This window comes from Bifidobacterium simiiventris, from assembly GCF_019331715.1.
Lineage (GTDB): Bacteria > Actinomycetota > Actinomycetes > Actinomycetales > Bifidobacteriaceae > Bifidobacterium > Bifidobacterium simiiventris.
This window is the reverse complement of the sequence record NZ_JAHBBG010000005.1, coordinates 57,672-168,235: the sequence shown is the minus strand read 5'-3', so window position 1 is coordinate 168,235 and position 110,564 is coordinate 57,672. Positions and strand designations below refer to the sequence as shown.

Here is a 110,564-nt window from a genome sequence, read left to right as displayed (position 1 = left end):
ACTCCACTTTCCAAGGAGACTGAAGCTGCAACGCGGCGGTGAACAGACAAGAGGTATCCATGCCTCCAACCTACCCGACCGGCATCACCTCACACCCAAACCACCCACCACAAACAGCGAATAGCCGGAAGAAGTCATGTATTCCGTCATCGAGCATCCATCTAATAATTAGGGTTGAGTGACTCGGATATTGTAGTCGGAGGCTGAGAACTCCCTATTTGCAAGGGAAATTGTGTACTCTGGGTGGCGCGCAGCAGACTGCCGCCTGATACCTACCTTCTTATATCATGTCAATGATTGTTTGTGTTCACGAGGACCGAGGTAAGTATGCCCACGATGAAATTCGCCAATATCCTGCTGGAGAGGAACCCGCGTTCGCTGAGCTATCCCTCCCTGTACTGCAAGGCTGACGGGCCGGTCATCGAAGACGAGGCCGCGACCGACGGTTCCTGGCTGCTGTACACCAAGGGCGAATACGACTTCTCCACATACTTCAACTCCCTGTCGGTGCAGAAGCTGCGCAAATACACGAACGCGACGAAGTTCTTCCTGCACCTCGAACTCAAAGGCGCCGCGGCGCATGTCATCGAAACCAAGGGCGGCGTGTTCTCCGCGCACCCCGAACCGGTCGAATCCGTGACCGCCGACCTGCCGGCGAGCGACGACTGGCAGAGCGTCGACCTCGAACTGGAAGTGGACGAGGACGCGGTGATCGTCGGCTTCACCATCACCACCGACGGCCAGGTCGCCATCCGCAACAGCTGCTACTCGCTCGAATACACCGGCGAGGCGCGCCCGATCGAACTGGCGCTCGCCACCACCACGTTCAAGAAGGAAAGCTTCATCGAGCGCAACATCGGTCTGGTCAAGAGCCAGATCCTCGCCTCCGATGAGGACATCGCAAACCACTTCCACATGTACGTCATCGACAACGGCCGCACGCTCGACGTCGACAAGCTCAGCGACGAGCACGTCACCGTGCGTCCGAACCAGAACGTCGGCGGCGCCGGCGGCTTCACCCGCGGCATGATCGAGGCGATGGAACAAGAAGTTCCTGCCACCAACATCCTGCTCATGGACGATGACGTGGCGGTCTCCCCGGAGAGCATCAAGCGCACCTACAACCTACTGCGCCTGCTCAAGCCCGAATACCACGACGCGATGATCTCCGGCGCGATGCTCAACTACGAGATCGGCGAGGACCAGTGGGAGGACACCGGCTGGATGACTGATCGTGGCGCGTGCCGTCCTGCAAAACCTCCGCTGCGTCTTACTCAGTTTGAAGATATCGTCTATAACGAATGCTTTAGGATGCCAAAAGATATCCTCAAGCGCAAGCAGCGATACGCTGCATGGTGGTACTGCTGCATCCCGATCAGCGTCATCAAGGAGAACGGTCTGCCATTGCCATACTTTGTACGTCTTGATGATGCCGAATATGGCGTGCGTTGCGGCAAGGAGTTCATCACCATGAATGGCCTGTGCATCTGGCACATGGCTTTTCATCTTCGCTATAACGCAGCAGTGGAACGTTACCAAACGACTCGTAATGGTTTTATTGCACACTGTACGACGGGATTTGACCCGGATGCCGATTTGCTCGCGGAGCTGCACAACAACATCCGCCTCGAACTCAAGAAGTTCGGCTACGAGAACGCCGAACTGTGCCTCGACGCGTTCGAGGACTTCCTCAAGGGGCCGAAGTTCATCGCCCAGCCCGGCGCCGCCGAGAAGGCGTTCATGGACGCTAACAAGCACAAGGAGAAGCTCGTCTCCTTCCCGGAGGTGCAGCAGCGCGCGGAGGAGCTCGGCATCGACGGCTTCGACCTGAGCCAGATCGACCGTCAGCTCGTCGACGGCGACAAGCCGCGTACCCGCCTTGAGCGCCTCGAGGACTACGTGACCAACAACGGCCAGCGCTTCTTCAAGTACGAGGGCGAAGGCTATGCGGTCATTCCGGTGCTCGGCTGGCTGTACCCGGCCGGTGCGATCCACAACAAGAAGTACCTCATCGTCATCGACTGGTACAACAAGAAGGGCGCCGTGCGCGTCAAGGATCCGGAGCGTTACTCCGCCATCGTCAAGCGCTACGAGCGCGACCTCAAGTACTACAAGAAGAACATCGAACGTCTGCGTCGCGAATACTCCGCCGCGCGTGCCGAGCTGACCTCCGTCAAGTACTGGAAGCACTACCTCAACATGGACTGATCGTCCGGACTGATACGGACTGATCATAGCGGGGCCGCCGGGATTCCGGCGGCCCCGCTGTTATGTGTTGTCAGATATTTCGACAATGTATGACAGTGATGCCATGCAGTGCACAATGGTGTACATTGGTGTAATTTCGTGTACATCGGTACGCATTCGTGTTATATGGTGCAATATGTGAGTGGGCGATGGCTTGCCAGGTAATGGGGGCGGTTCGGAACCAAAAGGCTTTGTGCGCCTGGACTGGTAAAATAGCCCCTCGTGAAAGCAGTCATTGAGAAATTTGCGGATCGGTACCGCTATGCGTGGGTCGTGCTGAAAGGCCTGGTGAAGACCGATTTCAAGCTACGATATCAGGGCTCGTTCCTGGGCGTGGCGTGGTCGGTACTCAAGCCGTTGATGCTGTTCGCCGTCATGTACGTGGTGTTTGCCCAGTTCCTGCGCATGTCTGACGGCACGCCGACCTATCCGGTAGTGCTGCTGCTGGGCATCTGCTCATGGAACTTCGTGGCTGAGGCGACTTCCATCGGCCTGCGTTCGATCGTCGACCGCGGCGATCTGCTGCGCAAGATCCATTTCCCCAACTACATCGTGGTGGTTTCGGCCACGCTGGGGTCGATGATCAGCCTCGGCATCAACTATGTCGTCGTGCTGATCTTCGCGTTCTTCAATCACGTGCGGTTTACCTGGCGTGTGATACTGGTTCCGCTGAACGTGCTGCAGCTGTGGGTCCTTGCCTTGGCCTTGGCGTTGATCTTCAGCACGATGTACGCGTATTTCCGTGATATCGCGCATATCTGGGAAGTGCTGCAGCAGATGATCTTCTATGCGATGCCGATCATCTATCCGCTAAGCTACGTGACCGACAAGGGCGGTCTGTTCGCAAAGCTCGCCCGACTCGAGCTGCTCAATCCGATCGCGCAGACGATCCAGGACATCCGGCATAACTTCATCGCGCCGGAATCGCAGCCCACGGTATGGAACCAGTTCGGATCGTGGTGGGTGCCGGCCATTCCGCTCGGCCTGACCGTGGTGCTCATCTGGGTCGGTGTGTATGTATTCCGTAGGAATAGCAAGCGATTCGCGGAGGTCATGTAAATGGTGGTGAACCAGGAGACTGCAAATTCCCTTATCTCGATGGCCTCCAAAGACGCGGGCGGCGCAGCCGCCATGGACGCCCGGCTCACCGACAAGCCGCACAACGAACTCGCCTATCTGGACGCGCCGGTCGTGCTCTCCGTCGACCATGTGGGCAAGTACTTCCGTCTGCCCACCGAACAGGCCACCGGCCTCAAGCAGGCGTTCATCAACTGGACTCGAGGCATCAAGGGATACCGGCGGCAGGATGTCCTCAAGGACATTTCCTTTGAAGTGCATCAGGGCGAGTTCTTCGGCATCGTCGGGCGCAACGGCGGCGGCAAGTCCACTCTGCTCAAGATCATTTCCCAGATCTATTATCCCGATCAGGGCAGCGTGTCGGTCAAAGGCAAGCTGGTGCCGTTCATAGAGCTCGGCGTGGGATTCAACCCGGAGCTCACCGGCCGCGAGAACGTCTATCTCAACGGATGCCTGCTCGGATTCACCCATGAACAGATCGACGCGATGTACGACGACATCGTCGAATTCGCGGAGCTTGAAGACTTCATGGATCAGAAGCTCAAGAACTACTCGTCGGGCATGCAGGTGCGACTCGCGTTCTCGGTGGCCATCAAGGCGCAGGGCGACATCCTCGTGCTCGACGAGGTGCTCGCCGTCGGCGACGAGGCGTTCCAACGCAAGTGCGACAATTTCTTCCGCGAAGTCAGCAAGGATCCGACGAAGACCGTGATTCTTGTGACCCACGACATGGGATCCGTCAAGAAATACTGCACCCGGGCCATGATGATCAAGGATGGCGAAGTGGCTGCCATCGGCGACAAGGAAAGCGTCGCCGACCAGTACACGCTCGCCAACTTGGAGGCCGAGAAGAAGGAAGACGACAAGAAGGCGGCCGAGGCCGCCAAGAAGGGCGTATATCCGGAAGGCCTCAACGAGCGTTGCCCGCTGCTGCGTACGTATGCCGTATCCAAACCTATGCTGACCAGCGACGACACGTTCCGGTTCGCCGTTGAATACCAGTATGACGAGCCGGGTGATTTCTATCTGGCCATTTCGATGAACGACATCAGGCGTGGCGGCATCACCTACGATACCGGTGCCAAGGTATTCAAGATGAAACGTCACGGGCATCACACCGTGCAGTTCGAAGTGCCGCTCAAACTGTTCAACAGCGGCGAGTTCAAATTGTTCACGTCGCTGCGTACGCCCAGTCCCACCGATCCCAACTTCACCGACATGGTGGCGGTGGCGACCGGCGACAATGCCTGCACGCTCGTGATCCGAAACGACGCGGGGGACGCCTACGCGTTGCTGAACCATGATTACATGCGCATCATGCCGGCGCCGGATGAGCGCGATGTGGAAGTCGTCACCGAGTCTGATCCGTTCAGCGAGGATTTTCGGCGAAGCCGGTCGGATCGGTGAGCGATCGATGCTCGTGATAGATTCAGGGCAAGGACATTGAACGCATCCATCCTGGGCGCATGCTCCGATATTGTGTTTTACGGGGTATCGCAATTGGTATGACGAGGGGCGTTGCCGATCGGCAACGCCCCTCGTCATACCACGAACCAACCATAGGACGTCTGTGTTGTCCGTCTCAGTCGTTCGGATTCGAGAAGATCTTCCGCCAGACGTCGAATCCGGCGATGTCATAGTCCCGGTACTCCTTCGACAGCCGCTCGAACCTGCGCGTATACCGCCAGGCCAGTCGCAGTCCCTGGATCATATCCTTGCGGAACAGCCGGTCGTTGCGTTTCAGCCAGCTGACCGAGTTGCCGTCGGGCGTAGTGACGATCGCGGAGTTGACGTTCGCGAACGAACTCCAGAATGCGTCCTTCGCCGGAATCGCGACATCCGGCACCTTGGCGTTGGACGCATCCGTCATGCCAAGCAGGCCGCGCACGATGTTGTACACGCCGCTTCGGGTGTTCTTGGAGCGGGAACGCGGACGAACCGTGTGCGAGATGAATTCCCTTGCCGGCTCGGGGAAGTCCTCGCGGTCGCCGCTGGCGTGCGTGTCCTCGAACGCGGCGCGTTCCTTGCGGACTTCGGCCAGCTTGCCGGGCATCGACGACACGATGTATTCCGGCCCGCGCATGATGTCCTTCAATCCCTTGTGCCGCAGATACAGCGCCGAATACAGGAAGCGCAGACCGACGTTCAGATCGCCGTACATCATCTCGAACATCATGCGCAACGTGGGCTTGCGGCAATGCAGCAGCGCGAATATCCACCGGTTGCGCTGGAAGAAGTACTCCTCCCACGTGCGGGCCGGATCCTTGTCGTGCCAGGCCTGATGCCATACGGCGACGCCCGGCAGGCAGACGGTCGGGTAGCCATGCTCACGTGCCCGGATGCAGTATTCCGTATCGTCGAACTTGATGAACACCGGCAGGCTCAGGCCGATCTCTTTGATGACCCTAACCGGGATCAGGCACATCCACCACCCGTTGAAATCCGCGTCGATGCGCTGGTGGCGTTCGGGCGAATCCCTGAGCGGGTGCATCGCGAAATCGTGGTTGTACGGCAGTTCCAGCGACGATTTCATCCAGATGGTGCGCGGATCGAGCCGCTCGCCCTGCGTGTACAGTACGGTCCGGTTGTCCAAATGGAACATGCCGCCGCCCACCAGCGTCGGGCGGACCGTGTAATCCGCGAACTGCACGGCGCGCAGAATGGCCTCGGGCTCGGTGATCGCATCGTCGTCGTGCAGCAGCACATAGTCGCTGTTGCCGGCTTCGGCGGTTTCGAACATGCCGCGCGAGTAGCCGCCGGAACCGCCGAGGTTGGGCTGACGCAGATACGTGAGCTGGGAGCCGAGCCGGCGTGCGGTGTCATTGAAATCCGGCTGGTCGGACACATGGTCGGTGCCCTGATCCACGCAATAGATGGTGTCCAGTCGCTTGCGCAGCTCGTCCGCCTGCGCGATGTCTTTCAGCAGATCAAGGCAATACGAGGGACGATTGAACGTGGTGATCGCGATCGACAGCGTGGAATGCGGCTTGGCTGGCGTGCTTTGGGCGGTTCGGGCCGAGACGGGAACCTGCCATTCGGCTGAGAGCACCTGCAGCGGGGCGTCGTCGGAGTCATTGGCGGCATCGAACCAGATATAGCCGCCATCCATGAGATTCGTGAGCGGCATGATCGCTTCGACATGCTGCGGTCTGGCCGGATCGGGGGCATTCACGGACAGTCGTGCCACCGGATTGAACAATCCGCGGCCGGTGGATCGGAAGACGGTCAGCTTGCCGGTGCCGGCGACCTCCGCCACGAGACGTACTCGCCGCACCTTGGTCCAGCGCTGCCAGTAGGCGGCGGGGAACGCGTTGAAGAACGTGCAGAACGATGTGCGGGACCGCGGGGCGATCCGTATGCCACGGCGCGAGATGATGTCGCCGGTCGAAATATGATCCGTGCCGTTCGCGTTGGAACGCTTCGATGCGTCCTCGACGATGCGATCGAACTTGGAGTGATTCAGGGTGCCCCAATTGATGGTCTGCATGTCGGTTCTTGCGTCCAAAACCGATTCGCGCAGATATGACGGCGTCCAAGGCGTCGCGTACAGCGGCAAGGTAAGATCCGCGTCCCGTGTCGGGAACACGATGCGATGGACGGTTTCCCACGCGTCTTTGGTATCAAGAACTGGCATGAGCTCCATTATACAAACGGGCGTCCGTTTGCGGTCGGATCTCCGTGTGACCGCGCGGTCCGGGCGCCCGGCCGCAAACGTCGCACGATCTTGGACGCTACCCGACCTTGAAGAAGTCGGTGTCGTTCAGATACCCCTTGCCGGCGGTCAGATCGTACTGCACGAGACGGTACTCCTTGAGCAGCTGCTTAGCCTGCTTCGACAGGTTCTTGCGCTTGACCGTCGTGCCATCGGCGGACAAGTAGATCGTCGACGCGTTCTCATCGAAACCACCTGCTTGCAGGACCAGTCGTCCTAGCGCGGGCAGCTGATCGTGCAGTTCGGTCAGCAGCGTCAGGTACGGCGAGATCTTCGCGTCCATGTGCTCCGCGGCCTGCGCCATGAAGAAGTTGGACGACGTGTATCCGGCGTTCTTGTCGTCCAGTTTCGTGCCGGCCGAGACGGACGCCTGGTTCGACCAGATGAAGTAATCCGTCTCGTGCAACGCCAGCGCGTTGTTCTTGTCGCTGTTCGCGGTCGTGTAGATGCCCGGCAGATGGTCGCCGTAGAAGATCACGGTGATCGGCTTGTCCATTTGGTCGAGCTGCGACAGGAAATCGAAGGTCGCCTGGTCGGTCAGGTTCACGCCCTTCGCGTACGTGTCGACGGAATACTTCTCGCCGTCGCCGATCTGCGAGACGTCGGCCTCCTTGAATTGGTTGTCCGCATACCAGTCGTTGTATGGCATGTGGTTCTGCATCGTCACCAGCTGGATGAACTGCGGATGCTCGGTGTTCGAGGAGAGCGCGTCGAGCACGTTCTGGTACGATGCGGCGTCGCTGACGACCGTGGAGTTGTCGATGCGATCCTGATGGGTGATCGCCGGATCGCTGTCCAGCGTGTAGAAATGGCTGAATCCGAACTTCTTGTAGTCCGAATCGCGCAGGTACATGTTCTTGTAGAACGGGTGGAACGCCACCGAGCCGGTCTGTCCGTACTTCGTGTTCCAGATCTGGTTGAACGTGTACGGATTCTTCTGATGCGGAACGAGCTCCTGATACGGCGACTGCATGGAATCGTCGAACAGGCCGAGGTTCAGGCCGGTCAGCGACTGATATTCGATGTTCGCGGTGCCGCCGCCGTATCCGGGCGAGAGCATCAGGCCGGAGGTCGTTGTCTCCTTGATCGCGCGGATGTTCGGCATCGGATCTTGGGTGAATTCGATGCCGGGCACTCGCGTCGGGTCGGAGAACGACTCCGACAGGATCATGATCACCGTGCTGTCGGTCATCTCGTTCGCGCGCGTGGCGTTGGTCTTCTTCGCCGCGGCCGCGTATTTCTCGGCGATCTCGGCCATCGCAGCCTTGCTGTAGCCGTCCGGCTTGTCCATCGTCTTCGCGTGCGCCAGACGCAGGAAATTCATCGCCGGGCCGTTGTTTCTCGCGTCGCTGAGCGAATCCCATAGCATCGGCGAGTCGTTCATGCTCTTGGCCCACTCGTACGACCACGAGCCGGGAATGCCGAGGTTCCACGTGAACGAGAACAGGGTCGCGGCGCTGACGATCACGGCTACCAGTCGCGTGCAATTGCCGGCGATGACTTTCGGGTTGCGGAACGGGTGCTTCCAGTGGAACGGGATTACGCACCGGCGTCCGTCGAGAACCTGCAGCACGACGCAGATCAGCGTGAGCCACACCAGCATGCGGATCGAGCCGTAGACGAGCGCGAGGTCGTCCTGCGGGATGAACGACCAGATCTCGCCGGTGTTGCCGCCGGACAGGAAGCTCAGGTCTGAGGGGATGATCGGCTCGCTGCGCAGCGCGATCTTGATGTGGTTGGCCACGGCGAACGATGTCATGGCGATCGAGAACACGGCCGTGGCGATCCAGAAGCGGTTGAGCAGGAACACCAGCACGAGATACATCAGACCGAGGATCAGGAAGTTCAACAACGCGTTGTTGTTGTTCTGCAGCCAGGACTGTGCCACGAACTTCGTGATCTGGCCGCGGATGCTGTCCCATGCCTTCGTGTAGTCGTCCACTGCGTTCGGGTCGGCGTACGTCGGCTCGTTGTAGACGCTCCACTGCAGGAACACGGTGGCCGAGGCGGTGATGAAGAGGAATACGAGCACGTAGGCCGCGTACGAGAAGCGCATGCGATGCTTCCACGCGTTGCCGAAGAAGGCGGCGACAGCGCGGGCTGCGTCGGCGGGGGCGGGGATGGATTCGCGGATGGCGCGCAGACGGGCCGACAGGGTGGGCTTGGTGGGGGATACGGATGATGCGGTAGGGATTGTCTCTGGCGTTGCCTCTGGGCTGCCGGGGGTTGTTGCGGTCTTGTCGGCTGCGGCGCTGCTGGCCGGGGTGTGTTCGGTCGTGTTTACGGGATGGGCGTCTGTCTGACGCTGTGCTGCCGGGGTATGCTCGGCCGTCGCGGCGATGGTGCCGCTGATGGCAACGTCAGTTGCGATGTTCTTGACGCGATCGGCTGATACGGCGTGACTGGAGGTCGGGGAGGGGCTGGCGGAGAGCTTCCGACGCTTTTTGCGGGCGAGTGCCGCGGCGGCGGTCTCCTTATCCCGCTTTTCCTTGTTGCGTCGAATCTTGTATCGCGACATCGCACCCAACCCATCCGTTTCTATTGCTACATGACGTGCATATTGTAATGGTGGGTTCAGGACTTATTTACCGTGCATTCACCCTATTCGGGGCATTGCGCGGCGAAATTTTCGTGGATCGGTCGCGTTGGAGGGCTGTGGAGGGCGATATTCGGTGTTGATCGCGGAGTGTTGAAAACCATTGGAATTTCAACGTTTTTGCAAGGTTGGGCAATCGCGACACGCCGAGAGTTGCATGCGGCGAGAATTCGAGTATATTTATCACTCGTTGCAAGGAACACTTCAACAGCTAGCCAACGCCCCTGTAGCTCAGTTGGTTAGAGCAGCTGACTCTTAATCAGCGTGTCCAGGGTTCGAATCCCTGCGGGGGCACAGACAAGGTCGGAATCGAAAGATTCCGACCTTTTTGTTTTCTGCGCTCCGCATCCCGGTGTATCCGCCGGGCCCCAGGCATGTACGCCGCACCCTCAGGTGTATCCGCGCATCTCCAAGCATGTGCGCCATATCCTCAGGTGTATCTCCCGGTCCCTAGTCTCCCGGTCCCTAGTCTCCCGGTCCCTAGTCTCCCGGTCCCTAGTCTCCCGGTCCCTAGTCTCCCGGTCCCTAGTCTCCCGGGCTTACGGCCGGTTTGACCCCTCAAACCGGCCGTAAGCCCGGGACGAAGCCGGAATCCGGTGCTGTTCCCGGGCATACGGCCTGTTCGGGGTGCGGAAACGGCCGTAAGCCCGGGTGCCATGCTCAAGGACCGCTCATCCTCCCGGGCATACTGCCGGTGTGTGCCTCTGAAACGGCCGTATGCCCGGGATGGCGACCGATGCGCGGCCTCGCCGGGTGGGATGTCGGGCGGGCGCGGTTTAGCCCTCGGCGTAGAATCGTGGAGTTTGCTTGGCGCGCTCGCGCCGCAGTCGCATCAATCGGAACGAGAAGAAAAGAAGCAGCAGTGGAATACTCCCTCTTCACCAAGCTGGCGGCCGAGTTCTTCGGCACCGCCATCCTCATGATCTTCGGCAACGGCTCCGTCGCCAACGTCGAGCTCAAGAACACCAAGGGCCATCACGCCGGCTGGCTGAACATCGCCATGGGCTACGGCTTCGGCGTCATGTTCCCGGTCCTCATGTTCGGCGCCGTCTCCGGCGCGCACATCAACCCGGCCATGACCATCGCGCAGGCCATCAACGGCATGTTCCCGTGGAACGAGGTGCTGCCGTACATCATCGCGCAGCTGCTCGGCGCGGCGCTCGGCCAGTTCATCGTCTACCTGACCTACTACCCGCACTACAAGGAGACTGAGGACGCCGAGGCGATCCTCGCCACCTTCTGCACCACCGACGCCGACAACAAGAAGCTCAACTACTTCGTCAACGAGATGTTCGGCACGCTCGTGCTCGTCTTCGGCGCGCTGTGCTGCCTGATGGACCCGTGGGGCGAGAAGGATCCGGCCGCGGCCGCGATCGTCGTCGGCTTCATCGTGTGGGGCCTCGTCACCTCGATGGGCGGCCCGACCGGCCCTGGCCTGAACCCGGCCCGCGACCTCATGCCGCGACTCCTGCACGCCATCCTGCCGATTCCGTCGAAGGGCACCTCGCGTTGGAACGAGGCGTGGATTCCGGTCGTCGCCCCGATCGTGGGCGCGATCATTGGCGCATGGCTGTTCAACGCGTTCTTCGCGTGACCTGTGCCGTGCCGATGATGTGATCGCGGCTGATCGTCTGTGATCGCTGATGTTTCGGCATGATTGTGCGGCTCTCCTCCGGCAGGGGGAGAGCCGTTGTGTTATGCGGGTGATGCGTATACTGTGCACGGAAATTCATGATGGTGTTGGAATGGTGAATGTTCATCGGAAGGGTTGAGGGATGATTATGGGACGACCGACATTGCCTCGGCTCCGGTTCTCGCGTCTGCGGTTTGGCAAGGATCGCATATTCGTGTTGCGCCGTGTGGGCGCCGCCGTGCTGGCGGTCGTGCTGCTGGTTGTGGTCGTTGCATCCGTGACTTCGTCCGGCCGCGCGCTGGAATCCTACCGGCTGGCGGCTTCGGGAAAGACAGTCGGATCCGTGGAAGGGGATGGTTCGGCCGGCGCGTCCGGGAACGGTTCCGGGCGTGATTCTAGTGATTCGACGGCTGCACAGGGAAAATCGGGAGGCGAAAGGGCTGGCACTGATGATGCGTCCGGTGCGGGTGCCGAGTCGTCGCCATCCCAGAAGACGGCCGCCGATTCGAAGGCCGAGGACATCGCCAGCACGCTGGCCTCCGACAAATCTGCACAACCGTTGAGCGAAACCGAGAAAACGCGCATCCTTGATCAGGCACGATCGACGGCGCAGACCTCGGCCGACGAGACGGGGGCTGGGCCGTACGTCTACACCTACTGTCTGAAGACCCGCGGTGATGTCGGCAACACCACGGCGTTCGCCAACACCGTGTTCTCCACCCTCAACAACGTGAAGGGCTGGCCAAGGGCCGGCGTCACCTTCGAACAGACCTCCGAAGCGGACTGCGACATCGCCGACATGGACATCATCCTGTCCCAGGCGAAGTACATGACCGATTTCTCGCCGTCATGCTCCGTCGAATACAGCTGTCGCGTCGATCAGCAGGTCATCGTCAACCTCGACCGTTGGAACGGTTCCGTCGACTCGTGGCTCGACGCCGGCGGCACGCTTGCGCGCTATCGCGAGATGGTCGTCAACCACGAGGTCGGCCACCGGCTCGGCCATATCGACAACGAGACGACCTGCGCCGGCATCGGCCAACGCGCGCCGCTCATGCAGGAACAGTCCATGCATCTCGACGGCTGCATGCCCAACGAATGGCCGCTCGACCATGAGCTGTGGGTCGGCTGATGAACGGGCGATCGGTGAACGGCCAGATGGCTGATCGGTCGGCTGCCCGGCCGGTGACGGGACGGTTCGCGCCGACGCCGTCAGGGCGCATGCATATCGGCAACGTCTACGCGATGCTGGCCGCATGGCTGTCCGCGCGGGCCGCCGGTGGACGGATGATCCTGCGCATTGAGGACATCGACCGGCCGCGCGTGCTGCCGGACGCCGACCGGTGGATCATGGACGATCTGGCTTGGCTCGGGTTGGGTTGGGATGGAGATCCCGTATACCAGTCCGATCGTTTGGACAGATATGGTGAAGCCATTCGCGCATTGTGTGCGCATGGCGATGGTTGCGGTGACGGTGTGAAGATGCCGTGTGGGTGTGAGGGGCCATGTGATGATGCGGAGATTGGCGCAGAAGCATCGCAGGCTCGGCCCAATGACGGATGTGGCGATGGCGTGATGTTCGATCCGGACACGGTGTATCCGTGCTTCTGCTCGCGTGCCGATATCCGCGCGGCATCCGCGCCGCAGGAAGGTGACGGATTCGTGGTATACCCCGGTACCTGCCGCATGCTGTTGCGTGACGATCCGGCCGAGATACGCCGTCGGCTGGACGCCGGCCGGCAGCATTCGCTACGGCTGTACTCGCCCGATCGCGACATGACCTTCATCGATCGCGTGTTCGGATCACAAACGTTCAACCTCGCTCACGATCTTGGAGATACGGTGATGAAACGGGCGGATGGACTGTTCGCCTACCAGCTGGCCGTCACCGTGGACGATCTCGACATGGGTGTGACCGATATCGTGCGTGGCCGCGACCTGTTGCGTTCGACCGCACTGCAGCTGTACATCCGCGAACGGCTGATCGCCGGTGGATGGGGCGGCGGAAACGGGGCTGCAAACGGATCGTGCGCGCCAGCATTCGCGCATCTGCCGCTGATCGACAATGCGTCCGGCAAACGTCTGGCCAAACGGCAGCGGTCGCTTGACATGGGCGTGCTGCGCTCGCAAGGCGTCACGGCGCGGCAGGTGATCGGCTACTGCGGATGGCTGCTCGGGCTGCTGGATGAGCCGCAGCCGTGCGAGGCCCGCGATCTACTGGGCATATTCGATTGGCGCAAGATCGCGGCCCATGCGCAGGACCGGCGCGTGCCTGATAATCCGTTTGCGGCGTGAGTGGACGAATGGGTGTGACGTTCCCTCAGTCAGTCTGCGGCTGACAGCTTCCCCAGCAGAGGGAGCCGGGACCGGTTCGGCGTGGCAGTCGCCTGTTCCCGAGGAACAGCTTCCTTGGCTGAAGGAGCCGAGACCAAGAACGTGTCGGTTTACACTGACACGGTACTGGTGCTTACGTGGGTATGGCGACAACGTTGGGCAAATGCCGGTACGGGCGTCGTCATGGTGATTAGACTAACTGACTAGGCTGCAATGGGAATGGACGGTAGCAGGGGAGTAATGGCATGACAGCGTATATGGACCACAAGGATCTCGCCAATGAAGTGATCGACGCCACGCGCGCGAAGGAGATCGCGGACGGCGTACATCGCGTGCTCGATGCGGTGGCTCAGGCGGAGTCGGACGCCGGACGAGCCGCGGGATCGGTGAAGCTGCTGGCCGCCACGAAGACGCGCGACGTGGGCGAGATTATGGCCGCGATCGATGCCGGCGTGCGCATGATCGGCGAGAACCGCCCTCAGGAAGTGGCAGTCAAGGCCGCCGGACTGACGCGCCAGTGCGCGGAACGCGGGTTCTCGCTCGGTGTGAGCGGAACCGGCGACGATACCTCCGCAACCGCTGAGGATCCTCGCCATACCGTCACAACCGTCTCCGACCATCACGAAATGAACACATCGACCGCCGGAACGCACATTCCGTTCCATCTCATCGGTCAATTGCAATCAAATAAGATCGGTAAGGTGCTGCCGGTCGTCAACACCATAGAATCGGTCGACTCGATCGAACTGGCCGAAAAGATCGCCCGTCGCGCGGCCATGCACGGCATCACCGTCGGCGTGCTGCTCGAAGTCAACGAATCCGGCGAAGCCTCCAAGTCCGGCTGTGATCCGGCGCGCGCGATCATGCTCGCCCAGCGCATCGGCACACTCGACGGCCTGGAACTGCAAGGACTGATGACCATCGGCGCTCACGTGGACGACGAACGCACCATCCGCCGCGGCTTCGCGCACCTGCGCAAGACCCGCGACCAGATCCTCGCCGCCGGCGCGCCCGGCACGGAACACTGCACCGAACTGTCGATGGGCATGACGCACGACATGGCGCTCGCCATCGCGGAAGGCTCCACGATCGTGCGCGTCGGTACCGCCATCTTCGGCGAACGCGCGTTCATCTGATCGGAACCCATCGTGACGCACCGTTCATCCTTGGCGCAGACCGCGCCTCGGCATAAAACCGTAAAACGCCGTCGTGCGCCATCAGACGCGGATGCGAATGTTCATAAGCGATCATACGGTGATCAGACTTTTGATCGAATCGTGAACGTCGCCGACGTCGCCGCCGAGCGTCGTCGGCTGCAACGATCACTCGTGATCATGCGCGTGTTCACCGTATTGCTGCTGATCGCGGCGATCGGCGTGGCCGGCTTTCCGATCGCTCTGCAATACCGCAGCTCGCTGCAGCTCGCGCAGACCTCGCAGCAGTCCGCCAAGCACGTCGCCGGATGGCCGTACCCGCAGGCCGAGGATGCGCTCAAGGCAGCGCGCGCCTATAACCGCACGCTCGCCGCGTCCGGTCAGCCGATTCTTGGTGAAGCGGTTGACCCGTTCTCCTCGCAGGGCGGCGGCTCCCACGCCAAGGGCGAGGACTCCGCAGCCAGCAAGGACAAGGAATACCAATCGCTGCTCGACTCGGGCAATGGCGTGATGGGTACGATCAAGGTGCCCACCGTGTCGATTGAGCTGCCGATCTACCATGGCACGTCCGAGGAGGCGCTCGCGTCGGGCGCGGGGCATCTGTACGGCACGAGCCTGCCGGTCGGCGGAAAATCTACACATTCGGTCATCACCGGTCACCGCGGACTGGTCGAAGCGCTCATGTTCACCCGGCTCGACGAGGTGAAGAAGGGCGACTTCATGTACGTCGAGGTGATGGGTGAGACGATCGGCTACCAGGTCGACCGCATCAGCGTGATCCTGCCGGACGACACGAGCCAGCTGAAGATTGTGCAAGGCGAGGATCGGCTCACGCTCATGACCTGCACGCCATACGGCGTGAACACGCACCGACTGCTGGTGAGCGGGCACCGTGTGAAGATCCCGGTGCCCGCACCCGAGCCGGGGGATGTGCATGACGGCCGCACCGACGCGATACTCGCGGTCGGCGGCACGCTGCTCGGCGGATGGCTGCTGGTGGCGATCGTGGAGCGGCGCACGCCGTGGATGGTGATGCGTCATGCGGCGTGGCGGCCGCGGGACTGAGAAGCGGCCGTGGCGGCCGTCGCCGGGCTGTCGGATCGTGATGTGGATTCGGTTGCGATCGTTTGGGCTGGAATGACGGGAAATCGTACGGTTAGGCTGACTACTACACTGGGCAGCATGAGAATTGCACGATTTTCCCTCAACGGAACCCCGCGATATGCGTTCGTCCAGAACGACCCGACCGATCACAAGGACTATCTGATCGAACTGGACGGCTACCCGTTCGGCGCCGGCACCATGCAGCCCACTGGAGAACGCTACGCCATCGACGCCGAAGGTGTGCGTCTGCTCGCCCCGGTGCTGCCGTCGAAGGTGTACGGCCTGGCCAAGAACTACGAGGCACACGCCCAGTTCATGCACGAGGCAGGTCACTCCGAGATCGCCCACGCGCCGGAGAACATGGTGATCTTCACCAAGCCTTCAACTTCGGTGATCGGACCTGATGATCCGATTGTTATCCCGCCGTACAGCCACGACATGAACTTCGAACCGGAGGTCGCCGTGGTGATGGGCCGCATCGCCAAGAACGTGCCGGTCGAGAAGGCGATGGACTACGTGCTTGGTTTCACGTGCGTCAATGACGTGACGCTGCGCGATCTGCAGGGACTCGACCCGACGTGGACGCGTGCGAAGGGATTCGACACGTCCTGCCCGCTCGGCCCATGGATCGTGGCACGCGACGACCTCAACTGGCGCGACGCGAAGATCTCGTTCACGTTGAACGGCGAGGACGTGCCGATGGCGAGCGGCACCACCGCGAACCTCATCCACGGCATCCCCGAGCAGATCGCCGCGATCTCGAGCTTCTCCACGCTGCTGCCGGGCGACGTGATCATGACCGGCACGCCGAACGCCTCCGGCCACCTCGACCCGGGCGACGAGCCGATCGTCCACGTCGAAGGCATCGGCGACCTGCGCAACGTGGTCGTGCAGGGTTAAACGAAAGCCCGGTGGGCTTTCGTCCTGCACGAGCCGAGCGTGAGCGAGGCCAGAATTGAGTCGGCCGTAGGCCGTCTGAAATTGCAGGGCCGTGCAGGGTTAAACGAAAGCCCGATGGGCTTTCGTCCTGCACGAGCCGAGCGTGAGCGAGGCCATGTTGAGTCGGCCGTAGGCCGTCCGAAATTGCAGGATGATCGCGGGCTGATTTTTTGCGAGCGTCAGCGAGTCTCGGCTCCCTCGGCTGAGGGAGCTGTCGAACGTGGGTGAGACTGAGGGAGTGTAGGCGTTACAGCGTTCAGCAGCTATGAACGTGGTAGCGTGTACGCTCCCTCAGTCAGCTTCGCTGCCAGCTCCCTCAGCCGAGGGAGCCGAGGCCCGCCACTCGCAAGGCGTTACGCCCCTGGCAGCAGCGCGTGCAGGATCGTCATGACGATGAGGCTGAGGATCGCGGTGACGGTCAGCGAAAAACCGGCGAGTTTCGCGTTGCCGGTGAGCGAATCGGTGAACTTGGTCGAGAAGATCGTGATCGGGGCGAACGAACCGAGCACGATGATCTCGCGGATGCGCATGTCGAACGGCAGGACGAACCATGCCGCGACCGCGATGATCACGCCGAACACGGCGCGCCACGCAATCACCTTGCCCAGTTCGATCCGATCCTTGCGATTGTCGGGAATCTCCATCATCAGGCCGATCATCGCCATCGCGCAGAACGCATTCGCATTGGCGAACGGCGTGATCAGCGTGATGATCGGCTGTGGAATGGTGATGTGAAGAAACATGAACACCAGCATCAACATGTAAATATCGAACGAAATCGATCCCAAAAAATCATGCGCGATATTGCGCAGCCGCAGACTGAGCGGCAATGATCGGAAATTATCATCCATATGCAGCAATGTTCGCGTGATCGTCAGCGATCCCGCCGTCGCGACCGTCGCGTTGCCGATATCCAGCATGATGATCGGCAGACCTGCCGACGCGCCCATGAACGTCTGCACCACCGGCAGGCAGAATGCGCCGAGGTTCAGGCCGGACGCGTTGAGCATCTGGAACGCGCGGTAGTTGCGCTCGTCGCCGCGCGAGCCGAGAAACACGACGAACAGCGGGATCGCGCAGGCGAAGAAGCCGAACAGCACGATCCACAGCATCCTCATGTCGTGCTTGTTCGTCGCGAACGACAGAATGATCGCGCACGGCAGCGTCATGTTGAACACGATGCCCTGCGCCACCTTGTAGTCGCGCTCGCCGAAAACGTGCAGGTGCTTGAGCGCGTACGTGCCGAGGATGGCGATGAGCAGCGCGCCGGATTGGAAGATCATGATGGTCGTTTCTCGAAGTCTCTCTTGTGGGTGGTTCCGGTGCATAGTCTAGGCGCGGATATGTTGCGGCCGGCATCGCTGTGTTGAGGTGTGGATGGATGATGGTTTTACAAACTTGAGCGTGTTGGACTCAAGTTTTGGGAATAGAATGGGTGGTAGTCCGGTTGAGTAAGTCAGAAACGAACGAAAACCTGCGATCCGACGGACGGTCGGGCTGCGACGCGCGGACGATGCCGTGCGGCTGGGCTTGACCGATGCGGTCCGGGGCGCAGTACAAGACTTTTGGGAGGTTGTTATGGAACAGAAGTTCACCACGATGGCCCAGCAAGTGATCGGCGACGCGATCCAGAGCGCGTCCGCCGCGGGCAACGCGCAGGTCGAGACCCTGCACGTCATGGACGCGCTCCTGCGTCAGGAGAACGGCGTCATCCAAGGACTCATTCAGGCCGCGGGCGGCAACCCGCAGGCCATCGGCGCTGCCGTGCGCAACGCGCTCGTCGCGCTGCCGAGCGCGTCCGGCTCCACCACGTCGCAGCCGCAGGCCAGCCGCCAGCTGACCGCCGCGCTCGCGCAGGCCGAGAAGGAAATGCAGCAGATGGGCGACGAATACGTCTCCACCGAGCATCTGCTCATCGGCATCGCGGCAAGCGCGCCGAACCAGTCGGCCGACATCCTGCGCCAGAACGGCGTGACGCCGGAGGCGCTGCGCAAGGCCGTCCCCGGCATCCGTGGCGGCGCGAAGGTCACCAGCCCGGACGCGGAAGGCTCGTACAAGGCACTCGAGAAGTACTCGACCGACCTGACCGCCGCCGCGAAGGAAGGCAAGCTCGACCCGGTGATCGGCCGTGACCAGGAGATCCGCCGCGTCATCCAGATCCTGAGCCGCCGCACCAAAAACAACCCGGTGCTGATCGGCGAGCCTGGCGTCGGCAAGACCGCCGTCGTCGAAGGACTCGCTCAGCGCATCGTCGCCGGCGACGTGCCGACCACGCTGCAGAACAAGAAGCTGATCTCCCTCGACCTCGGGTCGATGGTGGCCGGCTCCAAGTACCGTGGCGAGTTCGAGGAACGCCTCAAGGCCGTCCTCAACGAGATCAAGAGCGCGAACGGCGAGATCATCACGTTCATCGACGAGATCCATACGATCGTCGGCGCGGGTGCGGCCGAAGGCTCGATGGACGCCGGCAATATGTTGAAGCCGATGCTGGCGCGCGGCGAGCTGCGCCTGATCGGCGCGACCACGCTGGACGAATACCGCGAGAACATCGAGAAGGATCCGGCGCTGGAGCGTCGTTTCCAGCAGGTGTACGTCGGCGAGCCGAGCGTGGAGGACACGATCGCGATCCTGCGTGGCCTGAAGCAGCGCTACGAGGCGCACCACAAGGTGACGATCGGCGACGATGCGCTGGTCGCAGCGGCGACGCTGTCCAACCGGTACATTTCCGGCCGTCAGCTGCCCGACAAGGCCATCGATCTGGTCGACGAGGCGGCCGCGCACCTGAGGATGGAACTCGACTCCTCCCCGGAGGAGATCGATGAGCTCCAGCGCAAGGTGACGCGCTACGAGATGGAGGAGATGCAGCTCAAGAAGGCCGAGGATCCGGCGTCCAAGGAGCGTCTCGAGAAGCTGCAGGCCGAGATGGCCGACGCGCGCGAGAAGCTCGCGGGGCTCAAGGCCCGCTGGGATGCGGAGAAGGCCGGCCACAACAAGGTCGGCGACCTGCGCGCCCAGATGGACGCGCTGCGCGTGAAGGCCGACAAGTTCACCCGCGAAGGCAACCTGGCCGAAGCGAGCCGTATCCTGTACGGCGAGATTCCAGCGATCCAGAAGCAGCTCGACGCGGCCGAGAAGGCCGATGCCGAGGACACCGCGAACGGTGCGAACAAGCCCGAACCGATGGTGCCCGACCATGTCGACGCCGATTCGGTGGCCGGCATCGTCTCCGAATGGACCGGCATCCCCGTCGGCCGCCTCATGCAAGGCGAAAACGAGAAGCTCCTGCACATGGAGGAATACCTCGGCAAGCGCGTGATCGGCCAGAAGGAAGCCATCGCGGCCGTGTCCGACGCGGTGCGCCGCTCGCGTGCCGGCATCTCCGATCCGAACCGTCCGACCGGCTCGTTCCTGTTCCTCGGCCCCACCGGCGTGGGCAAGACCGAACTGGCGAAGGCGCTCGCCGACTTCCTGTTCGACGACGAGAAGGCCATGGTGCGTATCGATATGAGCGAGTACATGGAGAAGGCCTCCGTGTCGCGTCTGATCGGTGCCGCGCCGGGCTACGTCGGTTACGAAGAAGGTGGCCAGCTGACTGAGGCCGTGCGGCGTCGTCCGTATTCGGTGGTGCTGTTCGACGAGGTCGAGAAGGCCAATCCGGAAGTCTTCGACGTGCTGCTGCAGGTGCTCGACGACGGTCGTCTGACCGATGGCCAGGGCCGGACCGTGGACTTCAAGAACACGATCCTCATCATGACCTCCAACCTCGGCTCGCAGTTCCTCGTCAATCAGGACATGGACGCGGACGCCAAGAAGAAGGCCGTGATGGACGCGGTGCACATGAACTTCAAGCCGGAGTTCCTCAACCGCCTCGATGAGATCGTCATGTTCCACCCGCTCACCCGTGAGGAGCTGGGCGGCATCGTGAACATCCAGGTCGCGCAGGTCGCGTCTCGTCTCACCGATCGCCGCATTCGCCTCGACGTCACCGACGCCGCGCGCGAATGGCTCGCCGACACCGGCTACGATCCGGCGTACGGCGCGCGTCCGCTGCGTCGTCTGGTGCAGACCGAGGTCGGCGACCAGCTGGCGCGTATGCTGCTGGCCGGCAAGGTGCACGACGGCGACACGGTGTTCGTCGATCAGACCGGCGGTGACCATCTCGAGCTCAACGCCATGCCGACCGACCCGGACGACGACGGCTCGGTGCACGTCGACGACGTGAAGGCCGACTGACCGAAACTTGGCTGGCGGCGCGCGATGACGCCGCCGGCATGACAAAGGCCCGGAAGGATGCTCTCCTTCCGGGCCTTTGTGCGTTTGCGGGCCGGCTACTTCTCGAGGAAGATCTGCGGGGCCTTGGCGAAGTTGTTCGCGCAGTGCTCGCCGCAGAAGTAGTACGTCTTGCCCTCGTATTCGCGGGTGATCGCGTCCGCGGTCACGGCGACGGTCATGTCGCACACCGGATCGGTGGCGGTTTCGCCGTCGGTCGGCGTGGCGTTCATGTGCATGTGGTGCATATCCATGGGATGCTCCTTATCGTTGGAATTGGTGGACATTGTACTGTCGGAGCCGTGGGATTGGCCGTGCGGTTCCAAGTGGGTGAGTTCGGTCCGCTCGTCGACGATGACCTGAGGTTCGCGGCGAGACGGGGCTGTGCCGGTTGCGCCGGCCGTGCCGGCATGGGACGGGGTGCCGTCGGACGGCACCGCGATGTCGCTGATCTTCACGCCGTGCAGCCGGTTCGCGTTCAGCACCAGGCACACCGAGCTCAACGCCATCGCGAGTCCCGCGATCATCGGGCTGAGCAGCCAGCCGGTGAGCGGGTACAGCACGCCGGCCGCAACCGGAATGCCGATCACGTTGTAGCCGAACGCCCACGCCAGATTCTCGCGGATGTTGCGCATCGTCGCGTTCGACAGGTTGATCGTCTTCAGCACGCCGCGCAGATCGCCGTTCATCAGCGTCACGTCGGCCGACTGCATCGCCACGTCCGTGCCAGTGCCGATCGCGATGCCGAGATCGGCTTGGGCGAGCGCCGGCGCGTCGTTGATGCCGTCGCCGACCATCGCGATCAGGCCGTCCGGCACGTCGCCGACTGTCGGAGATGGTGTCGTTGCGGCCGATGCGGCTGCGGTCGCGCCGGCAGGATCGGCGTTCGTGCCGTGCGCACGATCGCGTGCGGTCTGCAGTTGGCGGATCCAGTACGCCTTGCCGTCCGGTTTGACCTGCGCGATCACCGTGTCGATGCCGACCTCGCGGGCGATGCGCGCGGCGACCTCGGCGCGGTCGCCCGACAGCATCACCGTACGGATTCCGGCTGAGCGCAACGCGGCAACCGCCTCGCGAGAACCGTCTTTGACCGGATCGTGCTCGTAGCTGGGCTTTCTGTCGTGGTCGCTTGCCACTGCGCTGTCGTTCGTCGGTGTATCCACCACGCCGCGCGTGATCGTACCGGTCTTGTCGAACACGACCGTGCGGATGTCTCGCGCCTGTTCCAACGCCTTCGCCGACGTGACCAGCACGCCGTTCGTCGCGCCCAGGCCCATCGCGGCCGTCACCGACAGCGGCGTCGCCAGACCCAGCGCGCACGGGCAGGCGATGATCAGCACGCTCACCGCCGTCACCAGCGCATGCGCCAGACACGGTTCAGGGCCGACCGCCAGCCAGATCGCGAACGTCCACACCGCCACGATCATCACCGCCGGCACGAAAATACGGGCGATTTTATCGGCCAGTTTCTGTACCGGCGCCTTCGTGGCCTGCGCCCGCGAGACCATCGCGATGATCTGCGCCAGCACCGTTGCGCCGCCCACCTGCGTGGCACGCATGAGCAGATCGCCTTTGAGCAGCACTGTCGCGCCGGTCAGAGCTCGCGCGGCGGTACTGTCGTTTGCGCTGCCGCCGTGGCTGTCTGCGTGCGTGTCCGCGATCTTGACGACCGGCTTCGATTCGCCGGTAATCATCGACTCGTCGACCGTGGCCTCGCCGTCGACGATCTCGCCGTCGACCGGAATGCGCTCGCCGGCATGTACAACCAGCAGGTCGCCGGTCTTCACATCGTCGATAGTGATATCGCGAACGTTTGCGTCGTTTCTCCAGTTCGTATGTGCGACGGCATCGTCGGACGTCAGGACATGCGCGGTACGCGGGCGCAGTTTGATCAGCGACTGCACCGCTTTGCCGGTGCCTTCGCGGGCCTTCGTTTCCAAGAGCCGGCCGACCAATACCAGCGTGATCACCACGCCTACCGATTCGAAATACGGTTCGCGCGAGCCTTCCGGGAACAGCGACGACATCACGCACAGCGCAAGGCTGTACACGTAGGCGGCGGTCGTGCCGAGCGTGACCAACGAGTTCATGTCGGGCGCGCGATGGATGAGCGCAGGCCAGCCGACGCGGTGGATAGGCGCTCCGCAGTAGAACATGACCGGGGTGATGAGCAGCGCCTGCAGCCACGGGTTCATCAGCCACATCGGCACGATGGCGTGGCCGCCGGGCAACAGCATGAGCATCATCGGCACGAACACCGGCAACGTGAGCACGGTGCCGATCGCGACCAGTTTGGTGAGCTGGCGGATCTCCTTGGAGCGTTCCTCGGATTCGCGGCGTTCCGCAGCCAGCGCGTCGGTCGGCGATGCGACCGTGTTGTGTTGGCCGGAGTCGGTATAGGATTCCGCTGTGTCATTTCGACCGGAGCGCAGCGGGGCGGAGAAATCTTTCCTCCCGCTTCCGTCGACTCGTTCGGTGCCAACGTTTGCGCTTTCACTGCCGGCGTCGCCGGTCACGCGCAGCAGGCCGTGCACCATATTCATACCGCACGCGAACGGGTACTCTCCTGCCGGCAGTGCGGGCAGGTGCACGTTGGTGCGTGTGTTGCCCGGCAGCATCGCGTCGAGCGCAAGGTCGCCGAACACGACATGCGACGTGCATTCGCCGGTCTCCTGTCGGTCGAACGTGAGCGTGATCGGCGTGCCGGCCCGCATCTCGATCACGGCGGGGGAGTAGCCGCCCTTGACGGTGATCGTCGCGGTCTGCATGCCGTTTTCCAACGTGCCCGCGGTGCCGTGCTGCGGTGCGAAGAAGAATCGGATGATCAGCCATGTGAGCGCGGCGGCCACTAAGGCGGCGGCCGCGACAAGAAAGATGTTCGGTTCCATGATTCGCTCCTTCTGTCTTCCTGTGGCTATCGTATCGCTGCTCACCAGAATATACCCAATACCCCTATGGGGTATAATGGGTGTTGCGATTATGCCGCTGGGCGAATCGGCCGGCGATTGGAGGTTGCGATGCATGGGTACGGCGAAGACAAGGCGAAGGTGGTCGCGCGACTGCGGCGGGTGGAGGGGCAGATCCGCGCCGTGACGCAGATGGTGGAGGATGACAAGTACTGCATCGACGTGCTCACGCAGATCTCCGCGGCCAATTCGGCGTTGAAGTCGGTGGCGTTGCTGCTGCTTGACGATCATCTGAACCATTGCGTGCGCGAGGCGTCGGCCGAAGGTGGTGAAGTGGCCGACGAGAAGCTACGCGAGGCCTCGGCCGCGATCGCGCGACTGGTGAAATCGTAGGTTCGCGGGCTGTTGTCGGCGTGCGACACGCGTTGCCGGCGTCGTCCATGCCGTACGTTTCACTAGAACATATGTTCGACAATGTGATGACGGTGGCCGCGATGATCGCGGTGATGATCGTGGCGGCGGCGCTGGGGCTGGCCGCGGGATTCCTGCTGGGCAAGTCGCGCGGCCAGGAGATGGCCCGAGACTCCCGGACCGGCGAATTGGAGGCCGCGAAGGCCGATGGCGACGCGGCACACGCGCAGATCGTGCAGCTGACTGCGCAGGCGGCCGAACTGCGCGGCCAGATCGACGGACTGAGCCAGCAGTTGTCATTTGCCAAATCGCAGCTGGCGCAGGCCCAGCAGGCTGAGCAGGTACGCATTCAGCACGAGCGTGACAAAGCGGCGGCCGACGCGGAACGCGAACGTGTGAAACAGGCGCGCTCGCTGGAGGAGCAGAGCAAGGTGCTCTCCGCTCTGGCCCCGGTGCAGAAGAACCTCGATGCGTTGCAGGCCAAGGTCTCGCAGATCGAGGAGGGGCGCAAACGCGAAATGGGCGCGCTCGGTGAGCAACTCAAGGGGCTGGGCGAGCAGCAGGCCCGGCTGGATCGAGAGACGAGCTCGCTGTCGGCGGCGTTGCGCAACAACAAGGTGCGCGGCGCATGGGGTGAGGCTCAGCTGCGCAACATTGTGGAATCGGCCGGTTTGCTGGAACACGTCGATTTCGATACTCAGGTGGTGGTCACCGGCGAGGATGGCCGCATCCAACGTCCGGACATGATCGTGCATCTGCCGGGAGGCAAGACGATCCCGATCGATGCGAAGGTGCCGTACGCGGACTACCAGCGTGCGTGCGAGATACCGGAGACCGCGTCGCCGGAGGAACTGGATCGTCGCGCCGATCTGCTGCGGGCGCATGCCAAGGCGTTGCGCGACCATGTAAAAACCTTGGGAGACAAGGCATACTGGAACGCGTTTGACGTCGCCCCGGATTTCGTGGTCGCCTTCATTCCGAACGAGGCGCTGCTGCAGGCGGCGCTCGAAGCCGACCCGACGCTGATGGACGACGCCTTCGCCCGCAAGGTGGCGCTGACCTCGCCGGTGACGCTGTGGGCGGTGCTGAAGTCGGTCGCCTACGCGTGGCAGCAGCAGAGCCTGACTGACGACGCGAAGAAGCTGTTCGACCTGTCGCGCGAACTGTACGAGCGGTTCGCCGTGCTGGGCGACCGCGCCACCAAACTGGGCGCGGCCATCACCAAGACGGTCGGCGCATACAACCAGTTCGCCACGTCGCTCGAATCGCGCGTGCTCGTCACCGCGCGCAAGCTGCAGAAGATCGACGCCGGCAAGATCATCGAGCCGGTGGACATGATCGACCCCGGCAAGGCCGATATCCGCGAACTGACCGCGCCGGAAACCCAGTCCGACGGCAACGCCGATTGACGGCACGAGAAGATAGGCTAACAACCATGACCGAAGAGAAATCCTTCCGCAAGACCGGCTCCGCGCCGGCCGTGAACCCCGATGCCGCCGCAGCGCCCGCCGAGACGCCGTTCGCGCTGCTCGACCCGCGCGACCAGCTCAAACAGCTGCTCGTGAAGGAACTGGACGGCAAGCCGTTCTGCGAACTGTCGAACGTGACCTTCGACCATCGTGGGGCCTCCATCGTCGGGCATATCCTGCTCGACACGTTGGAGGAACAGGGCTATTCGGTCGATGACTTCGACGCGGTCGGAGCACTGACCGCAGCCGCCGTGCCGCTCGTGTCGGCGATGATCCTCGCGGCCGCTTCGCGCGGCGAGGATCTGAACGGCTTCGTGATGGACTTCGTGTACCCGTCGATCAAAGGGCCGTCGATCAAGGGCAAGCGCGTGGTGCTGCTCGACTCGTGGCTGTCGGAGAAATCCTACGTGCAGACCTCCTCGCTGGTCACCCTGCGTAACGGCAACGAGCTGAGCCTCGACTTCGGCATCGTGGAGCACGAGGGCGCCGAGGTGATCGCTATCGCATCGCTCATCGGCGGCGTGGACATGGACAAGCCGACCATCAAAGTCATCAATCCGGTCGACGACGAAGAGCGCGAACTGCCGTTCGTCGAGGTCTACCACGAGTCTGAACTGCGCTGACATGCATACGCCCAATCCTGTCTCCTTGGCCGCCAAACTGTCCGGCGAGCCGGAATTCCGCGAGGTCGGCGTCGGCCCGTGGGCGCAGACCCATCCCGGCGAGCCGCGTCCCGACGACCCGGTGTCCCCGGACTTCGACCGGCGCTTCGACCCGCTGCTGCTGGACGAGGGTGACCGCCGCAACGTGCTTGACCGCTACCGCTACTGGACAGTCGACGCCATCAAGGCAGATCTGGATGCGCGTGGTCGCCATGACTTCGAGGTCGCCGTCGAAAACTGGACGCACGATTTCAACATCGGATCGATGGTGCGCACCGCCAACGCGTTCACCGCGAACCGCGTCCACATCGTCGGTCCACACAAGTGGAACCGCAAGGGTGCGCTGATGACCGAGCTGTACCAGCACGTCGAGAACCACCCGTCCATCACCGAACTGGTCGAATGCTGGCGTCATCGTATTGCCGGTGAAATCGCATACGAGCGATCCCGCGCCAAGGCTGCGGCGATCAAGGCGCATGCGATCGCGGTGCAGTCAGGTTCTGCAGCGTCCTCGATCAACGATCATGCCTCCGCGTCCGCCGCGGTAGCTGCGGTATCTGAGGCGACGGCCGACATCGCCCGTGCCGATGCGCGCATCCGCGAACTCGAAGAGGCCAAGATCATCGCGCTTGACATCATTCCCGGCGCGGTGCCGATCGAAACCTACCAGTTCCCGCACCGCTGCCTCATGCTGTTCGGCGCGGAAGGCCCCGGCCTGAGCGAGAAGGCTTTGGAACTGGCCGATGACGTTGTCTACATCTCTCAGTTCGGTTCTGTCCGTTCGATCAACGCCGGAGCTGCCGCCGCAGTCGCCATGCACAGCTACATCGCCCAGCATCTGTGAGAATAAGACACTGCGGATCATGCGCGAAGTGTTGTCGGGTGACCTCACGGCCGCCATGCTCCCTCAGTCGGTCTGCGACTGAGGGCTTCCTCAACCGAGGAGTCGAGGCTCCGCCGGCATCGCAACGAGGTGAGACGGCGCGCGAGGCGTGTCACAAATGACTCGTATAGTAGGGCGCATGCCTACATTCACACGCGAAGAAATCGAGCACTTGGGCGATCTCGCCCGAATCGCGCTCACCGATGAGGAAATCACCCGTCTGCAGGGCGAGCTGAACGTCATCGCCGACTCCATCAACAAGGTGCAGGAAGTCGCCTCCGACGACGTGCCGCCGACCGCCAACCCGATCCCGCTGGAAGCCTACCTGCGTCCGGACGTGGCCGAGACGCCGCTCACGCAGGCCGAAGCCCTGTCGGGCGCTCCGAAGACCGAGGCCGGCATGTTCGTCGCGCCGCGCATTCTGGGAAGCGAGGAGTGAGAACCGTTATGACCGCAACCAACGAACTCGTGCAACTGACCGCCGCCGAGATGGCCGCCAAGGTCAAGGCCGGCGAAGTCTCCAGCCGTGAACTGGTCGACGCGCATCTCGACGTGATCGAGGCCGCCGAACCGTCCATCAAGGCCTTCCTCAAGGTCTCCGGCGACGTGGCTCGCGAACAGGCCGACGCCTTCGATGCCAAGAGCGCCGAAGAGAAGGCCTCCCTGCCCGAGCTGGCCGGCGTGCCGATCGCCATCAAGGACATGATCGTCACCAAGGGCATCGAAACCACCGCCGCCTCCAAGATCCTCGAAGGCTGGGTGCCGCCGTACGACGCCACCGTCATCGAAAAGCTTAAGGCGGCCGGCATGCCGATCCTCGGCAAGACCAACCTCGACGAATTCGCGCAGGGCTCCTCCACCGAGCACTCCGCCTACCAGACCACCCACAACCCGTGGGATACCGAGCGCGTCCCCGGCGGTTCCGGCGGCGGTTCGGCCTCCGCGGTCGCCGCGTTCGAGGCGCCGCTCGCTCTCGGCACCGATACCGGCGGCTCCATCCGCCAGCCGGGCGCACTGACCGGCACGGTCGGCGTCAAGCCGACCTACGGCGGCGTCTCTCGCTTCGGCGCGATCGCCATGGCCTCCTCGCTCGACCAGATCGGCCCGGTCACCCGCACCGTGCTCGACTCCGCGCTGCTGCAGGAGATCATCGGCGGCCACGACCGCCGCGACTCCACGTCCATCCCCGAAGGCCCGCGCCCGATGGTCGCCGCCGCTCGCGAAGGCGCCAAGCGCGACCTCAAGGGCATGAAGGTCGGCCTCGTCAAGGAACTGGGCGGCGAAGGCTTCCAGCCGGGCGTCCAGGCCCGCTTCGACGAAGCCGTCAAGAAGCTCGAGGAAATGGGCGCCGAGATCGTCGAGGTCTCCTGCCCGCACTTCGAGTACTCGCTCGGCGCGTACTACATCATCATGCCGTCCGAGGTCAGCTCCAACCTGGCCCGTTACGACGGCATGCGCTACGGCCTGCGCGTCATGCCGCCGGCCGGCGTGCCGCAGACCGCTGCCAACATGATGGCCTACACCCGTGAGGCCGGCTTCGGCGACGAGGTCAAGCGCCGTATCATCCTCGGCACCTACGCCCTGTCCGCCGGCTACTACGACGCCTGGTACGGCTCCGCGCAGAAAGTGCGCACGCTCATCATCCAGGACTTCCACAACGCCTTCGAACAGGCCGACGTGCTCGTCTCCCCGACCAGCCCGTCCACCGCGTTCAAGTTCGGCGAGAAGATGGACGACCCGCTGGCCATGTACATGAACGACATCGCCACTATCCCGGCCAACCTCGCCGGCGTGCCTGCCATGTCCATCCCGGCCGGCTTGTCGGACGACGGCCTGCCGGTCGGCTTCCAGTTCATCGCGCCGCAGCAGCGCGACGAGGTCATGTACAAGCCGGCCGCCGCACTCGAAGCCGCGCTCGAAGAGGATTGGGGCGGCCCGATCTGGCAGTCCATGAAGACCCCGTGGCTGAACGTCGCCGAGTAAGGCATCGGAAGAAAGAGAACAAGCACTATGGCTGAAAAACTGATGAAGTACGCCGATGCCACCAAGAAGTACGATGTGGTCTTCGGCCTCGAAACGCACGTCGAGCTGTGCACGAACACCAAGCTGTTCTGCCCGGCGCACATCGAGTTCGGCGGCGAACCGAACACGCAGCTGACCCCGGTGAGCCTCGGCCTGCCGGGCAGCCTGCCGGTCGTCAACAAGACCGCCGTCGACTACGCGATCAAGCTGGGCCTCGCGCTGCACTGCGAAATCGCCGAGTGGAGCCAGTTCGCCCGCAAGAACTACTTCTACCCGGACATGCCGCGCGACTACCAGATCTCGCAGTACGACAAGCCGACCAACGGCAACGGCTACCTCGACGTCGAGCTTGAGGACGGCACCGTGTTCCGCGTGCCGATCGAGCGCGCGCACATCGAGGACGACGCCGGCAAGAACACGCACGTCGGCGGCGCCGACGGCCGCATCGAAGGCGCGGACCACTCGCTGGTCGACTACAATCGTGCCGGCGTGCCGCTGATCGAGATCGTCACCAAGCCGATCGAGGGCGCGGGCGACCGCGCCCCGGAGATCGCCGGCGCCTACATGCGCGCCATCCGCGACATCGTGCGCGCCCTCGGCATCTCCCACGCCCGCATGGAGCAGGGCAACATGCGCGCCGACGTGAACGTCTCGCTGCGCCCGTCCGCCGACGCCCCGTACGGCACCCGTTCCGAAACCAAGAACGTGAACTCGTTCCGTGGCATCGAAAAGACCATCCAGTACGAGATCCGTCGTCAGGCCGCCCGCCTCGACGAAGGCAAGGAGATCCTGCAGGAGACCCGCCACTGGGATGAGGCCACGCAGACCACCGCCGGCGGCCGCGTCAAGTCCGATGCGGACGACTACCGCTACTTCCCGGACCCGGATCTCGTGATGCTGCACATCACCAAGGAGCACATCGCCGAGATCGAGGCCCAGATGCCGGAGATGCCGCGCGAGCGCCGCAACCGTCTCAAGGCCGAGTGGAACCTCACCGACCTGCAGCTGCGCGACATCCTCAACGCCGACGCGCTCGACCTGATCGAAGACACGGTCAAGGCCGGCGCGACCGCCGCGGGCGCCCGCAAGTGGTGGCTGGGCGAGCTGAGCCGCGAGGCCAACGCCAAGGGCGTCTCGCTCGAGGAGCTGCCGGTCACCCCGGCCGACGTGGCCGAGGTCGAGCAACTCATCGCGGACGGCAAGCTCAACGACAAGCTCGCCAAGCAGACCATCGCCGGCGTGCTCGCCGGTGAGGGCACTCCGGACGAGGTCGTCACCAAGCACGGCTACAAGATCGTCGAGGACTCCGGCGCGATCGAATCCGCCGTCGAAGCGGCGTTCGCGGCCAACCCCGACGTGGTCGAGAAGCTCAAGAGCGGCAACATGAAGCCGATGGGCGTCATCATCGGCGCGGTGATGAAGGCGACGCGCGGCCAGGCCGACGCGAAGGCCGTCACCAAGATCGTGATGGGCAAGATCAAGTAACGCATCCGCATCACGCGTCAGGCTCCCTCCGGTTCTTCCGAAGGGAGCCTTTTCGTATCCGTGTATTGCATACTTGGTGAACGCATGCCGTAAATCTTCCCAGCAAACGGTCAGGCGGGTAGGATATCTTCTGTACCGACTTCTACCAGCGTATGTTGAGGGAATACACGAATGTCTGAAACCGCCGAAACGCCGACGTTGCAGGAAATCTCGCGCGAATTGCCGCCGAAGATCGTCATTCCTGAGATCAAGGGCGAAATGGTGCACCTGCGCCCGGCGACCATCGAGGACCTGCCGCGTCTGGACGAACTGGACGCCTACTACAACGCATCGCGCATCACCGGCAAGGATCCGCAGGCCGAACGCGCCGTCGTCCACGCCTGGGTGCGCCGTTCCGTCGCTTGGACGAACGGCTTGGCCGCATCCGAATCCGGCGTGGGTGATCCCGAATCCCGCCGCACAATGGCCTGGGCCGTGCTCACCGACTCCGACCATGACGACGACGGCCAGATCGACGCGCAGGCCACTGACAACGTGATCGGCATGGTCTTCCTCATCGACATCGACGGCTGGGCCCGCTCAGCGCGCATCCAGGTCGTGCTCGGCAAGGACTACCGCGGCCGCGGCTACTCGCGCGATATGATGCCGCGCGTCATGACCTACGGCTTTGCGCCCGAACCGGCCGGTCTCGGCATGCACCGCATCTGGGTCGCCGTGCCCGAAAAGAACACGCGTTCGCTGTCCGTCTACAAGTCGCTCGGGTTCGTGCAGTCCGGCACGTCGCGCGACGCGTTGTGGGACGCGGAAAACGGCCGTTACCAGGATCTGATCGTGTTGGACACGCTGTTCGACGAATACGATCCGATCCGTTCACTCGATGCGTTCGGCATGCATGTGATCGAAGACAATCCCGGCATGCGCGAGGCGCTGGCCATGCGCGAGCATTCCGTTACGATCCAGCAGAAAAGACGTGACCCGGCCGGTGCGAACGAAACCCGCGCCGATGCCTCCCCGAACGGCGACGACGACAACGACGAACTGCGCAAGGCCGCATACGCCCGTATCGGCGTCGAACTGAACGGTGACGACGAGGATGCGGGTGCGGCGGTCAGACAGGCCGAGTCCGCGCCGTCCGATACCGTCGATGGCGATTCCACATGGCCGTACGGCCAGTCCGAGCGCAAGACTTCGAAGAACGCCTGGTGGCGCAATCTCGGATTGAGCCGCAAGCGCGAGACGGAGGAGGACCGATGAGCGCAGAGGATCTCGATAATTACGAAACCGACGCGGAACTCGCCCTGTACAAGGAATACCGCGACGTCATCAAACTGTTCACCTACGTGGTGGAGACCGAACGCCGCTTCTATCTGGCCAACAAGGTCGACTTCAACGTGCGTTCGGCCGGGCAGGACGTGTATTTCGACGTGCAGCTGACCGACGCCTGGGTCTGGGACGTGTACCGGCCGAGCCGTTTCGTCAAGAACGTGCGCATCGTCACGTTCAAGGATGTGAACGTCGAAGAAGTGCAGAAAACGGACATCGACATACCCGACGACATCCACTGATTTCTGTGGCCTTTGTGTGGAAACGCACAGAGGCCATTTGCGTTTCTTGGGTGTGGGGTAGACTATCGCTGATTTTATTATAAGGAGACTCACGTGACGCAGAAACAATCCGTGGTGATTATCGGCGGCGGCCCCGCGGGCCTTACCGCAGCCTGGGAATTCGTCAAGGACGGCGGCGCCGACAAGTACGACGTGACCGTGCTCGAGGCCAGCCGTGAATTCGGTGGCATCTCACGCACCGTCAAGCACAACGGGAACCGCATGGATATCGGCGGCCACCGCTTCTTCTCCAAAGACAACCGCATCATGGACTGGTGGAAGGACGTGCTGCCGCTGCAGGGCGCTCCCAGCTATGACGACAAGAAGCTCGGTCGCGAGCACGAAATGGAGCCGGGCGGGCCGGATCCGGAAGTGAGCGACGAGGTGATGCTCAAGCGCCACCGCGTCTCGCGCATCTTCTACGGCGGCCGCTTCTTCGACTATCCGATCTCGCTCAAGCCCGCCACGTTCAAGGCGATGGGCTTCGCCATGACCATGCAGGCCGGCTTCAGCTACCTCGCCTCCATGTTCCACAAGTTGCCCGAGACCAATCTGGAGAACTTCTATATCAACCGTTTCGGCCGCAAGCTGTATTCGATGTTCTTCGAGGGCTACACCGAGAAGCTGTGGGGACGCCACCCCTCGCAGATCTCCGCCGACTGGGGCGCGCAGCGCGTCAAGGGCCTGAGCGTGCTCGGCGTGCTCAAGAACGCGTTCGCCAAGCTCAGCCCGAAGAAGCGTTCCAATGCCGAGGTCGAAACCTCCCTCATCGAGGAGTTCTGGTACCCGAAGTACGGTCCGGGCCAGCTGTGGGAGACCGTCGAGAAGCGTTGCGAGGCGCACGGCGCGAAGGTCATCACCGATGCGAACGTGGTCGAGATCCGTCAGGACGGCGGTCACATCAGCTCGGTCGTCTACGAGGATTCGGAAGGCAACCGTACGGAACTTGCCGCTGATCAGTTCATCTCGTCGATGCCGATCAAGGATCTCGTCAACGCCGTGGACGCCTCCGACAAGCCCGCGCCGAAGGACATCACGGCCATCGCCAACGGCCTGCCGTATCGCGACTTCGTCACCGTCGGCCTGCTCGTCAAGCGGCTGCGCCTGAAGAACACGACCGACATTCCTACGCTCGGCAACCCGCCGATCGTGCCGGACTGCTGGATCTACGTGCAGGACCCGGGCTACACCGTCGGCCGCATCCAGATCTTCAACAACTGGAGCCCGTACCTCGTCAAGGACGTGGACGACACCGTCTGGATCGGCCTCGAATACTTCTGCGACGAAGGCGACTCGTTCTGGAACATGAGCGAGGAGGACTGCGTCAAGTTCGCCATCAACGAGATGGTGCGCATGAAGGTCATCGCCAGCCCGGCTGACGTACTCGACACCCACCGCGAGAAGGTCAAGAAGGCGTATCCCGCCTACTTCGACACCTACGCCCAGATGGACGAGCTGGTCGAATACCTCGACCACTTCGGCAACCTCTACTGCGTCGGCCGCAACGGCCAGCACCACTACAACAACATGGACCATTCGATGGCCACCGCCATCGAGGCCGTCGGCAACATCAAGACCGGCAAGACCTCCAAGAAGAACGTGTGGTCTGTCAACACCGAAAAGTCCTACCACGAGGAAAAGTAGTTCCTCTTCCACCTGATGAAACGGCTCGTCGCGCTATGCGGCGGGCCGTTTTGCGTTGGTCGGGGAGAAGTTGTATGGTTAGTGCCAGTTCGTGACGCATGGAGTGCGACGGACGTTCGATAGCGGCATTGGCCGCACATCATTCTTAGTGCAGAGCTCGGCAGTGTGCCGGCGTTGCTCAAGGAAAGGTAATACGAGTGGCAACTAGCCAGAATCTTGAGGATATGAAGCTGCCTGAGCTCAAGGAGCTCGCCAAGCAGATGGGACTTCGTGGCACGTCGACGATGCGCAAGCCCGAACTACTGGCCACGTTGCAGGCCGCCCGCTCCGGAGGCGAAGCCCCTGCCGGAGTCACCGTGCGTGCCCCTCGCGCCGCCAAGGCGGAACAGGACGCCTCTGCCGAACCTGCGGCCGCCGAACAGCCTGTCGCCACCGAACCTGCCGTCAAACCGGCCGCCGAGCCGAAGGAGGCGGAACCGCAGCAGAACGAGCCGGCGAACAAGCCCGAGCGTCCTGCTCGCGCCACCCGTTCCGGTCGCGTGGTGCGAGCCGCGGGCGAGCCGATGCGCAAAACCCGTACCCGTATCCGCAAGAACAGCGACGCCCAGTCCGACGACGCCGCGCAGCAGCCCGCGGCCACCGATGCCGCGCCGGTGATCAATCTGCCCGTCGCCGCGAAGAAGGACGCCGACTCGACGGTTCGTCGCCGTCGTCACGAGGAGGAAGCCTCCGCGCTGCTGCTCGACGATCTCGGACTCGAACCGACCGGTGAGCGCGCCGATCGCACCGACCGTCGCCGCAAGTTCGACGACGATCGTGCGCAGAATCGTCGTCGTCGCGATTTCAATGCAGACGATGACCGTCCGCGTCGTCGTCGCGTCGAAGAGCCTGCCGTCGCGTCCGATGACAACGTGCGTGATCTTGACGACATCCTGGCGACTCTGCCGACCACGACCGCTACGACGGAACGCGACGACCAGTCCGGCGACGAGCCCGTCGACCGTGAATTCGTCCGTCGCAGCCGCAACCGTGCGGATCGTGGCGCGGATCGTGCCGATCGAGCGGATCGTGGCATGGACCGTCACCAGCGCCGTCTGCGCGGCCGCGACCGTGACTTCGACAACGCCGACCATGATCAGCGCGCCGACCGCAACGTCGAGCGTGACACTCGCCGCGACGAGCCGCAGGACGATCTCGTCCCGGTCGCCGGCATCGTAGACGTGCTCGAATCGTATGCGTTCGTGCGCACCTCCGGCTATCTGCCCGGTCCGAACGACGTGTACGTCTCGATGGGCCAAGTCAAGAAGTACGGCCTGCGCAAGGGTGACGCCGTGCACGGTTCGATCCGCGCGCCGCGCGACAACGACCGCCGCAACCAGCGTCAGAAGTTCGTGCCGCTGCAGTCCATCGACTCGATCAACGGCATGAGCGTCGAGGATGCGGCCAACCGCCCGCAGTTCTCCAAGCTCACCCCGCTCTACCCGCAGGAGCGTTTGAAGCAGGAGACCACGCCGAACAAGCTCACCGGCCGCATCATGGACATCGTCGCGCCGATCGGCAAGGGCCAGCGTGGCTTGATCGTCTCCCCGCCGAAGGCCGGCAAGACGATCACGCTGCAGAACATCGCCAACGCGATCGCCACGAACAATCCGGAAGTCCACCTGATGGTTGTGCTCGTGGACGAACGCCCGGAGGAAGTCACCGACATGGAGCGCACCGTGGCCGGCGAGGTCATCGCCTCCACGTTCGACCGCCCGGCCTCCGACCACACCACCGTCGCCGAGCTCGCCATCGAGCGCGCGAAGCGACTCGTGGAGCTCGGTCAGGACGTGGTCGTGCTGCTCGATTCGATGACCCGTCTCGCCCGCGCGTACAACATCGCCGCGCCGGCGTCCGGCCGCATTCTCTCCGGTGGTGTGGACGCGCAGGCCCTGTACCCGCCGAAGAAGTTCTTCGGCGCGGCCCGCAACATCGAAAACGGCGGATCGCTCACCATCATCTCGTCCGCGCTGGTCGAAACCGGTTCGAAGATGGACGAGGTGATCTTCGAGGAATTCAAGGGCACCGGCAACATGGAACTGCGCCTGAGCCGCGAACTGGCCGACAAGCGCCTGTTCCCCGCCATCGACATCAACGCGTCCGGCACGCGCCGCGAAGAGCTACTCACCGCGCCGAACGAGCTGCCGATCATCTACCGTCTGCGTCGTCTGCTCGGCGGCCTCGAGCCGGAACAGGCGTATCAGACGCTCGTGCCGCGTCTCAAGAAGGCCCCGACCAACCGCGACTTCCTCGCCGCGATCAGCCAGCAGGCCAACTCCAGCGCCGTCAACGGCAACTGAAATCAACGACGGACCGACTGATACGTGGCGGTTTTCTCTCGCCGGCGACCGTGCCGGCGAGAGAAAACCGCCACACGGCATATATGGGCGTCTGGCGGGCGGGGAACGGCGGTGATAATCTGACAACCATGAGCGAAACGCAAGAATCCCAGTCCGAAGGCGGCGATTGGCTGCCGTCCGCAGACGCCACGCATGCGCCCGAATCCGAAACGGTGATCGACTCCGCCGCTGCGGCCGAACATCCCGAGGTCGCCGAAACCGTGGCGAAAATCAAGGCCCTGCGCCAGTCCATCGACAATGTGGACACGGCCATCGTCTCCCTGCTCGCCGAACGGTTCAAATATACGTCGCAGGTCGGTGTGCTCAAGGCTCGCGCAGGGTTCGCGCCGGCCGACTACAAGCGCGAGGATTATCAGATCGAGCGTCTGCATCGCATTGCCGTGGCGGCCGGGCTTGACCCGGACATCGCCGAGATGTATCGCGAATTCGTGGTGACCGAGGCGAAGAAACGGCATGCGCGCATCGCGGCCGCGGGTGGTGACCCGGGCGTGCTCGACGTGTTCGCCTGATCTGTCCAATAACGACTGAACGACGCGGCCTGCCGCATGAAAACGGAGCGGGTGCGGGTAAGATCACTGTCGTTTGCGTAGATCCACGAATACGGGAGGCTGCATGGAACGTGTCGGTCGGTTTCTGACACGGGTCGGTGCGGCCTTCGTTGCGTTCGCGGTCAGTCTGGCGATGCTGTGTGCGGGCGGCTCCGGTGCGACGGCCCCAGCGGGCACAACGACGCTGGCCGTCAGCCGATATCTCGGTCACGATGTGTATGCCGCGCTTGATGGAATGCGTGCGAACGATGGCGGTGTGTACCTGTCGAACGGTGACAGTTCTGCGGCTTCGACCGACGTGCGCCGCGTGAGCGCCGCATCGGAAGCCTTGCCGTGGACTATCCGCGTCACATACTCACTGGACGGGCCACAGACGGATGCCGACGGCGTCAACGGGGCCAGCGGGCTGGTTGGTGTACGCGTCACCGTCACCCGCAACGAACTCGCCTCGCATGACATCGTGCAGGCCGCAACCGGACTGGTACCGGTCGTGGCATTCACGATACCGACCGAAGTCGGGGACGATCTGTCATCCAGTGACGGTGCGGTCATCACACAGCAAGGTTCCGACAACGTAATCACCGCGATCGGCGACGATGTGTCGCTGCTCGGACCGGATGATTCCGATTGGCTCGACGACATGCTGCATGCCGCTCAGCCGGCTGGTTCTAGCGGGGACACCATACTCGATCTCAGCGTCTATCTGAACGCCAAGCAGTTCTCCATGAGTCCGATCGTACTGGCCGCGCTACCAGCATCCGATGCGAACGATATCACCGCACAGGCCGCGGACCTTGCGCAATCCGCGACTTCGCTCGCGGACACGCTGACCGGTGCGGCCAGCCAAAGCAACGACGATCTGATTGCCCAACTGACCGCATTGCGTGATCAGGAACGAGCGCTCGCCTCGTCCACGATCGCCGAGCGCACCGCCGCGCACCGGCAGGCGTTCGACGCATACATGGCCTCCTACGTGGGTTCGTACACCACGCATCTGAGCGGTTCGATCAGCAACAAGACGCAGATGGCTGCGCTGATCGGCACCGCCGGCGAACTAAGCGGGGATACGCCGCTGGCACAGGCCGTGGTCGATCTGGCCAACGCGGTGAACGCCGTGAGCGCCGCGCATCGGCATACGGGTGCCGCGGACGAGGTCGACGCGATCATCCGCCGTATCCGTCAGCAAGGGGTCAGCGGGCTGGCCGATGAACTGACACAAAACGCCGGTCGCGAATCACAGCTCGGCTCGTCCGGCTACAGTGCCGGGCAATCGCAACTGTCGCAGGCGATGATCCCGTATTCGATGGCGTATACCGACACCTACACCGAGCATCTGAGCGAACTGACCGGCGGCACGTCCAGTGGAGCCGCGGCATACCAGCAGCAGGCGATCACGGAAACGAACGAATCGTTCAAGACTGAAACTGATCTCAAGGCCGACCAGGCGAAGGTCGACGCGGCAATGGCCGCACTTGCCACGGCCAGCGAACATACGGGCCGGGCACAGGCGATCCGTCAACTGCTGCTACGGTTCGAGGATCGGTTCGAGTCGGGAGATGGCGAGGCTGGATCGTCTGATTCCGCTGCCGCCGCGACCGCAACGAAGAGCGGTGAACAGAGCCTCGAATCCTTGTCCGCAACCGATTCGCCGAAACTTGGCGTGGGCGGCAACGGCATCGCCGCGGTGGTCGAGGCCGCGCGGCTGAAGCGACTGCACGCCGAGCGGGAGCGGGCGGCCGCGGCCGCACAGGCGCAATCGCAGCAGACCGACGGTCAGGCGGCAAGTCTGGTCGATGATCAGGTATCAATGAGCAAGAGCGATGTGATGAGCTTCGCCGGGTCGGTGACCTCTCTTGGCGGAGGAACGAAGGACGCTGGCTCCGGGACCGCGGACGATGCGTCGTCGGGCAACGGAACGACTGACGCTTCGGCCACAACTTCATCCAAAGAACAGGAGTCGCTAGGACTGAACGAGGCACCTTCGGTGGCGTTCGGCATCCGCGGCATGAACCCGGGTAGTCTGCTCACGCCGAACAATTCCCCGACCATCGACGAGACGGTTGCCATCGGAGATGCGGCCGGTATCCTGCCGTCCGCCGTATCGGCGCTTGCCGATGCCGGTTCGCTGAACGATCTGGCCGACCACACCTCCGACCAGTCCTCCGGAACGAGGTTCCTCCTCGTCGTAGAGACACTGTCGTGAACCGTATGATCTCCATAAGTGGGTGATATCGGACTTCCTAAGCCGTAGGTGGGTAAAACCGGATGGTTTGGCGGCCGATATGGGTTGGTAATGATACCGTATTGCCCACTTATGGATATGAGGATCCGATATTACCCACTTATGGGTCGGATAACGGCGGGACGGGTCACTGATAGCGGATCTGGTTGCCGCCGGTCTCCATGTCGACGCTGCCGGAAAGCAGCTCGATAAGCTGTTGGACGAGCGGGACGATCAGGAACGTGCCACCGATCGACCATAGGTTCAGAAAGATCGTGGACGCGCCCATCGGCACGAGCACGACGCGTGCGGCCACCATGACGAGTCCGACGATCGGCAGCGCGAAATGCGTGACGATCGGGAAGTGTCGTTTGGTGCGGAACTGATGCCATGCGACGAACAGCAACGGCAGGATCATCATCCATGCGCCGATTGCGGTGATGACTTCGCGTACGGGTAGATGCAGCGTGTAGCGAGATCCGGGCAGGAACACGGAGATGGCGAGCAACGCCAGTCCGGCCAGCACGATGCGTTTGAGCGGTTTGTCGTTGATCAGCTCATCCTCGGGCAGATCGTCGATCTGATTGTTGATATCCGCAGCCTGTGCATTGCTCATAGTCATCACCCATGTGAGATTGTATCGCAGAGTTATGGCATACGAAATAAAAAGCTCCCCCTTAAGACAAGGGGGAGCGGAGTATCACCAGAAGAAGCCTTACTTCTTCTTAACAGGCTGAGCCGTGAAGCGGACAGTCCTGTGGACTGTCCGTAGGCTCAGTGAGCGGCTGCACTACAGGCAGCCGCGAAGGCCGCCTGTTAAGAAGAAGCCTTACTTCTTCTTAACAGGCGGCTCGCCGAGTTCGCTGTCTTCGACGATGACGTCGATGGCGGCCTCGGCTTCGGCCTTCGCCTTGGCGGCGGCGTCGACGGCCGCTTCGGCGGTCTCGTGCGCGGCCTTGATCGCGGCGGCGGCGCTCACGAAGGAGATGCGGCCCACCACGCGGCCGGCCTCGGCGATGTCGTTCACGGCGCTTTCCAGCGATTCGCGCACGTCATCGGCCACACCGAGCTTCACGGACAGGATCGGCGTCTTCATCGAGACCTTGGCCTTCGACTTGATGCCACGCAGCGCGGCCAGCGCCTCGCCGGCGTGGGCGAGCAGCTCCGGCGCGACCTTGAACGCGGCGGCCTCGTACACATCCGGGGTCGGCCATGCGGCGCGGTGCACCGAACCGGCGCCCGCATGCATCCAGCTCCACACCTCTTCGGTCGCGTACGGCAGGTACGGCGCGAGCAGACGCGCGAACGCGTCCAGGCCCAAGCCCAGCGTCGTGCGAGCCGACTTGGTTGCCGCCTCGCTCGGCACGTGGCCGGTCGCGTCGGCCGTGCCGTACGCACGGTTCTTGACCAGCTCGATGTAGTCGTCGCAGAACTGCCAGAAGTAGCTTTCGATGACCTCAAGCGCCTTGGAGTGCTCGTACGCCTCCATCGCCTCGGTGGCCTGACGCACCACGAGCGCCATCTTCGCCATCGCGGCGCGGTCGAGCGGTTCGGTCACGTCGGCCGGGTTCCACGCGGCGGTCGCGGCCTCGCCCACGTGGTGGTTCTCGTCCTCGCGGCCGATCGCCAGCGCGAACTTGGTCGCGTTGAGCAGCTTGATCGCGAGACGACGGCCGATCTTCATCTGGCCCTCGTCATACGTCGCGTCAAGACCGAGGCGGGCGGAAGCGGCCCAGTAGCGCACCGCGTCCGCGCCAAACTGTTCGATCGGCTTGTTCGGCACGACGACGTTGCCCTTGGACTTCGACATCTTCTTGTGGTCCGGGTCGAGAATCCAGCCCGAGAGAGTCGCATGCGCCCACGGCAGGCACTTGTTCTCCAAGTGCGCGCGGTCGACGGTCGAGAACAGCCAGGTGCGGATGATGTCCTGGCCCTGCGGGCGCAGATCCATCGGGAACGTGGCCTTGAAGATGGCCTCGTTCTCCTCGCCCGGCTCGGCCCAGCGGGTCACGATCTGCGGGGTGAGCGACGAGGTCGCCCACGTGTCCATGATGTCCTGCTCGGCGGTGAAGCCGCCCGGCACGTCGCGCTGTTCCGCCGTGTAACCGGCCGGCACGTCGATGGTCGGGTCGATCGGCAGGATGTCCTCGCTCGGCGTGATCGGGTGATCATAATCCGCGGATCCGTCGGCCTTGACCGGGTACCACAGCGGGAACGGCACACCGAAGAAGCGCTGGCGGGAGATCAGCCAGTCGCCGTTCAAGCCATGCACCCAGTTCTCGTAGCGCACGCGCATGAAGTCCGGGTGGAAGTTGAGCTCCTTGCCGCGTTCGATCAGTTCGGCGTTCAGCTTCGGGTCGGTGCCGCCGTTCTTGAGGTACCACTGGCGGGAGGTGACGATCTCGAGCGGCTTGTCGCCCTTCTCGTAGAAGTTCGTCATACGCTTGGTCGGCGTCGGCTCGCCGTCCAGATCGCCGGACTCACGCAGATGGTCGACGATGATCTTGCGGGCGGAGAACGTGGTCTTGCCGGCGGTTTCGGCGAAGATCGCGCGGCCGTTCTCGTCCTCGATCCAGTCCGGCGTGTCCATGACGATACGGCCGTTGCGTTGGATGATCGAACGGGTCGGCAGGTTCAGATCGCGCCACCACTGCACGTCGGTCACATCACCGAAGGTGCAGCACATCGCGATGCCGGCGCCCTTGTCCATCTCGGCGGCCGGGTGGGCCAGAATCGGAACGCGAACCTTGAACAGCGGCGAGTACACGTACTGGCCGAAGTACTGCTTATAGCGCTCGTCGTCAGGGTTCGCGATCAGCGAGGTGCAGGCCGCGAGCAGCTCCGGACGGGTCGTTTCGATGTAGATCGGCGTGCCGTCCTCGAAACGGAACGCGACCTTGTGGTAGAAGCCCGGGTATTCGCGCGACTCAAGCTCGGCCTGGGCCACGGCGGTCTGGAACGTCACGTCCCACAGGCCCGGCGCGTCCTTCTGGTACGCCTCGCCGCGGGCGAGGTTGCGCAGGAACGCCTTCTGCGCCACGCGCTGCGGATGCTCGCCGATGGTGTGGTAGGTCTGCGACCAGTCGATCGACAGGCCGAGCGAGCGCCACAGCGCCTCGAACTGCTTCTCGTCCTGCGCGGTCAGCTTCTCGCACAGCTCGATGAAGTTGCGGCGCGAGATCGGCACCTGGTCCTTCGCGTCGATCTTCTTGCCGTCGGTGCCCTCGAACGGCGGCTTGAAATCCGGATCGTACGGCATGGAGGTGTCCACGCGCACGCCGTAGTAGTTCTGCACGCGGCGTTCGGTCGGCAGGCCGTTGTCGTCCCAGCCCATCGGGTAGAACACGTCATAGCCGCGCATGCGCTTGTAGCGCGCGATCACGTCGGTGTGCGTGTAGGAGAACACGTGGCCGACGTGCAGGTGGCCGGACACCGTGGGCGGCGGGGTGTCGATGGAGTAGACGGCCTTGCGGTCGCGCGTGTTATTGAACTTGTACGTGCCCTGCTCGTCCCAGACGGCACGCCACTTGTCTTCCAGACCGTCGACGCCGACCTTGTCGGGCAGCGGGGTCAGGTTTGCGTTGATGATTTCGCTCATACGCGCGATTTTATGCGGCTTAGGTGACAAGGGGTGCCCGCCGCCGGCGGCCGCTTACTTCATCGAGAGCCCGGCGAGCGGCAGATACCGGTCGGTGAGGTTCTTCGGATACCCGCTGACCGATGAGGCGGCCGCAACCACGGTCTTCCGCGTGTACAGCCAGTCGCCGGCCGCGTCCTGGCTCACGATGTTCGCGAACGTGCGCAGCCGGTCCTGATAGTCCTTGTCGTTCGTGGCGGCCATCGCGTTGGCGTACGCGTCCTGCGCCGAACCGTTCGTGTACCGGTACACGTTGCTGTCCGTGCCGAACGCGGCGGCGTCATGCTCGCCGTTCGCCACGGCGAGCGCCATCTCGTACTGGCCGTCGTTGATGCGTTCAGTAGCGGTCGCGTCGTCCACGGTCTCCACGTTCACGTCCAGTCCGAGGGAGCGGAGCTGGTCGGCGATCGTGTTGCCGAGATCGGCATACGTTTGCGGCACCACGAAATCGATCGTGCCGAAATACGCCGTGCCGCCCGCGAAGTACGCGATCATGCCGGCGGCTTTGGATTGGTCGAACGGGAACAGGCCGGTCAAGTCCTCGTAACCGGGCTCCAATTGGCTGATCGGGCCACCCAGTTCGCCCGCCGAATCGGCCTGCGATGCCGCGATCGACTTCGCATCCACCGCATAACGCACCATTTGACGCGCCTGCTGGTCCGAGAAGATCGAGTTGCCGTCGTTATTGAACGCGATCATCACCTTCGCGCTCGACAGTCCGGTCGTCACCGTGAAGTTCTTGTCGTCGGCGAGCGCGCCGGTCTCTGACGTGCTGGTCGGCAGCGCCATGTTCAGTGTGCCGTTCTTGAGATCGGTGACCATCGTGTTTTCGTCGGTGTAGTACTTGAGCGTGACGGTGCCCGCGGACGACGGGTCGCCCCAGTAGCCGCCGTTGCTTGCCAGTGTGATCGAGCTGCCCTTGTCGAACTTGGCGACGGTGAATGGGCCGGAGCCGAGCGCGGCCGTCGCGTAGTCCGTGGCCGCCTGCTGGTCGTAGACGATGCCGGCCCGGCCCGACAGCGAGCGCAGCAGCGTAGGATCTGGCTTGCTCAGTGTGATCACGACCTTGCCGGAGTTCGGATTGTCGACCGACTTGAGCGCGCCCAGATCGTCGACGCCTTGGTATTTGTGCTGCACGATCTGCTGCAGCGACCAAACGACGTCGGACGAGTCCAACGCGTCGCCGTTCGAGAACCGCAGTCCTGAGCGCAGCCGGAACGTGTAGGTCAGGGCGTCGTCCGAAACCGTCCAGTCCGATGCGAGCCCCGGCTGCAGCGCGTTGTCGTCGTCGCGTGTGACGAGCGTCTCGTACACGTTGCCGAGCAGCGCGCGTTCCACGGACGGGCTGGAGTCGGTGCGGATGTCGAGCGAGTCGGGGGCGTCGGTGAGTCCGACCGTGATCGAGGTGGAGGATTGCACGGCGTTCATGCGGGGCAGGATGTCGCGGTGTGTGGCGAGGGACCAGACCGGCCATGCGATCAGCGACAGCGCGACCGTCATCGCGATGAAAACCAGCCATGAACGCAGCGCGGTGCTGCCGACTCTCTTATGGTGCATGCGCCCCAGTCTAGCGAGGGGCGCTCCCTAGGGGGTGCCGGCTACTGAGCGGAGGGGCAGGTGGCGTTGAGCGGGCAGGCGGCACAGTCGGGTTTGCGCGCGTGGCAGACGGCGCGGCCGTGCAGGATCAGCCGGTGAGACAGATCGGTCCATTCCTCGGGCGGGAAACATGCGCAGATCTCGCGTTCGACCTTGACCGGGTCGGATTTCGCGATCCGCCAGTCGCTGCGCCAGTGCAGCCGGCCGGTCACGCGCATCACATGCGTATCCACCGGGAATCCGGGGATGGAGAACGCGTTGCCGAGCACCACGTTCGCGGTCTTGCGGCCGACTCCGGGCAGACTTGTCAGTTCGTCCATCGTGCGCGGCACTACACCGCCGAAATCACGGTCGAGCGCGCTGGCCAGTCCCAGCAGATGCTGGGTTTTCGAACGGAAGAAGCCGAGCGGGCGGATGATGTCCTCTATGGTTTCCGGATTCGCCGCGGCCAGCGACGCCGCATCCGGGTATGCGGCGAACAGGGCGGGTGTGACCGAATTGACTCGTTTGTCGGTGGTCTGGGCGCTTAAGACCGTGGCCACGAGCAGTTCGAAGGGATTGGCGAAGTTCAAGGCGCACTTGGGAGCGGGAATCTCCTTGCACAGCAATGCGTATTCGGCGTGCATGCGTTTGAGCCGCGCCTGCTTCGATTCGCGCATCGTGGATCAGTTCTTGGCCGGCGCCGGCTCGGCAGCCAGGCCGTCCGCCTCGTCCTCGGGCGGATCGAAACGGTAGCCGACGTTGCGCACGGTGCCGATGAGATGCTCGTATTCGCCGCCGAGCTTGGCACGCAGACGACGGATGTGCACATCGACGGTACGGGTGCCGCCGTAGTAGTCGTAGCCCCACACCTCCTGCAGGAGCTGGGCGCGGGTGAACACGCGGCCCGGATGCTGCACGAGGTACTTGAGCAGTTCGAATTCCTTGTACGCGAGGTCGATCGGATGGCCGTGCAGGGAGGCGGTGTAACCGTTCGTGTCGACCACGAGATCGCCCGAGCGGATCTGGCCGTCCGCGTTTACCGTGCCCGGTTCGCTGGCGCCGGCGGACCCGTTCGTGCCGGAGCCCAGCGGCGAGTTGCCGCGCTCGGAGACAAGCCTCAAGCGGCCTTCCACTTCGGCCGGCGACGCGGAGGAGACGACCACGTCGGCGATGCCCCACGTGGAGTTGACCACCGTGAAGCCGCCTTCGGTGAGCACGAGCACGATCGGCGTGGACAGGCCGGACGCGTGGATGAGCCGGCACAGGGTTTTCGCCGTGGCCAGATCGTCGCGCGCGTCGAGGAACAGGATCGTGTTCTCCGGCATTTTGACCAGGCTTGCGGCGTCCATCGGCAGCACGCGGACGCGGTGCGACAGCAGGGCGAGGGACGGCAGCACGGTCGCGGGATCGGCCGCGAACGTCATCAGCGTAAGATCCGTCACTGTTCGCCCCCTTATAGATAACGTTCACATGACGTTAACCCGTATCGTAATGGGTTTCACGATTTCGCCTCATTGTACGCGCACGATGTGGACACGGCGGCGCGGTTTGACGCCCGGGAGAGGTTTGGCGGCCGGGGACGTAGGATAAGGTGCAGGAGTTGTTTTGTAAGATCAGCTCGCGGCGGCAGCGGCTGGCCTGCGTACGGGCCTGGGCGATGGTGCACGGGCGGCGAGGAGCGTATCTATGAGTGAGCGGCGTGACGCTGGGGCGAACGTGACGGTTGGTGCGGGGGCCCCGTTCCCGAGCGTGTATACGGCCGGTTTTGCGGTGGTGGCCGCGGCACCGTTGCTGGTATTGACTTTCGGCGGTGCCGGCGCGACCGGGCTGGCGGTGTGGACGGCCGTGCTGATGATCGCGTTCATGGTCTGCTCGCCGCTGCGCGACGGTGTGGCCGGGCATGTGATCGCGGCGGTCGCCGGCATCCTCTCGTTCGTCGCGGCGTTCACGGGCTGGCTGACCTTTGATTGGATCGACGAACTGGCCGATGACGTGCCGACCTCGGTGGGCAACGAGATCACGTGGTTCGTCGGCGTCGGCGGTTTGCTGGTCGTGCTGATCGTCGTGTCGTTCGCGCGCCAGATGGCCCGCGCCGAACGTTCGCATCTGATTCGCGGGCTGTCGCACACCGTGATCGAGGGCGTGGCGCTCATCGGGGCGCCGGGTTGGCTGTTCCTGCCCGATCTCATGGCTTCACCCGATATGGGATCCGACGGTACGTCCGTGATCGTGTTGTCTGCCGTCGTGATCCTGCTGTTTATCGGACTTGCCGTCGCTGCGAACTGGTGGATGGCCGAGGCCGATCCGGACGAACATGCGCGTGCCCCGTGGCTCGGCATCGTCGTGCTGCCGACGTTGCTGTCCGGCGCACTGATCCCGGCCGCCACGATGATCGCATCCATGATCTGACGATGATCCGTTGATCGTCCGTGCCGACGATCCGGTTTCCGCCGCTGAACGGTCCGGTTCCATCCCTGATAAGTGGGTGAAATCGGACCGTCGATATCGTAAGTGGGTGGATCGGTACCAGTTAGACCGTTATTTCGGTCGTTACTGGTACCGATCCACCCACTTACTGAATATGGGAGCCAATTCGATCCGGATTTACCCACTTATGGGGTGACACGGCGGCGTACCGGTCCGGATCCACCCACTTACGGGCCTCTTACGGGCCTACGGGGCTCGGCAGGGACGGCTCCGGGTCAGAGCACGCCAAGATGCTCGAGCAGCACTTTCAGTCCGATCAGGATCAGCACCACGCCACCGGCGATCTGCGCCGGCTTCTGCCAGCGTGAACCGAACATGCGGCCGATATACAGTCCGGCCGCGGAGAACGCGCCGGTCGTGATTCCGATCGTGACCACCGACGACCACACGTCCACCTTCATGAACGCGAAGCTCACGCCCACCGCGAACGCGTCGATGCTGCACGCCACCGCCAACGGCAGCATATGCTTCCAGTCGAACTCGGCGGTCTCCTTCGCGTTCTCCTCGTCCTCCTCGAACGCCTCGTGGATCATGTTGCCGCCGATGAACGCGAGCAGCGCGAAGATGATCCAATGATCGACCGCAGTCACATAGTGCGCGAACGTCTTGGCGAAGAAGAATCCGAGCAGCGGGAACAGGGCCTGGAAACCGCCGAACCACAGCGCCGTCTTGAGGGCGTCGAACCCGCGCAGCTTACGCACGGTCAGACTTTTGCCGATCGACACGGCGAACGCGTCCATCGATACGGACAAGGCAATGAGAAATGTCTGCAACATAGCTGGTTTACCAAGGTTCATCCCGCCGGTCTCCCCACGGGATGGGCCTCGACGGGATACGTGTATCCGCCTACGCCTAGGGGTACCGACACTGAGAACTGCCGGGCAGCCAGCCGGGCTTTGAATCCGAAGCGAATGCTGTTCGCATGTCGTCAATTACGAGGAGCCAGTATACACCAACTTCGCTCCCAGCGTCTTTCACGGGGCGCGCACATACCTTGTGGCAAACTGTTGGATAGTCAGGCGGGCGCACGTCCGCCGTTAGTGGCGCGAGAGTCGAAAGAGGTCAGCGTGGTCAAGGATCCGAAGGACGATATCCTGCATGTCGAGGGCGGCAAGCCCCTCAACGGCACCATCAAGGTGCGCGGCGCGAAGAACTTCGTCAGCAAGGCGATGGTCGCGGCCCTGCTTGCGCCCGGCAAGTCGGTCTTGAAGAACGTGCCCGAGATCCGCGACGTGCACGTCGTGTCCGACCTGCTGCGTCTGCACGGCGTGGACGTGGACGTGGACGGCAAGAACGGCGTCGTCACGATCGACGCCACGCATGTCCAGCTGGCCGATGTGGCCGACGTGGACACGCTTTCCGGCTCCTCGCGCATCCCGATCCTGTTCTCCGGCCCGCTTGTGCACCGCCTCGGAGAGGCGTTCATCCCGGCGCTCGGCGGCTGCGCGATCGGCGGACGTCCGATCGACTTCCATCTGGAAACGCTGCGCAAACTCGGCGCGACCGTCGACAAGGAGCATAAGGACGGCATCCACATCTCCGCTCCCGACGGTCTGCACGGCGCGAAAATCCACCTGCCGTACCCGTCCGTGGGCGCCACCGAGCAGACACTGCTGGCGGCTGTGCTCGCCGAAGGCAAGACCGAACTGTCCGGCGCGGCCATCGAACCGGAGATCATGGACCTGGTCGCCGTCTTGCAGAAGATGGGCGCGATCATCTCCGTGGACGTGGACCGCACGTTCCGCATCGAAGGTGTCAAGGAGCTCAAGGGCTTCACGCACACCGCGCTGACCGACCGCATCGAGGCCGCGAGCTGGGCGTCGGCGGCGCTTGCCACGCGAGGCGACATCTTCGTCAAGGGCGCCACGCAGCCGGAGATGATGACCTTCCTCAACGTGTTCCGCAAGGTCGGCGGCGAATTCGACGTGACCGACAAAGGCATCCGCTTCTGGCATCCGGGCGGCGACCTCAAGCCGGTCGCGATCGAAACGGACGTGCACCCCGGATTCATGACCGACTGGCAGCAGCCGCTGGTCGTGGCGCTCACCCAGGCGAACGGCCTGTCGATCGTGCACGAGACCGTGTACGAGAACCGGTTCGGCTTCACCAAGCCGCTCGTGCAGATGGGCGCGACGATCCAGCTGTACCGCGAATGCCTCGGATCGCTGCCGTGCCGCTTCCAGCAGCGCAACTACAAGCATTCGGCCGTGATCTTCGGGCCGACCCCGCTGACCGGCCGCGACATCGACGTACCGGATCTGCGCGGCGGCTTCTCGCACCTGATCGCGGCACTCGCGGCGTCCGGCCCGTCGAACGTGCAGGGCATCTCGCTGATCGACCGCGGCTATGCGGACTTCCGCGGCAAGCTCGAGGCGCTCGGCGCGGACTTCGACTGATCGTGGCTGACACGCGGTGAGATCGTAGCGGCCGGCAACCGGATTGCTGTTCCGGGTGCCGGCCGCTTGTTTGTCGCTGCTTGGCTGATGCGGGGCGGCTTGGTGACGGCATCCGGAGGTTACCCGCGGGGGAGTGTGTTCGATTTAGGAATCGAGCCGTTTGGCGATGGGGATGACGGCCAACGCTCCTATGGCCAGTGCGGCGGCCGAGACCAGCAGCACCGCCGCGACGGGGAAGCGATCGTAGGCCCAGCCGTACAGCATCTGACCGAGTGGCTGGGCGCACATGCATAATGCGGAGAACATCGCCATCACCTTGCCGGTCATTGCCTCCGGCGTGCTCAGCTGGATCGCCGGTATGGCGATGAGATTCGTGAAGCAGGCCGCGATCACTGATGCGCACATGCCGGTCACCAGCACCGCGAGCTGTGTTTTCGGACCGATCGGCAGCAGAAATACGCCGCCCTGCGGCAGCGTGGTCAGCGCGAACATGGCGGTCGCGGCCGGCAGATGACGCACGGCGAGACGCGCGGCGAACAGACCCGCAAGAAACGCGCCGGCTACGCCCGCCACGCCGACCAATCCGTCAGATATGCCGTACACGGTCGCGTCGAATCCGAGCACGGTACGGATCGTATACGGGAATCCGACCGCGGAATAGCCGATTGTGACGAAGTTGATCGCCGCCGCATACAGTGCCAGATGGAACACGGCCGGCCGATCATGCGTGAGGAACCGCAGCCCGGCTTTGAGATCCTCGATCGGCGTGGGCAGCCGGTCGCCGTCGGCCGTGCGATCGGGGGCAGCGAGGCGGATGAACCATTCGAGCACGGCCGCCGCGGCGAAACTCGCGATCGTAATCGCCATCATCACGTGGATGCCGACCATCGCGTACAGCACGCCGCCGAGGAAGCTCGGCAACAGGGAGCTCAACTGCTGCACTTGGTTGATGACGGCCATCGCGCGGCGCAAGGTCGCCGATCCGTGCGTGCGGAACATTTGGGGAAGCGCGGCCTGGACGGTCGGCGTCTCGAACGCGCCGAGCACGGCGAGCGCCACTTGCATGACGGCGATCGCGGCGATGTCGAATCCGATCGCGGCGAACGCGAGTGCACTGGCGAGTACGAGTATGGCGGACGCGGCGTCGAGTGCGACCATGATCGTGCGGCGGTTTATCCGGTCGGCGAGCACGCCGCCGAACGGGGAGAGCAGGATCGTCGGAACGATGGAGACGGCGAGGATGGACGCGAAGATGGCGGCCGAGCCGGTTTCGTCGAGCACCCACATCGACATGGCGAAGCGCAGCATCATGTTGCCGAACAGCGAGATGCCTTGGCCGGCGACGAGCAGGATGAAGTCGCGGGAGACGAGTGGGGAATGGGGATGGTCCAGTTTCGGCTGTGCGATGTCCGAATCGTTGCTGATGGTCATGAGGGCTCCTTGGTTGGGTCGGTTTTTCATACCGACCGACGGTATGAAAAATGATGGCGATTACGGCATGATGGTGATGGAAGCCGCGGTAGCGGGTGTTTTACGCTAGAAGACTGTGAAGTTGGCGGCAACCGGTCGCTTACACGTGTCGATGAGACCGTTTCCTGCCAGCAACTCTCGAAGATATCGGCAACCGGTCTCCGAGGGGCGTTCCAGAGGCCGGTTGCCGCCAGAAGGCTCTTTCTTCTAGTGACAAATGGACTTTGGAAGAGGGCGATTTATCCGCCGAAGTCGGTGTAGAGCCGTGCGGTCATGGCGATGAGCTCGTCGTCGAAGACCGGCACGCCGATCGCGTCGAGCATCGCGGCGAGACATCGGATGCGGTGCTCGAGCTGGGATGCGGTGGCGGGGTAGAAGTGCGGCAGCAGCCAGTAGTTGGTGAGCAAGGCGAGCATCTCCGCCGCCTCCTGCGGGTATTCGGTCGGAATCGACCCGTCCTGCACACCCTCGTCGATGAGCGGGCGGAAATGCTTGGGCAGTTCGGCCGACCAGAACCGCATGTTGTCGGTGAAGTACGTCGGATCGTCCAGCAGTGGCATCGCCACGCGGTTGATGTCGCGATGGCTCTCGTCGGATGCGGACAGCTTGAACAGTTCACGGATTTTATGCAGCCCGTCGAGATCCTCGCGCTCGAAGACGGCCTTGCTCTGTTCGCCGATGCGTCGCGCATCGTCGTCGCCGAGCCGGTCGAGGATCGTCTGCTTCGACTTGAAATGGTGGTAGATCGCGCCCTTCGACAGGTCGCCGAGCCGGTCGACGATGTCTTGGACGGAGGTCTTTTCGTAGCCCTGTTCCATGAACAGTTCGCGGGCGGCGTCGAGGATGCGCTGTTCAGTCACTTCGGGATGTGCGTTGCGTGCCATGGTCGTCTCATTTCTGCCCGGTGATCCGATCTGCCGACGAAGCAGTCGTGTGCCGTGCCGCCATCATTATACATACCGTCGGTCGGTATGTATCAATCAAACATTTATATGGCGTGGCGTGAACGATGATTGCCGCACGGGCCGTCGTTCGTGGGTTGCGGCACAATAGGGCACATGGCATCCAAAGGAAAACCGTCGCCGCGATCCGCGGTCAAGCCGCTCTCCAACGAGCAGGTCGCCCGGCTCGCCAAGCGGCATCATCTGGTCGACCCGATGCGTGACCTGCCGACCGGGCCGAACCGGCGCATCAACCAGCCGGAAATCGACGCGCAGCATCCGAAAGGCACCAAACGCCTGCTCAAGGGCGTCGACGTGGTCTTCAACGCCAGCTGCAAGACGCTCGCATGGGGACTCGACAACATCCCCGAAACCGGCCCGTTCATCACCGCCGCCACGCACGTGACCATGTTCGACGTGTTCGTGCCGATGGCGAGCCTCTTCCACATGGGCCGCCGGCCTCGCTACATGGCCAAGGCCGAGATGGCACATTGGCCGCTGATCGGCAAATGGTTCCAGATCGTCGGCATGCAGCCCGTCCAGCGCCGCTCCGGCAAGGCCAAGGCAATCGAGGAGACGTCGATCGAGATCCTCACCTCCGGCCGTCCGCTTACCGTCTGGCCGGAGGGCACGGTAACGCGCGACCCGAAGAAATGGCCGATGAGCATGAAGAATGGCGTCGGCGTGATCGCGCTCGAGACGTCGCGCCGGCTCGGAATCCAGGTGCCGCTGTTCTGCGCGGTGACGTGGGGTGCGGCGAGCATCAACCACTGGTGGCCGTGGCCACGCAAGAACGTGGTCATGTGCTACGACACGCGGCTCGATTACACCGATCTGCTGGAAGACAGCGATGCGTGGGCCGAGGGAATTGATGGTGTGCCTCAAACGGCCGCCGACGAACTGACGCGGCGGATTCGCGTGCGGATGACCGAGATCATGGCCGAGATCCGTGGCGAGGACGCGCCCGACGGGTACTGGGACTACCGGACGATGAGCCGGGTGAAGGGGTGAACCGCTTTCTCGGCTCCCCTTGTCAGGGGAGCTGTCGGCCGTGGATCGGCTGAAGGGTAGTCGGTAGTTTGGCGTTCCGAAGCGTTGACACTCCCCCAGTCAGCTACGCTGACAGCCCTCTCAACTGAGGGGGCCAAGAATCTATAGGAATGAAATATAAGGAGAACACGGTATGAAGATTACGGTACTGGGCGCAGGCGCATGGGGCACCGCCTTCGGGCAGGTGCTGGCCGATGCGGGCAACGACGTGACCATGTGGGCCATCGAGCCCGAGATCGTCGAAGGCATCCGCGACCATCATCACAACGGCGTGCGTCTGCCGTCCGTCGAGCAGCTGCCCGACAACATGACCGCCACCGGCGATCGCGCCGAAGCCGTCAAGGACGCCGAGATCGTCGTCGTCGCCATCGCCGCGCAGTTCGCCCGCGTCGCGCTCGCCGAATTCAAGGACCTCATCCCGTCCGACGCGATCGTCGTCAGCCTCATGAAGGGCATCGAACGCACCACCTCCAAGCGCATGGACGAAGTCGTGCGCGAGGCCCTCGACCTGCCGGCCGAACGCTTCGCCGCCGTCTCCGGCCCGAACCTGAGCAAGGAGGTCGCCGACCGCCAGCCGGCCGCCACCGTCGTCGGCTGCGCCGACCTCGACAACGCGCGCAAGGTCGCCAAGGCCTGCACCAACAGCTACTTCAAGGCGTTCGTCACCCGCGACGTCATCGGCCTCGAAATGTGCGGCTCGCTCAAGAACGTGACCGCGCTCGCCGTCGGCATGGCCCGCGGCGCCGGCTACGGCGAGAACACCGCCGCGATGATCGAGACCCGAGGACTGGCGGAACTGACCGCCCTCGGCAAGGCCGCCGGCGCCGACGTCAAGACCTTCTTTGGCCTCGCCGGCGTGGGTGACATGACCGCCACCTGCGGCTCCCCGCTGAGCCGCAACTACACGTTCGGTGCGAACCTCGGCAAGGGACTGAGCGTCGAGGAGGCCACCAAGGCCAGCAACGGCGTGGCCGAAGGCGTGCCCACCACCGACGCGGTCGTCGCGCTCGGCAAGGAGCTCGGCGTAGCCACGCCGCTGGCCTGTGCGATGAGCCGCGTGCTCGCGGACGGCATCTCCTGCCAGGAGATGCTCGGCCTGCTGTTCGGCGACGAGATCACCGAAGAGTGAACGCACGGTCGCGGCGCGCTCCGTCTCGGCGTCGGGACTTGCCGCGACCTCCCATATAATCCACCACAACCCGCATCCATCCCACGAAAGGAGACGCCCATGAGCGACGTCAACGACACCGACACCCCCGAGAACCTCGACATTCCTGATCATCTGTCGTATTCCGAAGAGCACGCATGGGTCGATGAATCCGCGTCGCCGGCGATCATCGGCATCACCGAGTACGCGGCCGAGCAGATGGGCGAACTCGTGTTCGTCGACCTGCCCGAGCCGGGCGACCGCGTGGAATCCGGCGACGAGATCGTCGAACTCGAGTCGTCCAAGGCCGTCCAACCGCTCGTCAGCCCAGTCTCCGGCACCGTCAGGTACGTCAACCGCGAGGCGTCCGACGATCCGAGCGTCATCACCGGCGACCCGTACGGTGAGGGATGGCTGCTCAAGATCGAACTGGACGACGACGAACCTGATCTGCTCACCGCCGAGGAGTACGCCAAGATCATCCGTTCGTGACCGATCATGCGACGGAGTCCGCATTCAGCTTGTGTGACGGTTCTGTAAAGAAAATTCGGATAATGGCCGGCGTATAGTGGAAGCATGAGCAGGATACAGCAGCATGCGACGGGGCTTGCCCCGAACGACGACGCGGAGCGCGGCACGGACGCCGACGACATGGCAACCGTGCCGATTCCCGCGCGTAAGGTCGTCACGACGTTCGACGCCGCATCAAAACACGAGCGCATCGAAAACAAGCCGATCCTCGTGCGCGTCGCCCGCCGTGCCATCACGCGCACGTTCGGTGCGTGGCTGCGTTTCTCCACGCCGATCGTCACCGGCTGGGGATGGTATCCGAACATCGAACCATACGTCGGATACGGCACCGAAAACTACTCGCGATTGATCTGCCGCACGGTCTACGCGCCGGCCAACGCCCGCAGCGGCGAACTGACGCGCGGCATCCGTGGCATGCTCGCCATCCCTGCGCCACATCGCCAAGTACGTATCGCCATCGACGACATGCCTCTGGAAACCGTGCAGGTCGGCCAACCCGAAACCTACGACCGGTTCGACCGCGCGCGCGGCACGAACAGCGAATACGCGATCTCCGACACCAGCGGCTATCTTGATCTCGTGGCCGAACATCGGCTCGAACCGGGCGTGCATCGCGTCACCTATCAGGTCGAACGCCGCCGTCCGGTGTCCGCGAACCTGTTCACGATCCCGGCGAGCGCCAAAATCGGCATCATCTCCGACGTGGATGACACCATCATGATCACGCAGGCGCCCACATTGTGGAAGGCCCTGTACAACCTGCTGTTCCTCAACCCGAAGAAGAAGGCCTCCGTGCCGGGCATGAGCGTGCTGTTCACCAAGCTCGCCGACCTGTACCCGGACGCGCCGTTCTTCTACCTGTCCACCTCGCCGTGGAACGTCGAAAGCTCGATTCGCAACTTCATCATCGACCACGGCTTCCCGGAGGGGCCGCTGCTGCTGCGCGACCTCGACCCGCGACCCAAGACCTTCATCCCGACCGGCCCACAGCACAAGCTCGAATTCGCCGAACAGCTCATGGCCGACTTCCCGGACATGAAGTTCATCCTGATCGGCGACGACGGGCAGAAGGATCCGACAACGTATGCAACGATCACGCGTCGCTACCCGGGGCGCGTGATCGCGATCGGCATCCGTCAGCTGTCCCCGCGCGAATACTCGCCGCTCTCGTCGGTGGTGGGCACCACGTCCACCCAGCCGATGCCCGTGACCGAAGTGCCTGTGTTCACTGGCACGACCGGTGCGAACCTCATGAAGACCATGCTGCCGTATCTCAAGCAGCACGCGCTCTGACGGTCCGGCCTGCCGGTCGGTTCGCGTCGGCCTGTTGGAGCCGGTCACTACAATGGGCGATCATGACCGACGAAGAGCAGTTTGCCGAAGCCGCCGCAATGCCGCAGCCCCCGGCAGCCAAACGAATCCCGCACGAGCGCACGTTCCACGGCGACACGTTCACCGACCCGTACGAATGGATGCGAGACAAGGACTCGCCCGACGTGCGCGAGTACGTCGCCGCGCAGAACCAGTACTGCGACGCGCGCATGGCCGGGCTTGCGGGACTGCGGTCGACGCTGTTCGGCGAACTCAAATCGCGCATCCAACAGACCGACATGTCGGTGCCGACGCGCATGAACGGCTACTGGTATTTCGCGCGCACCGTCGAAGGGCAGCAGTACGGCCTGCAATGCCGCATGCCGGTGCGCGGCGAGGACGATTGGGAGCCGCCGCAGGTCGACGCGTCGAGCGAACCTGGATCGTTGCCCGGCGAACAGATCATCTTCGACGCGAACCGCGAATCGCAGGGCCATGATTTCTTCCGGCTTGGCGGCTTGGAACTGAGCCGCGACGGCCGCTGGATGCTGTACGGCGTGGACACGAGCGGCGACGAACGCTACGATTTCCGCATCCGCGACCTCGACACCGGCGAGGAACTGCCTGATCTGCTGGAGGGTATCGGCGGTGCGAGCCTGACTCCGGACGGCAAATGGGTGTTCTATGTGCTGGTGGATGATGCGTGGCGGCCGTATGCGGTGCGTCGGCATCAGGTCGGCACGCCGGTCGAGCAGGACGCGGAGGTCTACCGCGAGGACGACGAACGGTTCTGGGTCGGCGTGGGCATGAGCTTCGACGAGCGCAACATCGTGATTGGCACCGGTTCCAAAACCTCGACCGAAGTGTGGATGCTGCCGATGGACACGCCCGAAGGCGAGTTCTCGGTGTTCATTCCGCGGCAGGCCGACATCGAATACGATGTCAGCTTCGCCTGTTTCGAGGGCGCAGGCGAGCATGGCGAGGACATTCCGCTCGCGATCGTCTACCACAACGCGTCCAATCCGAACTTCGAGATCGACGTGATCGATATGCGTTCGCATAAGCCTCCGTACCGGCTCGGCGAGGGCGTGCGCGTGGCCGTCGGTTCGCCGTACGGCTGCGAGCGCGGCGATGGATTCGAGCCGGGCGCGAGTGTGCGGCGTATCGGCGAAGCGTACTTCAATCCTGCCAATCCGGCCGTGCTGCAGGGGACGCACGGGCTGGCGATCGAAGGCATCGCGATGTACCGGCATTTCGTGTCGCTGGCCTACCGCACGGACGGTCTGCCGCGCGTGGCGATCATGACGAAGGAACGGGCCGCGGCCGATTTCCTCGCCGGTCGTCCGTGGGCGTTCCGCGAGCTGACGCCGCCCGCGTTGGAGGGGGACTGGGACGCCGATTTGGATGCCGACGACCTGGAAACGGCAGCGTCGATGAGCGGCGACGATGCGGCCGGCCCGCACCCGCATCGCGATGCGTCGGCTGGGACAGGCGACGAGTCCGGTGACGACGCGGCTGATCTGACCGGCTCACGCGAGCCGCAGATGGTCGACACGTGGGATGGCGCGGCCGACGATCTGCTGCCCGGTGAGACACGACGGCTGTATTCGATCGGATCGTCCGGCAATCCCTCGTACGATGCGCCGCGCATGCGCTACTCGTTCTCGAGTTACACGCGTCCCGGCGAACTGCACGACATCGACCCGGCGAGCGGCGAGGACCGGCTGCTCAAACGTGCCACTGTGCTCGGCGACTTCGATCCGCGCGACTATATGGAGCGTCGCGTGTGGATCACCGCGCGCGACGGTGAGCAGATCCCGGTGTCGCTCGCGTGGCGGCGCGATATTCCGGTGTCGCAATCGGCGATGTTCATCATCGGCTACGGCGCGTACGAGATCAGCTCCGATCCGGGATTCTCGGTGTCCAGGCTGAGTCTGCTCGACCGCGGCGTGCTGTACGCGGTGCCGCACATCCGTGGCGGCGGCGAGATGGGCCGCGCGTGGTACGAACAGGGGCGGCGGCTCAACAAGAAGCATTCGTTCGAGGATTTCGTGGACGCTACCGTCGCGCTGCAGGAGGCCGGACTGGCCGACCGGCGGCGCACCGTGGCGAACGGCGGTTCTGCGGGCGGCCTGCTGATGGGCGCAGTGGCGAACCTTGCGCCGGACCGGTATGCGGGTATCGAGGCGGACGTGCCGTTCGTGGACGCGCTCACGTCGATCCTCGACCCGTCGCTGCCGCTGACAGTGACCGAATGGGACGAGTGGGGCGATCCGTTGCACGACGCGGACGTGTACCGGTATATGAAGTCGTACACGCCGTACGAGAACGCGCCGGACTCGGGCGGCGCGGTGTCGTGGCGGCGCGATGCGGACGGGAAGCCGGTGTTCCCGAAGCTGTTCGTGACCACGTCGATGAACGACACGCGCGTGCTGGTCGTCGAACCGCTCAAATGGGTGGCACGATTGCAGGCGGCCGGCGTGGACGCGATCGTCAAGATCGAGGTCGAGGCCGGGCACGGCGGCACCACGGGCCGCTACAAGCAGTGGGAGGAGGTCTCCTACGAGAACGCGTGGTGCCTGAGCGTGATGAGCATCCTGCACTGAGCTCGTGTGTCCACAGGCTGAGCGGTTCGCGGCCGGCCTGTGGGCGCGCGTGTAGTCTCGCGTGCTATGAGCAAGACATACACAATCGCCGTGATCCCCGGCGACGGCATCGGCAAGGAAGTCACCCCGTGGGCGCAGAAGGCCCTCGAGAAGGCCGCCGAAGGCGTGGCCGACTTCACCTACGAACCCTTCGATCTCGGCGCGGAACGCTATCTGCGCGACGGCGCGATCCTGCCCGACGACGAGCTGGAACGCATCAAGAAGACCGACGCGATCCTCCTCGGCGCGGTCGGCGACCCGCGCATCAAGGCCGGCATCCTCGAGCGCGGCCTGCTCCTGAAACTCCGTTTCGCGCTCGACCAGTACGTGAACCTGCGTCCGTCCAAGCTGTACAAGGGCGTCACCTCGCCGCTCGCCAACCCGGGCGACATCGACTTCGTCGTCGTGCGCGAGGGTACCGAAGGCCTGTACTGCGGTGCGGGCGGCGCGGTCCGCCGCGGCACCCCGCAGGAGGTCGCCACCGAGGTGTCCATCAACACCGCGTACGGCGTCGAACGCGTCGTGCGTTACGCCTTCGAACTGGCCATGAAGCGCCGCAAGCACATCACGCTCGTGCACAAGAAGAACGTGCTCGTCAACGCCGGCGACATGTGGCAGCGCATCGTAGACAAGGTCGGCGAGGAATACCCCGAGGTCACCCACGACTACTCGCACATCGACGCGGCCACCATCTACCTCGTCTCCGACCCGTCCCGCTTCGACGTGATCCTCACCGACAACCTCTTCGGCGACATCCTCACCGACGAGGCCGGCGCGGTCGTCGGCGGTGTCGGCTACTCGGCGTCCGGCTGCATCAACGCGTCCAACGAATACCCGTCCATGTTCGAGCCGATCCACGGTTCCGCCCCGGACATCGCCGGCAAGGGCATCGCGAACCCGACCGCCGCGATCCTGTCCGCCGCCATGCTGCTCGAACACCTCGGCTTCGACGATGCGGCCAAGAAGATCCACGCCGCCGTCGAGGCCGACATCGAGGAACTCGGTTCCACCCAGCGCACCACCGATCAGGTCGGCGAGGACATTCTCGCCCGCATCTGACGGATTCGTGAATACGCATGTAAAGCCCTGCCGGCAACGGCGGGGCTTTATTATTGCCGCATGGGAATATTGCGAGGCGAATGCAAGACGCCGGGCGGCAAACTGGTCGCCGTACGCGTGACGGTCGACGGCAGGGTCGGGGATGCTGCCGGACGGAATGTGGTCGGCTGCCGGTTGGATGGCGATTTTTTCGTCGATGGCGACGATGCGGCGGCGCGGGAGCTGATCGACGCGATCGAACGCGCGCTGATGAACGGCGAAGCAGTGGAATCGGTGATCGAACGGTACGAAACGGCGACGGGCGTGCGGTTGGTCGGCACCGATGCGGCGGCGATCGACACGGCATTTATGCGGGCGACGGGCGGTAGCTCGGCGATGGGTGTGGAAGATTGCTCGACTCGGCTGCGTCTCGCTCGGCCTGACAGTAATGGGGAAGCGATCGCTCGACACGACAATATAAGAGGGGAGACGCTCGCTCCGGAGATCGAGCGGCGCTGGGCTGCACTGCGACCGGTGGTGATCCACGACATACCGCGTGGGCCGGCCGAACAGATGACCATCGACGAACAATGGGCGCGCGAGGTCGCATCCGGAGAGCGCCCCGCGACCATCCGATTCTGGGAATGGGCCTCGCCGGCCGTGGTCGTCGGCCGCTACCAGTCCATTCCGGACGAGGTACATGAGGACGTCGCCGCACGCGACGGATTCGCCGTCGTACGACGCTGCACCGGCGGCGGCGCGATGTTCATCGAACCCGGCAACACGATCACCTACTCGCTGTACGTACCACTGTCGTTCGTCGCCGGCATCGGTATCGAGGAATCATATCGACTGTGCGATCACTGGCTGATCGAATCGCTGCACGCCATCGGAGTGCGTGCCACGTTTTCCGGCGTCAACGACATCGCCGCAACCGATCCGGCAACCGGCGCTCCGGCAGGCAAGATCGGCGGCGCGGCCCAACGCAGGTTTCCCGCCAAACCGGCCGCGGACGGCCATGCGGCAGGTCCCGGCTCTCTTCTGCACCACGTCACGCTCGCCTACGACATCGACGCGGACCACATGGGCCGCATCCTCAACACGTCCGCCGAAAAACTCTCCGACAAGGCCGTCAGATCGGCCCGCAAACGCGTCGATCCGCTGCGCTCGCAGACCGGAATGCCGCGCGACGAGATCGTTCGCCGCATGATCGCGTACCTGCGTACGACATATTGTTCGTGAACGCGGGGAGACGAACCGGGGGCGACCGATTACAATATGAACAGTCGCGACCGGTCGGCGCCGACCGCGATGCGGTGGTATGCGCGAATGACAGTGGTACGGCGAGGTAAGCAAAGGATGGTGCGATAAGCGTGAAAAGCCCCAACGAGATGCCTGATCAGGGCAACACCCTGCTGCACACCGCCCTGTTCTCCCAAGTATCGTCCGAACAGGCCGAGGAACTGCTGCCGTACCTGATGGAGGCCCGGTACGACAAAGGCGAATGCATCTTCCACGAAGGCGACACCGATCATCGCATGTACATATTGGAATCGGGCAAGGTCAAGCTGATCCGCACATCGTCGGACGACCGCGTGCAGCTGCTGTCGATCCACGCACGCGGCGAGATCCTCGGCGAGATCCCGGTGTTCGACCCGGACGGCGGTCCGCGCACGGCCTCGGCGGTGGCGATGACGAGCGGCACCCGCGTGGTGTGGCTGGAACATGACGCGTTGTTCGACTGGCTCGGCAAATACCCGCGCGTCGCCGTGAACATGCTGCAGGTGCTGGCAAGGCGCATGCGCGAGAACAACGAACGCATCAGCGACCTCGTATTCATGGACGTGCCGGCCCGGATCGCCAAGACGCTCGTTAACCTCGGCAGCCGTTTCGGGGAGCCGGTCGAGGAAGGGCTGCTCGTGCCGCATGACCTGACGCAGGAGGAGATGGCCCAGCTGGTCGGCTCCTCGCGCGAGACCGTGAACAAAGCGCTCACCGATTTCTCGAACCGCGGCTGGATCGCGCGGCGCGGACGGTCGGTGATCATCTACCAGCCCGGCATGTTGATCCGGCGTTCGCGGCGCTGACGGCCGTCGGGAAGCGCGCGGATCCAGCGAATATTCAGCAACTCTCATGATGTTGCGGGTTTTGTGACGATCGCCCGGCACGCCGGTGGGCGGGGCCGGGGCCGGTATACCCGCCCCTTTAGAATGAGCAGCATGCCCAAGAAGAATCCTCTGACAATCTCGCGTGTGCTTGCACTGGTGTTGGCCTATCTGTCGCTGTGCGTGGCGGGTGGCGTCGCCGGCAGTGTGCTGCTCATTCCCGGCGTGTTCGCGGCCAACCGCATGGTGCAGGCCATCGTGCCGTCGCTGCAGGTGGAGGGCATCGACTTCGACGTGACCAGCCTGCCGCAGAAGTCCACGATGTACGCGAAGGACGGCACCACGCAGATCGCCCAGTTCTATGAGGACAACCGCATCGTCGTGCCGATCAAGGATGTCTCGCTCTACATGCGTCAGGCCGTCGTCGCGCGTGAGGACCGTCGATTCTTCGAGCATTCCGGCGTCGACGTGCAGGGTGTGCTGCGCGCGTTCGTCACGAACTATCTCAAGGACACTAACCAGGGCGGCTCGTCGCTGACCCAGCAGTACGTCAAGAACGTGCTTATCACCACGGCCGAAAGCAACAACGACCCGATCTCCCAGTACCACGCCTCCGAGGACACGTACGCGCGCAAGATCCGCGAGATGCTCATCGCCGTGCAGATGGAGAAGAAATACTCCAAGCTCGAGATCCTGCAGGGCTACCTCAACATCGCGCAGTTCGGTTCGAACCGACTCTACGGCGTCGAGACCGCGGCTCAGTATTACTTCGGCGTCTCCGCCAAGGATCTGAACCTCGTGCAGTCGGCCACGATCGCGGCCATCACGAAGAACCCGGAGAACTACGACCCGTCGATCGAGCAGAACCAGAAGGAGGCGCAGAAACAGCGCAACATCGTGCTCGACCTGATGTGGGAGCAGGGATTCATCAAGGACAAGAGCGAGTACGAGACGGCGAAGAACACGCCGATCGCGGACACGCTCAGCATCCATCCGATGACCTCCGGCTGCGTGAACGCCGGAGACTACGCGTTTTTCTGCGACTACGTGACCCACCGCATCCTCAACTCCGAGGAGTTCGGCAAAACGCAGGCCGACCGTGAGGCGCTGCTCAAGGAAGGCGGTCTGACGATCGTGACGACCTTGGACGTGGACGCGAGCAAGCTGCTCATGGACACCGCCCGCGCCACGATTCCGCCGACCGATCCGACCGGATTCGAGATCATGATGGCGTCGGTCAAGCCCGGTACTGGAGAGGTGCTCGGTTTCGGCATCAACCGCTACTACGCCGTGGGCGATACGAGCGACGACCAGACGAAGACATCCATGAACTATATGGTCGATCAGGTCGACGGCGGCGGCGCCGGCTTCCCGGTCGGTTCGTCGATCAAGCCGTTCAACATGGTCGCTTGGCTGCAGGCCGGGCGCTCGATCAACGAGAACCTGCAGACGAGCACGGTCTACCCGGTCAGCGAGTTCATGTGCGACAACTACAACGGCAGCTCGCAGCAGTATTCGGGCATCGGTTCGGCCTGGGAGGTCACGAACGCGGACGGCGGCAACGTGAACCCGGAAAGCCCGCTCAACGGTCTGGTGCGATCGCACAACACCACGCAGGCGTCGATGGGCGCCGTGCTTGGCCTGTGCCGTGTGGCCGACGCGTACACCGCGGTCGGCTACCATGACGCGTCCACGCTGGAGACGATCGACAAGACCACCAAGATCTATGTGCCGTCCATGATGATCGGTACCGTCAACGTCTCCCCGTTGACGATGGCGAACATGTACGCGACGTTGGCCGCGGATGGCGTCGAATGCACGCCGATCGCCATGACCAAGGTCACGCGCAAGAACGGCGAGGAGATCGCCGTGCCGAAGGCCAACTGTCATCAGGCCATCGACAAGGACATTGCGCAGACCGTCGCCTATGCGATGAACCAGGGCACGGTCCGCTCCGACGGCGCCGGCGTGTTCGCTAAACTGTCGAGCGGACGCAAGACGTTCGCCAAGACCGGTACGAACGAAACGACCTACATGGCCACGGGCGGCTTCATCCCGAACGAGATCGCCACGTTCGTGCTCATGGGCGACGTGCAGGCCCCCTACCAGAACCAGGTGGCGAACGTGTCCATCAACGGCACCTACCGCAGCTACTGGGACGGCGGCACGATTGCAGCCCCGGCGTGGAAGGCGTTCATGGACGCGTACGCCGACAAGAAGGGCATGAGCGTCGACGTCGGTAAGGACTACGGCAACGCCGCGAGCAAGTACACGACCTCGAGCGGCGGGGTGACCACGATCCAGGGATCGACCCTGTCGAACTCGACGCGGTCGAACAGTTCGAGCGGGACGAGCACGAACAACTCGACCAATTCGAATTCGACCAATTCGAACACGCAAGGCACCACCAATAACGGCAACGCCTCGAACGAGAACAACGGCGGAACCACGAACGGCGGCCAGTGACCGTCTCGGCAGGCCGGCTACGTAGCCCGCTGCCGGTCTCGTAGTATGCATGAACGCCCGTCCCAGCGACGGGCGTTCGTCGTACAATGGCGTCAAAAGGGGTGGCTCGGAAAGGAACCGACATGAGCGATGAAGACGGCAAGTCCGCCAAGAAGACGAAGAAGAACAAGAAGGGCGCGGATCTGTTTTCCCCGATGCCGTTGCGTGGTCTGACCGTGCGTAACCGCATCTGGATGCCGCCGATGGACACGTACTCGGCCGTGGCCCGCGACGGCAAGCCAACCACGTTCCATTACCAGCATTATGTGTCGCGCGGCATGGGCGGCTTCGGCATGATCATCGCCGAGGCTACGGCCGTGGCGCCGGAAGGACGCATCTCGCCGTGCGACGTGGGCCTGTGGAACGACGATCAGGTCGAGGCGTGGCGCTGGATCGTCGACGGCGTGAAGGCGACCGGCGCGGTGATGGCCGTGCAGCTCAACCACGCCGGACGCAAGGGATCCACCGGCTGCTTCGGTGTGGGATTCTCCGGCGACAGCGTCCCGTTCGAGGACGGCGGCTGGCAGACCGTGGCCCCCAGCCCGATTCCCTACGGCCATTATGCGATGCCGCGTGAGCTGAGCGTGGACGAGATCCACGGCATCGTCGCGCAGTTCCGCGACGCGGCGGCCCGTGCGGTCTCGGCCGGGTTCCAGGCGATCGAGATCCATGCCGCGCATGGCTATCTGATCTCGCAGTTCCTTGATCCTTTAAGCAACGAGCGCACGGACGAGTACGGCGGCGATCTGTCCGGTCGCATGCGGCTGCTGGTCGAGGTGGCCGATGCGATCCGTTCGACGATCCCCGACGACATGCCGCTGCTCGTACGCATCTCCGCGACCGATTGGGCCGCGGGCGGCTGGGATCTCGATCAGACCGTGGAGGTCGCGAAGGTACTCAAGGAGCACGGCGTCGATCTGGCGGACGTGTCGACGGGCGGCATCGTGCCGAACGTGACGATTCCGGTCAAGCCGAACTATCAGGTGCCGTTCTCCACGCAGGTGCGCGAACGCGCCGGCGTGCCGGTGACGGCGGTGGGGCTGATCACCAAGCCGAAGCAGGCCGCGAAGATCGTGGGGCGCGGCGAGGCGGATGCGGTCGAGATCGGGCGTGCGGCGTTGCGCGACCCGTACTGGCCGTTGCGTGCGGCCGCCAAGCTTGGCGTGCCGGTCGCGGACGCGCCGTATCAGCCGCAGTACGTGCGCGGCGCGTACTGAGCAACGATCCATGAACATGATGATGTCATTTCGAGCGAGGCAATAGCCGAGTCGAGAAATCTTTCTGATGTATTGCCAGATGAAAGATTTCTCGACTCGGCTGTACCTCGGTCGAAATGACATATAAGCGCGACGACCGAGGCGATGAGACCGGACTATCGGCTCACGCGTCCGCGCCGATGGCTTCGGCGACGCTGCCGTAGCCATCGCGACGCAGCAGCTCGGCCAGACCGCGCTTCAACACGGTGATCTGCTGTGGGCCGCGGTACATGAGCGCGGAGATGAACATCACCAGACTCGCGCCGCAGCGGATCTTCTCGTACGCCTGCTCGGGCGTGAACACACCACCGATGCCGGCGATCGCGAACCGGTCGCCGTACTCGCGGTACACCTGACGCACCAGTGCATTGCTTGCGCGGTACGTCGGGCCGCCGGAGAGTCCTCCTTCCCAGTCGCGCGGAATCTCCATGCCGGTACGATCCTTCTGCAGGTTCGCAAGGCTCACGCCCTGCACGTTATGCTCGGCCAGCACGTCGAGCAGGGCGCGGAACTCCTCCCAGCTCTTGTTGAGCGGCATCTTGACGAGCGTCGGCTGCGGGCGGTCGATCTTGTCAAGCGCGGTGAACAGGCGGTCGAGCGCCTGAGGGGTCTGGGTGAACGGTTCGCCGGCGTGCGTGTTCGGGCAGGACACGTTCACTTCGACCATCGTGGTGCGTCCGGCCGCGCGGCGCATCGAGATGCAGTAGTCTTCGATGCCCTCGTCCAGATCGCCGCATTTGTCGTCGTTCGTGCGCGCGATCGACACGGAGATCTGCATGTCCTTCGCCTTCGTCCATGCCTTCTCCGCGCGCTCGATCACCTTGTCGGAACCGTCGTTCGCAAGTCCCACGTGCACCATCATCGAATCGTACTCGGGCAGACGGTGGAACCACGGCTTCGGATTGCCCGGGCAATACCGCGCGGTGGTCGAACCGACCGTCTCGAATCCGAAACCGACGTTGTCCATGAGCACCGGCATGTCGCAGTTCTTGTCGAGGCCGGCGGACAGGCCGAACGGATTAGCGAAGTCGATGCCCATCACATTCGTTTCGAGGATCGGGTCGGTGTAGTCGAGCATCTCGTTGAGCAACCACATGAGCGGCGGGATGTTCTTGGTGATGCGGCAGAACTCGATCATCTGGTCGTGCGCCACGTCGGGCGTGTGGTTGAACACGAAGTACGGCTTGATGACGTGCTTGTAGCCGAAGGTGAATAGATCGGTGGTCGCTTTGTTCACGGCGTCGTGCCAGAAGCTTTCAGATACATAGGTCATGCGTTCCATTGTGGCACCGGCGGGGGAGAAGAGGAATCATGGATGGCGTGCTGTTTTGTGCGTTTTGAATGAACGATTTGTGTGATTGTCGGCGTGTTGTGGTGCGAAACGCTCATTTCGGTTTGGTTTGTGAGCTTATGTGTGCGATAATGTTCGAATGATTTCCTCACAACGTCAACATCTGATACTGAGCAGGCTGCGCACCCGCGGTGCGGTGCGCATCACCGCGCTGAGCAAGGAACTCGGCGTTTCCGCCATGACCATCCGCCGCGACATCGCCGAACTGTCCGACAAGGGATTGTTGAAGCGCGTCCACGGCGGCGCCGTGACCACCAGCACGTTGTTGAGCGAGCCGCTGTTCTCCGTAAAGTCGCAGATGGACATCGGCCTGAAGGACGCCATCGCGCAGGAGGCCGTCAAATACGTGGCCCCCGGCGACGTGATCGCCATCGGCGGCGGCACCACGGCGTACGTCTTCGCCCAGCATCTGCTCGAATCGCAGCAGTCCAGCGGCATTACGATCCTCACCAACTCGATTCCGGTGGCCGAACTCGTACAGGCCCTTGAATCGAAGGACGTCGAAGTGATCGTCACCGGTGGCGTTATCACCAGGTCCAACTCGCTCGTCGGGCCGATCGCTGACAAGGTCGTCGCGTCGCTGCGCGTCAACACCGTGTTCCTCGGCACGCACTCCGTGTCGTTGCCGCGTGGCTTCCTCATGCCCAACTCGCTGGAAGCCGCCACCGATATGGCGATGATGGACATCGCCGATCGCACCATCATTCTTACCGATCACACCAAGTGGAGCTGCACCTCGCTGTCGTTGTTCGCGCGCTTCGATCAGGTGGATACGGTGATCACCGACGACGGGCTCGACCCGGACTCGGCGAGCAAGACCAAGGAATTGGTAAAGGAGCTCGTGCTGGCCCACCAGAGCGAGCAAACGGAGGAAAGTGAGTGATTCCCATGGCAGATTTTGCCAACTACGAACCGGGTGCATACGCGAAGGAGCACATCCGCATCACGCCGACCACGCTGGCCGACGGCCGTGACTTCTTCTACCTCGACGACGATCCGGAGTACGTGTCCGGCAAGAAGATGCGCGAACTGCACGATCCGCGTCATCTGGCCTACCGTTTCGCCAACCAGCTGAACGCCGCCGGCGAGGAAGTGCCGTACGCGGCCCCCGAAATGCGCCGCGACCCGCTGACCGGCGACTGGATCCCGATGGCGACCGCACGCATGAACCGCCCGATCACCGCCGGCCCGGGAGCCACCGCCAAGGGCAATCCGCTGGCCGCCCGCAAGCCCGGCGACCCGTACCAGGACGGCGAGGTGCCGGACACCGACTACAACGTCGTCGTGTTCGAGAACCGCTTCCCGTCGATGGTGCGCGTGCCCGGCCGCTCCGAAGACGTGACCTATGTCGACGGCAACCCCCTGTGGGAGAAGAAGATGGCCGTCGGCCGCTGCGAGGTCATCTGCTTCGACCCGAACGAGCACGGTCTGCCGGCCGACCTGCCGGTGTCCCGCCTGCGCACCGTCGTCGAGGCGTGGGCGTTCCGCACCGCCGAGATCTCCAAGATGGACGGCATCGAGCAGATCTTCCCGTTCGAGAACCACGGCCAGGAGATCGGCGTCTCGCTCGCCCACCCGCACGGCCAGGTCTACTGCTACCCGTTCATCGCGCCGAAGCTGGAGCAGGAGCTCAAGCACACCGAGGCGTATCACGAGAAGACCGGCGGCAACCTGCTCAAGGACATCATGAACGCCGAGATCGAAGCGGGCGAACGCATCATCATGCGCAACCACAGCTGGGTCGCGTACGTGCCGGCCGCGGCCCGTTGGCCTCTCGAGGTGCACGTCGCCCCGGTGCGCGACGTGCTCACCATCGACCAGCTCAACGACCAGGAGCGCTGGGATCTCGCCTCGATGTACTCGCACCTCCTGAAGCGCGGCAACGCGTTCTTCGACAAGGGCGACGGCAAGGGCATGGACCTGCCGTACATCGCCGCATGGCACCAGGCCCCGATCCACGACCCGCGCCGCGAGAACTACCGCCTGAACCTGCAGTTCTTCTCGTTCCGCCGCGCCGCCAACAAGATCAAGTACCTCGCCGGCTCCGAATCCGGCATGGCCGCCTGGATCTCCGACACCACGCCGGAACTCATCGCCAAGCGCTTCCATGAGCTGGGCGACGTGGACATCGCCGACTGATCGATCGCATATACGGATCGCCAATACAGAAAGAAACACCAATGACCGCTGTTGAATTCATCGAACCGATTTCCCACGAGGCCGGCGTCGAGCAGGCCACCGCACTGTTCACCAAGACCTACGGTGTCAAGCCGGAAGGCGTCTGGGCCGCTCCGGGCCGCGTCAACCTGATCGGCGAGCACACCGACTACAACGCGGGCCTGTGCCTGCCGATCGCGCTGCCGCACCGCACGTTCATTGCGCTGTCGCCGCGCGACGACACCAAGGTGCGTCTCGTGTCCGACGTGGCTCCCGACAAGGTAGCCGAAGCCGACCTGTACGAACTGCAGGCGCGCGGCGTGGACGGCTGGGCCGCCTACCCGACCGGCGTGGCGTGGGCGCTGCGCGAGGCCGGTTTCGACAAGGTGCAGGGCTTCGACGCCGCGTTCGTCTCCTGCGTGCCGCTCGGTTCGGGCCTGAGCTCGTCCGCCGCGATGACCTGCTCGACCGCGCTCGCCTTGGACGACGTGTACGGGCTCGGCTACGGTTCCTCTGACGCTGGCCGCGTGACGCTGATCAACGCCGCGATCAAGTCCGAGAACGAGATGGCCGGCGCGTCCACCGGCGGCCTCGACCAGAACGCGTCCATGCGCTGCACCGCCGGCCACGCGCTGCTGCTCGACTGCCGTCCGGAACTCACCCCGCTCGAGAACGTCTCCCAGCAGGAGTTTGACCTCGACAAGTACGGCCTCGAACTGCTCGTGGTCGACACGCAGGCCCCGCATCAGCTCAACGACGGCCAGTACGCCCAGCGCCGCGCCACCTGCGAACAGGCCGCGAAGATCCTCGGCGTCGCCAACCTGCGCGTCACCGCCGACGGCATCGCCAAGGCCGACGACCCGTTCCAGGCGCTCAAGGAGACGCTCGATGCGCTGCCGGACGAGACGATGAAGAAGCGCGTGCGCCACGTCGTCACCGAGATCGAGCGCGTGCGCTCCTTCGTGCACGCCTTCGCCAAGGGCGACATCGAGGCCGCGGGCCGCCTGTTCAACGCCTCGCACGATTCGCTGGCCGCCGATTACGAGGTCACCGTGCCCGAGCTCGACGTGGCCGTGGCGGTCGCCCGCAAGAACGGCGCCTACGGTGCGCGCATGACCGGCGGCGGCTTCGGCGGCTCGATCATCGCGCTCGTCGACAAGGGCCGCAGCCACGAGGTCGCCCAGGCCATCGCCGACGAGTTCGAGAAGCAGGGCTTCCACGCGCCGAGGGCTCTGGCTGCCGTGGCGGCGCCGAGCGCGTCGCGTGAGGCGTAATCGCAGTCCGGTGGACTGCGATTAGCCACGGCCGAGACGAGCCGATAGGCGAGTCGAGGTGATGATGAGTCGGCCGTAGGTCGTCCGTAATTGCAGGACGTCGCAGCGCCGAGCGCGAGCCGCGAAGCGTAGCACGACACGCCCGGGCGTACTTACGAAAAATCGAAAACCGTATTACGATCACGTCTCGTCTTGAATAATCGCATGCCATATGGTGTTTTGTCCGCCGTATGGCATGCGATTTTTTTGTTGCCGATCGTGACCCGGACGTTAGGGGTGGTCGGCGCCTGCCAATGAAGTCGCACACCGTGATCCCGCGGCAATCGTCACGGGAACGACGGCGTGCGATCGCATGTCCCGGCGGGTGCCGCGCGACGGCAGCGACATCGATATGAAGAAGAGGATTTCCGTTGTCCGTCAACCAGACAACCATTCGTAAGAACCAACTGTCCGACGACGCGTTCGTGCCGGACGCGCCCCAGCATTTCGATCATCCACACAAGGTCATGCTCGGCCTGTACATCAGCGTGTTCCTGGGCATGCTGTCGGAAACGTCGATGAATATCACCCTGCCCGATCTGATGGCCGACTTCGGCATCTCGTCCGGCACCGCGCAGTGGATGGTCGTCGGCTACATGCTCGCCATCGGCGTGGTGCTGCCGTGCGTGGGCTTCATGCTCAAGTGGGTTAAAGCCAAGACGCTTGTGCTGTTCGCGCTGGTATGTTTCCTGATCGGTGCGATCGTATGCACCATCGCCCCCACGTTCCCGATCCTGTTGGCCGGCCGCATCATGCAGGGAGTCAGCACCGGCATCGCGCTGCCCACCATGTACGCGGCGATCATGCGCGTGTTCCCGCTGCATAAGATCGGCGCGGCGAACGGCGTCGCGGGTCTCGTCATCATGTTCGCGCCGGTCATCGGCCCGACCATCGCCGGCGCGCTCATCGGCGCGTTCTCGTGGCGTGCGATCTTCGCGCTGTTCGCCGTTGTCGCCGTCGTTGCGATCGTATGCACGGCGCTGTTCTTCGTCACGCCGATCGAACGCACCCGTCCGAAGGTCGACGTGATCTCCATCCTCGCCTCGGCGATCGGCTTCGGCTGCCTCGTCGCCGGCGTAAGCCTCATCAGCGACATGGGCTTCGCGCCGGCCGTCATCGCGCTGCTCGTCGTCGGCGTGATCGTGCTCGCGTTCTACGCCCGCCGCCAGCTCACCATCGCCGACCCGTTGCTCGACCTGCACGCGCTGGGCGTCGCCGCGTTCCGCACGCCGGCCATCATGATCAGCTGCTCGTTCTCCTGCACGCTCGCGTTCATGTACCTCGTGCCGCAGGAACTGCAGCGCGGCATGGGCCTGAGCTCCACCGTCGCCGGTCTGCTCATGCTGCCCGGCGGCGTGATCAACGCGCTGTGCACGCTCGCCGCCGGCCGCATGTTCGACCGTTACGGCGCGAAGCGTCTCGTCTGGGTCGGCTCGGCGCTGACCGTCATCGGCGGTGCGCTGTTCTTCATGATCGGTGTCTCCACACCGGTCGCGCTGTTCCTCGCTGCGCACATCATCGTCATGGTCGGCATCCCGTTCATCCAGCAGTCCGCGCAGTCCGCGGCGCTCAAGTCGCTGCCGGGACGCATGGCGGCCGACGGCAGCACGATCATGAACACCATGCAGCAGGTGTGCGGCGCGATCGCCACGGCCGTGGCCACCTGCCTGCTCGGCCTCGGCCAGGCGAACTACACGGCCGCCGGCGGCATGAACCCTGCCCAGGGCTTCGTGGACGGCTCGCGCTACGGCTACCTGTTCGGCATGGTGCTCGTGGTGATCGTGCTGGCGTGCTCTTTTCTGCTCAAGGAGCATCACGAGGAACCGAAGCTCGTACCGGTGCAGGTCGAGGTCGAGAAACTAGCCGCGTGACGCCGGTTCCTCGGACGGTTCAGTGAGATGAACCATGTTTCGTAACGGGTGTTCCCCTATACTGGGGAGCACCCGTTTTCCGTATGCTTTCCGTATGCCCGAAACCGATTTTTCGATCATCCACCAATCAGGGAGCGCCATGAACAAGGCCATCATCACCGTCGTCGGCAAGGACACCGTCGGCATCATCGCACGCGTCTGCACCTACCTGTCCCAGCACAACGTCAACGTGCTCGACATCTCCCAGACCATCATCGACGGCTTCTTCAACATGATGATGATCGTCGACTACGCGAACTCCGACAAGGAATTCAGCGCGATGGTCGGCAACCTCGAGGATCTCGGCGACGACATCGGCGTGCGCATCCGCTGCCAGCGCGAGGAGATCTTCACCAAGATGCACCGCATCTAGTCTCGCCGGACCGAACCGAAAGGAACGCAACCATGCTGAATATCATGGAGGTCCACGAGACCAACCAGATGATCGAGCAGGAAAAACTCGACGTGCGCACCATCACGATGGGCATCTCGCTGCTCGACTGCGCGGCCGACACCGTCGACGAGACCTGCGACAACATCTACCGTAAGATCACCACCTATGCCAAGGACCTCGTCGCCACCGGCCAGGCCATCGAACAGGACTATGGCATCCCGATCGTCAACAAGCGCATCACCGTCACCCCGATCTCGCTCGTCGGCGCCAGCTCGTGCAAGACCTCCGTCGACTTCGTGAAGATCGCGCACGCGCTCGACCGCGCGGCCAAGGAGGTCGGCGTCGACCTCATCGGCGGCTACTCGGCGCTCGTGAGCAAGGCCATGACCCCGGCCGAGCGGCTGCTCATCGAATCGCTGCCGCAGGCCCTGACCGAAACCGACATCGTCTGCTCGTCCGTCAACGTCGGCTCCACGAAGACCGGCATCGACATGAACGCCGTCGAACTGCTCGGCCGCGTCATCAAGGACATCGCGTACAACACGCGCGACAACGACTCGTACGGCTGCGTGAAATTCGTTGCGTTCTGCAACGTGCCCGACGACAATCCGTTCATGGCCGGCGGCTTCCACGGCGTGACCGAAGGCGACGCGGTCATCAACGTGGGCGTGTCCGGGCCGGGCGTCGTCTCGCGGGCGCTGGACGCCGCGAAGGGACGCGATTTCGAGTTCCTGTGCGAGACGATCAAGCGCACCGCGTTCAAGATCACGCGAGTGGGCCAGCTGGTCGCGCAGGAGGCGTCGCGGCGACTCGGCGTGCCGTTCGGCATCATCGATCTGTCTTTGGCTCCGACCCCGGCCGTGGGCGATTCGGTCGGCGAAGTGCTTGAGAAGATCGGCCTCGAACAGGTCGGCGCGCCCGGCACCACCGCGGCGCTGGCGATGCTCAACGACCAGGTGAAGAAGGGTGGCATCATGGCGTCCTCGTATGTCGGCGGCCTGTCCGGCGCGTTCATCCCCGTCTCCGAAGACAAGAACATGATCGACGCGGCGGCCTCCGGATGCCTGACGCTCGAAAAGCTCGAGGCGATGACCTGCGTGTGCTCGGTCGGCCTCGACATGATCGCCATCCCCGGCGACACGACCGCGGCCACGATCTCCGGCCTGATCGCCGACGAGGCGGCCATCGGCATGGTCAACCAGAAGACCACCGCCGTGCGCGTCATCCCGGTGTACGGCAAGGGCGTGGGCGACATGGCCAACTTCGGCGGCCTCATGGGCTATGCGCCGATCATGCCGGTCAACACCACCTCGTGCGAGGCATTCGTGACCCGCGGCGGCCGCATCCCCGCCCCGATCCACTCCTTCAAGAACTGATCGGCGTGGCTGCCCCTCCCTGCGCTCTCAGTTTGGGTACCAGCTGAGTTCAGTTCCAGCGTACGTGTCCGTGGTGCGGCGGGGTATATGTATCGTGACACGCTCCAGGCACCCGACTTCGTCGGGATCGCAGCACAGCTGCTCACTTCGCCTACAGACAGTCCACTGGACTGTCCGTTTAACGGCTCAGCACCCAAGTCTTACGGTCCCGATACATATACCCCGCCGCACCACTGGTTAGCCGTGTAGCTTATGCGTTGAAATTACGTAACGTTGCGTATAAGACGAGCGTGGGGTTGGGATATGCGTTTCCCGACCGTAAGACTTGGCCGAGCGGCCTGGAGCGTGTCGGGGAATGCATATCCCAACCCCACGCGGACACCGCACATTGTCATTCGAATTGAGTGGTGTTTTCGGGCAGGGGCTGTTTTATGCTCGGGTGTCGGATTGCGTACAGTGTGCACGGAATATAAGAGGTGAGGACGATGACGGAACAGTCGGAAGCGCAGCAGAGCCCCGAGGCCAAGGTCGAGAAGATGTTCGAATACGGCTACCGCAAGTCGAACTACGGGCCGGACGAGCTCGTGACCGACGCGCACGGCAACCCGATCTCCGTGGTCGACGCGATGTTGTCCGCCGAGGACGCCGCCAAGGCCGAAACCGCGACCCCGCACCTGTGCTACTACAGCCCGCGCATCCCCGGCAACACCGGTTCCGCGATCCGCCTGTGCGCGGTGACCGGCACGATCCTGCACCTCGTGGAGCCGCTCGGCTTCAATCTGCGCGACACGAAGCTGCGCCGCGCCGGCCTCGACTATCACGACATGGCGCATGTCGTGCTGCACCCGAACTTCGACAATCTCGTCGAATCCATGCCGAACTCGCGCATCATCGCGTTCACCGCGCACGCCACGAAGCTGTACACCGAAGTCGAATACAAGCCGACCGACATCCTGCTGTTCGGCCCCGAACCGGGCGACATCCCCGACCCGATGGACATCATGGCCGGCCCGCACGTCGCCGAACAGGTCCGTCTGCCGATGCGTCCGTCCCTGCGTTCGCTCAACCTCACCAACTGTGCATCCATTGCCATCTACGAGGCCTGGCGTCAGCTCAATTTTGCCGGCGGTAGATAAACAGTCGGCAACTGGTCAACGATGCCGCATCGTATGAACGATCTTCAACGTAACGAATCCGTCCGCCGCAAGCTTGCCGCATGGTGGGACGTGAACGCGCGCGACCTGCCGTGGCGGTTCGGCCGCGCGACGCCGTGGGGCGTGCTCGTCTCCGAGGTCATGAGCCAGCAGACGCAGATGAGTCGCGTCGTGCCGTACTGGGAAGTCTGGATGCAGGCATGGCCGGATGCGGCGGCGCTCGCGGACGCGACGACCGCGGAGGTGATCACCGCGTGGGGGCGGCTCGGCTATCCGCGTCGCGCGTTGCGGCTTCAGGAGTGCGCCCGTGCGGTGCGTGACCGATACGCCGACGAGCTGCCGCGTACCTACGACGAGCTGACGGGCCTGCCCGGCATCGGCGACTATACGGCGTCGGCGGTGCTGAGTTTCGCGTTCGGCGAGCGCATCGCGGTGATCGACACGAACATCCGGCGCGTGCTGTCGCGTGTGTTCCTTGGCGTGGAGTCGCTGGGTGGTTCCGCGAAGCCGGCCGACCGCGAGCTGGCGAACCGTGTGCTGCCAGAGGACGCCGCCCGGTCGGTGACGTGGAACCAGTCGGTGATGGAACTCGGCGCAACCGTATGCACTGCGAAGAACCCGTTGTGCGACGACTGCCCGGTGCGAGGCGATTGTGCGTTCCTTGCGGCCGACCGGCCCGGTCTGGGGGAGCGGCGCACGCGGCCGCGGCAACGGTTCGCCGGCACCGATCGGCAGGTGCGCGGACTGGTGCTGGACGCGTTGCGCGGATTGCCGGACAGCGAACGTGTGCTGCCGCGAACGCGGATCGAAACGTTGTGGGACGACCATATCCAGCTCGACAAGTGCATCGCGTCGCTGGATGACGACGGATTGATCGAGATACTGCCGGACGGCGGCGTGCGGCTGCCACGGTAACGGTCGGATGATGGTCGGGTGATGATGATCTGCCGACGATGATCGGCGGTGCGGAATCGCGCGGCGGCGATGGCCGGATATGCCGATGACAGCGTATGCATTGCCGTCCGATCGCACTAGAGGCGTGGTATAGACTGAGGGACTATGGTACAGCGGAAGTCGGGGCGGCCTATCGGACAGCGCACACCGCGCAAACGTAAGCTCAGCAGGAAACAGCAGGCGATCTATCGACGCCGTCGCATCGTCGCCGTGCTGGCATTGATGATTACGATCGCACTGATCGGCTTCTGCGGGTACAGCCTCGTGCGCGGCATCGGCGCGATCGGCGCCGCGATCAACCATGACGAGATCTACGCGATCTCGCGCGGCGCGGTGCCGGATCCGCCGAAATCCAGCGGCATCAAGGATTGCGCGAAGGGCACGGTGAGCCTGACCCTGACACCGGCCGCGCAAAGTGTGCCGGTCGGTGGTTCGCTGAACTTCACCGCGACGATCACCTATACCGGATCCAGCAAGGTCGGCTGCCTTGTGGACGGATCCGATGCGAACCGCGTGCTGACGATCTCGTCGGGCAATCAGACGATCTGGCGGTCCGATGTCTGCCCCGCCGATCCGCGCATGCTGCTGATGAGCAAGGGCGACGCGGACCAGCAGCAGATCACCTGGAACGCGAACTCGACCGGCACGTCATGCGCGGACGACGGCACGTTGCCGCGCGTCAACGCCGGCACCTACACGGCCCGGCTCAGCCTCAAGGATCAGCCCGAAGTCGTCAGCGATCCGGTGACGATCCTGGTGCAGTAGCTTGCGCCCTATGCCGAACAGGTGGAATCGGGCCTGATCTCACTTGTTCCAGCATGGGGAACGACGCTACGGGACGGCGTGTCCCCCCCCCCCCCCATTTGTTGCGGTTTGAAGACCGGATGCGTTGCGGGCCGCGCCGTTTGCGGGATGCCACGGTACGCGCACGCCGCTATGATGGGGCACATGGCTGAAGAAGTGTTTACTCCCCACAACATCATCGTGACCGGCGGCTGCGGCTTCATCGGTTCGAATTTCGTTCACTACGTCTACAACAACCATCCTGACGTGCACATCACGGTGCTTGACGCCCTGACCTACGCGGGCAATCTCGAGAACATCAAGTCCATTCTCGGCGACCGCGTCGATTTCGTGCATGGCAATATCTGCGACGCCGAGCTGCTTGACAAGATCGTCCCGGGCCACGACGCGATCGTGCATTACGCGGCCGAGTCGCACAACGACAACTCGATCGCCAACCCCGAGCCGTTCTTGAAGACCAACGTGGAAGGCACGTTCCGTCTGCTCGAAGCCTGCCGCAAGTACGACGTGCGTTACCATCACGTGAGCACCGACGAGGTCTACGGCGACCTCGCGCTCGACGATCCGGCGAAGTTCACCGAGGAGACCCCGTACCACCCGTCCTCCCCGTACAGCTCCACGAAGGCCAGCTCCGACCTGCTGGTGCGCGCGTGGCACCGCACGTTCGGCATCCGCATGACGATCTCGAACTGCTCGAACAACTACGGTCCGTACCAGCACGTCGAGAAGTTCATCCCCCGCCAGATCACGAACATCCTCGACGGTTTGAAGCCGAAGCTGTACGGCAACGGCTCGAACGTACGCGACTGGATCCACACCGAGGACCACAGCTCGGCCGTGTGGACGATCCTGACCAAGGGCCGTCTGGGCGAGACGTATCTGATCGGCGCGAACGGCGAACGCAACAACCTGACCGTGCTGCGCGACATCCTCACCGTCATGGGCAAGGATCCCGACGACTTCGACTGGGTGAAGGATCGCCCCGGCCACGACCGCCGCTATGCGATCGACTCGACCAAGCTGCAGACCGAACTCGGCTGGAAGCCGGTGCACACGGACTTCCAGAAGGGCCTCGAGCAGACGATCGCCTGGTACATCGCCAACCGTGCCTGGTGGGAGCCGGCCAAGGCCGCGACCGAGGCCAAGTACAAGGCGCAGGGCCAGTGATCTAACGTTGAGGGAGGGAAAACCGGAGAAAGATGTCCGGGCGTTCTCTCCCTCAAATCTTGTGCGCGCATCGCGCGGCGGCAACCATAGAAGGACAGGAAACATGGATTTTGAAAAGGAACTGAAGGTCACCAAGACGAACATCCCGGGACTGCTGGTGTTCGATCTGCCGGTGCACGGCGACAACCGCGGCTGGTTCAAGGAGAACTGGCAGCGCGCGAAGATGACCGCGCTGGGACTGCCCGATTTCGGCCCGGTGCAGAACAACATCAGCTTCAACGCGACCAAGGGCGTGACCCGCGGCATCCACGCCGAACCGTGGGACAAGTACATTTCGATCGCGGCCGGCGAGATCTTCGGCGCGTGGGTGGACCTGCGCCCGGGCGAGAGCTTCGGCCAGGTGTTCACCACGCGCCTCGACCCGTCGAAGGCGATCTACGTGCCGCGCGGCGTGGGCAACAGCTTCCAGGCGCTCGAGGACGGCACGGTCTACACGTATCTGGTGAACGCGCACTGGTCGCTCGAACAGAAGAAGACGTACACGTTCGTGAACCTTGAGGATCCCGAGCTGAACATCCAGTGGCCGATCCCGCTGTCCGAATCCGAACGTAGTGAGGCCGACCTGCATCATCCGATGCTCAAGGACGCCAAGCCGATGGCCCCGAAGCGCACGCTGGTCACGGGCTGCAACGGCCAGCTCGGCCACGCGATCCGTGCATACGCCGAGGCGCACGATCTGCAAGGCTTCGAATACACCGACATCGACGAGTTCGACTTCTCCGATCCGGCCGCGTACGACAAGTACGACTGGTCGCTGTACGGCACGATCATCAACGCGGGCGCGTACACGGCCGTGGACAAGGCCGAGACGGCTCAGGGCCGTCCGATCGCGTGGAAGGCGAACGCTCAGGGGCCGGCGCTGCTGGCACGCGTCGCCAAGGACCACCACATCACGCTCGTGCACGTGAGCTCCGACTACGTGTTCGACGGCGCCGCCGAAGAGCACACGGAGAGCGAGGACTTCGCGCCGCTCGGCGTGTACGGCCAGACCAAGGCCGCCGGCGACATCGCCGTGGCAAACGCGCCGGAACACTACATCCTGCGCTCGAGCTGGGTGATCGGCGAGGGCCACAACTTCGTCAAGACCATGATGATGCTGTCGAACCGCGTCGCCGACCCGTCCGACCAGCTGAACCAGGTGACCGTGGTCGACGACCAGTTTGGCCGCCTCACGTTCACCAAGGACATGGCTGAGGCGATCTTCCACCTGCTCGACTCGCACGCGCCGTACGGCACGTACAACCTGACCGGTTCCGGCGCCGTCAAGAACTGGGCCGAGATCGCGGCGGCCGTGTTCGAGCAGACGAACGGCAACGGCGACAAGGTCAAGCCGATCTCCACGGCCGAGTATTTCGCGAACGCGAAGAGTCCGGTCAGCCCGCGCCCGACGCATTCCGCGCTCGATCTGACGAAGATCGAACAGGCCGGGTACACGCCCGCCGACTGGGAGGAGTCGCTCTCCGCCTACGTCGCCAAGGAACTCGACAAGTAAGGAGCCTACGATGAAGGGCATCATTCTCGCAGGAGGATCGGGCACGCGCCTGTACCCGCTGACCACCGTCACGTCGAAGCAGCTGCTGCCGGTGTACGACAAGCCGATGATCTATTATCCGCTCAGCGTGCTCATGCTTGCCGGCATCCGCGACATCCTGATCATCTCCACGCCGAAGGATCTGCCGAACTTCGAGCGTCTGCTCGGCGACGGCAGCCATTACGGCGTGCACTTCAGCTACAAGGTGCAGCCGAGTCCGGACGGCCTCGCGCAGGCGTTCCTGCTGGGCGAGGAGTTCATCGGCGGCGAGCCGTGCGCGCTTGTGCTCGGCGACAACATCTTCTACGGCAACGGTCTGGGAACCACGCTGCGCAAGGCGGTCGCCAAGGCCGAGAACGGCGAGGGCGCGAGCGTGTTCGGCTATTACGTGGACGATCCGGAACGCTACGGCGTGGTCGAGTTCGACGAGCATAAGAAGGCCGTCTCGATCGAGGAGAAGCCGGCCGTGCCGAAGTCGAACTACGCGGTGACCGGCCTGTACTTCTATGACGAGCGTGTGGTCGACTTCGCCAAGCAGGTGCGTCCGTCCGCCCGTGGCGAGCTGGAGATCACCGATCTGAACAAGCTGTACCTTCAGGCCGGCGCGCTCAACGTGCGTACGCTCGGTCGCGGCTACGCGTGGCTGGACACCGGTACGATGGATTCGCTGTATGAGGCGGGCGAGTTCGTGCGCACCGTGCAGCGCGCGCAGGGACTGCCGATCGCCGTGGTCGAGGAGATCGCGTTCGAGAACGGTTGGATCAGCAAGGACGAGCTGCTCGAGTCCGCCGAACGTTACGGCAAGAGCCCCTACGGCAAGCATCTCAAGGATGTGGCCGAGGGCAAGCTGGTGCTCATCCCCAACCAGTACTGATCTGACGGGCATCCGTCGCCTGTGCGTGAACCGCGCTTTCGGGCACCGGTCTGGGTCATATCGCCCAGGTCCGGTCCCCGGAACGCGGTTTTTTCATGCGGAATCGCCGTCTGCCGAGCCGTCGGGCCGCTGCCCTGGTTGCATGCGGAATGGTTGATCGGCACCCGCCGAAAATATTGCGTTTTTCTATGTATTGTGCTATCATCTGAAATTTGCGTATATGCATGTCATATTGCGGGCATGCTGACAAAGACGGAGCGCCCGCAGTTTCAGGCATATGGCGGCCTGGGCGGCGCTTGTCGGGGAACACAGAACGAGTATCGAACGAACAAGCGAGCGATAAGGAACGTCCATTGGCTACTGAGTCTACGACGAATACCACTACCATGATCGCACGCGCCGACCAGCACGACATTGACGTGCACAAGGCGTCGGACCGTGTGAACTTCGGCTCCATCCGCGAGCCCATCGATGTGCCCTACCTGCTGGGCGTGCAGACCGACAGCTTCGACTGGCTGATCGGCTCGGAGCGCTGGAAGAAGCGCGTCGAAGAGGACGAGAAGAACGGCACCAACACCGTGCCGCACATGTCCGGCCTCGATGAGGTCTTCAACGAGATCTCCCCGATCGAGAACTTCGCCCAGACCATGAGCCTGACCTTCTCGGATCCGTACTTCGAGGAGCCGCGCCACACCGTGCAGGAGTGCAAGGAGAAGGACTACACCTACTCCGCGCCGCTGTACGTGAACGCCGAGTTCGAGAACGGCGACACCGGCGAGATCAAGTCTCAGACCGTCTTCATGGGCGACTTCCCGTTGCAGACCCCGCACGGCACCTTCATCATCGGCGGCACCGAGCGAGTCATCGTCTCCCAGCTCGTGCGCTCCCCGGGCGTCTACTTCGACCGTTCCACCGACCGTGCGTCCGGCAAGGACGTCTTCGGCGCGAAGATCATCCCGTCGCGCGGCGCGTGGCTCGAGTTTGAGATCGACAAGCGCGACGTGCTCGGCGTGCGCGTCGACCGCAAGCGCAAGCAGTCCGCGATCGTCTTCCTCATGGCCATCGGCATGACCAAGCAGGAGATCCGTGACGCGTTCGAAGGCTACCCGCTGGTCCTCGACGCACTCGACAAGGAGACCGTCGACACGCAGGACGAGGCCCTGACCGACCTCTACCGCAAGATCCGCCCGTCCGACACCGCCACCCCGGAGGCCGGCCGCAACCTGCTCGACTCCTTCTACTTCAACACCAAGCGTTACGATCTGGCTCGCGTCGGCCGCTACAAGATCGACCGCAAGCTCGGCCTCGAGCACGAGATCAACGACCGTTCGCTCAAGCGCGAGGACATCATCGCCACCATCAAGTACCTGGTGACGCTGCACGCCGGTGAGGCGACCTTCCCGGGCAAGCGCAAGGGGCAGGACGTCGACCTGCGCGTCGAGACCGACGATATCGACCACTTCGGCAACCGCCGCATCCGTCAGGTCGGCGAGCTGATCCAGAACCAGCTGCGTACCGGCCTGTCGCGCATGGAGCGCGTCGTGCGCGAGCGCATGACCACGCAGGACGCCGAGGCGATCACCCCGCAGTCGCTGATCAACATCCGTCCGGTCAACGCGACCATCAAGGAGTTCTTCGGCACCTCCCAGCTGTCGCAGTTCATGGATCAGAACAACCCGCTGGCCGGCGTGACCAACAAGCGCCGTCTGTCGGCCCTCGGCCCCGGCGGCCTGTCGCGCGACCGCGCGTCCATGGAAGTGCGAGACGTGCACCCGTCCCACTTCGGCCGTATGTGCCCGATCGAGTCCCCTGAAGGCCCGAACATCGGTCTGATCGGCTCGCTGGCGACCTTCGGCCGCGTCAACCCGTTCGGTTTCATCGAGACCCCGTACCGCAAGGTCATCGACGGCCAGGTGACCAACGAGGTCGAGTACATGACCGCCGATCAGGAAAACGATCACGTGATCGCGCAGGTCAACCAGAAGCTCGACAAGAACGGCAAGTTCGCGACCGACATGGCCCTCGCCCGAGCCGATGAGGAGGAGGCGGTCGACGTTCCGGTGAGCTCCGTCGACTACATGGACGTCTCGCCGCGCCAGATGGTCTCGATCGGCGCCTCGCTGATCCCGTTCCTCGAGCACGACGAGGGCCACCGAGCGCTGATGGGCACCAACATGCAGCGTCAGGCCGTCCCGCTGGTCGAGTCCGAGCGCCCGCTCGTGGGCACCGGTTCGGAATGGCGCGTCGCGTACGATTCCGGCGATGTGATCATCGCCGACAAGCCGGGCGTCGTGACCTACGTGTCCGCCGACCTGATCCGCGTGATGAACGACGACGGCACGCAGTCCAGCTACAAGCTGGCCAAGTTCCAGCGTTCCAACCAGACCACCTGCTACAACCAGCGTCCGATCATCAAGAGCGGCGAGCGCGTCGAGGCCGGCACCGTCCTGGCCGACGGCCCGGCGATCGAGAAGGGCGAGATCGCGCTCGGCAAGAACCTGCTGGTCGCGTTCATGCCGTGGAACGGCTACAACTACGAGGACGCCGTGATCATCTCGCAGCGTCTCGTGCAGGACGACACGCTCTCCTCCATCCACATCGAGGAGTACGAGATCGACGCCCGCGAAACCAAGCTGGGCGCCGAGGAGATCACCCGCGACCTGCCGAACGTGGGCGAGGACGCGGTCGCGAACCTCGACGAGCGCGGCATCATCCGCATCGGCGCCGAGGTCGAGGCCGGCGACATCCTCGTCGGCAAGGTCACGCCGAAGGGCGAGACCGAGCTGACCCCGGAGGAGCGCCTGCTGCGCGCCATCTTCGGCGAGAAGTCCCGCGAGGTGCGCGACACCTCGCTGCGCGTGCCGCACGGCGAGACCGGTACCGTGATCGCGGTCAAGGAAATCACCCGCGAGGATGCCGAGGAGGATGGCGACGAGCTGCCGAACGGCGTCAACCAGATGATCCGCGTGTACATCGCGCAGCACCGCAAGATCACCGTCGGTGACAAGATGTCTGGCCGCCACGGCAACAAGGGCTGCATCTCGCGCATCCTGCCGGAAGAGGACATGCCGTTCCTCGCGGACGGTACTCCGGTCGACATCATGTTGAACCCGCTGGGCGTGCCGTCTCGAATGAACCTCGGCCAGGTGCTTGAGCTGCACCTCGGCTGGATCGCGCACTCCGGCTGGGATATCTCGCTTGACCCGGATCTCGAGGCCGAATGGAAGAAGTACGTGCCGGCCGGCGCCGAAAAGGGCGACCCGTGCACGCCGATCGCCACCCCGGTGTTCGACGGCGTCAAGCCGGAGGTCATCAAGGGCCTGATGAAGTCGACCCTGCCGAACCGCGACGGCGACCAGATGGTCGGCGAGGACGGCAAGGCGTGGCTGTTCGACGGCCGTACCGGCGAGCGCTTCGGCAAGCCGATCTCCGTGGGCTACATGTACATGCTCAAGCTCCACCACCTGGTCGACGACAAGATCCACGCGCGTTCCACCGGTCCGTACTCGATGATCACGCAGCAGCCGCTGGGTGGTAAGGCCCAGTTCGGCGGCCAGCGCTTCGGCGAGATGGAGGTGTGGGCCCTCGAGGCCTACGGCGCCGCCTACACGCTGCACGAGATGATGACCACCAAGTCCGATGACGTGGACGGCCGCGTGCGCGTCTACGGCGCGATCGTCAAGGGTGATAACCTGCCGCCGGCGGGCATCCCCGAGTCGTTCAAGGTGCTGCTCAAGGAAATGCAGTCCCTGTCGCTGAACGTCGAGGTTTTGAACGCCGAGGGCGTGGCCATCGACATGAAGGACGAGGACGACGACCCGGCCTCCGCCAGCGACGATCTGGGCTTCAACATCGGCGCGCGTCCCGACGCGGCCGCGAAGGAAGACCAGAAGGCCGAAGAGCCGGAATACCAGTGATCCGATAGGTTGCCGGCCGGTCGTGTTCCGTGGATGCCTCCGAGCGGGGCATCCGCGGGTTCCGGTCGGCGACCGTCCCCAACGCACATCGCGTGAGTCGGCGAATCCGCCCTCGCGCGAACACCATATCGTACAAGTAATCGATAGATTTACAGACAGGACAATAGAGTGCTGGACGTCAACGCATTTGACAAAATGAGGATCGGCCTGGCCACCGCCGACGACATCCGCGGCTGGAGCCACGGCGAGGTCAAGAAGCCCGAAACGATCAACTACCGTACCTTGAAGCCCGAGAAGGACGGTCTGTTCGGCGAGCAGATCTTCGGCCCGACCCGCGACTGGGAGTGCGCCTGCGGCAAGTACAAGCGCGTGCGCTTCAAGGGCATCGTGTGCGAGCGATGCGGCGTGGAGGTCACCAAGTCCCGCGTGCGCCGCGAGCGCATGGGCCACATCGAGCTGGCCGCCCCGGTGACGCACATCTGGTTCTTCAAGGGTGTGCCGTCCCGACTGGGCTACCTGCTCGACATCGCGCCGAAGGACCTCGAGAAGGTCATCTACTTCGCCGCGTACATGGTCACCAAGGTCGACGAGGAGCAGCGTCATCAGGATCTGCCCGACCTGCAGGACGAGTTCGACACTGAGATCAGCCATCTCGCCAAGCGTCGTGACAACGAGATCGAGGAGCGTGCCAAGAAGGTCGAGGCCGATCTGCACGAGCTCGAGGACGCCGGCGAGGCCACCGGCGCCAACAAGGCGAAGCTGCGCAATGGCGCCGAGCGCGACATGGCGGCCATCCGTCAGCGCTACGACGACCAGATCCAGCGTCTGAACGCCGTGTTCGACCGCTTCAAGAACCTGAAGGCCGGCGACATGGAAGGCGACGTGGACCTGTGGCGCGAGATGGAGGATCGCTACGGCGATTACTTCGAGGGCTGCATGGGTGCCGAGGCCATCAAGAAGCGTCTGCAGGACTTCGACCTCGAGGCCGCGTCCAAGCAGCTGCGCGAGGAGATCGATACCGGCTCCGGCCAGCGCAAGGCCCGCGCCTTGAAGCGTCTGAAGGTCATCAACGCGTTCCTGACCACCGAGAACAAGCCCGAGGCCATGGTGCTCGACGTGATCCCGGTCATCCCGCCGGATCTGCGCCCGATGGTCCAGCTCGACGGCGGTCGTTTCGCGACCTCCGACCTCAACGACCTGTACCGCCGCGTGATCAACCGTAACAACCGACTCAAGCGACTGATCGAGCTCGGCGCCCCCGAGATCATGCTCAACAACGAGAAGCGCATGCTCCAGGAAGCCGTCGACTCGCTGTTCGACAACGGCCGCCGCGGCCGTCCGGTCACCGGCGCGTCCAACCGTCCGCTCAAGTCGCTCTCCGACATGCTCAAGGGCAAGCAGGGTCGCTTCCGTCAGAACCTGCTCGGCAAGCGCGTCGACTACTCGGGCCGTTCCGTGATCGTCATCGGCCCGTCGCTGCGCATGCACCAGTGCGGTCTGCCGAAGCCGATGGCGCTCGAGCTGTTCAAGCCGTTCGTCATCAAGCGTCTCGTGGACATGAACTACGCGCAGAACATGAAGAGCGCCAAGCGCATGGTCGACCGTGGCGACACCGAGGTGTGGGGCGTGCTCGAGGAGGTCATCTCCGAGCATCCGGTGCTCCTCAACCGTGCGCCTACGCTGCACCGTCTGGGCATCCAGGCGTTCGAGCCGATCCTCGTCGAGGGCAAGGCCATCCACCTGCCGCCGCTCGCCTGCGCCGCGTTCAACGCCGACTTCGACGGCGACCAGATGGCTGTGCACCTTCCGCTGAGCGCGGAGGCGCAGGCCGAGGCCCGTTCGCTCATGCTCGCGTCCGACAACATTTTGAAGCCGGCCGACGGCCACACCGTGACCATGCCGTCCCAGGACATGATCCTCGGCCTGTACTGGCTGTCCACCGTGCTCGACGGCGCGAAGGGCCAAGGCCGCGTGTTCTCGTCCATCGCCGAGATGCAGATGGCGCTCGACCTGCACGAGATCGACATGCAGGCCAAGGTGCTCGTGCGTCTGCCGAAGGACTTCGTACTGCCGACCGGCTGGGAGCCGGGTGAGGTCGAGGTCGTCGATCCGGAGCCGGGCAGCCCGGCCGTCGTCCGTGAGGAGCGCTTCTCCGACGGCACCGTGCTGTTCGCCACGTCGATGGGCCGACTGCTGTTCAACGAGACGCTGCCGACTGACTATCCGTTCGTCAACGAGCAGGCCCCGAAGAAGGTCCTGTCCCGCATCGTCGACGACATCGCGACCCGCTATTCGACCGCCCAGGTGGCCGTCACGCTGGACGCGCTCAAGGATCTCGGCTTCACCCGTGCGCCGTGGTCCGGCGTGACCTTCGCGTTCTCCGATGTTACCGAGCCGCCGGAGCGCGAGGCGCTCGTCGCCGAGTCCGAGGCACAGGTCAACAAGATCAACCAGCAGTACGACCTCGGCTTCTTCACGGAGGAGGAGCGTCGTCAGGCGATCATCGACGAGTGGACCAAGTGCACCGAAAAGGTGTCGGACGCGGTCGTCAAGCACTTCGACCCGCGCAACAACCTGGCCATCATCGTCCAGTCCGGTGCACGAGGCAACATGACCCAGATCAACCAGATCGCGGGCATTCGAGGCCTCGTGAACAACCCGAAGGGCGAGGTCATTCCGCGACCGGTCGAGTCGAACTACCGTCAGGGCCTGTCCGTCCTGGAGTACTTCATCTCCGAGCACGGCGCGCGTAAGGGCCTGGCCGATACCGCACTGCGTACCGCTGAGTCGGGCTACCTGACCCGTCGTCTGGTTGACGTCTCCCAGGACGTGATCGTGCGCGAGGAGGACTGCGGTACCAAGAAGGGCCTGCCGATGCAGATCGCCGATCGCGACGCGGACGGCAATCTCACGCTCGTCAAGGCCGCCGACGGTGGCCCGTACTCCCGCCTGCTCTCCGCCGACGTGGTGGATCCGGCCGACGGCACGACCGTGCTGTACAAGCGCGGCGACGCGCTGAGCATGGACGTGCTCAAGGATCTCGTGGCGCACGGCGTCGAAGAGGTCAAGGCCCGTTCCGTGCTGACCTGCGAGTCCAAGCGCGGCGTGTGCGCGAAGTGCTACGGCTGGTCGCTGGCCACCAACAAGCTGGTGGACGTAGGCGAGGCCGTCGGCATCGTCGCGGCACAGTCCATCGGTGAGCCTGGTACCCAGCTGACGCTGCGTTCCTTCCACTCCGGTGGTGTCGCGGCGGCTTCCGATATCACCCAGGGTCTTCCTCGTGTCACCGAGCTTTTCGAAGCCCGTACCCCGAAGGGCGAGGCGCCGATCGCCGAGTTCCCGGGTGTGATCAAGACTGATGTGGAAGCCGATCACGTCTACCAGATGACGCTGACCCCGGACGACCAGACTGTCGAGCCGATCGTCTACACCGTGACCCGTCGCGCTCCGCTCCTGGTCAAGGACGGTCAGCACGTCGAGGCCGGCACCCAGCTGACCGAAGGTTCCGTGGATCCGAAGAAGATCCTGCGCATCCTCGGCCCGCGCGCTGCCCAGGTGAACATCGTGAACGAAGTGCACACCGTGTACCGTTCGCAGGGCGTCGATATCCACGACAAGCACATCGAGGTCATCGTCCGCCAGATGCTGCGCCGCATCACCGTCATCGACTCCGGTGACACCGCGCTGCTGCCGGGCGAGCTGGTCGATCAGGCCCGCTTCAAGGAAGCGAACATGAATGCCGTGAAGAACGGCGGCAAGCCCGCCGCCGGCCGTCCGGAGCTCATGGGCATCACCAAGGCCTCGCTGGCCACCGACTCGTGGCTGTCCGCCGCCTCCTTCCAGGAGACGACGCGCGTGCTCACCGAAGCCGCTCTGAGCCAGAAGGTCGACGATCTCAAGGGTCTCAAGGAGAACGTCATCATCGGTAAGCTCATCCCGGCCGGTACGGGTCTTGCCCGTTACCGCAACGCCGTGGTCGAGCCCGACAAGGCGATCCGCGACACCATCTACCCGAACTTCGGTTTGAGCAGCGGTGCCGACGCGGATACCGACTTCTCCGATGCCGACCTGTCCGATGTGGACTTCGCGAACATCGACTTCGGCGATCTCAAGCTCGGCGACGACTTCAACCCGGACGACTACCTTGACGATCAGGGTGGTCAGGGCGATTTCGAGTGATCGTGACAGGGCGTGCCGAATGATCGGCGTGCCCTGACGGCTCCGACGGCGTTCGAGCCTGTTTCTGATGCGGTTCCCCGTGCCGGTTCCCGGCATAGGGAACCGCATCAGTGTTTATACGGCCGGCGCCGTGGAATACAGCGGCATGCGGCCATACACAGGTCGGGCAATCCGCGTATCGACATGACGGCCAGCATCCGTCGGCGACGAGAACTGGCCGAACGTATACGACGGCGTGCCTTCATCGCCATCTGCCAGTATTCGGATGCCTGACGATGCTCGACACGGCGGCCTGCGAACACGAGATGATCCGTTCGACGGGCCAGAGCTTCCAGTTCGGAGATGAGCGCGGCATCGCCATGGAAATGATCGGCCATCGCCCGAACCTGCTCCGTTCTTGTCAGTGATCCGTCCAGCCGATGCCGCGGCAGCCCGCAGCGCACCGCCTGCACGCGGATGGCGAGCCATCCGGCGAGCACACGTTGACGGGGAGAGCCCCGGATGCGAATGATGGCGAACATCAGCATGGTGACGCCGAACAAGGCCAGACTCCACAGCGACAACAGCCATATCGGGCTGCCATACAGCGCCATGCCCGAGACGACCATATCGAGACGGGAGCGGGTGGAAGCGGAGGGCTTGTCCCGGCTGGCGTCGGTGCCGCCCAATACCGATGAGCTGCCTTGGGGAATGATCTCGTCCCGTGGCGGATCTCCGAGCGGCATCGAGGGCCGGCGATTGACGGGCCGGTATCGTTGCGCCGCAATCATCGTGCGGTCTGCGACCCGTGATTCCTTTGGGGACGGTCGAAACATCACCCATCCCAGATTCGTCAGCTTGATTTCGACCCATGCGGCGATATCGTTGCCGGTGAATCGTACGATGGTCGTCCCGTCATCGCCCGTCGTGGTGCGGGACTTGTCGATCATGCCATCGGCGTCCTTGGGAAGAAAGCCCAGCACCACACGTGATGGAAGACCGATCCATCGTGCCATCACCGCCATGAGGGAGGCATATTGTTCGTCGTCGCCGACCATGAGATCAGCGGATGCCAGTTCGTCCAGCCGTTTGCTGCCATGCCCAGGTGATGATGGGTATTCGTCCTCTGTGCCATGGGAAAACCAGCCTTGCTGCAGTATACGCGCCAATGCCTGTGCCGCTTGACCGTCGGCGTTATGCGATTGCACCGTCCGGGACGCCAGCTGTTCCACCGATTGCGGGATCTCGGCGAGACCCGGCGTGCCGTCTTGCGCGGCAGACGCCTTCGCAATGGCCTGTGTCTCCGGCTCTACGGCGAGCACCCCGGTCTGCCGGTAGATCAGACCGGGGCGCAGACCGGTCGGCAGCAACGCGGCTCCGGTCTTTGCGTTGTATAGCACTGGTCCGTCTCCAGCCGTGTCCGATTCGGATTGGACACGGCGTCGCGCCACGACAGCATCGTTCATCACGGTGATGCCGTGTACCGCTCCGGCCGTTGGCAGCCATACGTCGCCGAATGTGGCGCCGACGACGAAGGTGGCGGTGAATGGTACGCTGTCCGTCGGGGTTTCGCGAGCATCGACGCCGGTCCCGGTTGACACGGGAGGCATACGCAGGTACTCGCTGTGTGAGGCTCCGTCATATGAGTCGGACAGATTCCAGACATTGCCATCGAACATATCCATCGTCGCGATACGTACCGCGGTTCCGGGCGGCAGACCCTTCGCCGTCAGCATCACGTCATCCCGGTGCCGGGCGATGTACGCCCGCATGCCGCTGAGCGGACTGGCATAGTCACGCAGACTGATCGGCGGATCATAATGGTCACGCAGCGTCAGACGCGGTTCGGGAACGTGAGCCCCGGCGATTGCGGCCAACACGCTGCATGCGAGCAGCATCGCCACCGGTCGTCGGATCATGCCGTGACGCCATGATTGGCCGGCACGGGAATGGTTGGTTGCCGTGATGTCATCATCCCATTGCATGACGAATCGGTTCTTGTTGTCATGCGCTCCCGTTCCCGCTCGTGCATGATGTTTCAAGAGTGGCAGCAACAGGTAGAAGATGGTCAGGCCTGTCGCGACGCGCCACCGGACTGATGCGGTGCCCAGCAGTGCTCCGACCGTCAGCGGCAGCAGGACGATGATGATCGCGCCAAGCATGAGCCAATGCGTGGCATGCCTGCAGTCTGGCGTCGCCGTATGACGGTATACGCCCAATGCCAGCGAAGTCCACAGACACATCGTCCAGACGACCAGCAGACTCCCACCAGAGGTGCCGGTCGGCGGCGTCACCGAAATGATGTAGGAAAACGACCCGAACGCTCCTTTCCATCCATCGACCAGCGAGAAGACCAGCGACGTGAACGATGGCGTCGCCCGGACATCCTCACTGGCCACGGCCAGCAGAGGACCGATGATCAATTGCGCGGCGACCAGTACGGCCAGCCCGACCCACGGGTGATTCCGGAAACGGGAGGACGTGTGAGCACCGGCCGTATGCGTCCCGACATGGCCGGTCTCGCAGTGTGCGGAACGCCAGAGCGACGATGCCACGAGCCCGAGCAACGTAGAAGGGATCGAAGCCATCGCCCATATCCCGACCGATCCGTATACATCGATCAGATTCGACGCCGATACCAGCGTCAGCACGGCGACCGTGAGCGGGAAACAGGATGCACGCGCCAATCGCATATGTTTCGGCCACGACGCCTGTAACGAGGAGCGGTCGCACACGTTCATGACATCACCTCCAACAGGCGAGGCAGATCGGCCAGATCGCCGATCCGCAGCATCGTCGAGGCTTCCTCGCACCGCAATGATGCCTGAGCCTTGTGATCGACCTGTATCGTCACTCGTCGGCGACCATCCATGCGCCAGGATTCCTCCAATCCGGTTCCGTGCCCGTCGAACGGAGAATGCGATCCGACGACGTGATACCAGACTTCCGCGCGAGCCATGATCCGCATCTCATGCTCGGTGGTTCGGAACTCATCGGAAACGGTTCGAGCCATATAAGGGGAGGGCCGGATCGTGTCCGTGACGGCACCGGGATGGACGCCGCCCGGTGTACGCCCGTCGTCGCCGGCTCTGTTGCCGTTCCCGGCGCGATGCCTGCCGGGCCGCTGACGGCGGCCGTCCTGTACGGCATAATGTTCGGCCAAGACGATGCCGCAACATGCATCGAGCAATGCGACCGCCGATTCCGGCATGAACGTCGCCGTGCCCGTTCTCGCGATCAGCGGCCGGCCCGCATCCAAATACGCTTTGCCAATGGACGCGAAGACCGATACGGCAAGCTCGAATTCATCGGTATCCCGGTATCCTCCCGGTGTGGTATCGATCGATACCACACCGCCGGCGCGGCATTCGGCAGCATATTGACGAACTATCAGCATGCCTGTTTTCGCCGTGCTCGGCCAATGGATACCGCGCATGTCATCGTCGGACCTGTATTCGCGCAGCGCATGGAAATCATCGCCGTCACAGGCCGATATTCCTGACGGCGTTCCGTCCGGTTCACGGGCGGCTTCCCATACCGGCAGGGTGATGGCGACCGTGACGGGATGTACGGGAATGCATATGCCGTTCGATACCGTTCTGCGGCGGACGAGCAGGCCAAATGGATCATCGTCCGGCATGAATGCGGGCCCGAGGTGCAGCATGCCTCGGGGGCAGCCTCGTATCATGCCGTTGCGGCGCGTGACCGACCCCGCGGGCAACACGGGTATGGCGAGTGCTTCGCGCAATGACGGCGTTAGCGCATATTGCGATGGACGGTCTTTTCGACAGGATGGTTCGCCGTCGAATTGTTCCCCTGCCGATTGGCGGACGGCGATCGGCAGGATCATTCTGCTGCGGCCGATTCGGATTCGTGCCGGATTGGTGACGACGACGCGTATCTCGACATCATGGCCGGCGACGGCACGATGGGCCGTGGTGCCGATGACCGCTTGAAGACGATGCCGCCGCAATGTTGCCGATATCGTCCATATCGGCAACGAGGCAAGCATGATGCCAAGTACCAGAAGCTCCTTCCATCGTGCCATGGCGCCGGTCGCCATGCACCCGAGCGCCGAGCACACGATGATGTGCCCGGCGGCGGACAGCCCGGGCTTGCCGATCCCTCGTCGCGTCGTTGCCGTCTCTCGTGTCCCGTCCATCGTGACCTCCTTGCTTTCCCGCCTTCAGCGTTCGCCGTGGGGAACCGGCACGTCGTTCAAGGCGAGCGCAACGGCATCACGGGCGTCATGACCATCCAGCACCGCGTCGCTCCGCAGCTGGAATCGGTGCGACAGCACATCAGGTGCCAGCGTTTTGACGTCGTCGGGGATCACATATGGTCGTCCGTCAGCTGCGGCCCACACGCGTGCGCACCGGATCAAGGCGAGTGCCCCGCGTATCGATGGTCCCCGCGCCGTCATGTCGGATCTTCTGAGATATTCGACGATGCGTACCGTATAGTCGAGCACGTCATCGGCCACGTGGATGGCTTGTGCCATGCGCTGCATGGCGAGGACGCGCCGCCCATCCATGACAGGTCGTACCAGTGAGGATCGGATGCGTTTATCCGCCTGTCGTACGATGCCCATACTCGCCTCATGGCCGGGATGGCCGATCGTGGTTCTGATGAGGAACCGGTCGAGCTGCGCATCGGGCAGGGGATAGGTGCCCAGCTGGTCGCCGGGATTGCGCGTGGCGATCACTATGAATGGCTGCGGCACCGCGTATACGGTGCCGTCAACGGTGACATGATGCTCCTCCATGACCTCCAGCAGTGCCGACTGTGTTTTCGGCGGTGCCCGGTTGATTTCGTCCGCCAGCACTATGGGGGCGAATACTGGGCCTGGGCGGAATCCGAAGGATGACCGGTCCCGATCGAACACGACGGTGCCGATGACGTCGGACGGCATGAGGTCGGATGTGAACTGGATACGTTGGCATGGCACGTCGATGGCTTTGGCGATGCCTTGCGCCAGTTGGGTTTTTCCGGTTCCGGGATCGTCCTCTATGAGCACATGGCCTTCGGCGAGCAGGGCGGTGACGCACAGTCGTATCGTTGACGTTTTGCCGATGATCGCCATGCCGATGCTGTTACACAGGGCGTGGAATCCTTGTTGCAGGTGAAGGGCCGCATCCTCGGAGGTCATATCGGCGATGTCGGCGTCTTGTTCCTCTTCGGCCTGTGACGGCGTGGCACGTAATGCCCCGTTACCCGGAAGCCCGGATCGCTGCGATGCGGCCTGCGTCGTCTCGGCAAGCATCGGTCTGGAAGTGGCGTGAAGCTGCGGGATTGCCGAGACGGCCTGCAACGGTTCTTCATACGTACGATGCACCGTCGCGTCACATGGATCGACGGGGAGCCGCGCCATGCCGGTCGACCTTGCACCGGACGACGCCGTCGTACCGGGATGTGGCGGTGCATGCGTCGGTGAAAGCCTCGTGAGGTCGTCGGTGATCCGCGTCTCGTCCGGCATGGAGAGCACGACCGGCGACATCGGATTCGACACGATGGTGTCGTCGCCGGTGCCGGTAGTGGGGATGGGTTTCATTGTTGCTCCTTCCTGTCTGATCCGATGCGCGGCTGCGTCTGTTCCCATTCGTGTCGGCTCGGAACGCCTGTCGATATCACTGGCTTGTGGCGTACGGCCGGTGCCGGTATCCGCGTCTCGCTCGATGGTGATCGTGCCGGACACGGACGCCGATCTGGCATGTGGCTGTGAGGGATGCATCGTTGCCGATACTGTGATGGCTGTTCGTTCGTTGTTTCCTTCGGAACCGGTGTCATCGGCGTTTTCGCGCGTGGAGCCGTCGTGGACGGAATCGTGTTCGGCGTCGTCGTTGTCATCCGTGGCCGAACCGTCGTCGCGATGTTGTTCCCCACCTGGGATGGGGAATGTTCCCGTCGGCTTGTCGCACGGCAGCGTCTGGGTGATGCCGCCGGTGAGTTCGATCCGTGCACATCCTGCATTGCGCTGGTTGCCGGGTGTCACCGCCACCGCGATCAAGTCGCGTTCCTGCCGCATGGTCATCGTCGGCGTCGCGGGGTCTCCCCAGGGCCGGGCGTTCCCGCTTGATGAGCCAACCGGACCGGTGCCGGCACGGTTATGCGCCACGACCATGGCCTGAAATGTGGCTCCGTCGGTAATCGAGTCATCGGCAATATCGAACGAGGCCTGCGTGTCTTCCACGACCTGGGTATTGAAATACAGTCCGGCCGAATCGGACAGCATGACGGTGTACCGGTGCGGGCGGCTCCCGTCGTAGGACGGCATTCGCCATCGCACGGTCGCACCGTGATACCGCGCTTCGACAGTGACGTCGGCGGGCTGTGACGGTACCGCATCCGGCAAGCCGATGACGGCGGCCGATCGATCCGACCAGCCAACTTCGTTGCGTGCCTTGACCGTGAATGAGTATCGTTGCCCGTTCCTCAGGCCATCGATGCGGCAGGTGGTCGCCTGACAGGACCGTGCCCCGCCTTCCCACTCCACGAGATATTCACTGATCGGACTGCCGTTGGATCGCCCTGCGACCCAGGACAGTTCCACGGTGGCGTTGCTCGGCTGGTCGTCGATCGGCAGCATCAGCGGCGCTGCCGGACGGTCGACGACGGTCACTGTGATGCGGGCCTGCACCTGACGTTCGGGATCGCCGGTGGCGTCCTGTACGGATACATGGACGACGCCGGTTTTCGCTCCTGCGTCCGATGCGGCGGCGATGGACAGGCCGGTGTCGTCCTTGCACCAGTTCACGCTGATGATTCCGGCGTCATCGGTGCGGCATTCCACCACGGACAGTGCCGTATCGGGAAACGGATTGTATGCATCCTTGACAATGTCAACGACCTCGCGGGACCCGGCGCGGAGCCTGATATCGTGGTTCGCGATCTTTGCCAACGGTCGGGAAGAGGATGCGATCCGCACGGTTGCCGTACCTTTGATGGTGTGCTGGCCGCAGGAAACGGTGACGGCAATGGCGGTGGTGCCCGGCTTCGCGTCACGTAAGGCGGCGATGTTCATCAGGCCGGCCGGCGTGGTGACGGCGTTCAACGCGCCGGATGAATCCGGTTCGCTGGAATAGATGCAACGGCTCCGCGACGCCTGATCGGTTCCCGACGGGAAAAGCGTCAAAACCGTCAGATCGATCGTCTTCGCCTGTTCTCCGGCGATCACGTCGAGCGTGGGCGAGGAGAATACTGGCGGAGCCGACCGTGACGAAGTCACCGTGATCGACAAGGTCAGCACTGCGGAATTGACGATGGAAGACGATCTCGCGGTTTTGTCGCGTCGATTCTCGGCTACGAGACTCCTACCGGTGTCCTCGACGGTGAACGTGACCGAGGCCGGCCCTGAGTAATCCCGTTCGGGCACGAACCGAAGCGTCTGCCCGTCGGAATCCGGATCGGCGCTCCTGGCTTTCGTCGCGCTCACCGAGCCGTCCACTATCCGCGCGGTTTTGCCGGCGCCCACTCGCACATGCTCGTCGACGCGAATGGTCAGTGTCTGGTTCGAGTCCACGATCAGTTCCGGCGCCTTAGGCCTGAGCGTAGGCTGGAATACGCCATAGGCGGGCACATGCAGGAACGCCGTGGACGTGATGCCGTATGTCGTGTTAGTCACCGTGTACGGCACCGCCCTCGCCTCGTCAGTCAGATCGATCTCGATGACGCTTCGCGTTCCGGCCTTACGCCGTGCGGAGTCCCGCGCCGAGACATGTACGTCGACGTTCAACTCGTCCGGTGTCCCGGAAGGATTGCCGATCCATTCGGACACGTCCACGTCGATGGATCTTCTGTCGACGGTATCCGACGGCGGCACGCGATAGTCATATGCCGTCGGCGGCTCGATGCCTGCCTGCGGATCGACATGCACGGTCAATGTCGCGCTGCTGGACAGTCCGGCTCCGTCGACGATCGTGTAGATCACATACCCGGTGCCGGCCTCGTCGCCCGTGGTGAACGAAATCGTGTTTTCGTCGGCCGTGACATCAAACAGTCGCTGGCCTTCGACCGCATCGTCCAGCGCGAACGATGTGCCGTCCGTCGACAGGTCATTGGTCGTCACCTGTATGCTGGCCCGGGTGTTCGGCCGCAACGTAACCGTATCGTTGCGGGCCATGATCGATGTCTGTCGCTGCGCGCTGACCACGGCGATGTTCACATCGGCCTGCACCCGTCTGCCGGACCAGTCCTCGACGGCGTACGTGAACGTGTCGGTCCCGTGGGAATCCGCATATGCCTCGTACTCCAGATGATTCGCGCCGACCGCGATGATCCGTCCCAGTCGCGGATGTTCGGACCCCAGACCGAGCAGCATGACGTCGTCACCGTCCTCGTCGATGCCGTTCAGCGGAACATCGATGCGGACGGTCTGACCTGCGAATGCCTGGGCGTGCAGCGGTTTCGGTTCCGGATCGGACTTGCTTTCGGCCTGTCGGGCGTGGACATGAACGCGTATCGTCCCGCTCGCCGTATTGGAGGCGTCATCGTGAACGGTGTACCGTGCCTCGAAGACGCCCGGATCCGATCCGGCCTGATACCTCACGGTCGTGCCGGAGACGAATATGAGGCCATCGAATGATGATTCGTCATAGACGAGATTATGATCCGGCGTGACGGTGGCTCCCAACGTATAGGTGACATGATCGAGCAGATTCTCCGACACGATCCCGCCAGTCCTTACACGCAGGGTGATATCCGATGCGGACAATACGCCGTCGCCAGAATCGGCCGCCGGATAGACCACTATCGTGCCCGAGGAGTCGCCGTTGCCGTTCTGCGCCAAATACCGCAGCGAGACCGGGGCCTGCGGCATGACGCGGCACGTCAGATACACGCGTGTTCTGACCGCCGCCGCCTCGCAACCGGATGGTGCCGTCCCCAGTCCGGCAAGGCCGGGCACGCCTCCGGACGGATCCCGGTCATTGCCCAACGGTTCCACGACGGCGGTGCCGTCGGCGTCAAGCAACGCCACATCATCGGCGGTGATCGGCGCTTCCGGGCTTACGTCCACGCCCGTGGCTTCGACGCGGAGCAGTCCCTGCGTCTGCCGGGAACCCTGCTCCACGTCATACGTCACGTAATGGGTGCCGGACTCATGCGCCAGAACCGTGATCGTGCGCTCGCCATCATGCGTGACGGAAGCCGTCTCATCCATGGAACTCGCCGAGGCCACCTTCGCCTCATGCCGTGAAAATCCCCGCATGTACGGGGTTACCTCGATATCGGTTGGGGAGCCGGGAACGACGGTGACCAGTGCCGGTATGGTCGCCGCCGGCAATGCGCCGGCCGGATGGATGGAAACATATAGTCGTCCTTCGACGGTATCGGTACCGTCGTATATGACCGTCTCCACGCAGACCCGTCCTTCAGCCGCCGTTCCCGCCGACAATTCGACCAATCCATCGGCTCGGACAGACACGGAACCGAGATCCTCGTCCGCGCCGTCGGCTCCGGCCACGGCCGCGGACAGCAGGATCAACGGATCTCCATCAGGATCATCGAACGATTCCAATGCGTTCATGCGGATGACGCCGCCTTGCTCAACGTCATGCTCGGCTGTTGCCCCATCATGGACCGGCGGGCGGTTGACCCGCATCGAGACCAGCTCCACGATGACATTCGCGCGGGAGGTGTGCCCGAAACCGTCGTCGACGGTATACGAAAAGCGTATGCTGACGCGGTCCTGGCCCTGTAGATCGACATCCGTGGCATCCAGCCGCAGATAGGTTCCGTCATGCACGCTGCTGATTGACGCGGCCGTGTCGTCTGGCGCCGTGAACGAATCGATGCGCAGCACCGCGCAGCCGGTATGCTCGTCGTTGCGCAGCACATCGAGCGTGCGGGAGGTTCCCGCCCTGGCGCCGATGCGGTCGTCCACGGCCCGCACCGTTTCGGACTCTCCCGAACAGGATTCGGCGTATTCTCGAGACCGCGAAGGTTCAGCCGATTGCGTGTCGGGGGAACCTTCGGATTCGCCGCGCGACGGTGCGTCCCACGACACGTCGATGGTTTGGGTTCCCGAGGCCGGATCCCACAGCGTCCCCCGCACGGCATCGTTGAGCAGCACCATATGATGGTTGACCCGAAACCGAAGATCGGAAGTCCGGGACACCGTCTGCAAGGTGAGGAAGTCTTCGTCGTCCGCGGAAGGTTCCCCGTAATGGCATAGTCTGCGATAATTGCGTGCCGCCTGACTCCATGCGGCATACACGCAGCCGTCCACCGCCGCCGGTCGCGTCGCGGGGCCGTCTCCTCCGGTCGGCAAAGCGGTCGGTGAGACATCGCCATGACCGAGCTTGACGGTATACAGTCCGCCGCTATCCGAAGCGGCGACCCAACCGCTCTGAACATGTTCCGGGTCGGGCGACTGCAGGATCAGCCGATCCGACGAGCCGGTATCGGCCGAGCCCGACGGCCAATAGAGCGTGCCGCCTACGGATGCCACGGGAACATCGCCTATCACGGTGAAATCGTCGATGACCAGCGGTTGGCCGCCACTGAGCGACCCTGACCGTCGCACGGTTCCCGTGTCATCCGATACGAGCACCATGCCATCGCGAGGACGGTACCCGTATACCATGCCGTCTCCGGAGATCACCGCCCGGCCTCCGTCGCCGAGCCGCATATGCGGTTCCTGACCAGACAAAGACACGGTGTCTGGTTCCGATACCGATCCGATGCGCACATTGCCGTTCGTTCTGTCGACCACGGCCATCGTCGCGCCCGACAGCAGCACATCGGCATCAGAAGACACGTCGGTTCGCCCGTGCGGCCGGACGGTGGATGCGCGAAGGACGGTGAGCGTCCCGTTCTCGAACAGCAGCGTGGAATCATCGTGCTGCGCGACATCGAATCGCGTCGAAACGGCGGAAACCGTCGAATCGACCTGTCCGATACGCACATTGAACCGTGCCGCCTTCCGTTCCTTGGCAGAGGTGACCCACACCGTGCCGTCGTGCAGGTGCGCTCGCTGGCGGGTGACCGACAGGAAACAGACGGCCGCGATGACGATGGCGACGAGCAGCGACAACGCGATCGCCGCGGTGATGCGATATGCAGACGTCGGCCGCCCGCGACGGGGATGATGCGCGGATGTCATGACGGAACCTTTCTGTTGACGTCGCATCGCCATGCCGTGGTGGTGCGGATGAACGAGTCCGCCGGAGCGCCGTCCGGCGTAAGACCGTCCCCGACACCGTCGTTGACGGTGCCTGACGGGTTGACGTCGGTGACCTCGCCGTAACGGAACCGGTCGGTTCCTTTCCATGACGTCAACGTGATCAACAGCACGGCCATGACGAGCACGGCGGCGGACGACATACGCCGGGACGATTCGGCGCGGCGGCGTCGTGCCACGGTGCCCGGATGACCCGAAAACTTTGGTTCGGGCTCATTGACGTCACGTGTAGGCCGATACGGTCGTCGTATGCGTTGCAGCGCGCGTTCGAACTCGAGCATCGAGCCGTATCGGTCATCGGGGCAAGGCGCAAGAGCCTTGCACAGCATCCTGCCGATCTCGGCAGCGTTCGACTGGATGCCGGCCGCGGCCAGGCCGGTCTGCACGATGAAGGCCGTTTCCCGCTCGTCGCATCCGCCATGCGACGAATCCCGCGCCAACATATGGGGTGACATGCCAGTGAAAAGAGCGAATAGCGTCGCTCCCAGCGAATACACATCCGACAGGTCGTTGCCGCCGGTGCTTCCATCCATCACTTCCGGGGCGGACCACAGCGGTGAATGGCCGGTGACGGATCCCGGACAATACAGGTCGGCGCATATGCCGAAATCGGCCAGCACGGGCAGTCCGTGCTCGTCGATCAGGATGTTGGAAGGCTTGACATCGCGGTGTACGATGCCCAGACGGTGCGCCGCATGCAGTGCGCCGGCCATCCTGATGCCTAGATCGAGCGTCCGCTCGCAGGTCATGGACCTGTCGCCGACCAGATTCCGGCATGACCCGTTCGCGGCATAATCCAGCACGAGGCACCCGTAGCCGTCCGGGGTGACGAACGCGTCGTGAATTGTCAGCACCGCCGGATGCGATGACAGCGCACGCAACGCCCGCATCTCCCCATGCAGTCGGTCGCGATCCTCGCCTGAGAGAGGTTTGCGGGACATCTTTACCGCGAAATCGCGTCGTGTGGCGATATGACGGTACCGATACACGTCGGAGGCGGCTCCGGAACCGATCTTCTGCACGAAGACGCATCCCGGTATCGACACTGGCCCATTCGAGGCGTTTCGACCTTCACGGCGCCGGGCGGTGCCCAATTCCGGCTGGACGGAACGCGCATGCGGCTGTTCGGGTGGGATCGTCGTCGTGTCCATCGGTTCACCTCCTTCGGCATGTGAAGGCGAGCGTATCCGATCGCCATCGTTCGGGCGACGATTTTCGACCTATGTGGTCGAACGCTTCGATATCGTTGGAAACAGTGGGTTATGGAGAAATTGTGTTCATAAAAATGTGGATAACTTGCATGTTCCGATCTCGACAAACGGCGGAAAACCGGGCTTTTCTCCCATCGGGGAATTCTGTTCGCCGAGGCGGCCGAGCATGGGGAATATTCTCCCCGGCGTGTCGCCGCCGGGACGGGAACCGCGACACGACGACGGTTCTCCCGCGACGCAAGGGCTGATCGCATCGTCTGCCCGAACACCGGGGAGGGGCTTCCTTACCCTGATGACATGAACGGGAACGAGCCTGAACTTCGCTATGTGCTGCACGACGGCATGCGACGCGACGATGCAGTCGTGACGGTGGACGACGCCCTTGACCTGCTGAAGGGCAAACGCGGGGAGGTTCTGCTGGTGGCCGGCCCGCCGTCGAGCGGCAAAACGTCGTTCGCGTTCGATGTGCTGGTTCGAGGACTGCTCCACGATGACGGGTCAGCGGTGATGACGGTCTCCGACCGCCACGCGGCGGATCTGCTCAGCGACCAGGCGATCCGCCGTCTCGGATCGTCCCGTCAGGCCCGGCCGGTCACCACACTGTCGGCGGTCGCGTTCCGGCTCATCTCAGCGGTGCGCAAACGCGCAGGCAGTGCGTTGCCGAGACTGCTCAACGGCGCGGAGCAGGATGCTCTGCTCAAACAAGTGACCGAAACGCACCGAAACCACGTGGCGGCCGGAGAACTATGTGGCACATGTCTGCTGCTGCGGGACTATTTCGGTGCCGACGACTGGTCGAACGTGATGTTCGGCAGTGCCGGCAAACGGCGGACGGGCAATGATACGGATGCGGACGATGAGACGTCGGGTGCCGGCCGGGGCGTCGGGGACGCGTTCGTCATGCAATTGCGCGACATGATCTCGCGCATGAACGAACTGGGCGTCACGGAATCGGCTGAAGCCAGCATCCTGGATGCGCTGGGGAACTGGTCGCCCCATATCGAGCGGCTTCGGTTGCAATGGCGACTTGCCTTCGCGCTGAGACGACAATACCGGCAGATGGTCGAAGAGGCGTACCCGCACGAATACAGACTCGATTCGTCGCGTCTGCTGGTGGAAGGCGCGGCCGCCACGGGCACGATTGCGGCGGCCGGGCTGCCTCGCCTCATGGTGATCGACGACGTTCAGGATCTCACTCTGGCCGGGTTCGGTTTCCTGCGTACGCTCCATGAGCGTGGAACGAATCTGGTCTTGGTGGGCAATCCCGATGAATCGGTGCAGACGTTCAGAGGCTCCTATCCTGAATACCTGTTTGCCCAGGCACGTCAGCTGCTCGGAGCGAGGACGCTGCGCATCGAGCCCGTGCGAAACGACGGTTCAGCCGCGACCGTCTCCTATAAGGAACTGGTCGAATCACGGGTGTCGCTGTCCATTCATTCCGCCGTGGACGACGATATGCCCTTGCCGTCCCGGCCTGGCAAACTGCCACAACTGGCGGGAAGCCTGCCCGTCGAACCATTGGATGACGCGGATGCCATGCCGCTCGACGGCAGCATCGTCACGGCGATGTACCGCAGCGAAAGCGAGGAACTCGACGATATTGTCTGGCATATCAAGCGGGCGCATCTGCATGACGGTCAGGCATGGAACGACATGGCGGTGATCGCGCACGACAACGCCACCATACGGCGTTTCGGCGAACGGTTGCGCCGGGACGGAGTCCCCGTGCGATACTCGTCGGTGACCAGACCGCTCAAGGACGAGCCGTTCGTCCAAGGACTGTTCTCGCTACTCGAGCTGGCCGACCTGCACAATCGGTCACTGGACGACATGACGATGAGCCTGCCGCAAACGGCCGCGTTCGTCCGCTCCCGCGTCACCACGCTGATGGGCAGCCCCCTGATCGGCATCGGCGTCGAACGTAACCGTGAAGGACGCCCGGCACGACTGGCCGGCGTGGAAGCCGCAATGGGATCCCTCGGAGCATTGTCGGGAGTACTCGATGATGATGCCGGCCCGACGGACGAGCGGCAGACACCGTTGCGCTTGCTGGTCGCGCAATGGGACGCGCTGCGCAACGGCGTGATGGAGGCACAGGAGTCCCAGCAGACAACCTACGACGATTCGCTGGTGGACGATCATGCGCTCGCCGGAAACGACTTGCCGTTCGGCGTGGATGCGTTGTACCTGATGCTGGAATTCAGCGATGCCGATGCCGTGCTCGCATCCATCCAGTCGGTATGCGGAGGAGACCCGCATGCCAAGGCGTTTGCTCACCTGTGGAATCTGGTGCAACGGGTGGCATCAGGATTGCGCGAGCTGCCGTCGCGTGAGCCCCAATATGCTTTGGCTCTGGCTTGGGATGCATGCGGCGTCGCCGCACGATGGCAGCGTGAATCGCTGGACAACACCGATGCCGGGCGAAGCGCCAACGATCGCTTGGACACGGCGATGCGCCTGTTCGATTACGCTGCCGGTGCCGCCGCCGGCGACTGGCGTGATTTTCTCGACAGGGTTCGGCAGATGCGCATCGAGGCGGATTCTCTGGCCAAGGTCGCACCGCTCGACCAGGCCGTCACGCTCACCACTCCGGCCGGGGCGGCCGGCCGATACTGGCAGTTGGTATGGATGCCGGCGTTGCAGCAAGGCGTATGGCCGAATCTCGCCGCGCGCAACACCATGTTCGGCGGTGAGGATCTGGCCGACATGATGCTGTTCGGGCATATCGACAACGATGCGGGAGCACAGTCTGACCCGGGGCTGGCCGCCGTGCTAGCGTCGGAACAGAAAAGCCTGCTGGTCGCCTTGACCCGCGCGATCCGGCAGGTGTCTGTCAGCGCCGTATACAACGATGATCTGGTTCCATCCGATTTCCTGTACGGCTACCTTCCGGAACGATTCGACCGGCAGCGTGATGCCCAGACCAACCGGCGCGAATACGCATCGATCGCCGAAACCGATCGATTCCACGGTCTGGACGCGACCGTGCGGGGAATCGTGGCATCCGCGCGAACGACATTGGTCACCAGCCCGGAACATTCCCCGGAACACCGGGATGCGATCGATACGCTGCGGCTGCTCGCCGAACATGACGTCGACGCCGCCGATCCTCGTACCTGGCCGTTCGTGAACGCCGATGACGGCGCGCCTGGCCGTCGCGCCGACGGTAAGAAATCTGAGGATGAATCGGTTGCGGCCAAACCGCCCGTCGTCGTGCTCTCGCCTTCCGATGTGGACAGCATCTGGGCCTGTCCGGTGTGCTGGCTGATGGACCGCCGGTTCACCGGCCCTCGGGCCGGCAGTGTCTCAGCGTCGTTCGGCTCGCTGATCCACGCCGTCGCCCAACGGGCCAGCGAGGAAGGGCTGGACTTGCCGTCGGCGTTCCCCGATCTGGCGGCCGAACAGCGGCAGCAAGCCGTGGCCGAGCGCATGATGGACATCTATCACGAGCTGGCGGAACCGCCGTCCACCTTCATGGATGCGGTCAGCCGGTACGATGCCTTGCACAAGGACGCCTCCGCGCACACGGTGCTCGACAACATCGCCGCATACTTCGTGTCCTCGAATACCGCGGAATATCCGTCCGGCAACGTCGGCACCATCGAGGTCGGCACCCTGACATCCGCCGAATGCGAGCGTTCCTTCTCCGCACGGTTCTCGCTGTCCGATATCGTGGCTGCCTACAACGCCATCGACGGGGTGTCGCCTGTCACCTCGGGCGAACTCATGACCATCATGGGATCTCTGATCGGCGGTTGGCCCGAGGCAATGGACGAGGCCATGACGATTCGGCTGACCGGTCGTATCGACCGTCTCGAACACCGTACGTTGCCGGACGGCGGCGAACAGATACGGTTGATCGACTACAAGACCGGATCGGTGCCCCCGGTCAAGGCGATATTCAACGATCTGCAGTTGGTGTGCTACCAGCTGGGCCTCGCGTTCCCGGAAGACCACGCATCGGAAGACGCCGGCCACGATGGCTCGCCGTACGTCGCGCAGAGCGTGCTGTTCCATGTGATGTCCAACGACGCGCCGGCCAAGAGCTACGGTCAGGAAAGCCTGTACCAGCCGGCATTGTTCCGGGGCAGGTCGCTTAATGCCGGCGTGTTCGCGGGCCGATACCATTACCAGAAACCATCGGTGGTCATGGATATCCCCGAGCTGCCGTTGGAGCCGCCGGAGGGAGTCCGGGAGCCGGCGTGGAGATCGTTCCTTGAACTGCGCGGCACCCAGGCGGTATGGTCGCTGACCATGATCGCCCGCGTGTTCTATGCCGCGGCCGCCAGCCGGTCCACGGTTCTGGAAGCGCGGCCGCAGCCCTCCCATATCAAGCGTTGCCGTCTGAAGTCGGTGTGCCCGGCATGCGCCGGACAGATCGACACCGTTTTTGAAACGAGGCAGTCATGAGTCGATTCACCGATAGCGCCGAACAATCGCGGATCATCCATGCCCCCGTGAACGAGAACGTGCTGGTGGTCGCCGGTGCGGGCAGCGGCAAGACCTACACCATGACACGCCGCATCACCACGCTGATCGAACAGGGCGTGTCGCCCGAACGCATCCTCGGCCTGACCTTCACCCGCAAGGCTGCTTCCGAACTGCTGGCGCGAGTGTCGGCGGAAGTCGGGGCCTCAGGCGGAACCTCACATCCGGGAGTCATGTTTCTCAAGCCGGAAGTGATGACGTACGACGCCTTCTTCCAATCGATCGTGCGCCAATACGGTCTGCTGGTCGGATTCGACCGGGATACGCAGCCGTTGAGCGACGCCGGCGCAATCAGCCTGGCCACCGTGGTGATCGACCGGCATCAGGACATGCTGCTCACCTACGATTTCGGCTCGTTCAATGCCGTTGTGGGCAAGGTGCTTGACCTGTCGCATGCGATCGGCAACGCGATGATCGGCGGCGACATCGCCACGGTGGATGAGGCGATCGAGCGCATCCGTGCATGGGATCAGGACTTCCTGCGGCAGTTGGGCGAGGCAATCGGCACGCGGCCGGTGCCGCAGGACATGCCCAAACCCAAAGCGCCCAAACCAGGAAAGAAGGGGAAGGACGCCAAGTATCTCGCCAAACTCGAAACCTACCGCGCTGATCTGGAGAACCTGTGCGTGTGGCGGTGCGGCGCCCTGCGCGAGGTCGTGCGCCGGCGCGAGGCCCTGCTCGGCTTGGTGGAGGAGTACGAGCAGGAGAAACGCCGCCAGAACATGGCGGAATTCAGCGATTTCACGGTCGCCGCATACCAGCTGGTGTCACGGTTCCCGTCGATTGCGGCACGATACAGGCGCAGGTATACGCATGTGTTGCTGGACGAATATCAGGACACGTCCACCACGCAGGCCATGCTGCTCGCCGCGCTGTTCCATGCGGATACGGCATCCGGAACCGAATCTGAGACCGGAGAGAAAACAACGGCGGACGGGGCGTTTGCGGAGCCCCTGTCCGCCGTCCGGCAGGCGAGTAGCGCAATGGCCGGCGTCTCATCCTGCGTGAGCGCGGTCGGTGACCCGTTCCAATCGATCTACGCGTGGCGTGGAGCCAGCCCGGGCGCGTTCCGCATGTTCCAGCAGGATTTCGACATGCCGACGGACACGCAGCCGTATCCGTTGAGCGTGACGCGACGCAATCCACGCATCGTGCTCGAAGCGGCCAACAACCTAACGCTTCCCCTGCGGTTGCCGGCGAAGCGCGCCAGCAGTTCGATGATGCACGAAGTCGACGTGGCCGAACTCTCCCCGGTGAACGACGCATCCACAGGCACGATCGGCGTGCTGGGATTCGACACGTTTGGGCAAGAGGTCGATGCGGTGGCTCGGTTCGTACGTCAAGCGGTCAGGAACTATGCGTTTACCGACAAGGACGGCAAGCCTGCCGACACGCAGGATATGCATCCTCATGTGGCTGTGCTGTTTCGAGGTAAAACCCGTATGGCGGCATTTGCTCAAGGATTGGAGCAGGCGGGGCTGACGACGCTGGTCGTCGGCCATTCCGCCTTGCTGGAACGTCCCGACATGCAGGATCTGATGGCGCTCCTGCACGCGGTGGCCGACCACACCGATGCCGGGGCGATGATGCGGCTGCTTGCCACGCCGCGCTTCGGTCTTGGCGCCGAGGATCTGACCGCATTGGCGTCGTTGGCGGATCGGCTGGACACACAGTACCGGTACCGTGCATTGATCGAAGCCGGACTGATCGAGGCGGAGGCGTCGGATACCGCGGTGGACCGGCGTCGGCAGACCGACATCGTGCGCGAGTACCGCGACCGTGTGCCCCACGCGGTGTTCCTGATCGATCTGCTGCTGCGCGGCGATCTTGACGATCTGTTAGGTCAGGATGACGCCATCGATAATAAGGCTGCAGCGGCCATCAGCCGCGCCGGCACCATGCTCAGACAGGTGCAGGCCGTCGCCAACCACCCGTTGAACGAGGTGATCGAAACCGCGGTGCAGGCCCTGAACCTCGACATCGACATGATCGTCGCCCAGACGATCGCACAGCCGGACAAGCCGATCAGCATGGCCGCCGCCCGCTCCGGCGTGGACTCGATCATCTCGCTGGTGAACACCTATACGCAGGAGATCCTCGAAGGCCAAAACCCGACCCTGAGAGGATTCATCGCATGGATCGACTCGCTCAAACAGGTCGAGGAGGAGCAGACGACGGTGCCGGATACGCCGGCCGACGTGGTGCTGATGACGATCCATCAGGCCAAAGGTTTGGAATGGGATGCGGTGGCCGTGGTGGGCATGGCCGCGAACGCTTTCCCGAGCAGCAAAAGCGGTTTGCGCATCAGCGAAGACGACGATCATCCCGGTGGATGCTCTCCGACGACCGGACGCTGGAGGCCGCCTGAGTACCACACCGGCGTATCGACATGGCTGGATGACGAATCGGCCGTGCCGGTGCCGGTGAGGGTGGATGCCGGAATCTTGCCGCGCTTCCCACATGACGCGGACCCGAGCGCCAGCCCGAGCGAGGCGCTGCGCATGCTAGACGACGTCGTGGTGATCGACGACGAAATCTACGGTGACATGCGCGGCGCCGACATCGGCGACGGCATGGATGAAACAGACCCGGACGGCTGGTATCTGACCCAGTCCGAGGAATACGGCCGGCGGTTGCTCGCCGACGAGCGCCGGCTCGCCTATGTGGCGTTGACCCGGTCCAAAAGCGATGCGTTGCTTACCTATAGCCGATACGGTGAGCCGGGCCGCGATCCCAGGCCGCTGTTCGAACGGGACGGTCGCAAGCCGACCGCCGTCGGACCGTCGCTGTTCTGGAACGAGGTACGCGATTCGCTGTGTCATCATGACGATCTGGTGCCTGTCGCACCCGCATCGCCGTCGGCAACAGAGCCGGACGGTGGCGAAGACGCTTCGGAGTCATCCGCGGGCCGTCGGCAAGCCGAAGCGACGCTTGCCGAAGCGACGCTGGATTCGATCGGAGCGGCCAGGCCCGACGGATTCTTTGTCGGTGAGCATGCCGCCGCATACGAACGGGAGGTTGTGGAACGGGCATGGTCCGCGCCTCTCGAAGCACATGCCGATGCTGTCGCCCTGCCATGGCCGGCGTCCCTGTCGGATGAGACGTTGGCGCGATTGCGCTCCGGCGTCGGGGAATTGGAAGAGGCGCTGGATAAGGACCGGGCTCGCCGAAACATGGAAACCGGTTCGGGCGTAAACGACGAACTTCTTGCCGCTCGCGGCGGCACTTTGCTGTCGCGAGCGGCAATGTTGGTCGCGGACCCCGATCTCATGCCACATGCATATGAGAATGACGCCGAACTGGACGAGCGGGTGCGTCTGCAGGCCGCACATCTGCTGGCGCAGAGCCGCCAATCGGTCACCGCGCTGCAGACGAGAGCCGGGCATCTGGGCAAGAAACAGATGAGCGGCCTGTGGCGTGGCATTATCCGGCCCGTTCCCCGCGTCGCGTCCCCGGCCGCCGAAGCGGGAACCCTGTTCCACGCGTGGGCGGAGCAGTTCACCACCGCATACGATGACGGCGAGAACGCAATCGATGATGCCTCCATCGGATCGCAATCCGATACCGCGGGCGACACCGTCTTCGCGACGACACCGGCTCCGCCATCACGCGATCTCATGCTTGAGGAACTGGCGGAACGGGAAACGGCGATGCGAAACGAGTCCGGCACCAGTGCCAAGGAACGCCATCTGGCCGTCTGGGAACGCCGTCTCGCAGACTCGACATGGGCGCGGCGCAGCCCGGCCTATGCCGAACGGCAGATCGTCGTGTCCATACCGCAACTGGGAGGCGGCATCGTCAACGGCAAGCTCGACGCGGTGTTCCACGGAGGACTCGACGAGACGGATACGACGAAACGGTTCACGATCGTCGACTGGAAAACCGGTTCCAGGCCGGTCAGACCGGACGACATCGACACGAAACTCATCCAGCTCGACTGGTATCGGCTGCTGCTGGCGCGGATAGAAAACCTTCCGCTGGACAGTATCGACGCCACCCTCTACTATCTGAGTGAGCCCGATGAGGGACGGCGCGAGCTTCACGCCCGCGCGAAAACTGAACAGGAGATCCTTGCCGAGTTGAGCTCCGGCATTCCGGAACAATCCGACAACGACTGACGCCGCGACGAGAACGTCGCGTGTTGCCCGCGGGAGAAAAACGCACCGCGAGCGTCGTGAACGGAGGAATGCTGCGACCCTTGGCCGGCATGTGTGGGCGGGCACACGTGCAGGACAGCAGCAACAATATAAGGAGCAGGAATCACATGGCTGCGACGAACGCAACCGTCATCTACCGGCGCATGGTCTGGGATGACCGTGACGCCATCGTCCGCGAATTCGACAACACGTGGGGCGACTGGTCCAGTGCGGCCGGCACCCCGGCCTCCATGGAACTGTCACGCCATTTCGTAATGCACTATCTGGAACCGGCCACACATGCGACCATCGCCGAACAAGACGGCAGGTTCATGGGCGTGCTGATCTCCCGCATCGCCGGCATGCCGGTCATGTTCCCCGAAGCCGGGCGGGAGCTTGCCGCCGTGGATCGTTGGCTGGAACAGGATCCGCATGGCGCGGATGCGCTGCGGGAGACCCTGCAATGGCATGCTCTGGAAACCGATCTGGAAGATGAGGTCCACGTCAACGAGACGACGCAGGCCGAGATCGAGCTGTTCCTGGTATCCGGCGCGGCCCGTGGCCACGGCGTCGGCGGTACGCTGTGGCGCGATGCCATGAGCCGTTTCGCGGCATCGGGCGTAAGCCGCTATTACCTGCACACCGACTCCAGTTGCGACGTGAGCTTCTACGCCCACAAGGGACTGGATTGTCTGGTCTCGTGGCGTGCGGCCGACCACCCGCAATACGGCGACGACATGGACGACATCTTCATCTACGCGGGGGAGGTGAACGCGTGACCTCGACAGTCGGAACGAAAGTCGCGCAATCGCCGTATGCGAAGCTGTTTCGCATCCCCGGAACCAAGGCGTTTTGCGTGTGCGGCGCCGTCGCGAGACTGCCGATCTCCATGATGAGCCTCGGCATCGTGCTCGCGCTCAACCACCTGTACGACAACTGGACGGTCGCCGGGTCGATGAGCGCCGCGTACATTCTCGCGGTGGCCGTCGTCACCCCGTTCTACGCGCGCATGTT

General features: G+C 63.6%; 70 protein-coding genes, 1 tRNA gene and 1 pseudogene (1 of these 72 only partly in view). 55 read left to right on the top strand and 17 right to left on the bottom strand.

Going from position 1 to position 110,564, the window contains the following annotated elements:
• Nucleotides 1–327 precede the first annotated feature (327 nt).
• The 3 genes from KIH76_RS07055 to KIH76_RS07045 all read left to right on the top strand — a co-directional run bounded on the left by KIH76_RS07055 (nt 328) and on the right by KIH76_RS07045 (nt 4,731).
• Nucleotides 328–2,208: a glycosyltransferase gene (locus tag KIH76_RS07055; protein WP_219070000.1), complete on the top strand. Its 1,881-nt coding sequence runs from the start codon at nt 328–330 to the stop codon at nt 2,206–2,208.
• A 261-nt stretch (nt 2,209–2,469) separates the two neighbouring features.
• Nucleotides 2,470–3,306 (top strand): ABC transporter permease, encoded by an 837-nt coding sequence (locus KIH76_RS07050; protein WP_214375182.1) that lies wholly within the window; start codon nt 2,470–2,472, stop codon nt 3,304–3,306.
• 72 nt (nt 3,307–3,378) lie between these two features.
• Nucleotides 3,379–4,731 carry an ABC transporter ATP-binding protein gene (locus KIH76_RS07045; protein ID WP_214375184.1) on the top strand — a complete coding sequence of 451 codons (1,353 nt, stop codon included), beginning with the start codon at nt 3,379–3,381 and terminating at the stop codon, nt 4,729–4,731.
• Between the two features lie 175 nt (nt 4,732–4,906).
• Here KIH76_RS07045 and KIH76_RS07040 read toward each other — a convergent pair whose 3' ends face one another.
• Both KIH76_RS07040 and KIH76_RS07035 read right to left on the bottom strand, forming a co-directional pair.
• The gene (locus KIH76_RS07040) at nt 4,907–6,958 is read right to left on the bottom strand and encodes a glycosyltransferase (protein ID WP_236036889.1); all 2,052 of its coding nucleotides are present in this window, start codon (nt 6,956–6,958) and stop codon (nt 4,907–4,909) included.
• A 97-nt stretch (nt 6,959–7,055) separates the two neighbouring features.
• Nucleotides 7,056–9,554, bottom strand: coding sequence for an LTA synthase family protein (locus KIH76_RS07035; RefSeq protein WP_338023612.1), 2,499 nt, complete (start codon nt 9,552–9,554; stop codon nt 7,056–7,058).
• 298 nt (nt 9,555–9,852) lie between these two features.
• Here KIH76_RS07035 and KIH76_RS07030 point away from each other — a divergent pair.
• From KIH76_RS07030 to KIH76_RS07000, 7 genes are all read left to right on the top strand, one after another.
• A tRNA-Lys gene (locus tag KIH76_RS07030) sits at nt 9,853–9,926 on the top strand.
• Between the two features lie 568 nt (nt 9,927–10,494).
• Entirely contained in the window at nt 10,495–11,226 is a 732-nt protein-coding gene (locus tag KIH76_RS07025; RefSeq protein WP_214373746.1) for an MIP/aquaporin family protein, read from the top strand.
• 187 nt (nt 11,227–11,413) lie between these two features.
• Nucleotides 11,414–12,397: a DUF3152 domain-containing protein gene (locus KIH76_RS07020; protein ID WP_219069996.1), complete on the top strand. Its 984-nt coding sequence runs from the start codon at nt 11,414–11,416 to the stop codon at nt 12,395–12,397.
• A 53-nt stretch (nt 12,398–12,450) separates the two neighbouring features.
• Nucleotides 12,451–13,560 carry a glutamyl-Q tRNA(Asp) synthetase gene (locus KIH76_RS07015; RefSeq protein ID WP_219070016.1) on the top strand — a complete coding sequence of 370 codons (1,110 nt, stop codon included), beginning with the start codon at nt 12,451–12,453 and terminating at the stop codon, nt 13,558–13,560.
• Between the two features lie 284 nt (nt 13,561–13,844).
• The gene (locus KIH76_RS07010) at nt 13,845–14,735 is read left to right on the top strand and encodes a YggS family pyridoxal phosphate-dependent enzyme (protein WP_219069994.1); all 891 of its coding nucleotides are present in this window, start codon (nt 13,845–13,847) and stop codon (nt 14,733–14,735) included.
• Between the two features lie 30 nt (nt 14,736–14,765).
• The gene (locus tag KIH76_RS07005; protein WP_476695660.1) at nt 14,766–15,818 is read left to right on the top strand and encodes a class C sortase; all 1,053 of its coding nucleotides are present in this window, start codon (nt 14,766–14,768) and stop codon (nt 15,816–15,818) included.
• Between the two features lie 117 nt (nt 15,819–15,935).
• Nucleotides 15,936–16,757, top strand: coding sequence for a fumarylacetoacetate hydrolase family protein (locus tag KIH76_RS07000; RefSeq protein ID WP_219069992.1), 822 nt, complete (start codon nt 15,936–15,938; stop codon nt 16,755–16,757).
• Nucleotides 16,758–17,149: 392 nt separating this feature from the next.
• Here KIH76_RS07000 and KIH76_RS06995 read toward each other — a convergent pair whose 3' ends face one another.
• Nucleotides 17,150–18,079: an AEC family transporter gene (locus KIH76_RS06995; RefSeq protein ID WP_219069990.1), complete on the bottom strand. Its 930-nt coding sequence runs from the start codon at nt 18,077–18,079 to the stop codon at nt 17,150–17,152.
• Between the two features lie 295 nt (nt 18,080–18,374).
• Here KIH76_RS06995 and clpB point away from each other — a divergent pair, with 295 nt between their 5' ends.
• On the top strand, nt 18,375–21,029 hold the full coding sequence (gene clpB / locus KIH76_RS06990) for an ATP-dependent chaperone ClpB (protein ID WP_219069988.1): 2,655 nt from the start codon (nt 18,375–18,377) through the stop codon (nt 21,027–21,029).
• 95 nt (nt 21,030–21,124) lie between these two features.
• Here the strand turns inward: clpB and KIH76_RS06985 are convergent, their stop codons facing one another.
• Nucleotides 21,125–23,953 carry an HAD-IC family P-type ATPase gene (locus KIH76_RS06985; RefSeq protein WP_219069986.1) on the bottom strand — a complete coding sequence of 943 codons (2,829 nt, stop codon included), beginning with the start codon at nt 23,951–23,953 and terminating at the stop codon, nt 21,125–21,127.
• 129 nt (nt 23,954–24,082) lie between these two features.
• On the opposite strand from KIH76_RS06985, the gene KIH76_RS06980 reads away from it, so the two are divergent.
• The 14 genes and pseudogenes from KIH76_RS06980 (at nt 24,083) to KIH76_RS06920 (ending at nt 39,301) form a co-directional block, all read left to right on the top strand.
• Nucleotides 24,083–24,364: a metal-sensitive transcriptional regulator gene (locus tag KIH76_RS06980; RefSeq protein ID WP_219069984.1), complete on the top strand. Its 282-nt coding sequence runs from the start codon at nt 24,083–24,085 to the stop codon at nt 24,362–24,364.
• Between the two features lie 71 nt (nt 24,365–24,435).
• Nucleotides 24,436–25,791, top strand: a complete 1,356-nt coding sequence (locus tag KIH76_RS06975) for a DNA recombination protein RmuC (protein ID WP_219069982.1) — start codon at nt 24,436–24,438, stop codon at nt 25,789–25,791.
• A 26-nt stretch (nt 25,792–25,817) separates the two neighbouring features.
• Complete coding sequence (locus KIH76_RS06970; RefSeq protein ID WP_219069980.1) at nt 25,818–26,474, top strand: orotate phosphoribosyltransferase; 657 nt, start codon at nt 25,818–25,820, stop codon at nt 26,472–26,474.
• A gap of 1 nt (nt 26,475) precedes the next feature.
• Nucleotides 26,476–26,991: pseudogene (locus KIH76_RS11760) on the top strand (RNA methyltransferase); the annotation flags it as partial.
• A gap of 9 nt (nt 26,992–27,000) precedes the next feature.
• A complete protein-coding gene (locus tag KIH76_RS11755; protein ID WP_420829263.1) occupies nt 27,001–27,357 on the top strand; it encodes a TrmH family RNA methyltransferase in 357 nt (118 codons plus the stop codon).
• 178 nt (nt 27,358–27,535) lie between these two features.
• Nucleotides 27,536–27,835: an Asp-tRNA(Asn)/Glu-tRNA(Gln) amidotransferase subunit GatC gene (gatC, locus tag KIH76_RS06960; RefSeq protein WP_152357771.1), complete on the top strand. Its 300-nt coding sequence runs from the start codon at nt 27,536–27,538 to the stop codon at nt 27,833–27,835.
• 8 nt (nt 27,836–27,843) lie between these two features.
• Entirely contained in the window at nt 27,844–29,379 is a 1,536-nt protein-coding gene (gene gatA / locus KIH76_RS06955) for an Asp-tRNA(Asn)/Glu-tRNA(Gln) amidotransferase subunit GatA (protein ID WP_214373733.1), read from the top strand.
• Between the two features lie 27 nt (nt 29,380–29,406).
• On the top strand, nt 29,407–30,903 hold the full coding sequence (gene gatB / locus KIH76_RS06950) for an Asp-tRNA(Asn)/Glu-tRNA(Gln) amidotransferase subunit GatB (RefSeq protein WP_214373732.1): 1,497 nt from the start codon (nt 29,407–29,409) through the stop codon (nt 30,901–30,903).
• Between the two features lie 171 nt (nt 30,904–31,074).
• Nucleotides 31,075–32,157, top strand: a complete 1,083-nt coding sequence (locus tag KIH76_RS06945; protein WP_219069977.1) for a GNAT family N-acetyltransferase — start codon at nt 31,075–31,077, stop codon at nt 32,155–32,157.
• The gene (locus KIH76_RS06940; protein ID WP_033494454.1) at nt 32,154–32,468 is read left to right on the top strand and encodes a DUF2469 domain-containing protein; all 315 of its coding nucleotides are present in this window, start codon (nt 32,154–32,156) and stop codon (nt 32,466–32,468) included. The genes KIH76_RS06945 and KIH76_RS06940 overlap by 4 nt, the downstream gene beginning before the upstream one ends.
• Nucleotides 32,469–32,561: 93 nt before the next feature.
• Nucleotides 32,562–34,151, top strand: a complete 1,590-nt coding sequence (locus tag KIH76_RS06935) for an NAD(P)/FAD-dependent oxidoreductase (protein WP_219069974.1) — start codon at nt 32,562–32,564, stop codon at nt 34,149–34,151.
• A gap of 197 nt (nt 34,152–34,348) precedes the next feature.
• Nucleotides 34,349–36,490, top strand: coding sequence for a transcription termination factor Rho (rho, locus tag KIH76_RS06930; protein ID WP_214373729.1), 2,142 nt, complete (start codon nt 34,349–34,351; stop codon nt 36,488–36,490).
• 128 nt (nt 36,491–36,618) lie between these two features.
• Nucleotides 36,619–37,059, top strand: a complete 441-nt coding sequence (locus KIH76_RS06925) for a chorismate mutase (protein ID WP_214373728.1) — start codon at nt 36,619–36,621, stop codon at nt 37,057–37,059.
• Nucleotides 37,060–37,162: 103 nt separating this feature from the next.
• Entirely contained in the window at nt 37,163–39,301 is a 2,139-nt protein-coding gene (locus KIH76_RS06920; RefSeq protein WP_214373727.1) for a hypothetical protein, read from the top strand.
• Nucleotides 39,302–39,467: 166 nt separating this feature from the next.
• On the opposite strand, the gene KIH76_RS06915 is transcribed toward KIH76_RS06920, so the two are convergent.
• From KIH76_RS06915 to KIH76_RS06895, 5 genes are all read right to left on the bottom strand, one after another.
• Nucleotides 39,468–39,935: a hypothetical protein gene (locus KIH76_RS06915; protein ID WP_214373726.1), complete on the bottom strand. Its 468-nt coding sequence runs from the start codon at nt 39,933–39,935 to the stop codon at nt 39,468–39,470.
• A gap of 213 nt (nt 39,936–40,148) precedes the next feature.
• The gene (valS, locus tag KIH76_RS06910; RefSeq protein ID WP_214373725.1) at nt 40,149–42,917 is read right to left on the bottom strand and encodes a valine--tRNA ligase; all 2,769 of its coding nucleotides are present in this window, start codon (nt 42,915–42,917) and stop codon (nt 40,149–40,151) included.
• Nucleotides 42,918–42,971: 54 nt separating this feature from the next.
• The gene (locus KIH76_RS06905) at nt 42,972–44,513 is read right to left on the bottom strand and encodes an ABC transporter substrate-binding protein (RefSeq protein WP_219069972.1); all 1,542 of its coding nucleotides are present in this window, start codon (nt 44,511–44,513) and stop codon (nt 42,972–42,974) included.
• Nucleotides 44,514–44,554: 41 nt separating this feature from the next.
• Complete coding sequence (gene nth / locus KIH76_RS06900) at nt 44,555–45,211, bottom strand: endonuclease III (protein WP_214373723.1); 657 nt, start codon at nt 45,209–45,211, stop codon at nt 44,555–44,557.
• A 6-nt stretch (nt 45,212–45,217) separates the two neighbouring features.
• Complete coding sequence (locus tag KIH76_RS06895) at nt 45,218–45,976, bottom strand: winged helix-turn-helix transcriptional regulator (RefSeq protein ID WP_214373722.1); 759 nt, start codon at nt 45,974–45,976, stop codon at nt 45,218–45,220.
• A 244-nt stretch (nt 45,977–46,220) separates the two neighbouring features.
• Between KIH76_RS06895 and KIH76_RS06890 the strand changes: the two genes are divergently transcribed.
• Nucleotides 46,221–46,943, top strand: a complete 723-nt coding sequence (locus KIH76_RS06890; protein WP_219069971.1) for a hypothetical protein — start codon at nt 46,221–46,223, stop codon at nt 46,941–46,943.
• Nucleotides 46,944–47,236: 293 nt separating this feature from the next.
• Here the strand turns inward: KIH76_RS06890 and KIH76_RS06885 are convergent, their stop codons facing one another.
• Nucleotides 47,237–47,818, bottom strand: coding sequence for a manganese efflux pump MntP (locus KIH76_RS06885; protein WP_214373720.1), 582 nt, complete (start codon nt 47,816–47,818; stop codon nt 47,237–47,239).
• A gap of 270 nt (nt 47,819–48,088) precedes the next feature.
• On the opposite strand from KIH76_RS06885, the gene murA reads away from it, so the two are divergent.
• Nucleotides 48,089–49,417 carry a UDP-N-acetylglucosamine 1-carboxyvinyltransferase gene (gene murA / locus KIH76_RS06880; protein ID WP_214373719.1) on the top strand — a complete coding sequence of 443 codons (1,329 nt, stop codon included), beginning with the start codon at nt 48,089–48,091 and terminating at the stop codon, nt 49,415–49,417.
• Nucleotides 49,418–49,561: 144 nt separating this feature from the next.
• On the opposite strand, the gene KIH76_RS06875 is transcribed toward murA, so the two are convergent.
• Both KIH76_RS06875 and KIH76_RS06870 read right to left on the bottom strand, forming a co-directional pair.
• Nucleotides 49,562–50,848, bottom strand: coding sequence for an MFS transporter (locus KIH76_RS06875; RefSeq protein WP_214373718.1), 1,287 nt, complete (start codon nt 50,846–50,848; stop codon nt 49,562–49,564).
• 278 nt (nt 50,849–51,126) lie between these two features.
• Nucleotides 51,127–51,771 (bottom strand): TetR/AcrR family transcriptional regulator, encoded by a 645-nt coding sequence (locus KIH76_RS06870; RefSeq protein WP_214373717.1) that lies wholly within the window; start codon nt 51,769–51,771, stop codon nt 51,127–51,129.
• A 174-nt stretch (nt 51,772–51,945) separates the two neighbouring features.
• Here KIH76_RS06870 and KIH76_RS06865 point away from each other — a divergent pair, with 174 nt between their 5' ends.
• The 10 genes from KIH76_RS06865 (at nt 51,946) to KIH76_RS06820 (ending at nt 65,377) form a co-directional block, all read left to right on the top strand.
• The gene (locus tag KIH76_RS06865; protein WP_214373716.1) at nt 51,946–52,839 is read left to right on the top strand and encodes a lysophospholipid acyltransferase family protein; all 894 of its coding nucleotides are present in this window, start codon (nt 51,946–51,948) and stop codon (nt 52,837–52,839) included.
• Between the two features lie 172 nt (nt 52,840–53,011).
• Complete coding sequence (locus tag KIH76_RS06860) at nt 53,012–54,007, top strand: NAD(P)H-dependent glycerol-3-phosphate dehydrogenase (RefSeq protein ID WP_214373715.1); 996 nt, start codon at nt 53,012–53,014, stop codon at nt 54,005–54,007.
• 99 nt (nt 54,008–54,106) lie between these two features.
• Nucleotides 54,107–54,517 carry a glycine cleavage system protein GcvH gene (gene gcvH / locus KIH76_RS06855; RefSeq protein ID WP_214373714.1) on the top strand — a complete coding sequence of 137 codons (411 nt, stop codon included), beginning with the start codon at nt 54,107–54,109 and terminating at the stop codon, nt 54,515–54,517.
• Nucleotides 54,518–54,676: 159 nt separating this feature from the next.
• The gene (locus KIH76_RS06850) at nt 54,677–55,849 is read left to right on the top strand and encodes an App1 family protein (protein WP_219070011.1); all 1,173 of its coding nucleotides are present in this window, start codon (nt 54,677–54,679) and stop codon (nt 55,847–55,849) included.
• 62 nt (nt 55,850–55,911) lie between these two features.
• Nucleotides 55,912–58,473, top strand: a complete 2,562-nt coding sequence (locus tag KIH76_RS06845) for a S9 family peptidase (RefSeq protein WP_214373713.1) — start codon at nt 55,912–55,914, stop codon at nt 58,471–58,473.
• Nucleotides 58,474–58,539: 66 nt separating this feature from the next.
• Complete coding sequence (locus KIH76_RS06840) at nt 58,540–59,571, top strand: 3-isopropylmalate dehydrogenase (protein ID WP_214373712.1); 1,032 nt, start codon at nt 58,540–58,542, stop codon at nt 59,569–59,571.
• Between the two features lie 60 nt (nt 59,572–59,631).
• Complete coding sequence (locus KIH76_RS06835) at nt 59,632–60,792, top strand: lipoate--protein ligase family protein (RefSeq protein WP_214373711.1); 1,161 nt, start codon at nt 59,632–59,634, stop codon at nt 60,790–60,792.
• A 149-nt stretch (nt 60,793–60,941) separates the two neighbouring features.
• Complete coding sequence (locus tag KIH76_RS06830) at nt 60,942–61,637, top strand: Crp/Fnr family transcriptional regulator (RefSeq protein ID WP_217625355.1); 696 nt, start codon at nt 60,942–60,944, stop codon at nt 61,635–61,637.
• Nucleotides 61,638–61,760: 123 nt separating this feature from the next.
• Nucleotides 61,761–64,121 (top strand): transglycosylase domain-containing protein, encoded by a 2,361-nt coding sequence (locus tag KIH76_RS06825; protein ID WP_214373710.1) that lies wholly within the window; start codon nt 61,761–61,763, stop codon nt 64,119–64,121.
• A 122-nt stretch (nt 64,122–64,243) separates the two neighbouring features.
• Nucleotides 64,244–65,377: an NADH:flavin oxidoreductase/NADH oxidase gene (locus KIH76_RS06820; protein ID WP_236036886.1), complete on the top strand. Its 1,134-nt coding sequence runs from the start codon at nt 64,244–64,246 to the stop codon at nt 65,375–65,377.
• A 163-nt stretch (nt 65,378–65,540) separates the two neighbouring features.
• Here the strand turns inward: KIH76_RS06820 and KIH76_RS06815 are convergent, their stop codons facing one another.
• A complete protein-coding gene (locus KIH76_RS06815) occupies nt 65,541–66,689 on the bottom strand; it encodes a quinone-dependent dihydroorotate dehydrogenase (protein WP_214373708.1) in 1,149 nt (382 codons plus the stop codon).
• Nucleotides 66,690–66,846: 157 nt separating this feature from the next.
• Here KIH76_RS06815 and KIH76_RS06810 point away from each other — a divergent pair, with 157 nt between their 5' ends.
• The 14 genes from KIH76_RS06810 to KIH76_RS06745 all read left to right on the top strand — a co-directional run bounded on the left by KIH76_RS06810 (nt 66,847) and on the right by KIH76_RS06745 (nt 88,557).
• Entirely contained in the window at nt 66,847–67,650 is an 804-nt protein-coding gene (locus KIH76_RS06810; RefSeq protein ID WP_214373707.1) for a DeoR/GlpR family DNA-binding transcription regulator, read from the top strand.
• A 5-nt stretch (nt 67,651–67,655) separates the two neighbouring features.
• Entirely contained in the window at nt 67,656–68,906 is a 1,251-nt protein-coding gene (galT, locus tag KIH76_RS06805) for a galactose-1-phosphate uridylyltransferase (protein ID WP_214373706.1), read from the top strand.
• 41 nt (nt 68,907–68,947) lie between these two features.
• A complete protein-coding gene (gene galK / locus KIH76_RS06800; protein WP_214373705.1) occupies nt 68,948–70,198 on the top strand; it encodes a galactokinase in 1,251 nt (416 codons plus the stop codon).
• Nucleotides 70,199–70,629: 431 nt separating this feature from the next.
• Nucleotides 70,630–72,108, top strand: coding sequence for an MFS transporter (locus KIH76_RS06795; RefSeq protein WP_338023614.1), 1,479 nt, complete (start codon nt 70,630–70,632; stop codon nt 72,106–72,108).
• A gap of 139 nt (nt 72,109–72,247) precedes the next feature.
• The gene (locus KIH76_RS06790) at nt 72,248–72,520 is read left to right on the top strand and encodes an ACT domain-containing protein (RefSeq protein ID WP_214373704.1); all 273 of its coding nucleotides are present in this window, start codon (nt 72,248–72,250) and stop codon (nt 72,518–72,520) included.
• A gap of 32 nt (nt 72,521–72,552) precedes the next feature.
• Nucleotides 72,553–73,917, top strand: coding sequence for a PFL family protein (locus tag KIH76_RS06785; RefSeq protein WP_219069969.1), 1,365 nt, complete (start codon nt 72,553–72,555; stop codon nt 73,915–73,917).
• A gap of 485 nt (nt 73,918–74,402) precedes the next feature.
• On the top strand, nt 74,403–75,053 hold the full coding sequence (locus tag KIH76_RS06780) for a tRNA (cytidine(34)-2'-O)-methyltransferase (RefSeq protein ID WP_214373702.1): 651 nt from the start codon (nt 74,403–74,405) through the stop codon (nt 75,051–75,053).
• Nucleotides 75,054–75,074: 21 nt separating this feature from the next.
• A complete protein-coding gene (locus KIH76_RS06775) occupies nt 75,075–75,986 on the top strand; it encodes an HhH-GPD family protein (RefSeq protein ID WP_420829261.1) in 912 nt (303 codons plus the stop codon).
• Between the two features lie 144 nt (nt 75,987–76,130).
• On the top strand, nt 76,131–76,790 hold the full coding sequence (locus KIH76_RS06770; protein WP_214373700.1) for a hypothetical protein: 660 nt from the start codon (nt 76,131–76,133) through the stop codon (nt 76,788–76,790).
• A 183-nt stretch (nt 76,791–76,973) separates the two neighbouring features.
• Nucleotides 76,974–77,996: a dTDP-glucose 4,6-dehydratase gene (gene rfbB, locus KIH76_RS06765; RefSeq protein WP_214373699.1), complete on the top strand. Its 1,023-nt coding sequence runs from the start codon at nt 76,974–76,976 to the stop codon at nt 77,994–77,996.
• A gap of 103 nt (nt 77,997–78,099) precedes the next feature.
• Nucleotides 78,100–79,548, top strand: a complete 1,449-nt coding sequence (locus KIH76_RS06760; protein WP_219069966.1) for a sugar nucleotide-binding protein — start codon at nt 78,100–78,102, stop codon at nt 79,546–79,548.
• A gap of 10 nt (nt 79,549–79,558) precedes the next feature.
• Nucleotides 79,559–80,461 carry a glucose-1-phosphate thymidylyltransferase RfbA gene (gene rfbA / locus KIH76_RS06755; protein ID WP_214373697.1) on the top strand — a complete coding sequence of 301 codons (903 nt, stop codon included), beginning with the start codon at nt 79,559–79,561 and terminating at the stop codon, nt 80,459–80,461.
• 386 nt (nt 80,462–80,847) lie between these two features.
• Complete coding sequence (gene rpoB, locus KIH76_RS06750; RefSeq protein WP_214373753.1) at nt 80,848–84,378, top strand: DNA-directed RNA polymerase subunit beta; 3,531 nt, start codon at nt 80,848–80,850, stop codon at nt 84,376–84,378.
• 168 nt (nt 84,379–84,546) lie between these two features.
• On the top strand, nt 84,547–88,557 hold the full coding sequence (locus KIH76_RS06745; RefSeq protein ID WP_214373696.1) for a DNA-directed RNA polymerase subunit beta': 4,011 nt from the start codon (nt 84,547–84,549) through the stop codon (nt 88,555–88,557).
• Nucleotides 88,558–88,664: 107 nt separating this feature from the next.
• Here the strand turns inward: KIH76_RS06745 and KIH76_RS06740 are convergent, their stop codons facing one another.
• Genes KIH76_RS06740 through KIH76_RS06725 form a run of 4 tightly spaced genes read right to left on the bottom strand, consistent with a single transcriptional unit; the run spans nt 88,665 to nt 100,866 of the window.
• Nucleotides 88,665–91,277, bottom strand: coding sequence for a transglutaminase-like domain-containing protein (locus tag KIH76_RS06740; protein ID WP_214373695.1), 2,613 nt, complete (start codon nt 91,275–91,277; stop codon nt 88,665–88,667).
• Nucleotides 91,274–92,698, bottom strand: coding sequence for a DUF58 domain-containing protein (locus KIH76_RS06735; RefSeq protein WP_219069964.1), 1,425 nt, complete (start codon nt 92,696–92,698; stop codon nt 91,274–91,276). The genes KIH76_RS06740 and KIH76_RS06735 overlap by 4 nt, the downstream gene beginning before the upstream one ends.
• Before the next feature lie 24 nt (nt 92,699–92,722).
• Complete coding sequence (locus tag KIH76_RS06730; RefSeq protein WP_219069962.1) at nt 92,723–99,637, bottom strand: AAA family ATPase; 6,915 nt, start codon at nt 99,635–99,637, stop codon at nt 92,723–92,725.
• On the bottom strand, nt 99,634–100,866 hold the full coding sequence (locus tag KIH76_RS06725; RefSeq protein WP_219069960.1) for a serine/threonine-protein kinase: 1,233 nt from the start codon (nt 100,864–100,866) through the stop codon (nt 99,634–99,636). Before KIH76_RS06725 ends, KIH76_RS06730 begins: the two co-directional genes overlap by 4 nt.
• A 402-nt stretch (nt 100,867–101,268) precedes the next feature.
• Here KIH76_RS06725 and KIH76_RS06720 point away from each other — a divergent pair, with 402 nt between their 5' ends.
• The 4 genes from KIH76_RS06720 to KIH76_RS06705 form a co-directional block, all read left to right on the top strand.
• Entirely contained in the window at nt 101,269–105,336 is a 4,068-nt protein-coding gene (locus KIH76_RS06720) for a PD-(D/E)XK nuclease family protein (protein ID WP_219070009.1), read from the top strand.
• Entirely contained in the window at nt 105,333–109,532 is a 4,200-nt protein-coding gene (locus tag KIH76_RS06715; RefSeq protein WP_214373690.1) for an ATP-dependent DNA helicase, read from the top strand. Before KIH76_RS06720 ends, KIH76_RS06715 begins: the two co-directional genes overlap by 4 nt.
• Before the next feature lie 146 nt (nt 109,533–109,678).
• On the top strand, nt 109,679–110,329 hold the full coding sequence (locus KIH76_RS06710) for a GNAT family N-acetyltransferase (RefSeq protein ID WP_236036884.1): 651 nt from the start codon (nt 109,679–109,681) through the stop codon (nt 110,327–110,329).
• On the top strand, nt 110,326–110,564 hold the beginning of the coding sequence (locus KIH76_RS06705; RefSeq protein ID WP_338023609.1) for an MFS transporter. Its footprint extends 1,057 nt past the window's final position; only the first 239 of its 1,296 coding nucleotides appear in the window; the start codon lies at nt 110,326–110,328; the stop codon falls past the right edge of the window. The genes KIH76_RS06710 and KIH76_RS06705 overlap by 4 nt, the downstream gene beginning before the upstream one ends.

Bases quoted from the DNA above. Each gene is read 5' to 3' on its own strand.
- KIH76_RS06885 (WP_214373720.1), bottom strand. From the start codon at position 47,818: ATGAACCTTGGTAAACCAGCTATGTTGCAGACATTTCTCATTGCCTTG.
- KIH76_RS06860 (WP_214373715.1), top strand. From the start codon at position 53,012: ATGAAGATTACGGTACTGGGCGCAGGCGCATGGGGCACCGCCTTCGGG.
- KIH76_RS07055 (WP_219070000.1), top strand. From the start codon at position 328: ATGCCCACGATGAAATTCGCCAATATCCTGCTGGAGAGGAACCCGCGT.
- KIH76_RS06925 (WP_214373728.1), top strand. From the start codon at position 36,619: ATGAGCGAAACGCAAGAATCCCAGTCCGAAGGCGGCGATTGGCTGCCG.
- KIH76_RS06760 (WP_219069966.1), top strand. From the start codon at position 78,100: ATGGATTTTGAAAAGGAACTGAAGGTCACCAAGACGAACATCCCGGGA.
- KIH76_RS06825 (WP_214373710.1), top strand. From the start codon at position 61,761: ATGAGCAGCATGCCCAAGAAGAATCCTCTGACAATCTCGCGTGTGCTT.
- KIH76_RS06740 (WP_214373695.1), bottom strand. From the start codon at position 91,277: ATGAACGTGTGCGACCGCTCCTCGTTACAGGCGTCGTGGCCGAAACAT.
- rfbA (WP_214373697.1), top strand. From the start codon at position 79,559: ATGAAGGGCATCATTCTCGCAGGAGGATCGGGCACGCGCCTGTACCCG.
- galT (WP_214373706.1), top strand. From the start codon at position 67,656: ATGGCAGATTTTGCCAACTACGAACCGGGTGCATACGCGAAGGAGCAC.
- KIH76_RS06735 (WP_219069964.1), bottom strand. From the start codon at position 92,698: ATGGACGGGACACGAGAGACGGCAACGACGCGACGAGGGATCGGCAAG.
- KIH76_RS06730 (WP_219069962.1), bottom strand. From the start codon at position 99,637: ATGACATCCGCGCATCATCCCCGTCGCGGGCGGCCGACGTCTGCATAT.
- KIH76_RS06780 (WP_214373702.1), top strand. From the start codon at position 74,403: ATGACGGAACAGTCGGAAGCGCAGCAGAGCCCCGAGGCCAAGGTCGAG.
- KIH76_RS06980 (WP_219069984.1), top strand. From the start codon at position 24,083: ATGCATGGGTACGGCGAAGACAAGGCGAAGGTGGTCGCGCGACTGCGG.
- KIH76_RS07010 (WP_219069994.1), top strand. From the start codon at position 13,845: ATGACAGCGTATATGGACCACAAGGATCTCGCCAATGAAGTGATCGAC.
- KIH76_RS06905 (WP_219069972.1), bottom strand. From the start codon at position 44,513: ATGCACCATAAGAGAGTCGGCAGCACCGCGCTGCGTTCATGGCTGGTT.
- KIH76_RS06810 (WP_214373707.1), top strand. From the start codon at position 66,847: ATGATTTCCTCACAACGTCAACATCTGATACTGAGCAGGCTGCGCACC.
- gatA (WP_214373733.1), top strand. From the start codon at position 27,844: ATGACCGCAACCAACGAACTCGTGCAACTGACCGCCGCCGAGATGGCC.
- KIH76_RS06970 (WP_219069980.1), top strand. From the start codon at position 25,818: ATGACCGAAGAGAAATCCTTCCGCAAGACCGGCTCCGCGCCGGCCGTG.
- KIH76_RS06785 (WP_219069969.1), top strand. From the start codon at position 72,553: ATGCTGAATATCATGGAGGTCCACGAGACCAACCAGATGATCGAGCAG.
- KIH76_RS06840 (WP_214373712.1), top strand. From the start codon at position 58,540: ATGAGCAAGACATACACAATCGCCGTGATCCCCGGCGACGGCATCGGC.
- KIH76_RS06940 (WP_033494454.1), top strand. From the start codon at position 32,154: ATGAGCGCAGAGGATCTCGATAATTACGAAACCGACGCGGAACTCGCC.
- KIH76_RS07040 (WP_236036889.1), bottom strand. From the start codon at position 6,958: ATGCCAGTTCTTGATACCAAAGACGCGTGGGAAACCGTCCATCGCATC.
- KIH76_RS06915 (WP_214373726.1), bottom strand. From the start codon at position 39,935: ATGAGCAATGCACAGGCTGCGGATATCAACAATCAGATCGACGATCTG.
- KIH76_RS07045 (WP_214375184.1), top strand. From the start codon at position 3,379: ATGGACGCCCGGCTCACCGACAAGCCGCACAACGAACTCGCCTATCTG.
- KIH76_RS06770 (WP_214373700.1), top strand. From the start codon at position 76,131: ATGGTACAGCGGAAGTCGGGGCGGCCTATCGGACAGCGCACACCGCGC.
- KIH76_RS06835 (WP_214373711.1), top strand. From the start codon at position 59,632: ATGGGAATATTGCGAGGCGAATGCAAGACGCCGGGCGGCAAACTGGTC.
- KIH76_RS06725 (WP_219069960.1), bottom strand. From the start codon at position 100,866: ATGGACACGACGACGATCCCACCCGAACAGCCGCATGCGCGTTCCGTC.
- KIH76_RS07000 (WP_219069992.1), top strand. From the start codon at position 15,936: ATGAGAATTGCACGATTTTCCCTCAACGGAACCCCGCGATATGCGTTC.
- KIH76_RS06945 (WP_219069977.1), top strand. From the start codon at position 31,075: ATGTCTGAAACCGCCGAAACGCCGACGTTGCAGGAAATCTCGCGCGAA.
- galK (WP_214373705.1), top strand. From the start codon at position 68,948: ATGACCGCTGTTGAATTCATCGAACCGATTTCCCACGAGGCCGGCGTC.
- KIH76_RS07020 (WP_219069996.1), top strand. From the start codon at position 11,414: ATGGGACGACCGACATTGCCTCGGCTCCGGTTCTCGCGTCTGCGGTTT.
- KIH76_RS06920 (WP_214373727.1), top strand. From the start codon at position 37,163: ATGGAACGTGTCGGTCGGTTTCTGACACGGGTCGGTGCGGCCTTCGTT.
- KIH76_RS06710 (WP_236036884.1), top strand. From the start codon at position 109,679: ATGGCTGCGACGAACGCAACCGTCATCTACCGGCGCATGGTCTGGGAT.
- KIH76_RS06815 (WP_214373708.1), bottom strand. From the start codon at position 66,689: ATGACCTATGTATCTGAAAGCTTCTGGCACGACGCCGTGAACAAAGCG.
- gatC (WP_152357771.1), top strand. From the start codon at position 27,536: ATGCCTACATTCACACGCGAAGAAATCGAGCACTTGGGCGATCTCGCC.
- KIH76_RS06845 (WP_214373713.1), top strand. From the start codon at position 55,912: ATGACCGACGAAGAGCAGTTTGCCGAAGCCGCCGCAATGCCGCAGCCC.
- rfbB (WP_214373699.1), top strand. From the start codon at position 76,974: ATGGCTGAAGAAGTGTTTACTCCCCACAACATCATCGTGACCGGCGGC.
- KIH76_RS06775 (WP_420829261.1), top strand. From the start codon at position 75,075: ATGCCGCATCGTATGAACGATCTTCAACGTAACGAATCCGTCCGCCGC.
- KIH76_RS06850 (WP_219070011.1), top strand. From the start codon at position 54,677: ATGGCAACCGTGCCGATTCCCGCGCGTAAGGTCGTCACGACGTTCGAC.
- gcvH (WP_214373714.1), top strand. From the start codon at position 54,107: ATGAGCGACGTCAACGACACCGACACCCCCGAGAACCTCGACATTCCT.
- KIH76_RS06975 (WP_219069982.1), top strand. From the start codon at position 24,436: ATGTTCGACAATGTGATGACGGTGGCCGCGATGATCGCGGTGATGATC.
- valS (WP_214373725.1), bottom strand. From the start codon at position 42,917: ATGAGCGAAATCATCAACGCAAACCTGACCCCGCTGCCCGACAAGGTC.
- KIH76_RS06985 (WP_219069986.1), bottom strand. From the start codon at position 23,953: ATGGAACCGAACATCTTTCTTGTCGCGGCCGCCGCCTTAGTGGCCGCC.
- KIH76_RS06890 (WP_219069971.1), top strand. From the start codon at position 46,221: ATGAGTGAGCGGCGTGACGCTGGGGCGAACGTGACGGTTGGTGCGGGG.
- KIH76_RS06720 (WP_219070009.1), top strand. From the start codon at position 101,269: ATGCGACGCGACGATGCAGTCGTGACGGTGGACGACGCCCTTGACCTG.
- KIH76_RS06715 (WP_214373690.1), top strand. From the start codon at position 105,333: ATGAGTCGATTCACCGATAGCGCCGAACAATCGCGGATCATCCATGCC.
- KIH76_RS06820 (WP_236036886.1), top strand. From the start codon at position 64,244: ATGAGCGATGAAGACGGCAAGTCCGCCAAGAAGACGAAGAAGAACAAG.
- KIH76_RS06865 (WP_214373716.1), top strand. From the start codon at position 51,946: ATGGCATCCAAAGGAAAACCGTCGCCGCGATCCGCGGTCAAGCCGCTC.
- KIH76_RS06870 (WP_214373717.1), bottom strand. From the start codon at position 51,771: ATGGCACGCAACGCACATCCCGAAGTGACTGAACAGCGCATCCTCGAC.
- gatB (WP_214373732.1), top strand. From the start codon at position 29,407: ATGGCTGAAAAACTGATGAAGTACGCCGATGCCACCAAGAAGTACGAT.
- rpoB (WP_214373753.1), top strand. From the start codon at position 80,848: ATGATCGCACGCGCCGACCAGCACGACATTGACGTGCACAAGGCGTCG.
- KIH76_RS07035 (WP_338023612.1), bottom strand. From the start codon at position 9,554: ATGTCGCGATACAAGATTCGACGCAACAAGGAAAAGCGGGATAAGGAG.
- KIH76_RS06790 (WP_214373704.1), top strand. From the start codon at position 72,248: ATGAACAAGGCCATCATCACCGTCGTCGGCAAGGACACCGTCGGCATC.
- KIH76_RS06995 (WP_219069990.1), bottom strand. From the start codon at position 18,079: ATGATCTTCCAATCCGGCGCGCTGCTCATCGCCATCCTCGGCACGTAC.
- clpB (WP_219069988.1), top strand. From the start codon at position 18,375: ATGGAACAGAAGTTCACCACGATGGCCCAGCAAGTGATCGGCGACGCG.
- KIH76_RS06875 (WP_214373718.1), bottom strand. From the start codon at position 50,848: ATGACCATCAGCAACGATTCGGACATCGCACAGCCGAAACTGGACCAT.
- nth (WP_214373723.1), bottom strand. From the start codon at position 45,211: ATGCGCGAATCGAAGCAGGCGCGGCTCAAACGCATGCACGCCGAATAC.
- KIH76_RS06830 (WP_217625355.1), top strand. From the start codon at position 60,942: ATGCCTGATCAGGGCAACACCCTGCTGCACACCGCCCTGTTCTCCCAA.